The following is a 115343-nucleotide window of genomic DNA, read 5'->3' on the forward strand; positions in this document are numbered from 1 at the left end:
GCACTAACCCGTTCATGATGAGAGTGTTGCTTACGAATTGCATGAAGCTCTTCAATTTCTTCAATAGTATTGCCCAGTAAAGATAACAGAAGTTGTTTATTACTTTCGCTCCACTCACCGTTAACTATTTCATAAAGATCGCGTAATGACTTACTCTTAATGACGGTCTGCACTCCAGCCATTTGTTCTAACGCACGTGCTAACTCACTTCTGTCATGTTTGAGCATTGTGAGCATTTGGTACTGAGATAGCAAATCTAACTTTGGTTTTTCGAGAGGGTTGAAATTAGGAACATGGTGGGCCCTACATGCAAAGATTACCAATCTAACAGAATCAAAACTCAATGATGAATTGGATATCTTTTCAATGTTGATTCGAATTTCCTCGAGATTTATTCTCAAAAACTTGCTAACTTCCAATGCTCTTAAATAAACATTGCAGTATAATACCCTATGTTCAAGAACACATTGAAATAACATGAATGATGGTATTGGATCATCACCAGAGTTCATTATTGTCTCTTGATTTATTAAAGAATAAAGTGCCCTGTTACTCGAAGGTTTTTCTTTAAGTTCACTAATAATATTATCGATCCCACCCACTTTATATTGACCATGATTAAAGTACAAGTTTTTCGGACACTCATCCGCACTCCATTGCTCTGCCAGTTGATGAACATCCGATAGAACATTTTCAATAAGAGATGTCGTACTTATTTCGTAGGCAAGAATTAAATTAATTTTATATTCATCAGGTTTGATGCTTGAGCAAGCATCACTAGCAATACTTTCAAGAGAAGAAATTTTCTTATATTCTATGTTAAACATCACGCTACCTTGATAGTTTGATTATATTGATTTCATGATTGTTATTTTCAAAAGCAAAACTATCTATACTTAATGTCTCATTCGAAAAATTATAGTGATTAAATGCATTTAGATACCCTCTTTGATTAAAGTTACCACTTCTGGCTGATATGACCGGAACCTTGCATTTCCCCAGGTGGTAAAGTTGTTCACTATGTTGATGTCCATGCAAAATCATATTAAAGGAATTTTTCTCAATAAACTGTACAAGATCATATGCATTCCTAATGGCGGACGTATCATCTCTAAACTGATTAAGTATATGGTGATGCAATACGAGGATTTTTTTTGTGTTTTTCCCCTCGGTCATGTCTACCTTAAAAACATCAGTATCAATCAATCCATACTTATGGTCTAAATGATATGAACTATTTAAAAGTAAGAAAGTAATATCCTCAACATTAATTACTCTGAATGAATGTTCAGTGAAGTCCATTTCATGATCGCGCCTGAGTCCATAAATAAAGCCATCATAATCACTAAATTTATTATCAACTATATCGTGGTTACCAGGGCAAGCAATGATATTACTCCTATTTAACTTACCATCTGCAATCAATTTTTCAAAAAAAGTAGAGGCTATACCATATCCATTTCTTTGGCCTTTTATTGTAACATCGCCACTAATTAGTAAGATTGGGTTTTCTGTGTTTTCAAGAATGTATTTAGACAGTGAATCGGCAAGTTTGCTTTCCTGAAATGGAGCGTTGGGATCTCCAAAGTGTAAATCAGACAAATGAATAATATCCAAAATCCAAACCCTCTCTTTAGAAAATTAATTCAATAACTGTGTGTGAATTTGATTGTTACTAAATAGCTGCGCGGAATAGTAGATCACTTAAAGGCAACTCAGCCCGGATTGTGCGATCTGATCAATCGCCAAAAATCACAAATCACCAACCGGACTGAGCGATGCCGATCATAGCACCAATTCCCCGCGGCGAACGACGCCTGATGCAGAAAGCTATCCATAAAACTTGTGATAAAAATCATGCCCGCAGACTCACCGCCATGCTGATGTTGCACCGGGGCGAACGAGTCAGCGACGTCGCCAGAACGCTCTGTTGCGCCCGTTCATCCGTCGGGCGCTGGAATAACTGGTTTACGCTGTCGGGTGTTGAAGGCCTTAAATCCTTACCCGCGGGCGCTCCCGGCGATGGCCTTTTGAGCATATCTGCACCCTGCTACGTGAACTGATAAAACACTCTCCTGGTGATTTTGGTTATCAGCGTTCACGCTGGAGCACAGAGTTACTGGCAATAAAAATCAACGAGATAACCGGATGTCAGTTACATGCCGGGACCGTGCGTCGCTGGTTGCCCTCTGCCGGACTGGTATGGCGCAGGGCCGCACCAACACTGCGTATCCGTGACCCGCATAAGGATGAAAAGATGGCCACAATCCATAAAGCGCTGGACGAATGCAGCGCAGTACATCCGGTTTTTTATGAAGACGAAGTGGATATCCATCTCAACCCCAAAATCGGTGCAGACTGGTAGCTTCACGGACAGCAAAAGCGAGTTGTTACGCCGGGACAGAATGAAAAATACTATCTGGCCGGGGCGTCACATAGTGGCACGGGAAAAGTCAGCAACGTTGGCGGCAGCAGTAAAAGCTCCTCTTTATTTATCAGTCTGTTAAAGCATCTAAAAGCACATACCGGCGAGCCGAAACCATCACGCTAATCGTGGATAACTATATTATCCATAAAAGTCGTGAAACTCTGTGCTGGCTGAAAACGAATCCGAAGTTCAGGGTGATTTATCAACCTGTTTACTCACCGTGGGTGAACCACGTAGAGCGGTTATGGCAGGCGCTTCATGACACGATAACGCGTAACCATCAGTGCCATTCAATGTGGCAGTTACTGAATAAGGTACGATATTTTATGGAAACCGCCAGCCCATTCCCCGGTGGGAAACATGGTCTGGCAAAAATGTAGCGGTATTAGGCGCAGCTATTTAGATCTAATTGAATGTGTTAATCACTAAGCGACGGCTATCGAACGCACCCACATAAGGGACTTGGCAGCATACGTGTATGCTTAGCCCGCGTACACTTTTTCCACAAAAAACTGCCCGCTGTGGTCAGCGTATACTTACTTGGAGTGAACTAAGTTTTTTTTTTCAACTCTGATAACGCTACCGCCCTCAGGACAGTCAGTCCTGATAAATGTGAGTTTCGGTAAATGTTATCTAATTTTACATTTTATTCAATAGATCAATCAGATAAGACAAAAATAGCAAGCTCGCCTGCCCGGGGTCAAAACGCTGGAGCAGTTCGACTTCAGCTTCCAGTCTAGTATCGATCGTAAGGTTGTTCGGGAACTGGCCGGGCTGGCGTTCGTGGAGCGCTGCGAGAATGTGATCCTGCGGGGACCACCAGGTGTGGGTAAAACCCATCTGGCTGTTGCTCTCGGAGTGAAAGCAGCAGATGCAGGGCATAGGGTGTTGCTCATGCCACTGGACTGTCTGGTAGCAACGCTTATGAAAGCGAAGCTGGAAAACTGACTGGAGCGTCAGCTACAGCAACTGAGTTATGCCCGGGTGCTGCTCCTGGACGAAATAGGCTATCTGTCGATGACCAGAGAAGAGGCCAGCATGTTCTTCCGGTTACTGAATCGACGGTCTGAAAAAGCGAGTATCATCCTGACATCAAACAAAGGCTTCGCTGACTGGGGGGAGATGTTCAGTGATAACGTGCTGGCAACAGTGATCCTGAACCATCTGCTGCACCACTCACCCTCGTTGAATATCAAAGGAGAAAGCTATCGGTTGAAGGAAAAAACGCAGAGCTGGAGTGCTGGTCAAAAGCGCAACGCCAATCAGCGATGATGAAATGGCGGAAAGCGGACAGCAAAATGACCAAATAGGGGATGCGGTCAAAAAGTTTGTCGGACAAATTCATAAGCGTGAACATACGGCAGAGCAGTTCATAACTAATCTCAACCGGACTCTGACTTGGACATTCAAGGAAAACGTTTGTGATTTGATCACTAAGTTAACGCTGCTATTATCTAAGTCTTAATGTTGGAATCATAATTTTTTTCAATAAATTACCCTGCTAATCAACAGTCCTCACGGAATGAAGGAGCTCTCCGATGAATTTACCCGGTCAGCAGTCGCCTGACAGTACCCTTCCCTCTTATGATCTCTCGCGCAGGCTTGGCCTACAGGTCGGTACTGATATCGACTTTAAAAAGCTGGCCGCGCAACTCGACTGCACACGTAACTTTTACAATGTCGGCATCATTTTTGATGATGGCAAGCAACGCTGGCTAGTTCGCCCGTCACGACGCATTGCTGATGTGAATCAGAGCACCGTCAGCCATGTGGTCATCAGTAAAATTCCGGATGCTAAGGAAACCAGTGCGGAAAAAGCCGTGGTGGCGACGTTAACCACGCCGTCACTTGCGACAGAAATCACCTCAACCGGTTTCGCCTGTGGCGCGATGATTGTTACGCTTGTCATGGCGTTTGGTGCCGGTGCGGCCGTGCCTTTTACCGCTGGCGGGTCCGGTGTGATTGCCGCGATTAGCCTGTCCGGTACGCTGGCAACCGGAGCACAATGCATGATTGGCGCGGGCCGTCTGCTGGCTATCCATAACGACCATGGTTCCGATGTTGCCTGGCTCGACAGCCAGGACTGGTACGTTGCCACCACGACAGTTCTTGATGTCATTTCGCTGGCTGCGGCGGGAACCGCACTACGAGGTACTTTAGAAACGTACAAGCTGATGAAAGCGGCATCTTCAAGTAAAGTTACCGCCTGGTTTCAGAGCCTGAGCCGTGCCGAGCGTAGGCGTATCACGGAAGAGATCATTAAAGCGCAGAATCCAGGCATCTCCAGTGCCGGGGTAAAGGCCGCGATCCGCGCAGGTATTTATCCGAAACGTTTCCCAAGCGAATCGTTACAAAAATCACTGCAGCGCGAGCTGATGAGTGCGGTCAACAACGCATCGGCCTTTGTTGGAAGCTCACTCACTGGAACTATCCGCAATCCACAAAATACCGTCCAGTCAGGGCGCTATGTGGTTGGTGTACTGCAGTCATTTTTACCTAACTAAACGCTGAGTATTCAAATGTTTAAAGTTTTAACCCGTCGCCTGCAACACTGTAACGAGGCGGCCGCCAGCATAAACCATGCCGCCCCGACACAGCTGCAGCAGTTGAAGACGCAGCTGGCCGATGAAATGGGTAAGCCTGTGGGGCTACATACCATGGGTATTCCAGCGGCGGTCAGTACGCTCGGGGTAATTGTCAGTTTCGCCATTCCGCAACTGTGGCTGGGGTATGGCGTAGTCGCCGCACTAGGCCAGCCAGCCGAGCACGTATTCGTGTGGGTTGTGCTGATTGCTCTGCTCTTCGCTGGCATCAACGGCGTGACGATGTTTATGATTGGCAAAGGTAGCATGCGCGCCGTACGGTTACATCTTACTCTGGCGGTGCTAAGCCTGGTATTAACGGCAGCCTATCTGCTGGCCGCACTGAGCGGTAGTTCTTCTCCGGGCGTCAGCCTGACCGCAGCGCTGGTGAGCATTGTCATGCTTGGGCTTAGCGGCAGTTGTATCTTCTCTACCGCTTTCTATAAGATGCTGCTATTTACTTTGCATAACAGAGTCTGGCGCAAGCTTCTCAGCCAGACGCGCTAAACATTTATTCCATAAAAATCCCGCCGCTACCGGCGGGATTTCTTTATTGCTTTTTATACCTGCGCAACCAGATAAGCTTATACGCCGCCGGAATGATAAACAGCGACAGCAGCGGCGCTGTGATCATTCCGCCAATCATCGGCGCGGCGATCCGACTCATAACTTCTGACCCCGTGCCGGTTCCCCAGAGTATGGGCAGCAGACCCGCAATAATAACCGCCACCGTCATCGCCTTGGGTCGGACACGCAGAACCGCGCCATGGTACAGGGCTTCATCCAACGCTTGTGCGGTGAATGTCTCCCGTCGGGATAAGGCCGGGTTCGCTTCGATGGCATGACGCAGATACATCAGCATCACCACGCCAAACTCGGCGGCCACCCCGGCCAGGGCAATAAACCCGGTGCCGGTGGCGACAGACATATGGAAGCCCTGCCAGTACAGGAACCAGATCCCCCCGACCAGGGCGAATGGCAGACTCATCAGAATCAGCAAGGCTTCATCAACGCGGCGGAATGCCAGATACAGCAGAATGAAAATAATCATCACCGTCATCGGCACCATCAGCTTCAGTTTCTTATTGGCATGTTCCAGCAGCTCAAACTGACCGGAGTACGACACGCTGGTTCCCGGTCTCAGCTTCACGTTCTGGCTGATGGCCGTCTTAAGGTCATTGACCACCGACACCATATCCCTGCCGCGGGCATCAATATAGATCCAGCTGGTTGGTCGGGCATTTTCCGTTTTCAGCATCGTCGGGCCGGAAACGACACGTATGTCCGCCACATCCCCCAGCGTGATTTGCTGCTTCATCGGGGTCAGGATCGGCATCTCTTTCAGAGCCTGTGGGCTGTTCCGGTAGTCCTGAGGATAACGAATATTTATCGGGTACCGGGCCACGCCCTCGACCGTTTCCCCTACCGTCTCGCCACCAATGGCGGAGGAGACGAACAGCTGCACATCCCCTACCGTCATACCGAAGCGGGATGCTTTTTCACGATTAATATCCACATCAATGTAACGCCCGCCTTCCAGCCGCTCTGCAAGAGCAGACACCACGCCGGGTACGGTTTTGGCGACCGCTTCAATGCTCTGCGCCGTGGCGTCGATATCCGACAGAATGGTGCCTGACACCTTGATACCAATTGGGCTTTTAATCCCGGTAGAAAGCATGTCGATGCGGTTACGGATCGGCGACACCCAGAGGTTAGCCAGACCCGGCAGACGGACGGTTTTATCGAGTTCGTCAATAATCTTGTCAATCGTCATCCCGGGTCGCCACTGATCCTCGGGTTTCAGTTGAATGGTGGTTTCCACCATTTCAAGCGGTGCGGGGTCCGTTGCAGTCTCTGCCTTACCGGTCTTGCCAAACACAGACGCCACTTCAGGAACGGTTTTGATGAGCTTGTCCGTGGTCTGCAACAGCGCAGCCGCTTCAGCCGGAGAAACGCCCGGCAGTGTTGATGGCATATACAGCAGATCGCCTTCGTTGATCTTCGGCAGAAACTCGCCGCCCATCTGACTCAGCGGCCAGATAACCGTGAAGATCGACAAGGCCGCAACCAGCAGGGTTGTTTTTGGCCAGTGAAGCACCCGCAGCAGCAGCGGATGATAGGCTTTAATCAGCAGCCGGTTCAGCGGGTTACTGCTCTCGGCAGGAATTTTCCCCCGGATCCAGAAGCCCATCAGAATGGGAATGACGATAATGGCCAGCGCGGCTGCGCCTGCCATGGCGTACGTTTTGGTAAAGGCCAGCGGACCAAACAGACGCCCTTCCTGACCTTCGAGGGTAAAAATAGGGATGAACGATAAGGTGATGATCAGCAGGCTGATAAACAGCGCGGGGCCAACTTCAACGGAGGCGTTGGTGATCACCTTCCAGCGGGTCGCGTTATCAATCTGCTCGCCAGGGTGCTGATGTTCCCACTCCTCAAGCCGTTTATGCGCGTTTTCAATCATCACGATGGCGGCATCCACCATCGCTCCCACGGCAATGGCGATCCCGCCCAGGGACATAATATTGGCGTTCAGCCCCTGGAAATGCATGACGATAAAGGCAATACACAGGCCTAGCGGCAGAGAGATAATCGCCACCAGCGCAGACCGCACATGCCAGAGAAACAGCGCGCAGACGATGGCCACCACAATAAACTCTTCCAGCAGTTTATAACTCAGGTTATCAATGGCCCGGTCAATCAGCTGGCTGCGATCGTAGGTGGTAACAATCTCAACACCTTCCGGCAGGCTGGCCTTCAGCGTCTCCAGTTTATCTTTTACCGCGGTAATCACTTCACGTGCGTTTTTACCCGAACGCAGGATCACCACGCCGCCCGCGACCTCTCCCTGGCCGTTAAGCTCGGCGATCCCGCGCCGCATTTCAGGCCCGGTTTGTACGCGAGCAACATCACGCAGATAAACCGGTACTCCGTTCTCGCCGGTTTTCAGGACGATGTTATTGAAATCATCAATGGTCTGAAGATAGCCGCTGGCCCGGACCATATACTCTGCTTCCGCCATTTCGACCGATGAGCCCCCTGCTTCCTGATTAGAGGATCCCAGGGCCTGCTTCACGTCAGCCAGACTGATGCCGTATTGCGCCAGTTTCAGCGGATTGACCTGGATTTGATACTGCTTTACCACCCCGCCGACCGAGGCCACCTCCGCCACGTTCGGGATGGTTTTCAGCTCAAATTTCAGGAACCAGTCCTGCAAGGAACGCAGTTCGGACAGGTCGTGTTTTCCGCTGCGATCCACCAGCGCATATTCAAAGATCCAGCCCACGCCCGTAGCGTCTGGCCCAATTTCCGAACTGACACCAGCAGGCAGCTTCCCCTGAACCTGATTGAGATATTCCAGAACGCGCGAGCGGGCCCAGTAGAGATCGGTCCCGTCTTCAAAAATAACGTACACATAGGAATCACCAAACTGTGAAAACCCACGCACGGTCTTCGCACCCGGCACCGACAGCATGGTCGTGGTGAGCGGATACGTCACCTGGTTTTCGACAATTTGCGGTGCCTGGCCGGGGTAGCTCGTTTTAATAATCACCTGAACATCAGACAGATCGGGTAAGGCATCCACCGGCGTATTGATAATGGTCCATGTTCCCCAGACGCTAAGAAACAGCGCCCCCATCATCACCAGAAAACGGTTGGCGACAGCGCGCCGGATAATCCATGCAATCATCGTCGTCTCCTCAATGGCCTGAATGACTCTTTTCAGGCTGACGCATACGCTCCAGCGCACCGGTAATATTGGCTTCGGAATCAATCATGAACAGACCGCTAACTACCACCGACTCCCCTTCGTTGAGGCCGGTACCCACGCCGGACTGCTGCTGGGATTCGTGCAGAACGTGGATCTGCTTCGGCACAAACCGCCCTTCCGCATCAACGGTGATGACCCGCTGTTCTTTACCCGTATCGATAACGGCCTGGGAGGGGATCAACAGCATCTCCTGGCTTTGGGTGTTCAGCTTCAGATATGCATTCATGCCCGGCTTAAGCCGTTCGTCTTTGTTGGAAACCTGCAAGCGAACCTGCAACGTACGGGTGGCAGGATCGACGCTTGGCAAAATGTTCCATTTTTCAACATGAAAAGATGTATCCGGGTACGCCGGGACCGAAATGTCAAACTGCGAGGAGTCTTTCAGCAGATACGCGATGGATTCAGGTATGGCCGCGCTGATCCACACCGGATCCATCCCCTGAATCTGTGCCACAACCTTATCTTTCGAAATATTCATCCCGGTACGCAGGTCAAAGCCGGTGATCACCCCGTCAATGGGGGCTTTGATGGTAAACCGGGTCTGGACCGTGCGGGTCGAGCGTAACCTTTGAATATCCGCTTCCGGCATGCCTGCCAGACGAAGCCGTTCAAGCACCCCTTTCAGCTGCGTGGGCGTGCCGCCGGTGCCGGACAACAGGAGGAACTCACTCTGCGCTTCCACCCACTCCGGAATAGTAATGTCGATAAGCGGCGTGCCTTTCTTCACACGATCGCCTGTCGTCAGGGGATACACTTTCTCCACAAAGCCTTCGGATCGTGCCTGCACAATCACAAACTGATATTCGTTATAGCTGACGTTGGCCGGGATGGTCTGGGCATAATTCAGCATGCCGCGGGTCACTTTTTGCGTTTTTAATCCCAGGTTCTGAACCTGCGTCGGATCAATACGGATACCGGCACCGTTTTTATCGTCATTCTCATCCGCGTATTTAGGGACCAGATCCATATCCATAAACGGCGATTTACCGGGTTTATCGAATTTAACGTCGGGCTTCATCGGGTCATACCAGAAAAGCACCTTTCGTTCCGGCGGGGTAATTTCTGTTTTTTCTGCAGCATAAATATACTGCCACGCCGTCACTGCAATCAGCCCTCCCGCAAGAAGGCTGCCGATTATCATTGCAGCATATTTAACCTTTAACGATGCCATGCCGTGTCTCGCTATTTAATGCTCTTGAGTAAAGAGATATTGCCCTGCTGCACAAAAGAAAATTTCACGTGGTTGCCGACTTTTACGGCCTTAATACTTTCGTCTGCGTCAGTAAAGGTGAAACGCATGGTCATGGCGGGCCAGCCAATTTCCGGGATGGCTTCATGAGCGATCGTTACCTTTTTGTTTGTGAAATCAATGTCCTTTACGATGCCAGTCCCGGAGACAACCTGCTCTGTGGCCCCTTCGCTGGCAGCACTCATCTCTGCGTGCTGATGAACCTCGGCCTGCAGGCCGGCAGAAAACATCATGGAGATCGCACCGAATACAACGGCCTTCATTGAATTACGCATATTATTTTCCTGTTGAGTTAACTGAGGTTATTCGACCCAACCGCCGCCCAGCGCGGTGAAGAGATTAATTTCATTAACCTGTCGGGCGTAAATAAGGTCGAGAATGTTTTGCTGCGTGGAAAACAGCGCGCGTTCCGCGTTTAATACTTCGATATAACTGACCGCACCGCGGGTATATAACCCTCTGGCACGCTGCAGGGTGATGTTTAGCGAATCAAGATACCGCTGTTGCGCAGCAAGTTGCTGGCTGAGGCTGTCCCGCAGTGCGAGCGCGTCGGCGACCTGTTTAAAGGCGGACTGAATTTTTTGTTCGTAATTCACAACCGACTGCTGCTGGCGAATTTCGGCCAGCTTCAGGTTGGCTTTATTCCTGCCCGCATTAAAAATGGGAATGTCTATTTTGGGAATAACGTTCCACATGCCGCTGCCGGACGTGAAGAGGCCAGATAATTCCGTGCTGCCCGTCGAAAGCCCGCTGGTCAGGGAGATGGACGGGAAAAAGGCAGCGCGCGCCGCGCCAATATTCGCATCGGCCGCTTTAAGCTGATACTCCGCCTCCATAATATCCGGGCGCTGCAGCAATATTGCCGATGAAAGATGGGGTGGTAGTTGTACCGGCACAATATCGCTGGCGTTCATTCCGCCGTCGCCAGGTAGCGCGCGATACGTCCCGAGGACCAGTTGCAGGGCATTATTGGCCTGTGCCAGCTCCCCCTCTCTTTTGGCAATTTCTGCCCGGGTACTTTCGATCTGCCCCCGGGCCTGCTCCAGCGCCAGCACGTTCGTGCTTCCCGTCACCAGCTGTTGCTCAACGAAGGCGTAAGACTGCTGATAATTTGACAGCGTATCCCGCGCGATACGCAGCTGTTTGTAGGCCAGCTGCTGGTTGAAATAGCTCTGGGACACATTAGCGACAAGCAAAATATGCACGGCACGACGGGCTTCTTCGCTGGCGAAAAAGTTTTGTCGGTCGGCATCGCTCATGTTCTTTAGCTTGCCAAAAAAGTCGAGTTCGTAGCTAAGCGCAAGTCCCGCGTCGTACTGCTGTGAGGTGGGTTTGTCACTCTTTAGCCCCCCGCTGTAAGTGACGCCCGAGGAGGCGTTCAGCTGAGGATAACGCTCCGCATCCGTCACGTTGAACTGCGCCCGGGCCTCTTCAACCTTCAGCGCGGCCATTTTTATATCGCGGTTGTTCTTCAGGGCCTCTGTAATCAATCCCGCGATTTGCGGATCGACGAAGAAGTTGCGCCAGCCGGTGTCCTGATACATGCCCTCCACGGGCGTCAGGCTGTTACGCGACAGCGAAAACTGCTGGGGTACCGGTGACGTCGGGCGTTGGTATTCAGGGGCCAGCGAGACGCATCCTGTCAGGATAAATACCGTAGTGATGCTTAGTCGTTTTAGCAGGAACATAGCGGTTCAGATGAATTCCAGAGTATTTTTAGGGCTACTCTACTGAACGCGTCCTGTTTGACGGGTGACAGGATAATGACAATGTTGTCATTTATGGCGTAAGTCATTGTTAACGGTCACGGGTGCAATAGAATGTGCTGAGCAGCCAGTCGGGGTAAGCGTGATGAAAATATTGATTGTTGAAGACGAAATTAAAACCGGTGAGTACCTCAGCAAAGGGCTTACGGAAGCGGGCTTTGTGGTGGATCGCGCTGACAACGGCCTGACCGGCTACCATCTCGCCATGACCGCCGATTATGACCTGCTCATTCTGGATATCATGCTTCCTGATGTGAACGGCTGGGATATCATCCGCATGCTCCGCTCTGCCGGAAAGGGAATGCCGGTCCTGTTGCTGTCGGCTCTCGGCACCATTGAGCACCGGGTGAAAGGCCTGGAGCTGGGGGCGGATGATTACCTGGTTAAGCCCTTTGCCTTTGCTGAGCTGCTCGCCCGGGTCAGAACGCTGTTACGACGCGGCAATACGGTGATCGCCGAGAGCCAGTTTACGGTGGCAGATCTGAGCATCGACCTCGTATCAAGGAAGGTAAACCGCGCCGGAAACCGCATTCTGCTCACCAGCAAGGAGTTCAGCCTGCTGGAGTTTTTTGTTCGCCATCAGGGTGAAGTGCTGCCCCGCTCGCTGATTGCCGCGCAGGTCTGGGATATGAATTTCGACAGCGACACCAACGCGATTGACGTCGCGGTGAAGCGGTTACGCGCCAAAATCGACAACGATTACGAACCGAAGCTGATCCAGACGGTGCGCGGCGTGGGCTATATGCTGGAGGTTCCTGATGCAGAGTAAGCCCGCCAGACGCCCCTTCTCCCTGGCTCTGCGCCTGACGTTCTTTATCAGCCTCTCCACCATTCTGGCTTTTTTCGCGTTTACCTGGTTTATGCTCCACTCCGTTGAAAAGCACTTTGCCGAGCAGGATATCAGCGATCTGCAACAAATCAGCCGCGCCATGCACCGCATACTGCAGTCACCCGCGGATCCGGATGAAAAGAAAATCAGCAAAATAAAAGAGTCGCTGGCCAGCTATCGCAACGTTGCCGTCCTGCTGCTCGATCCCCGTGGCAATGTGCTCTTCAGCTCACAGGGTGAGGCCATCCGGCCAGCGGTGAATACCGCGGATTTCAGCGCCCATCGCCGCGCGCAGGATGTGTTTCTTTGGTCAGTGGAGGACGCTGGCAAGGCGATGCACGCCGGGTCCGACATGAAGATGGAAACATACCGGATTATCGCCTCGTCCGGCACCGCGACATTGCAGGGAAAAGAACAACACTATGTCATGCTGATCGGCCTCTCCATTAATTTTCATCTTCACTACCTTGAGGCGTTGAAAAAGAACCTGATTGCCATCGCGGTGGCGATCAGCCTGCTGATTATTCTGCTCATTCGCATCGCGGTACGTCAGGGACACCTGCCCCTGCGTAACGTCAGCAATGCGATAAAAAATATCACCTCAGAGAATCTGGATGCGAGGCTTGAGCCGTCGCGGGTGCCGGTTGAGCTGGAGCAGCTGGTGATCTCGTTTAACCACATGATTGAAAAAATTGAGGATGTCTTTACCCGTCAGGCAAATTTCTCTGCCGATATCGCCCATGAGATCAGAACCCCGATCACCAATCTGGTAACGCAAACGGAAATTGCGTTAAGCCAGAACCGCTCGCCGAAAGAGCTGGAGGATGTGCTGTACTCCAGCCTTGAAGAGTACAACCGGATGACCCGCATGGTCAGCGATATGCTGTTCCTGGCCCAGGCGGATAATAATCAGCTGATCCCTGACAGGGTAACCTTTGATTTGAGCGCGGAGGTGATGAAAGTCTTTGATTTCTTCGAAGCCTGGGCGGAAGAACGCCATATCACGCTGCGTTTTAACGGCACGCCCTGCCTGATAGAAGGCGATCCGCAGATGTTCCGGAGAGCCATCAATAACCTGCTCTCCAATGCCCTGCGCTATACGCCGGACGGAGAAACGGTGACCGTGTCGGTAAGCGAAAAGGAAAACGTGTGCGAGCTGATCGTTACCAACCCCGGCAAGCCGATCCCTGAAGCACATTTGCCCCGGCTGTTCGACCGCTTTTACCGGGTGGATCCGTCCAGACAGCGAAAAGGCGAAGGCAGCGGGATCGGCCTGGCGATTGTGAAATCCATCATCACCGCGCATCACGGCAACGTGCGTGTGGAATCCGATGCTGTGTCGACCCGTTTTATATTATCGGTGCCGCGACTGATGGCACACCGCTAGCACCTTCTCTCTGAGCCACCGGTGGCCCGGATCCTGTTCCATCCGCGGGTGCCACATCTGAGATACGGTAATGGTCCGGGTGTTGAACGGCAGTTCAAAGATGTGCACGTTCTCGCTCATCGGTTGATTGAGCAGATACAACGCCGGGACCATCGCAATCAGATCGGACGCCAGCGCCACGGATAAGGCCGTCGGAAAACCGGGCACCACGCTGGCGATTTTGCGTTTCATCCCCCGCGCGGCCAGGGCATCATCAACAAAACCGTGTGATGAGCCATTTGGCGCGGTCACCACATGACCCCAGGCGACATAATCCTCAAGGCTGACTGCTGGCAGCGCCGCCAGCGGATGCCCTTTGCGCACCGCGCCTACAAAGCGGTCCTCAAAGAGCCGCTGCAGACGAATTTCGGGCCCCATGTTGCTCTGCACACCAATTTCCAGGTCAACCAGCCCCTCCCGCAGATAACGCGACGTTTTCTCCGGTTTTGGGGCAAAGCGGATGCAGACATCCGGCGCTGCTTCCGCAACGGCCGCAATCAGCAACGGGCCAAACGCCACCACAAAGCCATCATTGGCTCTGACGGTAAACACACGTTCAAGATTTTCTGCCCGGAAGGTGTCCGTTGAAGGCTGTAGCACCGCCCTTGCCTCATGCAGCGCATGTCGGGCGCGATCCCGGGTGGCTTCGGCCCACGGAGTCAGCACCATCTGACGCCCGGCACGCACCAGAATCGGATCGCCGGTGACCTCACGAAGTCTGCTCAGCGTGCGGCTCATGGCTGAGGTGCTCAGGTTAAGACGCCGCGCCGCCCCCGCCACGCTGGCTTCAGCCAGCAGGATGTCGAGTGCGACAAGCAAGTTGAAATCAGGATCGGTCACAAAACCTCCTCATACAGGGCGTTTGATGCAACGTATAAGTGCAAATACTGCGTCTTCCGCCCTGTATAACCCATTACTATAGTGTCGTCATCAACATTCTTGCCTGGAGATAACACGATGACGCTCTTTTCAAACCAACCCGGCGACGAAGGGTTACCGGGACATGAACGCGCCCGGGTGATGGCTGCAGTGATGACCACCACGTTGATGGGCGTCTTCGATGGCACCATGATCAACATTGCCCTGCCATCAATGGCCAGCGCGATGCAGGTGCCCGCGAATGTCGCAGTCTGGTTCGCCAACGGTTACTTGCTGTCTGCGGCAATGACGTTAGCCATCTTCGCCGCACTCGCCGCGCGGGTGGGTTACCGCCCGGTGTTTCTGGCAGGACTGGCTACGTTTACCCTGACCTCGCTCGGCTGCGCGCTGGCAACAACGCCGGAAATGCTGATCGGGATGCGTATTTTGCAGGGTATCGGCGGCGCGGCCACGCTGAGTATTGCCCCGGCGATCCTGCGCTCGGTATTCCCTGGACGGCTGCTTGGCCGCATTCTGGGGCTGCACGCCCTGCTTATCGCCGCCAGCACCGCTATTGCACCGGTGCTGGGCGGAACAATACTCGACGTACTGAGCTGGCAATGGCTGTTCGCGATCAACATTATGCCCGGCACCGTTGCCCTGCTGCTGGCCTGGAAAGCGCTGCCGCGGGCGACGGCCTCTGATACGTCCCCGTTCGACGTGCCCGGTGCCCTGCTGTCCGTGATCCTGCTGGGGTCAATGATCATGGCGGCAAACAGCGTAGAGAATAGAGCGCACGCCATCAGCACCGTTTGCTGGGCATTTGTCGCTACGGTCAGCCTCATCGCTTTTGTCTGGCATATCCGCCGTGCCCGGAGCCCCATCCTGCCACCGGTGATATTCAGCAACGGACGGTTTACCCTCGCCGCCCTAACCTCGCTGGCCTCGTTTGTGAGTCAGGGCATTACCTTTATCGCGCTGCCGTTTCTGTTTCAGAGCGTGTACGGCTATAGCCCGGCGATCTCCGCTTTACTGTTCACCCCCTGGCCGATAGGTATCGTACTCATTGCGCCGCACGCGGGCCGTTGGGCAGACACGATCTCCGCCCCGTTGATCTCCACGCTTGGACTGATGATTTTTGTCGTTGGGTTGATTTTGCTGGCGACGCTGCCTGCCGGCCCTTCTGCCTGGGATATCTGTCTCAGGAGCCTGGTGTGCGGTATCGGCTTTGGCTGTTTCCAGAGTCCCAATAACCGTGAAATGCTCTCTAACGTTGCCCGGGAGTACGCCAGCTATGCATCCGGGGTATTGTCCATCGTCAGAACGTTCGGCCAGTGTCTCGGTGCCGCCGTGGTGGGAGTTTTGCTGGCTGCGACCGCAGGGTCAGATCATCAAATGCTGGATGACGGTGCCGTTCATATTGCGCTGTGGATCGCGGTGATCGCGTCAACTGCGTCAGTATTATTTAGCGTTAGCCGACTGCGTCGCGCGCGACAGGCTACGGCATAAATGCCAGGGCAGCGTCCTGCGACGCTGCCCCCATATTTACTCCAGCGCCAGCAGCGCAAAACTCGCCAGCCAGTGCCCACCGCTGTAGTGGCTGCCGACAACATGCCCGACGCTCGCCGTCAGGTGTTTCGCCACCGCATCACGCAGCGCCTGCTGCGCCGGATGATCCTCCGGCAGCGCACTGGCAATATGCTTCATGCACCAGGCGCGGCTGAGGTTTAATCCGTCCAGATGCGCAATTTTGGGGTCGGTACGGTCGCTCACTTCTGCCGGGTTCATCAGCGCAGAAACAGCCCCGATATTCGGCAGAAACGCGTCGAACCAGGCCGGGAAATTCTCCGCGACCTTGCTCATCAGCAGAGCCTCTGTCAGCGCGCCGGATACATACTCATCACCACCCGGTTCATAGTGAGCCGGATACTGGGTATCCGCGTGATAAAACCGCGTCGCCGCCTCCAGAATGGCACTCTCCAGCGCGTTATCTTCCACCGCCCGGGCGTAATCGATCCCCAGCGCGAGGGCAAACGCGGTGTTGTAATGCGTGCCAACCCGGATCGGGTACGTCAGCTTACTGAGGTAATCCACCAGACGGTTGCGAATGTCCTGCGTTAACGGCGCAAGCGTCTGATACCAGCCTGCCGCCTGCGGCAGCGATGACTGTTTCAGCTCCTGGGCCAGTGCCAGCAGCCAGCCATAGCCATACGGACGCTCGAACGAGGCACGGAACGGCGCGTTGAAATAAGCCAGCTCCTGCGCCACGTTTTCTGGCGTGAGATGGTCGGCAAACAGCGTGATAATGTCATCCCGGCACGACAGTTCCGGGTAGAGGCGCAGGCAGCGCAGCAGCAACCAGTAGCCGTGTACCGCCGAGTGCCAGTCAAAACAGCCATAAAAAATGGGATGCAGTTCGCGCGGCGGCAGGACGTCCCCATCATCATTGAGCAGATGCATAATGTGGTTCGGGTATTCCTGGCGCAGATAGGTCAAAGGCATTCTGGCAAAAGCATCAGCCTGGTGTTGCGTTAATTCCATCACAGCTCCTTAGGTTGCCACGCTTAGCGAAACACGAGGAAATACATTAAGAACACGTTGACCACCAGCAGGGTTAACGCGGTCGGGATCTGGATCTTAATGACCTGATATTTGTCTTTCAGCTCCAGTAACGCGGCGGGAACGATGTTGAAGTTCGCCGCCATCGGCGTCATCAGCGTGCCGCAATAGCCAGCGTACATACCAATCGCCAGCAGCGGTGCCGGATTACCGTGATGCACGTGGATCAGAAACGGTAAGGCGATACCGGCGCTCAGCACCGGGAAGGCCGCAAAGGCATTACCCATGATCATGGTGAACAGCGCCATGCCGACGCAGTAAATCACCACCAGCATAAAGCGGCTGTCCGGGTTCACAAACAGGCTGACTACCTTCTGCACGGAGTTGCCGGTATTGGCCACCACAAAAACCCCGCCCAGCATGGCCAGCATCTGCGGCAGGATCACCGCCCAGCCAATGGTATCCACCAGGCGGCGAGACTGACGGACGGCATGCAGCGGCGTACCTTTTGTCAGCCACCAGCCGGTAAGGATGGCCGCCACACAGGCCACGCACAGCGCCGCCAGCGTGAGCTGTTTTTGATCGAGCAGGTAAACCCCGCCAATCGACACCCCTTTCAGGAACAGCGTGCCGATAACCGTCACTACCGGGATCATCAGGGTCGGTAAAAACAGCCAGTTTTTCAGCCGGTTTGATGAGGCAACACGCTCTGGCTCGCTGGCCATTTTGTACTGCCCTTTACCGACCAGCCCAAAGCCTGCCAGCAGGGCAATTACAATCACGGCGCCGCCAATGATCCGGTACGCCAGCGAGCGGCCCAGCTCCTGCACCATCAGGTCACCGAACAGGAAGATCCCACCGAACAGAAACCAGAACAGTGCCGTGGTAAAACGTTTGGGGTTGGCGCGATCGCGCAGGGTCATGACCACCAGCAGCATCACGACAAAGCCAATCAGGTAGTACACGCGGTTAATGGTGAGCAACGTCATCATGGCGCGATCTCCTGCGTTCCCTGCCCGGCTTTCCAGGCCATCACGTCACGGCGGATGCTGGCATCCAGGCGCAACAGACGCGTCATATGAATAATCAATGCCGCAATCGCCGTCGGGATCGCCCAAAGGCCGATATGCAGCGGTTCAATCCCCTGAATACCGTTCTCCTTCAGGAAGGCGTCGATCAACAGCACCGCCCCGAAGGCGATAAAGATATCCTCGCCAAAGAACACCGCGATATTGTCACACGCGGCGGCATGGGCTTTGATTTTGTCGCGAATATGCTGGGGCAGTTCGCCGTACTCGTTCAGCGCCGCCCCTTCGGCCATCGGTGCCAGCAGCGGACGCACCGTCTGGGCATGACCGCCCAGCGACATCAGCCCCAGCGCGGCCGTCCCCTCGCGGGCGACAAAATAGATCATCAGAATACGCGCCGAAGTGGCGCTGGCGATCTTCGCCACCCACGCCTGTGCGCGCTCTTTTAGACCGTAATATTCCAGCAGACCAATAACCGGCAGGATCAGAATGAATGTGGCCAGAGAGCGGCTGTTGACGAACTTCTCGCCGAAGGTTTCCAGCAGCATGCCGAAATCCATCCCAACCAGCAGACCCGTCGTCAGCCCCGCTACCACGACCACCAGTAGCGGGTTGAAGCGCAGGGCAAAACCAATAACCACCACCGGGATCCCGATAAGCGGCAACAGTGTAGAACCGTCCATAAACGTTACCCTATCCAAAGTGAGCGTTGCGCGCCGACGGCTATTTTTTTAATTTGCGGCGAGCGATGTTGTGTTTTCCGTCAGGCTTCGAAAACCTGCGTTAAAAAGCTATATCTGAACCGCAAAAACATGTAAACAATTTATCAATAAAATGTTCTTATTTTATCGATGAGTTTACATTTCCGGGCAACAGCCACACTCCCGTAAGGAACGTTATGACCCTGAAGAAAAGTGCTGCATCAATGAATCACGACGACATTAACGACGGCCGGATCGTCTCCTCCCGCCATCTGGTTTCCGAGCGCTGCGCGGAGCTATCGGAGCTGGAGTACGCGCTGATCATGACCAGTAACGCGTTCAATAAATGGATGGTGCGCTGCATGACCGCGGCCGGTGAGCCGGATATGGGGGCCTTTGACGTCTCGCTTTTGCATCATGTGAATCACCGCAATCGCAAGAAGAAGCTGGCCGATATCTGTTTTGTGCTCAACGTGGAAGACACCCACGTGGTGACCTATGCGTTGAAAAAGCTGGTCAAGGCGGGCTACGTCACCAGTGAAAAAGCAGGAAAAGAGCTTTTCTTTTCCACCACGGAGGCGGGAAAAGCACTGTGCATGAAATACCGGGATGTGCGCGAAGCGTGTCTGATCAACATACATGCCGAAAGCGGGATTTCGGGTGCCGCTATCGGTGACACCGCCCAGCTGCTGCGCACCATTTCATCCCTGTATGACACCGCCGCACGGGCGGCGGCATCACTTTGACATCACGGGCGTCTGAAGAGAGTAATACTGCGTCCCGCCAGTTCGTAATCCACGGTCCGGGTGATGACCTCGCCCGTGGCAACCTCCCCAGCCGTGGAGAGCTCCAGCACCCAGCCTCCTTCACCAAACTGCGGGATCTGGAACGACACGGCGCCTTCGAACGGGTTGAACAGCATCAGCACGTCGTGCCAGATCCCCTCCTCCTGGATGAGATCGGGCCGGCTGATGGAGACGCCGATTGTCGAGCCTTCCTCCCATTGCTCAGACTGCTGCGGTCCTCCTCCGGCGTTAAACCAGCGGATCTCAAGACCGTCTCGCCAGCTCTCCCGGCGCAGCAGCGGCTGTTTGGCGCGAAGCGCAATCAGGTGCCGGGTAAACTCGCGCAGCGTGACGTCGTTTTCTGACAACCCTTTCCAGTTGATCCAGGAGATCTCGCTGTCCTGGCAATAGCCGTTGTTGTTCCCTTTTTGCGTCCGGCCAAACTCATCCCCGGCCAGCAGCATCGGTGTACCGTGGGAGAACAACAGCGTGGTGAGGAAGTTCCGTTTCTGCCGTTCACGGGTGGCAATAATGTCGGGGTTCTCGGTCGGGCCTTCCTCGCCATAGTTATACGCGCGGTTATCGTTATGCCCGTCGTTGTTCTCTTCACCATTATCGGCGTTGTGTTTCTCGTTGTACGACACCAGATCGTTCAGCGTGAAGCCGTCATGCGCGGTAATAAAGTTGACGCTGGCCCACGGGCGACGCCCGCGTAAATCATAGAGATCGCCCGAGCCCAGCAGGCGGGCGGCAAAATCAGTGGGAACGTTATCGCCCCGCCAGTATTCGCGAACGGTATCGCGATATTTGTCGTTCCACTCGCCCCAGCCGGGCGGGAAGCCGCCCACCTGATAGCCGCCGGGGCCGATATCCCAGGGCTCACCGATGAGCTTGAGTTTTGATAAAACCGGATCCTGGGTCATGGCATCAAAGAAGCCACCGCGCGGATCGAACCCTTCTGGCTCGCGCCCCAGTATCGTGCCCAGATCGAAGCGAAAACCGTCGATATGCATCGATTCCGCCCAGTAGCGCAGCGAATCCATGATCATCTGCAGCACACGCGGGTGTGAGGTGTTCACCGTATTCCCCGTGCCGGTGTCATTGATGTAATAGCGATGCTGATCCGGCAAGGTGCGGTAATAGCTGTAGTTATCGATACCCTTGAATGAGAGCGTCGGGCCAAGCTCATTGCCCTCTGCCGTGTGGTTATAGACCACATCCAGAATCACCTCGATACCCGCGTCATGGTAGGCGCGGACCATATCGCGAAAACCCTGGATCCCTGCAGGGCCGTAATAACGTGACGCGGGCGCAAAAAAGCCCAGCGTGTTATAGCCCCAGAAATTCTTCAGGCCGCGGTCCAGCAGGTGCTGATCGTCCGGGAACCAGTGAACCGGCAGCAGCTCGACGGCGGTGATACCCAGACTTTTGATGTAATCGACCGAGGCTTTATGCCCCATGCCTTCAAAGGTGCCGCGCAGCTCGGGCGGTATCGCCGGGTTGAGCTGGGTAAAACCTTTCACATGGCTCTCATAGACCACGGTATGCGGCCATGGGATCGCTGGCCGCTGATGGTCCTGCCAGTCAAACGCATTCGGATCGATGACCCTGCATTTTGGGGTGAACGGCGCGCTGTCACGCGTATCAAAGCTCAGATCCAGCGCATCATGACCCAGTTCGTAGCCAAAATGGGCATCATTCCAGTCGATATCGCCCACCAATTCACGAGCATAGGGATCGATGAGCAGCTTATGCGGGTTAAAGCGATGCCCGTTTTCCGGATCATAAGGCCCGTAGACGCGATAGCCATACAGCGCGCCGGGCTGGAGGTCGGGCACATAGCCATGCCAGATCTCGTGGGTATATTCCGGCAGCCCCAGACGGGCGATTTCCGTTTTACCGGAGGGGTCAAACAGACAGAGCTCCACCCGCTCGGCGTGAGCTGAAAAAAGCGCGAAGTTAACCCCTTTCCCGTCATAATTTGCACCCAGCTGCTGGCCATGACCGGCCCGTATGTCAAACGTATTTTCCTTTGCCATTTTCGTTCTCCACGATTATTCGCAGGTAAGCAGAACTAACAAACTTCCTGTTTCAGACGTTAAATCCAGCGTCTCCCGCAGCGCCCGACGTTCACCGGTAAACAGATCCCGGTAGCGTTTCCCGGAAAGCTCTTCGGGGATGACGACCGAAGTGTTGGCCCACAGCGTTTCGTTTGTGGGGGTAGCAAAAACCAGACGCGGTACGGCAACAATCAGCGCCTCCCCGTCCTTCACGCGCGCGTAGACAATCAGGTTTTCCTCGCGCTCGCCGCTGACCTTCAGCGGCAGCCAGTCGCCGTACTGGAAGAGCGATAAATAGTGCTGCCGGACGCGTAACAGCGTGGCGGTGACATACTGCTTCACCCTGCCGTTTCGCCACTGCTGTTCGTCGGCAAACAGCTTTGCGTCGGCGCTGCTCAGGTTTTGCCTCAGCGTGGCGAAATCCGGCTCCAGCCGGTTATCCGGGTCGACCAGGCTAAAATTAAGCGCCTCGCTTCCCTGATATATATCCGGTACGCCCGGCGCCGTCAGTTTGATCACCGTCTGGCTCAGGCTGTTCATCAGCCCGGCGCGGATAAAGGGTTGCAGGGAGGACGAGAAATCATGCAGGAACAGCGTGTTCTCAGGGGACAGCAAGTGCCGGACGTAATTCAGCACCACGCTCTCATAGCTCTCATTGCTGTCGATCCAGTCGGTACGCTGTTTGGCCTCGCGCAGCGCTTTCTCAATAAACCCGAGGAAACGCGCTTCGAGAGACTTCAGCCCTTCACTATCGTCAGGCGACAACGTTGCAGGCCAGACGCCCGCCAGCGCCTGGTAGATCATCCAGGTATCGGCCGCGTTTGGCGCGGTACCGTCATTGAGAAAACGCACCTGGGTCTGGTTCATCTGCCGCCAGCGCGCCAGATTTTCACCCCACTGTTCCGGGGCTTCCGTCAGGGTGTAGAGGCGTGCCCGCGCGTCTTCCCCGCGCTTGGTGTCGTGCGTGGAGGTCCCCAGCAGCGCATCGGGCTGACGGGCCAGACGGATGCGCATCTCCTGGTGAAAGCGGGATAACGAGAACGCGCGCGGGGTGGGATCGGCCCCCACTTCGTTCAGGGCGAGCTCGAGGTTATGGCGGAAAAAGAGCGTATCTTCCACCGATTTCGCCATCAGCGGCCCGGTAAGCTGCTGGAAGCGGGTTCTGAACAGCGAGGCCGCATCGCGGCTGCTGGCGTCCAGGTCGCCGGTGAGGATCCTCACCAACAGGCTTAACGCCGGTTCCGGTGCGTCGACGCTGGCAACAACGCGGTTCAACAGCGCGACATCCGGGGCGGTTAACCCGTCGGTGGTGCCGTAGGTGCGGTAGACCGGAAACGCAATCAGCAGTTCGCGCAGCGTGTAGCGTATGTCGTCCTGCGGCACGTCAATGTCGTTGCATCGGGCAAGGTCGGTGGCAATGTTAAGCAGCGTGGTGAATTCACCCTCAAAATTGCGATCGGTCATCAGCCCTTTAGCGTTGCGAAGTTCCGCATGGCGATCGACCGTCACGCCCAGCGTCTCGTCGTGGATTTTTTCCAGCCGCCCGAGGTTATTATCGTCGACCAGCACTTCGGCCAGCGAGGCGATAAACTCATATCCGGTGGTGCCGGATACCGGCCATTCCACAGGCAGTTGTTCCCCTTTGGCGAGAATTTTTTCCACCGTGATATAACAGTCGGGACCGGTTGCCTGCCGTAACCGCTGCAGGTAACCCAGCGGGTCGGCCAGCCCGTCGATATGGTCAATGCGCAACCCGTCGACAATGCCGGTATGCACGAGCTCGAGGATCAGGCGATGCGTATCCTGAAACACTCCCTCGTCTTCCACTCTGACGCCCACCAGGCCGGTAATTTCAAAAAAGCGCCGCCATGAGAGCTGTTTCGGCGCTTCCCGCCAGGACATCAGCCGCCAGCTCTGCGCCTCGTGGATCGCCTCGATGCTTTTCTCCGCAGCCCATGTTCCGGGGTTAAGCGGATAGGCTGTGTCATAGTAGACCAGCGCGGCCTCACCGGTGACACTGTCACGTTTCAGAGTAATTGCCCCTTTCTCCAGCTCGGCCTCAAAGGTGTCGCCAAGAAACGGCAGCGTCAGCGGGCGCGACCAGTCGATATCAAAATAGTGCGCGTAACGGCTTTGCTGACCAAACGCGATAACATCCCGCCACCAGCGGTTTTCCAGCGAGGTCGACATATGGTTAGGGACGATGTCCAGAATGAGCCCCATTCCCGCCTGCCTGAGTGCCACCGTCATGCGGTCGAAACCGGCGCGCCCGCCAATGGCGGGATCGATTTCGTTAGGATCGGTGACGTCATAACCGTGGGTTGAACCGGTGGTGGCGGTAAATATCGGTGAGGCATAGAGATGGCTGATCCCGAGGTCTTTAAGGTATGGCACCAGCTCCACCACGCGGTCAAAGGTCATGCCATTGCGGAACTGTATTCGGTATGTGGCACAAGGGATCATGATGCGTCTCCATCTGCAAAACGAACGACAATGCTGTTTGGCACTAACACCTCAGCGGCCTCCGGCCAGCTAAAGAGCGTTTCGCCTGCCAGCGCAGGAACGTCAACGGGCTTATTACCGATATTCAGCGCCAGCGACAATGTACCCGTCGGGAAAGACCAGCTCACCGCCACCATACCGGGAGCGGTCTTAACGATTTTGCCCTCAACGGTGCCGCCAGGGCGAAGTAACGGCACAAGATAGCGATGCCGCAGGACCAGCAGGCTTCGCGTGAAGCGCAGCCAGGATTTACCCTGCGCAGTCGTCACGTTGTGCCAGTCCAGTTTTGAGCGGGCAAAAGTCTGCTCGTCATTCGGATCCGGTACATCGCCATCGTGTCCGCTGTGGCCGGTAAACTCTTTTGCCCGCCCTTCCCGCACGGCTTTCGCCAGATCGCCATGAAAATCCGTAAAGAACAGGAACGGGTTGGTTTCGCCATACTCTTCGCCCATAAACAGCAGCGGGATATGGGGTGACAGCAGCAGCGCGGCGAGCAGAACGCGGGTTTTATCCGCGCCCGCAAGGGTAATAAGACGTTCGCCCTGGGCGCGGTTACCGGTTTGATCGTGGTTTTGAATAAAATCGACAAAGAAGGTCGGCGGCTGGGTGTGGCATTCCACCCCGCGTGAGTGTCCGGTCTGCAAAGAGACCTCACCCTGATAGACAAACCCTTCTGCGAGTGCTCTGGCGAATTTTTTTTCCGGTTCGAAGGCAAAATCCTGATAGTAGGCATGCGTTTCGCCGGTGGCAAAGACGTGGGCGGCGTTGTGGAAATCATCATTCCACTCGGCGGTAAACAGCGGCGTGGCTCCCTTTTCATCGCGTGGATGCAGGAAAATCACGTTACGGCTGTCCTCGGTGGTGAGATGGATATGACGATCCGGGAGCGCTTCGCGGATCGTTTCCGCGATCTGCTGAAGAATATGTTTCGACGCCGTATCTTTAATCTGGTCGATGGCATCAAACCGTAAGCCATCCAGACGGTATTCGGTCAGCCAGAACAGGGGCGCGTCAAGAATGTAGTGTCTGACCGGCTCCCGTTCATAGGCGATACCGTTACCCCACGGCGTCATTCTCTGCGCATCAAAAAACGCGGGTGACAGCAAGGGTAAGTAGTTTCCTTCTGGGCCGAAATGGTTGAGTACGATATCCAGCACGACAGAAAGGCCCAGGCCGTGCGCCGCATCGATGAACGCGTGAAAATCCTCCGGCGTGCCATAGGCGGAATGCGGGGCATACAGCAATACGCCGTCATAGCCCCAGCCGCGGCTGCCGCCGAACTGTGAAACCGGCATAACTTCAAGCTGGGTGATGCCGAGTTCAGCCAGATACGGCAGCTTGTCGATAGCCGCCCGGAAGGTGCCCTGCGGCGTAAAGGTGCCAATATGCAGTTCGTAAATCACCGTCTCTTCCCACGGTCGCCCTGCCCAGTCTGGGTTGATGGGCTGATAGCGGCCGGGGTCAATCACCACGGAGGGGCCATTAACGTCCCCTTTCTGCGCCCGCGATGCTGGGTCAGGTACCGCCATGCCGTCCTGTAAAACGAACTGATACTCGGTGCCATGCGTCACGCCAGGTACGTCAATCTGGAACCAGCCGTTCCCGACCGCCGTCATGGGCAGATCGCGTTCTGCCAGACGTAGCGTAAGTTGTTGTTGTCCCTCAGCCCAGACGCGAAAACGTACAACGTCACTGGAAATAAACTCAGCACCCCACTGCTTTTGAAATGTCCTGAATTCCATTCATTGTCCTCGAATGACCCACATTTTACGCGGAATGAAGTACAAGCTTAGTTCAGGATCGAAAGCACGTTTCAACAGAGCCCCAACGTGCAACCGTCATTTTTCTGTCACTTAAATTCATTACGCTTTCGTCATTTTGACAAGGGTGTTAAGGAAACAATAATGAATTCAATAGCTAAGGCATTACTGGTGGCAGTACCGATGTTGAGCGCAACCGCTACCGCGGCAAATAATGAACTGTGTGAACCAAAAGCCTACGAAATGGCGCTGCGCTACCAGCAGAAGTCAGCTGAAATCATGGCGCTTCAGCTGCAGACGTACCGTTTTGCCACCGGCCGTTTTGACGAGAAAGTGAAAGATCTGAAAACGCCAGAAAATTACGCGGTGGTCATGGATCTGGATGAAACCGTGCTCGACAACACCCCGCTGCTGGTGCGCGACATGGAACAGTGCCATGACTACACCCAATGGGATACCTGGAGCGACTGGGAAAAACAGGGAAAACCCGGCCTGATCCCCGGCGCGAAGGCGTTTCTTGAGCATGTGAATCAAAGCAAGGTGCGTATCTACTACGTCTCTGACCGCATGCAGGAAAATAAAGCAGATACCATCAACACGTTAAAATCCCTTGGCCTGCCGCAGGTCTCGGACGACAGCGTGCTTCTGGATACGGTGAGTAAAGAAGAGCGCCGCCAGAGCATCCTTAAAAAGCAACAGATCATTATGTTGTTTGGCGACAGCCTGCCGGATTTCGCCGTGCAGTTTAAAAACAAAAAACCGAGTGAGCAGCAGCGCGGGCTGGTTGAGGCAAGCGCAGAGCATTTTGGCAATGACTGGATTGTGCTGCCTAATGCCGCTTATGGCTCATGGTCAAAAGCCACGCCGGACAGCTGGAAGCCGTAACAATCTGCCCGCCGGGCACGGTATTGCCGTTGCCCGGCCACCCCACTGAGCTATCCATCCTATTTATAGGTCCTATCACTGTTGAGCGGGTTCTTAAATTTTGATGCATAAGTAAGATGAGGACTTTCTAAAGGAGATCATCATGCTTACTGTCAAGAAACTTGCCCTCTCTACGCTCATCACCAGTTCACTGCTCTTCTTCCCTGCGCTGCACTCCCTGGCAGAGACGCCTCAGCACGTGGTGAAACAACCGGCGGGCGGCTACAGCGTTCAGGTGGGCAACGTGCTGGTTACGTCGTTTACGGACGGCAGCGTCGCGCAGGATCTGCACGCGCTATTGCGCCGGACCACAGAGCAAAAAACCGATGCGTTACTGGCGAAAAATTTCCAGGCGAACCCGGTTGAGGTCTCCATTAACGCCTTTCTGATTGCGCTGCCGGGACACAAAATTCTGGTCGATACCGGTTCCGGCCAGCTTTTTGGTCCAGGCAACGGCGGGCGTTTAATCGAGAGCCTGGCCACGCAGGGGATCAAACCGCAGGACATCACGGAAATCTTACTGACGCACGCGCATTCCGATCATTCCGGTGGCCTGATAAAGGACGGTAAGGCGGTATTTACCAACGCCCGCGTGTTCGTGGGGAAACCGGATATCGACTTTTTCTTCAATGAAGAGAATCAGAAAAAAACCGGTTACGGTCAGAACTACTTTGACGTGGCACAGAAGACCTTAAAACCGTATCTTGATGCCGGCAAAGTGGTGCCGTTTACCGGTACATCAGCGCTGCTGCCGGGTATTACCGGAACGGTTCACCCCGGTCATACGCCGGGCTCGGCCTTCTATACGCTGGAAAGTAAAGGCGAGAAAATTACCTTCGTGGGCGACATTATCCACGTCGCTGCGGTACAGTTCCCGCAGCCTGATGTGACCATCGCCTACGATGAAGATCAGGACGGAGCAGCCCGTGTGCGCAAGCATGCCTTTGACGAATTCGTCAAAAACAGAGATCTGGTTGCCGCGCCACACCTGCCGTTCCCCGGTATCGGTTATGTCACCAAAGGCGAACGCGCGGGCTATGCCTGGGTTCCGGTTACCTATACCAACCGGGACGCCAGCACAGCTAAATAAACAACGGAAAACAACATGACGCCATTTTCAGACCTGGATATTGACCTGATATTGACGTTGGATGCACTGCTCACCGACCGGAACATCACGCACGCCGCCGCACGTCTGGGGGTCAGCCAGCCCGCGCTGTCAGCCCGTCTTTCGCGCCTGCGTGCCATTTTTGGCGAGCCGTTGTTTATCCCTTCCCCACATGGACGTGGGGTGTTGCCCACACCCCGAGCCGAGGCGCTGAGGCCTCAGGTCGCGGCCGTTCTGCGTGGCATCAGCGCGATGCTTGCCCCCACCGGGTTTTACCCCCGCGAGAGCAATCGCACGTTCGTCATTGCCCTGCATGAAAACCCGGCCCTGATGCTTGGGGCTGAACTGCTGAATCACATCAGACGTGAAGCGCCGGGGATCCGCCTGCGTTTCGCCCTGCCGGAGTGGGTGAACCTGCCCCAGCAGCTGGAAAGCGGAGACGTTGATATTTACATCGGCGTGAGTGCGGGCGCGCACGACGGCTGGGTCAGACGCAAACTGTTTGAAGACGCGTTTGCCACCGCCCAGCGCAAAGGGCATCCTCGCGGTACGGGGCCGCTGGATCTGGCGCAGTATTGCGCCCTCTCTCATCTGGTGGTCTCCTCCCAGGGCGATCCATTTACCGGCTTTGTCGACCAGACGCTGGCCGGGCTGGGATATCAGCGCAACGTGGTGATGTCCACGCAAAGCTATGCCATGGCACCACCTCTGGTGGCGGGGACTGACCTGATTTGCACCTTACCGGGACGCATGTTGCAGCAGTTCGCCACCACGCTCGATATTTTCCCGCCCCCGCTGCCACTCCAGCCGATCGCCATCAGCATGTTCTGGCATCCTAAAAACAGTCAGGACACGGCGAACGCCTGGCTGCGCGAACAATTGCTGCTGGCCGCCGGGCGTCAACCCTGAGCAACGGTGGTGAGGAATTTTTTTAAGACTTCAGAACGAATGATTCGGTGACAAACCAGCGTCAGCTCGCTCTCCCTGAGCCGATCAATAATGTCGACGTAAACCACATTACCGACGTTCACCGCCCTTGCTGAGGCGGGCAAGAGCGCAATACCAAATCCCGCCGCGACAAGGCTGATGACGGTGGGCACGTCGGTGGCATTCTGCACCACCTCCGGCTGGAAACCCGCACCGTTACAGGCGTCATAGAAATATTGTTCCAGCCCCATGCCTTGCGGATCGCGCAGCGAGATCCACTTTTCGTCCTTCACGGATGAAAGTGTCAGTGCGGATGACGTGGCCAGGGGGTGTTGGCGAGGCAGCGCCAGCACCGTTTTCTCTGAGGTAAAGGGGCGAGATTGCAGATCGTCAGGTAACGCAGGCAACGGAGCCCGGATAATCGCCACGTCCAGCTGGTTGGTCTGCACGGCTTCGTAAAGCGTCTGCACGTTCCCGGTCATCAGCGAAATGGCAATCGCGGGCCAGTTCTCGTGCAGCTGGCGCAGCGTTGCAGGCAGCTTACCGTCGAACATCGCACTCGATACACATCCCAGATTCAACACCCCCTGTTCGCCACGAGCGGTTTGTCTGGCGTCCAGCACGGCCTGCTCGGTCATCGCAATTGCCAGCCGGGCTTTGACCAGAAACGCGTCTCCGGCAGGCGTCAGGGTTAAGCGACGATGTGCCCGGCTAAACAGTGTGACGCCCAGACGCGCCTCCAGCGCTTTAATCTGCTGGCTCAGCGCAGGTTGCGCCATGTTCAGGCGCTCCGCGGCGCGGTGCATATGGAGCTCTTCGGCTACCACCAGAAAATTACGCATCAGACGAAATTGCATGATGAAGTCCCGCGAAAATTGATAATAAAATGCTTATCAAAATAGCATCAATGATGCAATTGATGCCATCTGTCGTTCGCCCAACAATGGAGGTCAGCCATTAAGGGAGAAAAACATGCAAAACCCCATCAACGATCTCAGAAGCGCCATCGCGTTGCTGCAACGCCATCCAGGTCACTATATCGAAACCGATCACCCGGTAGATCCCAATGCTGAACTGGCGGGCGTCTACCGCCATATCGGCGCGGGCGGTACCGTAAAACGCCCCACCCGCACGGGCCCGGCCATGATGTTCAATAGCGTGAAGGGCTACCCCGGCTCCCGCATCCTGGTAGGTATGCACGCCAGCCGGGAAAGAGCGGCGCTTCTGCTGGGTTGTGAACCCTCGAAGCTGGCGAAGCACGTTGGTCAGGCGGTGAAAAACCCCGTTGCACCGGTGGTGGTTCCGGCCTCGCAGGCACCGTGCCAGGAGCAGGTCTTTTACGCCGACGATCCGGACTTTGACCTGCGTAAGCTGCTCCCGGCCCCGACCAACACGCCGATTGATGCAGGCCCGTTCTTCTGTCTGGGGCTGGTACTGGCAAGCGATCCGGAAGATACCTCGCTGACCGATGTGACAATTCACCGTCTCTGTGTGCAGGAGCGAGATGAACTCTCTATGTTCCTTGCCGCCGGTCGCCATATCGAAGTCTTTCGCAAGAAGGCCGAAGCGGCGGGCAAACCGCTGCCGGTAACCATCAATATGGGACTTGACCCGGCTATCTACATTGGGGCCTGTTTCGAAGCGCCAACCACGCCATTCGGTTACAACGAGCTTGGCGTCGCCGGGGCATTACGCCAGCAACCGGTGGAACTGGTACAGGGCGTGGCTGTAAAAGAGAAAGCGATCGCGCGGGCGGAAATCATCATCGAGGGCGAACTGCTTCCCGGCGTGCGCGTAAGAGAAGATCAGCACACCAACACCGGCCACGCCATGCCGGAGTTCCCGGGCTACTGCGGCGAGGCGAATCCGTCTCTGCCGGTGATCAAAGTGAAAGCCGTGACGATGCGAAACCACGCGATCCTGCAGACGCTGGTGGGCCCGGGCGAAGAGCACACCACGCTTGCCGGTTTGCCGACCGAGGCCAGCATTCGCAACGCGGTCGAAGAGGCCATTCCCGGCTTTCTGCAAAACGTTTACGCCCACACCGCCGGAGGCGGTAAATTTCTCGGCATTTTACAGGTGAAAAAACGCCAGCCGTCAGACGAAGGACGTCAGGGCCAGGCGGCACTTATCGCCCTGTCCACCTATTCCGAGCTGAAAAACATTATCCTCGTGGATGAAGACGTGGATATCTTCGACAGCGACGATATCCTGTGGGCAATGACCACCCGCATGCAGGGCGATGTGAGCATTACCACGCTTCCGGGGATCCGCGGCCACCAGCTGGATCCGTCGCAGTCGCCGGACTACAGCACCTCGATCCGTGGAAATGGCATTTCCTGCAAGACTATCTTCGACTGCACGGTGCCGTGGGCGCTGAAGGCGCGGTTTGAACGGGCGCCGTTCATGGAGGTTGATCCCACACCGTGGGCGCCGGAGCTGTTCAGCGATAAAAAATAGACCGTCGTCGCCGTTTCTTCGCCCCACCGGGTGAAGAAACGCAAGCTTAAATTGCCGCTTCCCCTGCTTTCTTGTACCCTTTCAGCGTTTACCCCAATCCCCTGTAAATCGAGACACCGGACGCCTATGACTGCACATATTTCCAAAGATCCTTTGCATGGCGTTACGCTGGAGATGATGGTCAACGCCCTGGTGGCGCGATATGGCTGGCGCGAGTTGGGCGATCGAATCAAAATTAACTGTTTCAGAAATGACCCAAGCGTGAAGTCGAGCCTGAAATTCCTGCGCCGTACCCCCTGGGCACGCGCGGAGGTCGAGGCCCTGTATCTTGATTCCCTCAATGATAACGGGACCGCTGAACGCGAGGCGCCCGCCTTTAACCCCTGGGCCAATAGTCGGATAACCAAGAGCTAATACGCAAATGATGCGACATGTAAAACGGACTGGTGCGCTGCTTGGCTGCGCGCTTTTACTTGTTAGTTGCTCCTCAAAACCCCCAAAGTCGCTGGTCACACCGCTCCCGACCCCAGGCAAACCGACGCAGCAGGCAAACGAGCCGATGCGTGGGATCTGGCTGGCAACTGTCTCCCGTCTCGACTGGCCGCCGGTCGCGTCGGTGAATGGCCGCAGTGCTGACCAGCGTATTGCGATGCAAAAACAGGCGCTGATCGACAAACTCGACAATCTGAAACGCCTGGGAATTAACACGGTGTTTTTCCAGGTAAAACCGGACAGCACCGCGCTCTGGTCGTCCAAAATCCTGCCGTGGTCAGATATGCTTACCGGCAATATTGGCGAGTATCCGGGCTACGATCCGCTGCAGTTTATGCTCGATGAAGCCCACAAGCGTGGGATGAAAGTTCATGCCTGGTTCAACCCCTATCGCGTTTCAACCAATACCAAACCGTCAACCATCGCCGCGCTGAACCGCACCTCATACCAACAACCGTCCAGCGTCTATGTGCAGCACCCTGAGTGGGTTCGCATCGCAGGCGATCGGTTTGTGCTCGACCCGGGCATCCCGGAGGTGCGTGACTGGATAACCCGGGTGGTGACCGAGGTGGTGGCGAACTACCCGATAGACGGCGTGCAGTTTGATGACTACTTTTATGCCGAATCGCCCCGCTCAACGCTGAATGATGCGCAGACCTACAGACAATACGGCCAGGGGTTTAGCTCCAAAGCCGACTGGCGTCGCCACAATACGCAGCAGCTGATTGTGCAGGTCTCTCGGGCGATCAAACAGACAAAACCGCAGGTTGAATTTGGTGTCAGCCCGGCGGGTGTCTGGCGTAACCGCTCCTTTGACCCGGCAGGATCCGACACCCGTGGCGCGGCGGCGTATGATGAATCCTACGCTGACACCCGTCAGTGGGTGCAACAGGGGCTGCTGGACTACATTGCCCCGCAAATCTACTGGCCTTTCTCCCGCGATGCGGCACGCTATGACGTGCTGACCAAATGGTGGGCCGACGTGGTGAAACCGACCCATACCCGTCTGTACATCGGCATTGCGTTCTATAAAGTGGGCGAGCCGTCGAGAAATGAGCCGGACTGGACGATTCAGGGCGGCGTGCCGGAGCTGAAAAAACAGCTCGATCTCAACGACTCCCTGCCGAACGTGAATGGCACGATCCTGTTCCGCGAAGATTACCTCAACCAGCCGCAGACGCAGCAGGCGGTAAATTACCTGAAAGGACGCTGGGGAAGCTAAGTACAGTCAGGCAGAAACGCCCCGTTTCTGCCTGATTTTTTACGGCTTCGGCCCGAACATCGCCTCAAGCTGCTTCGCGTCCGGCATACCGACAACCTGCTGGAGCTCATTCTGGTCATTGAGATAATAAATGGCCGGTGTGGCATTCGCCCCCAGACTGTCCATTAACGCCTGGTGTTTTTGCAGTATCGCCACGGTTTCACGCGAGGCGGTGCCTTCCGGTTTAGGCAGTTTTTTACCGCCGGACAGTTCATACTCCTTCCACGCCGTAACCGGATCTTTTGCATTCAGGATCGCAGATGCGTTACGGCCGCTGTTTGGGTTGAGGAACGCCACCAGCAGCGTATTGAGCTGCACCTTACCCGCCGTCACCCACGGCTGTGCTTCCGACCAGAATGCCTTGCAGTACGGGCAGAACGGGTCGGCGAAGACAAACACTTTGCGTGGCGCGTTATCCGCCCCCTCTTTCAGGGGGTGCGCAGCGTTCAGTTGCTTCCACATTTCGCGTCCCATCGGGGCGTAGATCTCCTTCTGGAAAATACCCTCGCTGAGGTTTTTACCCTTCTCATCATAGAGATAACCCGAAATAACGTGCTTTCCGTCAGGCGTGAGAAAGAGCGTCACCCCCATGTCCTGATATTGTCCCAGCCAGGCGGGTGCGCCACCGGGCACGTCGATCTTCTTGAGGATCTTAATCTCCTGCTGCTCGCTAAAGGTCTTCACGACATCAGGTATAGCATCCGCAGCCTGCGCCAGCCCTGACGCGGTCAGCAGCGAAAGTAACAGTAATTTTTTCATGTCCCTCTCCGGTTTGTTCGGGGGCCTGAGGCCCCCTTCAGGTTAGCGGTTTTTCAGTGCATCGGTGACCATTTCATCAAACTGTTCGAAAGGCACCCAGCCGGGTAACAGCCCTTCGCCAATCAGCGTGGCCGGTGTACCCTGAATGCCCAGTTTTTCGGCGATGATCAGGCTGCGTTTTACCGTGACCAGGCTCGTATCATCCGGCGTTGAAACATTCACGCCCGCGCGCTTTTGCGCCTCCTGAATGCTGGCGTCATCGTGATACCCTTTTTTCGCCATCAGGGTTTCGTTGAACTTCATAAATTGCTCAGGGTGTGAACGCCAGACGGTTAACGCGTCGCGCGCGGCGGTTAGCGAGCTTTCCGAACGGAACGGCAGAAACTTAAACACCACGGCCACCTGCGGATGTTTCTCAACGATCTTCTCCAGATACGGATCGAATTTTTTGCAGTATGGACAGTTGTAATCCGTAAACACCACCAGCGTCAGCGTTGGATTTTTGGCACCGATACGCGGTGAATCCGGGTCGTTAAACAGAAAATCGTAGACCAGCTTCTGAGCGCGTTGCTCCTGATCCGGGGTGATCGGGTCCGCCGCCATCACCTGGGCCGAAGCGAAAAACAGCAGAAACGTAATAAAGATTTTTTTCATAACAGCGTTAGCCTTTTGCTTTGTTCAGGGTGGTCATCAGAGTGCGTTTGTCCAGCAATGGCGAGAGGATGTCGCCCTCCGGCGTTCCAGGGCCATACACCTGGTTAAACGGGATGGCGTAGCGATTACGTGATTTCAGAAAAGCCGCAATCGTCTCTGATGGCTGGCTCCAGTCTCCGCGTAGCGCAACCACATCCGGCTGGCGCAGCGCGGCGATAACCTCCGGCTGATTCAGCACCCGGTGCTCATTCACCTTGCAGGTGACACACCAGTCCGCCGAGATATCCACAAACACCCGTTTCCCTTGCGCAAGCGCATCGCTGATTGCCTCTTCACTGAGCGGCTGCCACGGGATCGTTTGTTCGCTATTCTCAGCCGTGGTTACCGGCGTTGCGTTCACTATCCCGCGCAGCTGATAGCCCCCGAATACGGCCAGCGCAATCACCACCACCCAGAACAGCGGCGATGATGTCTGACCGCGAAGGGCATAGACCACAATGGCGACCACAATCAGAAGCAGCATGAGGATGTGGCTGAACATCTCGCCCAGATGCAGACTCAGCAACGTCACCAGCCACAGGCTGGAGGCCAGCATCATCCCCCCCAGAATCACCTTCAGGGTATTCATCCAGCGGCCAGGTTTTGGCAGCAACAAGGCGGTTGTGGGGATCAGCGCCACGAACAGCCACGGCAAGCTCATGCCCACCCCGAGCATCAGGAAGATAAGCCACAGAGAATGCAGCGGTGCGCCCAGCGCAAAGGCCACGGCCGTACCGAGGAACGGCGCGGAACACGGCGTGGCAAGCAGCGTGGCAAACACGCCTTCGCAGAAGCTGCCCGTCAGTCCGGTTCCGCCCGTTGTGGCGAGCCGTCCGGTGGCGGCGGAAGGCAAAAACAACTCAAACGCACCAAACAGGTTCAGTGCGAAGAGAAAGGTCACGGCAACCATCAGCCCAATAAACCACGGGTTCTGGAACTGGATGCCCCAGCCCAGCGACGCACCGGTGAGTTTCAGAACGGTTACCATCGTGGCCAGCAGCATAAAGGAGGTCAGAATACCCGCACTGGTCGCCAGAAAACGCAGCCGGATTTTCCGCGTGTCCGTACCCGCCTGCAGGACGCTGCTGAGCTTCATGCCCATTACCGGCAATACGCAGGGCATCAGGTTCAGGATCAGACCGCCCAGCAGTGCAAAGGCCAACATTTTGACTGTTCCCGCTGGCGCACTCTGCACCGCGTCTGCAGGGGCTGCGCCTACGGTCAGTTGCGTTTGCTGGGCTTTATCGCCGTTGGTGACGACAAATGACAGCGTTTTCCCCGCAAGCGTCGCGGGTTTATCGCCCCACTCATCGGTGACCGGAACCGCGACCTGAAGCCGGTTTCCGGTGTGCTTAATCACCGGTTCGCCGGGCAGAATGTCACCCTCCAGCGGGTCAAAATAGATCCCAGGATTGATCCATTCGCCTTCCGTCGTGGCCGTCATCATCAGCTTGCCGTCTGATAACCAGGCGCTGAAGTCTGACGACACGCCTGACGAACCGGGTACTGAACGCATCGCGTCTTCAAATGCCGTACGAAAGCCCGCATCCGCTGGCGTGCGGAAATCCAGATGCAGCTTGTAGTCCGTCAACAGACAGACGTTGCTGCAGGTTGAGAGCGTGAGCGTGGCGTCGAGCACATCCGCGTCCGTCCCGGCGATCGTGATGGGGATCGTGACGCTATCGTGGTAGCCCTGGGTCGTCAGGCCCGAGATATCAAAGCGGGAAGGAACCGGCCAGTACCAGGTATCCTTAACGCCCTGTGGCCAGCTGATTTTCGGGGCCACGCCGCCCTCGCCCGGCGAACGCCAGTAGGTTTTCCAGCCGGGCTGCAGCTCGACGCTGAGCAGGCCGATGATGCGGTCGTGATCCCGCTCAGCCTGAAAGCGGATGCGGGCGTGATCGTTTTGCGGTGACACCAGCCAGCCCGTATCTGCCGCATGAGCAATACCCATGCAGGACAGCCACAGGAGGAAGAGTCCCCTGAAAAGGTTAACCATGTTTTACTCCGTGAATAGTGAAAATTATCGTGTGGTGACGATGCTTTTCATTCACGGAAAACGCAGTTTTTGAGGTGTATTCGGGGAGGCGGTGCCTGGACAGGCTGCTCCCTGGAGAGAAATGTGCGCCGTTGGGTAAATAACTGCAGCAGAGCGAAGAAGATAATAATCGCCGGTAGCGCACCGTCAAAAAACAGCGGCTGGGCGCAAAGCAAAGACTGTGCGCCAAGTTGACACGGCGACGGGCCGGGCTGTTCAGCCTCCTGACCCGGGGCGTCAGCCATCATGAGCGTTTGCACCTGAGGATCCAGCCCCTGTAAAAAATGGTTGAGATAAACCGCACGCTGAACCAGGCAAATTGCCATTGCCAGACACGTGATTATCAGAAGCCATTTACCGAGAAGCTGACGGTTGCGCATAACGTTCCAAAATAACAAGACGCCCCGATCATAAACGATAGTGATGAATCTACAAGTCCCGACAGTGTAAGGTTTTGTCTGCCGGGAACATTATCCCCCTGTCAGCGCGTCATACACATCCCGCAATCGCGTGCGCAGGAACAACACGGCCTTATGCTTACGCGATAATAATGCCTGCTCGCTAACCCCGGTTTCCCCGGCCAGCAATTTGATGCTGTAGCCCTGTAGCTCCGTCTTCTCAAAGACCTCGCGCTGCGCTGCGGGCAGTTCAGCCAGCGCCTGCCCCAGCTCTTCCCACAGCAGCGTTTTGAGGTACTCCTCTTCCGGGGTATGCGGAACGCCGAACAGGGTTTCAGCGATCTCATCTTCCGGAAAATCGTCATCCTCCTCGCCTGTGAAGCTGAAATAACCGGAGAGCGACACTTCACGCTTTTTCCGCGCCCGGTCGGTCATCTCATTTCGCGCCGCGCGAAACAGCCACGCGGCAACGTTTTCGACCGGCTGTTCCACCTTCATCAGCTGATACGTGATCTCCTGCAAAATATCGTCGGCGTCGTCACGTACCGGCGTTCTTCCGCGAATAAAGGCTCTCAGCCGGGCGCGGCAGGCATTAACCGCCGACATCAGCAAGGATCCGCCCGCCTCCCCGGTTTTCATCTCGCTCACTCTGCGTCCGGCGCTTTCGGCGCGTTGTCTTCACGCTTGTCGTCACGGTGGCCGTGCCAGCCACAGTGCCCGCGACCATGGCGACCAAATCCTTCCCGGCGCTGCTGCATGAACGCTTCACGCTGTTCGGGCGTCATGTTCATCCAGCGTTCGTGCATCCGGCGGTGCGCACCAAACATACCCGGACGGAAACCCAGACCACCAAACAGGATCCGGCTCAATATCAAAATGCCCAGCGCCTGCCAGAAGCCAATGGCTTTCACGCCGAGGATCGCCGGGAGTAAGGCGTTCCACAGGGACATCACCAGCAGACCGAGCACGATAAAAATGACCGCGCCGATGACTAAGCCCTTGCCCATACGGTGGCGACCGAATCCGCGCCCGTGACCTCTGCCGTGCATATCAAACTCTCTCATGGTGTTGACCTCGTTTACAGTAACTGATTATGGCTTGTGATGAGGTAGACGGATGAGGAACAAAAATATTGCTAAAAATTTTTAAAAACATCGTAGTCAATGTGGTTTACGCTTTTCGCGACTGACGAACGGAAACAGCATAAAAATTAAAACCCGTAATAATGCCGTTCTGTTCGCGCTTTTAAATCAGGTTATTTATTCAGCAGGTTTGATATTGATGCTTTTTAAATGCCCTACTCCTGTTGTTGAGACTATTCCTATAATCATCCAAAAAACCTTCTATTTAACAATACTCTAAAGCGAGGCTTAATTAACTATTTTTAGTTAAAAGTTTGTAATCATTACATCTCTGTCTATTATTCATAGCGTCATGCCCTGCAGCAGGAAATAGAAACAGACACATTAAAAAGGAGCAATCCGGTAATGATAGGCAGACTGACGAATTATATCCTCTGGTACCACACTGTCTGGGTGTTTATATTTTTATTAGTGGTCGGCGTGGCTGCTGGCGTATTTTTTAATGCCATACTGCATTTCCATGGGGATGACGCATTCCTGACAGGATTAATTTTCTTTTTATTCCCGGCGCTACTGGTATGCCTTCGGCTACATCGGCTATCAGCGAAACATCGCCAAAGATAATGCCCGTCACACCGGTTGTTGAATCAAAACACTTTGCAATATTAAGCTGAAACCAACAACTTAGCCGCGTTTATTGCCGGGTGGCGCTACGCTTACCCGGCTTACAATCCACAATAATATCAAGCCTGCACTGGCAAACTAAAACTCGAAATACTCCGCGTGAGCTGCTGGGCCTGCTCTTCCAGCGACGCGGCCGCCGCGGCGGACTGTTGCACCAGCGCGGCGTTCTGTTGGGTCACGCCGTCCATCTCCGTCACTGCCTGCCCGACCTGACTAATCCCGCGGCTTTGCTCTTCAGAGGCCACAGAAATTTGCTCCATCAGCGTGTTCACTTTATTGACGGAACTGATAATCGAGTCAATCACCTCCCCTGAGCGCCCCACCAGTTCGGCACCGTTTTTGACGCTGGAAACCGACTGGGCAATCAGGCTTTCGATGTCCTTGGCCGCCACCGCGCTTTTCTGCGCCAGCGTGCGAACTTCGCTGGCTACCACGGCGAAACCACGCCCCTGGGTACCGGCGCGCGCCGCTTCTACCGCCGCGTTAAGCGCCAGAATGTTGGTCTGGAAAGCGATGCTGTTGATCACGCTGGTGATGTCCTCGATGCGCTTCGAGTTTGCGGCGATGGTATTCATCGTTTCAATCATTTCACGCGTGACGGCCTCCCCGGTGTGGGCATTTTTCACCGCGTCCTGCACCAGTTTTCCGGCCTGATAGACGTTATCGGTGTTATTGGCGACGGTCGCGCTCAGTTCTTCCATGCTGGCTGCCGTCTGGGTTAGCGCAGAAGCCTGCTGTTCGGTGCGCGAAGCCAGGTCGATATTCCCGGAGGCAATCTCCTGTGCGGCATGGGTCACGGTATGACTCGCGTCACGCACCTGGGCGATGGTTGCCAGCAGCGCCTGGCGCATCTGCTCCATAGAGCCCATCAGGTGATCAATTTCATTGCCGGAATTCCCCTTCACCGGCACCGGAATATCCAGTTTGCCTGCGGCAATCTGGCTGCAATGTTCACGTGCCAGATTAACCGGTGCCAGAACAAGGCGTTTCATAAGCAGGCTGACGGCGACGATCACCAGCACAAACAGCAGCGCGATAGCAGCGATAATCGCCAGCCCAGAAACAAAGTTGCTGCTCGCATCTTCGTTCAGGCTTTTGGCATAGGCCTGGTGTACGGCCAGAACCTGGTCGAGGACAATCTCATACTGACGATCGAGGCGCGAGACTTCCGGTATCAGGGCGTTGAATTTGGCAATATCGTGCGCGGCGGCAGCATCAATGAGCGGTGCCAGCCCCTGGTTACGGTAATTCTGCCAGGCATCCTGATAAGCGCTTACCAGCGGCGCTTCATCCGTCAGACGGGGAGACGCCATAAAGGCAGCAAAGGCGCGATCGGCTTTGGTCAGTGCCTCTTTTACTGCGGCGAGCTTCGCAGATTCATCCGCTGATGCGCCCGCCTCTACCATCTTCACATACTCCATCACCCGGACGCGCAGCGTGCGGCTATGGTTGATGGGATCAATAATTGACAGCACCACCTGGATCTCTTTGTTCACGTTATCCAGGGAGTTATTACTTTTGATGATGAGGCCAACGCTGGTGAGGGTGCTGGCGATAAAGAAGAAAAGCAGCGAGAAAAAGACAATCAGGGATGATTTTTTTAACGACATGAACCGATACCTCAAAGAAAATTATTCCTTATGGTTATCGGCTAAACCAAAACTTAAATTAATTAAAGTTATTGATGTATCCCGTCGTCCGGCAGGGCTATTCTGCCGCTTTATAGCGCCGCTGCAGGGTGGCATCCAGTTTCCGCTGCACGGGCTCTGGTGTTTCACCGTCGATCAATTTCCCAATCAGATCAAAGCAGTGCCATGCAAGCTGACGATTATCCTGGCGCACGGTATCCACCGGGATCGTGAGCGAATCGTAAAGATAGTGATCGTCAAAGCTCGCTAACCTGATGTCACTTTGCAACAGATTGTGCTGTCCCATGTAGCGCAGCACCCCTTCCAGCAGGCCGCAGGCGGCGGTGAACAGGGCTTTTGGCGGACGCCCCAGGCGAGCACAGAGTTCGGCGAACATCTCGTAACCGGAACTCGGGTGATAATTTCCGTGAATGATCCACTCCGGGCGCAGCGTAACGTTCGCGTCGCGCAGACCCTGTTTAAACCCTTCAAGGCGGTCGCGCGTGGGGGAAAGCCGTGGCTGCCCACCGAGGAAATAAAACTCATCGGGGTGCTGGCGGGCAATGTCGGCCACCAGTTTGGCTGTCGGGGTAATGGAATCGGTGATCACCAACGGCAGCGAGCTGTCATTCATGTGGCGGTCAAAGAGCACCACAGGCAGCTGTTCACTCAGTTTCTGGTAATCCGCATCGTTGAGCATGCTGGAGGCAACAATCAGCCCGTCGACCTGACGCGCCACCATGTTGTTGACCACCACGGTCTCCTGCCCCGGATTTTCATCGCTACAGGAGATGAGCAGCTGAACGCCCGCCTCGCGGCACAACGTCTCCAGTTCGTGAGAAAACACGGCAAACCCGTAGTTGGTGATCTCCGGGACCACCAGACCAATGGTGTGGCTGCGGTTATCGCGCAGCGAGCGGGCGTGAATACTGGGCTGGTAGTGATGCTCTTTTGCAATGGCCAGCACGCGCTCACGGGTCTCTTCCGCCACGCACAGCTCTTTGCTGCGTCCGTTCAGTACCAGGCTGGCGGTGGCTTTTGACACCCCCGCCAACTCCGCGATGTCTTTAATGGTGACGCGTTTTGTTTTTCTCACAACGACTTAGATCCGGCTGCCAAAACCGCTATTCTACCATGCAGCCGCGCAGCGACCAGTAGCGTAATGTGATGTCGGACGCACCTTCGAATCGCACCCGGGCCGGTTGGTCAGGAAAATAGCGACTGCTCATCACCCCTTCGCCGTGGTTGATGAAAATTTCGACGCTGGAGCGGTCGCACAGAACGCGCAGATGGTGAACCTCACCCAGCCAGTAGCGGGTTAACGTCTCACCCGTTTGCAGGCTGGCACGTTCCAGACGCAGGCCATTGCCATCGACCGTGAGGTGCAGCGCACCGGCAAAATCCAGTTTCGCGCAGGCAGCGCTCAGCTCGAACTCAAGGCGCGAGGCATCAAGCTCCGGCGCATCGCAGGCGTTGCCCTGCCAGTGCACTTCCTCTCCACGCAGCATTTCCAGCTCACGCACCGGGGTCTGCCAGAGCTTACCGTCGCGGTAGCGCAGCTCTCGCGGACAGGTCATCTGATGGATCCAGCCCTGTGCCCGGGTGGGCTGCAGCATCTCTTCCCCGTCAGGCACGCCCATCCAGCCAATCAGGATCCGCCGGCCATCTTCCGCCAGCGTCGTTTGCGGGGCGTAGAATTCAAAACCGGCATCCAGTTCGTGTAACGCACCGTGCTCAAATGCGCCGCGCTGATAGTCAAACGCCCCGCTCATCCAGGCTGCCGGATAGGTGTTGAGATAACGATGCGGCTCACGCGCCAGCCCCTGCGGGCAGCAGATCAGAACGTGCGTCCCGTCGAGGGCAAACAGGTCCGGGCACTCCCACATGTATCCCGCATCCGAGAGTCCGTTGACGCCGTTACCGGCGATTTCTCCGCACGATTCCCACGTGTGCAAATCGGCAGACCTGAACAGCAGCACCTTACCCCGCTTGTGCACATCCTGCGCGCCGAGCACCATGTACCACTGCCCGTCGTGCTGCCACACTTTCGGGTCGCGCACGTGGCCGGTGTAGCCATCCGGCAGCGCCAGCACCGGCCCCAGTTTTTTAAAGGTCCCGTCCGGTTGTTCCACCGCCAGGCACTGCCAGGCGGTGCGGCTGCCGTCATCGAACTTAACGTTGCCGGTATAGCACAGCGTCAGCATCCCGTTGTTGTCCACGGCGCTGCCGGAATAGCAACCGCTGCGGTCGTACTCTTCATCTGGCATCAGCGCCATCGGCTCGTGCTGCCAGTGCAACAGATCGTGCGAACTCCAGTGCCCCCAGCATTTATAACGGTGATCGCAGTCCAGCGGGTTCCACTGATAAAACAGATGGTAGCGCCCGGCAAACCAGATAAAACCGTTCGGATCGTTCATTAGCCCCGTCACCGGTGCCGGGTGCCACTGCGGGTAGTGGCGGTCGGCACGCGCGCGCGGTTGGCCTTTCATCACGGCCTGCAGCACGGCAGGCCAGCGGGAAGGTAATGTCATTATTCAGAGTCCGTTTTATATTTCAGCAGCAGCGAGACGGTAAACGCCACGCCAAAGGCAATCACCATGCCGATAATATAGTTGAGCAGCGAACTGGCCTGCACGATGGCCATCCCCGGCAGCGCCGTCAGCCCTACCGCCGTCATGTAGACATGCACCGACACCACCCATGCGCCGCCCACCGCACCGCCAATCAGCGCGGCCACAAACGGTTTCACGAAACGCAGGTTGATACCAAAGATAGCGGCTTCGGTAATGCCGAGCATGGCCGAGAACGCCGACGGTAAGGTAATGGCTTTGATTTTTGCGTCTTTGGTTTTAAACCACACCGCCAGGCACGCACCACCCTGCGCCACGTTCGCCATGGCCCAGATGGGCAGCAGGAAATTAACGCCAATCGACGGATTCCCCAACAGCCCGGCTTCAATCGCGTGGAAGCTGTGGTGAATGCCGGTAATAACAATCACCGAATAGAGCCCGCCGAACAGCAAACCGGCCAGCCAGCCCGCGTGGGTAATCAGCGTGCTCAGAATAAAGGAAATGCCATCGCCTAACGCGCGTCCCGCCGGGCCGATAATCAGCAGCGCGATAAAACCGGAGAGAATGACGGTCAGGAACGGCGTCATGATCAGGTCTAACGCATCCGGGATGACCTTGCGCAGGTTTTTCTCCACAATGCTCATAAACCAGACGGCCAGCAGCACCGGGAACACCGTTCCCTGATAGCCAATCATGGCAATCTCAAGGCCGAAAAAGTTCATGGTGTGGAAGCCGGACGCCACGCCCCAGGCGTTGGTCAGCGCCGGGTGGGTCAGAATGCCACCTAGCGTGGCGCCTAAATAGGGGTTACCGCCAAACTCACGCGCGGCGGTAAAACCAATCAGGATCGGTAAAATAATAAACGCCGCCGAGCTGCACATATCCAGCATGATGTAGATGGCGTTATCGGCATTCACCCAGCCGTAGGTTTTCACCATTCCGAGCAGGCCCATCAGCAAACCGGACGCAACAATGGCGGGAATGATCGGTACGAAAATATTGGAAAGCAGGCGGGCAATGCGCTGGAACGGGTTGAGCTTACGCGCCGCGAGATCTGCCGCTTCTGACTTGCTGGATTCACCAATCCCTGCCGCCTGAATAAAAGCCGCGTAAACCTTATTCACCACGCCAGTGCCAAAAATCACCTGCATCTGGCCCGCGTTACGAAAACAGCCTTTCACCCCCTCGACCTTGCCGATGGCCTGCTGGTCAGCAAGCGCATCGTCGACCAGCACCAGACGAAGGCGCGTTGCGCAGTGCGCGGCACTGGCGATGTTCTCTTTGCCACCGAGCAGCGGAATGAGCGCACGGGAAATATTATCAAAATCCATAGTTACCTCTGCCTGACTTCATTTTTATGATGTTTGATACGCTCCCGCCTGGCGGGAGCGTGAAGGGTTAAAACCAGGTTTCCATCTGGACCCCAAAGTTCCATTCCCCGCCAGCGTTAAAGCCGCTGCTGCCAAAGGCGTCATCGCTGGCGTAGTTATCCAGTTTGCTGCTCCAGTCCATCCAGGTGGCAAACAGGCGCAGTTCAGGACGGCTGAAGAAATCGCCAATTTTGCCCGCCTTTAAGGTCGGTGCGAAGGTCAGCTTGTAGAAGCTGCCGTTAACGGCGTTGCGATCTTTGTAGCCTTCCGGGTTCAAATCCATGTACTGATAGCTGCCCTCAAACGCCAGGGCGAAATTCTGCGTAACCTCTTTGATCAGGCGGGTATTGAGCGTAACCCACTCGTAACTGTCGCCTTTGACGTAGCGGTCTTTACTGCTCTGGGCCAGTACCGCAGGCGCGATATGCCAGCCACCGCCGAGCGGCGTGACACCGTAACTTGCGAAGCGCCAGGTATCGGCTTCTGACAGCAGCGCGCCATCAGAGCCGATGCTTTTAACTTCTGCCCCCAGGCCGTGACCATACAGCAGCGCCGTTTTCGCTGAGCCTTCCCGCAGTCCGTAGAAGCTGTCATTGTGCAGACCCACCAGGGCATGCACGCCGGTGTTCGCCGCATCGGTTTTAATCAGATCGCCATTGCTGTCCTTGCGTTCGTCGTTATCCTTCGCCCGCAGGCCGCTCACCATGAGCTGGAATGGCCCGGCAAAGTGATTCATGCTGAGGATATAGTTCTGAACGTTGTTGTCGATCTGCTCTTCGCTGCCGAAGTTGCGCCCGTAAATCGAGAAGTTGCTGCGCAGCGTATCATTCCATTTCACGTCATAGACACCGCCGCCGGTACCGGCGAGGAACACGACGTCAGAATCCAGCCAGTGAATATCAAAGTTATCGCGGTCAAAGCGTTTACCGGCCCAGAAGGTACTCCCTTTCAGCGCGCCAGTGAAATCAGGTAGATTGCCCAGCTCGGCAAAGGCCTGACGAATGTTAAGATCGCTGGTATCGGCTGACCAGTCGTTATAGGTCTTCTGCCCGTCGGCTAACATGGCCTTAAAGCGCGTGGTCGCCCCACTCTCCAGCGTCTGTTTGTGTTCCACATTTAGCTCAACGTAGGTATCCGCTTCGTTACCCAGACGACCGACCGCGCCCCCGGTTTCCCCGGCAGGCGTCAGATACGGACCGCTTTTGCTGCTGGACGCCGCATCATTCATCAGCAGACCTGAGCGGGCATAACCGTGAAATTCAAAGCCACTGCTCTGATCGGCTTTCTTTTCCAGCACCGTGGTACGCTGGGCCACCTCCTGGGTGGTGGTCTGCGTCTGCTGCTGGGCGGCAACCAGCTGCTGCGTTTTTTGTTCTGCTGCCGTCGCGCGTTTCTCCGCATTCTGGGCGCGTATTTCCGCATCCTGAAGACGCTGTTCCAGCGCCGCCAGGCGCGATTCAATGCTTGTCATATCGGTCTGGGCAAAAACAGAGGTACTACCGGCCAGCATGCCAATCATCACGGCAAGTCTGCGTTTTTTATACATTTTGTCGCATCCCTAAAAAAAGTGTTTTGATAATGCTAAATTGCTAAACCGGTTTAGGTTGCTGATACTAAACCCGTGAATTTTGGATCGGCAATACTTTTTGCTAAACCGTTTTAGTAAGTGTGATCGAGGCGACAATTCAGGCCGCCGGTCGGCGGCCAGGAAGGAATTACAGGTTGTGACGGTACGGCAGCGCGGTCATTGCCCCTTTGGCCGTCGTGGCCAGTGCACCACAGCGCTGGGCCAGTGCAAGGGTTGTTGCCAGATCCTGGCCTGACGAGGCCAGGCCGAACAGCAACCCTGCGACGAACGCATCGCCTGCGCCGGTGGTATCAACACACGCTACCGGTGTGGCCGGATAGTGTGTCGTGATGCCCTCATGCCAGGCCATTACCCCCTCTTTACCCAGCGTCACCAGCACCAGTCGGGCCGGACAATGGCGCATCAGCGCCGCCAGACCGGTTTCGATATGGGATTCGCCGGTCAAAAACGTCAGCTCTTCAACGGAGAGCTTCACCACGTCCGCGCGCTGTAGCGCCAGTTCGAGGCAACGGCGAAGATCGCCCTCATCCTGCCAGAGGTCGGGGCGAATGTTGGGGTCGAAGCTGACAAAACCACCGGCTTTTTTAATTGCATCCATCGCCTGAAAAGTGGCAGAGCGACTCGGCTCCGCGCTGAGCGCAATGGAGCAGACGTGCAGCCACTCTTTGGCCCTGAAAGGCGGCAGATCGGTGGAATCGAGAAACAGATCGGCGCTCGGCCGAACCATAAACGTAAACGAGCGTTCGCCCTGTTCGTCCAGATCAACCACCACCGTTGAGGTGCGGTGAGCCGGATCGAGGCGCATCCACTGCACATCAACCTGCTCATCCGCCAGCGTTTTCTGCATAAAGCGGCCAAACGGATCGTCGCCAACCCTGCCAATAAAGGCACTTTTTCCGCCCAGTCGGGCGATGCCGACCGCCACATTTGCCGGTGCACCGCCGGGACATTGCAGTAATTTGCCGTCCCCCTCTGGCAGTAAATCCACCACTGCATCACCGAGTACCCAGATTTTATCCATGTCATCCTCGCAGCTAAACTATGTTAAACCGTTTTAGCTATTTAAACACAGGCTGACCAAAGGGGAAATAATCAGGAAGGAAAAAGCGTTATCGTACCAGGTGTGGCCAGTGAATATCGCCCACCCCGTTAAGCTGCGGCCGGGCAAACAGAAACCCCTGGAAACGGCGAATACCTGCGGATTCCAGCCAGCACCACTCCTCCAGCTTCTCAATGCCTTCCGCCACCAGCGTGATCTCAAGGTCGGTGCAGCAGCTCACTATCGATCGGACAATCGCCTGTTTTGGGCCGCTGAGATGAATATTGCTGACAATTTCCCGATCGATCTTGATTTTATCCGGCTGGAAGCGGGTAAGCAGCGAAAGCCCCGCATACCCGGAGCCGAAATCATCGATCGCCAGGCCAATACCTTCACCCCGAAGCTGTTTGATCGCGCTGTTGAACTTGTTAAAGCCGGAAATCATCTCGTTTTCAGTTACTTCTATGACCACCTGCTCCGGCTGAAGCCCGTGTTGTCTGATTTGCTCCACCAGAAACTCGACCGCCCCGGGCACCTTGACCAGCGACATGGGGAGTAAATTCACCGCAATTTTATGGCTGCCGATACCCAGTTTCTCCGCAAGCGCAAAGGCATACGCTTTGGTTTGCAGATCCACTTCGTAGAGCTTGTCCTGATCGAGCGTTTTGAAGAAATGTTCCGGGCTCCCGCCATCGTTGCCACGAATAAGCGCTTCAAGTGAACTGATTTTCCCTTCCGAGGGCTCGACTATCGGCTGCAGCGCAAACTGACAGATTTGACCGGCAATCAACCCCATGGCCTCACCGAAGGGCGCTTTTTCACATGCGAGCGTCCATTTTCCCGCATCCACCGGGTTCCTCGTCTGGCCGGTATGTTTCCCGGTGATAAAGGTCTGAATGAATTTGAACACCCGATCATCGGATATGAGATAGCTTTCCAGCTGGCTGTAATGCAAAACCGACTCAAGCACCTCTTTTGGGGACTGGACCTGCAGGTCAAACAGCAGCATGCCGACATTGTCAAACCGTCTGCGGGGGCCGTAGTCCCGCATCAGTTCGACGACGCCACTGTGGCGCTCATCATCGCGAATTCTGTGGAACAACTTCACGACGCTCTCTTCCGCGCCCTCAAGGATTTGCAGGACGTCACAGCCGTTCGAGAGCAGGACACCCGTGATGTTCAGTTTGGCATTGCGGCTTCGTGCTCGTTCTACCAGCGCGCTTAATTCCGCGGACCGGCAGGATAAATGTAACTGGCTTCGATAAATCAGCGTGGTGAGCACAGGAATGGGTTCCAGAATAAGGGAGGCGCCGGGGAAGTTACTGTTTAACATACTTCACCAGCGCTACCTAATAAATTAACGGCTTAAGGGATCACCCTTTTTCCTCCGTCCCGATGCGGTTGTCGATCCGCATCTTCATGTAGTCGTAAAACGGATTTGAGGTCACCCGCATCAGGGCATCTTTACCCACGCTCAGTACGGAGGTCTCTCCCCACAACGCAATGGTGCCCAGGCTGATACCATAGCGGTTTTTCACGGCAGGATGCCGGCCATACAGATCGTCATCAGGCGGGAAAGGTACGGCGACATGCGAAAGCGAATAGACCTCCGGCGGATACTGCTGCGCCAGCGGCTCCACGGTCTCCTCTGTGCTGCCTGCGGGGATGTGCTTCGCGACCGTGGCGAAACGCTCCGCACTGGCGTTGGTAACAATCGTGACACTGTAACGTCTTTGCGCAGACGGCAACAACTCAGAGAGGGCCGTCCACGACGACGGCCGGAATAACGGGCGGAAACTCGCCGCCTGGTTGATATCAAACACCACCAGTTCACTGCCATTGGCCGGAAGCTGGTCGAATAACCCCGTGACAACCGCACGGGTACTGACGGTGGAATCCATCACCGACTGAAAGGCCAGTACCGGCGGCAACCGATCCAGCGTGTGGTTTTGTGCAGCGCGGCCAATCTGCTCCTGCAGCGCCTTCGTCAACAGCCACGACTGACGCGCCGCGTTTACCGGGAAAGAGTTGTATTTGTAAGGGTTATACTCCGGCGCGATATTCAGCCACGCCGCTTTCGCAAACGCCGGTAACAGTGCCGGTAAGCCTGCGAATCCGGCAAAGCGGGCAAACGCCGTGACGCCGATCATCGGTGACAACAACACCAGTTGCTGAGGTTTTCGCAGCGAAGGCGACTCCAGCGCGTCCAGGGTGTATTTCATCGCCAGCGCCCCGCCGTTGGAATAGCCCACCAGATGCAAAGGAACGTTATCCCCCGCCAGACGGGAGGCTTCGCGCACGGCAAGACGCGTCGCCGCCAGCCACATCTCCCAGTCAACATTTGTCAGCGCCCCTGGTGCCGTCCCGTGTCCGGGCAGACGCGGCACCACGGCCACAAATCCGCGCTGCTGATAATCAACGGCAAGGTGCTTAACGCTATAGGGCGAATCGGTGAGTCCGTGCAGTAAAACCACCGCACCACGCGGTTTACCGGCAGGCATCAGCACAAACGAGCGATTTGCATCCGGAGTAAATTTTCCGGGCCACACCAGGCTCTGACGGTAGTAGCGGTTTAAGGCGGTACGCTCCTCCCCCTTCGTTTTTGCCGTGACCGCGTTATCCAGGTCGGTGAAGATGGCCTTTTCCCGGTCGAGATAGTCAGCAAAGTTCGCCTTATCCAGCTCGCTTACGCTCATTTCATCCGCACGCCAGGTATGCCAGAGATGTAACGCCGGCCCCTGCTGCGAGAGATATACCCGCACTGCCAGCAGCACAACCACGATAATCCCTATGACCATCGCCACTTTCTTTGCGAGAGCCATCAGGCGCACGCTGACACGCCAGGGCAAATTCGCCATGCCGGGTTCCTTCTCTTAGTCACTGTGTTTGTATCTTATCAAAAATGTGAAGGGGCTGAGGTATTCACTGTATTTATTGCTAATGATTTTTTTCGCGCTTATCAGCGCTTGTGTAAGGTATGCCCATACGACATCCATTATTTCTTCATTCACCTGCTTCATAAATTAAATAAATGCCAATATTAAATACATCAACCTTGATTATCTTGGTTAACAATAAATAACACTAAACCGCATGCTAAAAGATGATATTTACGTATATTTATAATCTCTTTTTTGAAAATGGAGTTTTAACAATGGCTATACCGGCTTATTTATGGATACGAGATGATGGCAATACTGAAATAAAAGGAAGCGTAGATGTTCAGGATCGAGAAGGCAGCATTGAAATCACCGGTTTCACACACAGTCTGAGATTACCTACCGATGCACTTACCGGAAAAGTAATGGGCACTCGCCAACATGCCCCTTTGTTATTTCAGAAAGAAATTGACTCGTCCTCCCCTTACCTCATGAAGGCAGTAGCGACCGGACAAACACTTAAGACTGCGGAAATTAAGTGGTACAAGATAAACGATGCGGGGCAGGAAGTTGAATATTACAATATGACACTTGAAAACGTGAAAGTAGTCTCGGTTTCACCGCTAATGCACGACATAAAAGATCCCACCAAAGAAAAGCATAATCATCTGGAACTGGTTGAGTTACGGTACGATAAAATTACGTGGAAGTTTTGTGATGGAAATTTACAGTTTGCTGATAGTTGGGCGGAGCGTTAATTATGCGCTATCCAACGATACCCGTTCATCCAACACCGCCTGCGTATCCAACCTCCTTGCTGGTTCCCCCTGGCGCATCCATTGTTAACAACATGATGATAGCAAGATTCCATAAAGGCCCATCAGCACTGACTTACATCTGGTTCTATGGGATGGTAAGGCTACATGGACCGTGGGACTATAAATCACTATCAGGACGCCAGTATGCCGATTATGGTAATTTCAATTACGGTGCCGTCGGTACTGCGGCAGGCATTTCTGAACAAATATTGTTAAGAGGGGCTGGATGGGCGCAAAGTCGATCGGGTAACGGGGATCCACAGAAATTTGGCACCTGGTATGAATCAGCACCCTATGGAGATGATCCTGCGGATCAGGTCTGGATAAGAGCAGGTATTGATTATGCTAAAAGAACGGGGTTTTAAAAAACGGTACGCATTAGGCGTTATTCTTATCGTGATGATTTGGATTATATATATGATCCCCCGGTGGATATTTCCTGTGGAATATAGCATATATAAGAAAACAGCTTTAAATGAATCCGCAAATATTTATATTGTGCAAAGTGATGCTGGAGCGACTACAGCATTCGGTTACCATTATTACCTGATTGATAATAAAACGTCAGACAATGACTTTATATCTCATCTGGATGATTATACTCCCTTTCTGAAAACACGAGACGCAAACGCCTTACGTAAAGTCGATAATGGGCAGATTTATCTCAACATTACAGGCGATATATATTATTTTTCAAGTCCCGCGCAGTATCGTATTCAATCTAACCTATACCGCATAGGTATAAATCTCGTTGCCAGGCCATAGGGCAACCTGGCAAATCATTATCTCTGTTTCTCCACATCACAAACTTTCCTCACGGGCGACGGGCGATTCAGGATCGCAAATGCGCGCCCCTTCAAAGTTCTTGCTTACCGTCATACACACTGCACCAAAAGTGAACTACGCTGCACAAATGTTGATCATTGGTTAATCAAATATTGCATGAAATTTACAGCACAGCGGCTTTTCGCCGTCATGTGAACATGGCACGCGTCATGCATTGTTAACCAGGTAACATAATTCCGGCCATTGACAGCCGGTTAACAGCGAGGCGGTAATGACCACCAAACCTGAAATGCTGAACCGTATCGAAGCTACCTTCAGCCAGCTGACGCCCAGCGAAAAGCGTGTGGCAAGCTGGATGCTGGCGCACGCCGCGCTGATACCGTTTGAGACGGCAGAGAGCGTGGCGCTGACTACCGGCACCAGCGGAATCACCGTCGGGCGCTTCCTGCGCAAGCTGGGGTATCGCAACCTGGACGATGCCAAAAAAAGCCTGCGCGATCCTTATCAGCCCTGGGGAATGAACGAACGCCTGGACTCCTGGCAACAGCAGCGTCCGCTCTCGGATCGCCTCCAGCACTCCCTTTCGCTGGAGGTGGACGCAATCACCCATGTTTATCAGCTGGCACAAACCGATGTCTTTAAGCAAATCGTCCATCAGCTCACCCATGCTGAGGCGGTGTTTGTGCTGGGTATTCAGTCAACGCGCGGGATTGCCAACGCCTTCTTCAGCCACCTGGAATACCTGCGCCCGCGCGTGAGCTACTCCGAGGGGTTATCCGGCAGTTGGGTTGAATCGCTCAACTCCGGTTTTGACCACCCTTATGTGGTGCTGACCGATACCCGCGCCTATTCCGCCATTGCCCGGCAGTACTGTCGTGTCGCAAGTGAGAAAAGTATTCCGATGGCCCTGATCACCGATATCTGGTGTCCGTGGGCGCGGGATTACCCTATTGATTTATTGCAGGTTAAAACCGATACCGGCCACTTCTGGGATTCGCTGGCCCCTGTTAGCTGTCTTTTCAACCTGCTGCTGTCAGGCGTGGTCCAGGCGCTGGGTGATGCGCTTGCAGACCGTCTGACGATAAACCGTGAATTACAACAAGAGTTTGGACAATTCGAACGCTAAAGGAGCGGAGCTATGCCCGAAGAGAGTGAACTGATTGATGTCGCCAGAATGTTTCCTGAGTTGCATATCGATCTGAAATACGCCACCGCCGACAACCTGACTGGCCGTCCCATTTATCAGGAGGCGCTGTGTTTGCTGCATACCGATGCCGCCACCGCGCTGGCGAAATCGATTGGCATCGCCACGCTCGCCGGACTGAAACTGGTGGTCTACGACGCCTATCGCCCACAGCAGGCCCAGGCGCAGCTGTGGGATGCGTGCCCGAACCCGGAATATGTGGTGGATGTAGCCATTGGCTCCAATCACAGCCGCGGCACGGCCATCGACGTCACCCTGATGGATGAACATAACAACGTGCTGGATATGGGGGCCGGGTTTGATGAGATGGATGACCGTTCTCATCCGTATCATCCCTCTGTGCCGCCGCACGCCCAGCGCAACCGCCTGCTGCTTAACGCCATCATGTTTGGCGGCGGCTTTGTGGGGATCGGCAGCGAATGGTGGCACTTCGAGTTGCCAAACGCCGCCAGTTATCCCCTTCTTGACGATCGTTTCGCCTGTTTTCCGTTGACGCACACCCCTCTTTAAACCTGGAGCACTGCCATGAAAACAACGCTTCTCACGACGCTTATCGCCGCCACGCTGGCCCTGAGCATGCCTGCTGCGCAGGCCGCCGTTCCGAAAGACATGCTGGTGATAGGTAAAGCCGCCGACCCGCAAACCCTCGATCCGGCAATCACCATTGATAACAACGACTGGACCGTCACCTATCCGTCCTATCAGCGTCTGGTGAAGTACAAGCCTGGCACCACGGAGGTCGAAGGCGATCTGTCCACGGGCTGGAAGGCATCTGAGGATCAGAAAGAGTGGACCTTCACCCTGACGGACAACGCGAAATTCTCTGACGGCACGCCGGTCACCGCTGAAGCGGTAAAACTGTCGTTTGAGCGCCTGCTGAAGCTCAGCCAGGGGCCGTCTGAAGCGTTCCCGAAAGATCTCAAAATTGATGCCGTTGATGACCACACGGTGAAGTTCACCCTCAGCCAGCCGTTTGCTCCCTTCCTCTATACCCTGGCGAATGACGGTGCATCGATTATTAACCCGGCCGTACTGAAGGCCAATGCCGCCGATGACGCGCGAGCTTATCTGGCGCAGAATACCGCCGGTTCCGGGCCATTTATGCTGAAGAGCTGGCAAAAAGGTCAGCAGCTGGTGCTGGTGCCTAACCCGCACTGGGCGGGTGATAAGCCCCACTTTAAGCGCGTCTCGGTGAAAATTATCGGTGAAAGCGCGTCGCGTCGCCTGCAGCTTTCCCGTGGCGATCTGGATATTGCCGACTCCCTGCCTGTCGATCAGCTTTCTGCGCTCAAGCAGGAGGGCAAAGTCGCCGTGGCGGAGTATCCGTCCCTGCGCGTGACCTATCTCTATCTCAACAACAGCAAAGCGCCGCTGAATCAGGTGGATTTGCGCCGGGCCGTCTCCTGGGCAACCGATTATCAGGGAATGGTGAAAGGCATTCTCAGCGGTAACGGCAAGCAGATGCGCGGCCCGATCCCGGATGGCATGTGGGGCTTTGACGCCACCGCCATGCAGTACAGCTTTGACGAGGCCAAAGCGAAAGCGGCACTGGAGAAAGTCAAAGATAAACCGGCCAGCCTGACGTTCCTCTACTCGGACAACGACCCGAACTGGGAGCCTATCGCCCTCTCCACTCAGGCCAGCCTGGGCAAGCTCGGTATCAACGTCAAGCTGGAAAAACTGGCTAACGCCACCATGCGCGACCGCGTGGGTAAAGGCGATTATGACATTGCCATTGGCAACTGGAGCCCGGACTTTGCCGACCCGTACATGTTCATGAACTACTGGTTTGAGTCGGACAAAAAAGGTCTGCCGGGCAACCGCTCGTTCTATGAGAACAAAGAGGTCGATTCCCTGCTGCAGGCGGCGCTGAAAACCACGGACCAGGCGGAGCGCACCCGCGATTACCAGCAGGCGCAGAAGATTGTGATTGACGAAGCGGCCTACGTTTATCTGTTCCAGAAGAATTACCAGCTGGCAATGAACAAAGAGGTCAAAGGCTTCACCTTTAATCCAATGCTCGAGCAGGTGTTCAACATCGCCACCATGAGCAAGTAACGGTTTCGCCGGGGGAAAGTGTATGACGTTCTGGAGCATTGTGCGCCAGCGCTGCTGGGGGTTAATCCTGGTAGTAGCCGGTGTCTGTATCATCACCTTTATCATTTCACACCTGATCCCCGGCGATCCGGCCCGCCTGCTGGCCGGTGACCGTGCCAGCGACGAGATTGTGCAGAACATTCGTCAGCAACTGGGACTGGATCAGCCGCTCTATATCCAGTTTGGCCGCTATGTGGACGCCCTGGCGCACGGTGACTTAGGGACCTCTATCCGTACCGGGCGGCCGGTGGCGGAAGATTTAAAAGCCTTTTTCCCTGCCACGCTGGAGCTGGCGTTCTGTTCCCTGCTGCTGGCGCTGGTGATCGGCGTTCCGCTGGGGATTTTATCGGCGGTCTACCGTAACCGCTGGCTGGATCATCTGGTACGGCTGATGGCGATGACCGGGATCTCCACACCGGCCTTCTGGCTGGGTCTGGGCGTCATCGTCTTGTTCTACGGCCATCTGCAGCTTCTGCCCGGCGGCGGCAGGCTGGACGACTGGCTCGACCCGCCTGACCACGTGACGGGCTTTTATCTGCTGGATGCCCTGCTGGAGGGTAACGGCGAGGTCTTTTTCAACGCCCTGCAACACCTGATTTTACCGTCACTGACGCTGGCGTTTGTTCATCTTGGCATCGTGGCGCGTCAGGTACGTTCCGCCATGCTGGAGCAGCTCAGCGAAGATTACATTCGCACCGCCCGCGCCAGCGGCTTGCCGGGCTGGTATATCGTCCTGCGGTATGCCCTGCCGAATGCGATGATCCCGTCCATTACCGTACTCGGGCTGGCGCTGGGCGATCTGCTTTATGGTGCAGTACTGACCGAAACCGTCTTTGCCTTGCCAGGCATGGGCGCCTGGGTGGTGACCTCCATTCAGGCGCTGGATTTCCCTGCCGTCATGGGCTTCGCCGTGGTGGTTTCACTGGCCTATGTGGTCGTCAATCTGGTGGTTGATCTGCTCTATCTGTGGATTGACCCTCGTATCGGGCGCGGAGGTGCCGAATGATGTTGACTGAGGAAACGCCCGTCCCCGTAAACACAACGAAACCGGGCATCGACTGGGCAAGGCTGTTCTGGATGCTGCGTCAAAGCCCGCTCACGCTGATCGGCGGGGTGATTATGCTGGTGATGCTGTTGCTGATGGTAACTTCACCGTGGATCGTCCCCCATGATCCGAACGCGCTGGATCTCACTGCCCGGTTGCAGGCCCCGTCTGCGCAACACTGGTTTGGTACCGATGAAGTCGGACGCGATCTGTTCAGCCGCGTGCTGGTCGGTAGCCAGCAATCCATTACCGCCGGGCTGGCGGTGGTGGTGATTGCCGGGAGTATCGGCTCGCTGCTGGGCTGTTTGTCCGGCGTGCTGGGCGGGCGCGGCGATGCCATCATTATGCGGGTGATGGACATTATGCTCTCCATTCCCTCCCTGGTACTGACCATGGCGCTGGCGGCGGCGCTTGGGCCGAGTCTGTTTAACGCCATGCTGGCGATTGCGATTGTGCGTATCCCGTTTTACGTTCGCCTGGCGCGCGGGCAAACCCTGGTGGTGCGCCAGTTTACCTATGTGCAGGCCGCCCGTACATTTGGCGCGTCGCGCTGGCATTTGATCAGCTGGCACATTCTGCGTAACGCCCTGCCACCGCTGATCGTGCAGGCCTCACTGGATATTGGCAGCGCCATTCTGATGGCCGCCACGCTGGGCTTTATCGGCCTTGGGGCACAGCAGCCCACCGCCGAATGGGGAGCGATGGTGGCCGTGGGCCGCAACTATGTGCTCGACCAGTGGTGGTACTGCGCCTTTCCTGGTGCGGCAATTCTGATCACTGCCGTCGGGTTTAATCTGTTTGGTGACGGCATTCGCGACCTGCTGGATCCGAAATCGGGAGGAAAACAGGCATGAGCGAAGCAGTATTAACCATTGAAGATTTACACCTGAGCTTCCCGATATTTCGCGGTGAAGTTCACGCCCTGAACCACGTATCGCTGGAGATCAAACGCGGCGAGATTGTTGGCGTAGTGGGCGAATCCGGCTCCGGGAAATCGGTAACGGCGATGCTGACCATGCGTCTGCTGCCGGAGGGCAGTTACCGGATCCATCGCGGGCAGGTAAAACTGTTGGGTGAAGATGTCCTGAATGCATCCGAGAAACAGCTCCGCCAGTGGCGCGGTGCCAAAGTGGCGATGATTTTTCAGGAGCCGATGACAGCGCTGAACCCAACGCGACGAATTGGCAAACAGATGGTGGAGGTGATCCGCCAGCATCAGCCCCTTTCACGGCGTGATGCCGGGAAAAAAGCGATCACCCTGCTGGAAGAGATGCAGATCCCGGATGCGGCGGAGGTCATGGAACGTTATCCGTTCGAGCTGTCCGGCGGCATGCGCCAGCGGGTGATGATTGCGCTGGCCTTCTCCTGCGAGCCTGAACTGATTATTGCCGATGAGCCGACCACCGCACTGGACGTCACCGTCCAGCTACAGGTACTGCGATTGCTGAAGCATAAAGCGCGGGCCAGCGGAACCTCGGTACTGTTTATCAGTCACGATATGGCGGTGGTTTCACAGCTCTGCGATCGGATGTATGTCATGTACGCCGGGAGCGTGATTGAAAGCGGCACCACGCAAACGCTGATCCACCATCCCGTTCATCCCTATTCCATCGGCCTGCTGCAGTGTGCGCCTGAAAACGGCGAGCCGCGCGAGATGCTGCCTGCCATCCCCGGTACGGTGCCCAATCTTAGCCAGCTTCCGCGCGGGTGTGCTTTTCGGGAGCGCTGTTTTGCTGCGGGCGTAAAATGCACTGAAACGCCGCGCTTACTGCCTCAGGGGGCCGAAGGCCAACGGGCGGCCTGCTGGTATCCGCAACAGGAGAAAACCCATGTCTGACGTACTGCTGGAACTGGATCGCGTGCACGTTAACTTTCCCGCACGCAAAAACTGGCTGGGGCGGGTCACGGAACAGGTGCATGCTCTTAACGGGCTGGATCTTCAGATCCATCGCGGCGAAACGCTGGGGATTGTTGGCGAATCCGGCTGTGGTAAAAGCACGCTGGCGCAGCTTTTAATGGGGATGCTCAAACCCAGTGCCGGCCTGTGTGCACGGACAAACCACGCGGGCGGTATGCAGATGGTGTTCCAGGATCCGCTCTCGTCGCTTGACCCGCGCCTGCCGGTCTGGCGCATTATCACCGAGCCGGTGTGGGTGCAAAAACGCAGCAGCGAACGGGAAAGACGTCAGCTTGCTGAAAACCTGGCGCAGCAGGTCGGTATCCGCCCGGAATATCTCGACCGCCTGCCGCACGCCTTTTCCGGCGGGCAGCGCCAGCGTATTGCTATCGCCCGCGCTCTTTCCTCTGACCCGGACATCATCGTGCTGGATGAGCCCACCAGCGCGCTGGATATTTCCGTACAGGCGCAGATCCTCAATTTACTGGTGAAGCTACAGCAGGAACGCAACCTGACCTATGTGCTGATATCCCATAACGTCTCGGTTGTCAGGCACATGAGCGATCGCGTGGCGGTGATGTATCTGGGACAGATTGTCGAACTGGGCACGGCGGCACAGGTGCTGGTTACGCCGCGTCATCCCTACACCAGGCTGCTGCTCGATTCCGTTCCCAGAACCGGTGAGCCGCTGGATGAAAACCTGGCGCTGCGTAAAACGGATCTCCCGGGGAACCGCCATCTGCCCGAGGGGTGCTATTTCCGCGACCGTTGTCCGCAGGCCACGCAGGGGTGTGAACGCCCGCAGCCGCTACAGCCTTCACACGAGGGCCGTAGCGTGCGCTGCTGGCGTAATGTGGATTAAATTTGCGCCATCCCACCATCAACAAACAGCTCGGTGGCGTTAATAAAGCTGGCCGCGTCAGAGGCCAGAAACGCCACCACTTTCCCCACCTCGCCCGGCGCACCTAAACGTCCTAACGGAACCTGTGCAGCCAGCGCATCGTACAGCCCCTGACGATGTTCTTCTGGCACCAGTTCGCCAAGTCCCGGGGTTTTGACGGGGCCAGGACTGACCACGTTGATACGGATCCCACGGCCCTGCAGATCCAGCGCCCAGGAGCGGGCAAAGTTGCGCACGGCGGCTTTGCTGGCGCTGTAGACGCTAAAGTTTGCCGTTCCCTTTATCGACACCGTTGAACCGGTCAGAATAATGGACGACCCGGCAGATAACAGCGGCAGCGCTTTTTGTACTGTAAACAGCACTCCGCGCACGTTTGTGCCGAAAATACGGTCAAACTGCTCCTCGGTGATTGCTCCCAGCGGCAGCATATCTCCGCCACCCGCATTGGCGAACAAAATATCGAGACGCCCTTCTTCTTTTGCTATCTGCGCATAGACTCGATCCAGATCGGCGAGTTGTGAGACGTCGGCACGAATACCCACCGCACGGGAATCAATTTGTGCGACGGCGGCATCCAGCTCGGCCTGTCGACGACCGGTGATATAGACTTTGGCGCCCTGAGCCGCCAGCTCCTGCGCCGTGGCAAGACCAATACCGGTGCTGCCGCCAGTGACCAGTGCGATTTTTTTGAAGAGCGTTGTGTTCATGTCATTTACCTTTTGTTGGGTTTGCGTTGCGCGTTTTTGCTTGCGCTGGAGACACATTAGCCCTTGCCGGATTAGTGAAAAACCAGCAAAAATGAAAATGACTATTCACAAACAGAAATAATCGAGAGAAAAAGATGGACCAGCTCATGGCGATGCGCGCCTTCACGCGGGTTGTGGAAACCGGTAGCTTTACCCGAGCGGCTGATTCGCTAAACATGCCCATCGCCACACTGAGCAAGCTTGTGAAAGCGCTTGAGGCGCATCTTGAAATACGGCTGCTGCACCGTACCACCCGCCGGGTGGTCACGACGCCGGAAGGCGCGGAGTATTATGAAAAAGCGCTCAGGGTGCTCATTGATATCGAAGATATCGATACCTCGTTTCGCGTCTCTCACGCCACACCGAAAGGACATCTGCGGGTGGATATTGGCGGTTCGACTGCCCGCGACGTGCTCATCCCCCTGCTCCCGGATTTCATGCAGCGCTACCCGGATATTCGCATCGATCTTGGCGTGGCGGATCGTCCTGTTGATTTGATCAGCGGCAACGTGGATTGTGTGATCAGAGGCGGTCCGCTGAACGATTCCACCCTTATCGCCCGTCATCTGGGCGACGCCGACATGGTGACCTGCGCAACGCCGGGCTATCTGAAAAAGCACGGCGTTCCGGCTTATCCGCAAGAGTTGCGCAACGGACATAAACTTATAAGCTATCTCTCCCCGGTCACCGGGCGACCCTTTCCGTTTCGCTTCAGGAAAGGCGGCGAGGTGCAGGAGATCGGCATTTCGCACTATCTCGGCGTTAATGAAAGCAATGCGCACCTGGCAGCGGCGGTGGCAGGATTGGGCATCATTCAGACGTTTACATATTCAGCAAAGACATATCTTCAGGCGGGTACGTTACAAGAAATTTTAAGCGACTGGCACCCGGCGGCGTATCCGTTTCACGTGGTTTACCCGCAAAACCGGCATCTGACGCATCGCCTTAAGGCGTTTATTGCATGGCTGGCAGCGGTTTTTCCTGCTGCGCTGAAGGGATAGCCGGGCCTTCGCCCGGCTCAGGCTTAGTTAAGTTTATAGTCCAGCGTGATTTCCGCTTTCAGTACCTGCGACACCGGGCATCCTGCTTTCGCTTTCTGGATGATGCCGTCGAATTTCTGCGGATCGATACCCGGTACGGTGACCTTGCTGTTTAGCGCAATTTTGCTGATTGCGAAACCGCCATCGGTTTTATCCAGCGAGACATCCGCTGTGGTATCGATGGAATCTGCGGTATAGCCCGCTTCACCAATCATCAGCGACAGCGCCATTGAGAAACAGGCGGCGTGGGCTGCGCCAATCAACTCTTCCGGGTTAGTACCTTTAGCGCCTTCGAAGCGGGTGTTAAAGCCGTAAGGTTGTTGATTCAGGACGCCACTTTCCGTTGAGACCGTCCCTTTGCCATTTTTGATATCACCAGACCAGTGTGCCGAACCGTGCTTATGAATCGTCATTCTTGCTCTCCTTTTGGCTTACAAAGGGATAAGTATAGACGATGGTTTCGGCACACCCTGGAACACAGATAATTCTGTAACCTATTCCCGCTGCGCGTCGCCTGACAGATGGTGCGCTATCTCATCAAGAAACACGCGCAACGCCGCGGGCTGATACTCCCGGGACTGATAAATACCGTGAATGGCTAACGCTTTGGGCGTCAGGCTGCTCAGCACCGGGACCAGCGTGCCCTGTTCAATCGCGGCATGTGCTTCCTGCTCCGGTAGCATGGCAATGCCGCAATGCTTCACCGCCGCCTCCATCAACAATGACGAGATGCTGGCGCTGAGGTTGCCGCTCACGGCGACGCTGACGTTTTCCCCTTCCGGCGTCAGGAAGTGCCACGCCTGACCGGCGAAAAAGCTGTAATGAAGACAGTTGTGCTGCGCTAACTCCTCCACCTGCCCTGGCGTGCCGTGGGTTGCAAGATACTGCGGCGACGCGCACAGCACGGAACGGCACTCCCCGAGCCTGCGGGCGATCATCCCGGGCTCTGGGTTATCCGTAATGCGGATCGCCACATCAATGCGTTCCCCTACCAGGCTCACCGGATGGTTGTTCACATCCAGCTCAATGCGCAGCTGCGGGTAGCGCGAAAGCAAGCCGGGCAGCACCGGGGCAATCAGATGCATGGCGGTAAAATGGGCGCAGGCCACCCGTAGCGTGCCTGAAGGGAGATCTTTCTCCGACTGGCCCTCAATTTCCTGCGACAGCTGGGACAGCGTTCGCGTTTTTAGCAGCACCTTCTATCCGGCCGCCGTCAGCGTCAGCTTGCGCGTCGAGCGGTTTACCAGCCGCGTACCGGCCCACTTCTCCATTTGCTCAAGATAGCGGCTCACCATCGGACGGGAGATCCCCAACGCCCGGGCTGCTGCACTCAGGCTTCCCAGCTCGCATATCCGGTTATAGACCTGAGCGGCAATAACGCGATCCATATCACACCCCATTTGCTCGATTTATGAAACAAAGCATGTCTTGTTTCAGGAATTCTGGCAAATACGAATATCCGTACAATAAAGACTTTCCTGAACAACAGAGACATCAGAATGAAATTCACTCACCTTGCACTGCTTTCCACGCTTATCACGCCCGCGGTGTTTGCTGCGCCATTAACCATTGATACCTATAACCCGCAGGACAAAGGGATGTTTGCGGTCTCCTCCACGCTGGTCTCTGGTCCAAAAGAGGCCGTGCTGTTTGACGCCCAGTTCAGCGTCAAAGATGGCGAAGCGCTGGTCGACAAAATTCGCAAAAGCGGGAAAACCCTGAACAAAATCGTCATTACCTCTGGCGATCCTGATTTCTATTTTGGACTGCAACCGCTGGTGAAAGCCTTCCCGAATGCCAAAGTGGTGGCCACACAGCAGGTGGTTGACCATATCAAGGCCACCAAAGACGCCAAGCTTGCCTTCTGGGGGCCGCAGATGAAAGACGGTGCACCAACCGAACTTATCGTTCCGCAGGTACTGGCATCCACTACCTTCATGGTGGACGGCGAGAAGATTGATATCGAGCAGCCAGAAAGCTACGCCGCCTATGTCTGGATCCCTTCGGCTAAAACTATCCTCGGTGGTACCGGTGTCGCCTGGGGTATCCACGTCTGGACGGCAGACACCCAGACGCCAGCCAGCCGCAAGGAGTGGCAACAGACGCTGGAAAGCATGGCGGCACATAAGCCTGAACGCGTGATCCCAGGTCACTATCTGGGAACACCACCGGCAGGGAGCGGTGCTCTCGACTTTACCCGTGATTATCTCCAGCGCTTCGAACAGGCGTTGTCAGAACATAAAACATCGACAGGCGTGATCAGCGCCATGAAAAAACAGTATCCGGGTCTGGCTGAAGAGAGCTCGCTGGAATTAAGCGCCAAAGTGAATACCGGCGAAATGAAGTGGTAATGTAAAATCTGCTCCTGCTATATTTCTGTGATAGCAGGAGCACCTGCAAAATATCCTCGCGGTAAAACCTCAATATATCCTCCCATTCTAAAAGCGCATAAAAGCATGCACTTATGTCATTTTTATTTCTAAGATGAATCTTAGACACAGCGGCCAAAATATTTGCCATTCTGTTTGTGAATTAAATTTTTTGCGAGCCGTACCATTAAACAGACAACGACACGGAGGCAGCATGTTTACTTATTACCCGGCCAATACTGCAGCAGCACAACCTGAACTCGTTAACGCGATTGCACAGGGTCTTCACGCCGAGCATGGTGCTGTGACTGAAGATGACATTTTGATGGAACTGACCAAGTGGGTGGAATCCACAGACAATGACATCCTCAGTGACATCTACCAGCAGACCATTAACTACGTCGTCAGCGGGCAAAACGCACCTTTGTAAAAACCTGCTATGCTGGATCTGCAACCTAAGGGGTTACATTTCGTTTGCGTAAGCGAACTGGTCCTTAAAACTATCAACAGGATTGAGGAGTTAACATGAAATCGAACCGTCAGGCACGCCATATACTGGGACTGAACTACAAGCTTTCTAACCAACGTAAAGTGGTGATTGAAGGCGACAGTGAAACACAGGTCACTCACGCCACCGGCAGAAAACGCCACGCGGGCAAGTAAGTCCCCAGGAGAGATCCTCAACACCATCGGCAAAACCGATGGTGTTTTTGTTTATGTGTTGCGGTAATTAATATTTAGCTCCTTTATAATACCGCCTGACCGCACCCCATCGCACAGGCCAGAAAGATGACAAACAGCAGTGTCAGGGACGGATCTTCAAAAAAAGAGTGAGTGACATGGACAACAAACTGAAAAAACATCGTTCCCTATATATCCCTTATGCCGGCCCGGTATTACTCGAATTCCCCCTGCTCAACAAAGGTAGCGCCTTCAGCATGGAAGAGCGCAGCAGCTTCAACCTGCTCGGTTTGCTGCCAGAAGTGGTGGAAACCATTGAAGAACAGGCAGAACGCGCGTGGATCCAGTATCAGGGTTTCAAAACCGAAATCGACAAACATATTTACCTGCGCAACATTCAGGACACCAACGAAACCCTCTTCTATCGTCTGGTACAAAATCATCTCGAAGAGATGATGCCGGTGATCTACACCCCAACGGTGGGTGCCGCCTGTGAACGCTTCTCAGAGATCTACCGTCGCTCCCGTGGCGTCTTTATCTCTTATCAGAACCGCCACAACATGGACGATATTCTGCAGAACGTGCCGAACCACAATATCAAAGTGATCGTGGTGACCGATGGCGAACGTATTCTGGGTCTCGGTGACCAGGGTATTGGCGGCATGGGGATCCCAATCGGTAAGCTCTCTCTGTATACCGCCTGCGGCGGCATCAGCCCGGCGTATACCCTGCCGGTGGTGCTGGATGTGGGCACCAACAACCAGCAGTTGCTTAACGACCCGCTGTATATGGGCTGGCGTCATCCGCGTATTACCGACGACGAGTATTATCAGTTTGTTGATGATTTCATCCAGGCGGTCAAGCACCGCTGGCCGGACGTGCTGCTGCAGTTTGAAGACTTCGCGCAGAAAAACGCGATGCCGTTGCTGAACCGCTATCGCGATGAGATCTGCTCTTTTAACGATGATATTCAGGGCACCGCCGCGGTCACCGTTGGCACGCTGATTGCCGCCAGTCGCGCGGCAGGCAGCCAACTGAGCTATCAGAAAATTGTCTTCCTGGGCGCAGGCTCTGCGGGTTGTGGTATCGCCGAGCAGATTATCGCCCAGACGCAGCGTGAAGGGCTAAGCGAAGAACTGGCGCGCTCCCGCGTGTTCATGGTCGACCGTTTCGGCCTGCTGACCGACGGCATGTCAAACCTGCTGCCGTTCCAGACCAAGCTGGTGCAGAAACGTGAGAACCTGAAGAACTGGGACACCGACAACGAAGTGCTCTCTCTGCTGGACGTAGTGCGCAACGTGAAGCCGGATATCCTGATTGGCGTCTCCGGTCAGACGGGGCTGTTCACCGAAGAGATCATTCGTGAGATGCACAAGCACTGCGAACGCCCTATCGTGATGCCGCTCTCCAACCCGACCTCGCGTGTGGAAGCAACGCCGCAGGACATCATTGCCTGGACCGAAGGGAACGCGCTGGTCGCAACCGGCAGCCCGTTCGATCCGGTGGTGTGGAAGGACAAAACCTATCCTATTGCCCAGTGCAACAACTCCTATATTTTCCCGGGCATTGGTCTGGGTGTGATCGCCTCCGGCGCGTCGCGCATTACCGATGAGATGCTGATGTCGGCAAGCGAAACCCTGGCGGGCCACTCGCCGCTGGTGAACGATGGCGAAGGACTGGTGCTGCCAGAGCTGAAAGACATTCACAAGGTGTCGCGTGCTATCGCGTTCGCGGTCGGGAAAATGGCCCAGCAGCAGGGTGTGGCAGTGAAAACCTCTGCTGACGCGCTGCAGCAGGCCATCGACGACAACTTCTGGATGCCGGAATACCGTAGCTACCGTCGTACTTCGATCTAACACTGTGTTCCTACCGTTCTCTCTCCCACAGGGAGAGGGAATTACATTCCTCCCCCCTAGCCAAACCGCCTTTCCCCCGCTACACTCCTTTCATCCATTAACCCACTGAATATATATAAGGAGGCCAATTATGCTGTACTGTGAAATTTTCAATTTTTCACATGCATTTGGTGATCGCACCAGCTCAAGCGTTATCGGTATCGTGCTGCGATAACTTCTGCTTGAGCGAAGACACCAACCCCTGAAATCCCTTCTCTCGGGCTTACTGAGTTATCGTCAGCGATGTTTGACGAGGCATAAACATGCCTGTAACTCTTGGGTAAGCAACAATGAGCACTTTACTCACTGCACAATCTTTACGCGTTGATACGGCGTTTGGCACGCTCTTCGACTCCCTCTCCTTTACGCTGAAAAAAGGCGACCGCATTGGCCTGCTGGGCGATAACGGCTGCGGCAAAAGTACGCTGCTGAAGGTGCTGGACGGCACAGACTCTCCTGCTGCCGGAAGCGTCGCGCTGGCCGGACACTGTCTGATGGCACGCGTTGAGCAACATCTGCCAGAAGCCATTTATCCCCTGACCATGCTGGACGCCGTACTGGCGCAACTGCCCACGACTGAGCGCGAGAGCCTGCGCTGGAAAGCAGAAACGCTGCTGGCGGGTATGGGCTTTACGCCGCAGGACATGGCCTTAACGTCGGCGACGCTGAGCGGCGGGCAACACACGCGTCTCCTGCTCGCGCGGGCGTTGATCGGCGATCCGGATCTGTTACTGCTGGACGAGCCGAGCAACCACCTCGATTTGCCTACCATGCTCTGGCTGGAGCAGTTTTTACAGAACTGGTCCGGCAGCTTTGTACTGGTCTCGCACGACAGGCAGTTGCTGGATGCCGTCACCAACGGCAGCTGGATCCTGCGCGATAAGATGTTGCACTACTTCGCCCTTCCCTGCACCGCCGCGCGCCAGGCGCTGGTGGCGAAAGACGAAAGCGATGCGCTTCGGCATAAGGCGGAGCAAAAGGAGATCGACCGCGTAACCGCCAGTGCCAGACGGCTGGCCACCTGGGGCAAGGTCTACGATAACGAAGATCTGGCCCGCAAAGCCAAACAGATGGAAAAACAGGTCGAGCGGCTAAAGGAGAGCCAGACAGAGCTCACGGCAGGCAGTCCGTGGACGTTAACCCTGCGTGGTGATGCCCTGCGGGCGGACCGACTGCTGGAGATGGAAAACCTCGGCGTACCGCCTGCACCTGGGTTGCCCGATCTATTTCACGTCGACATTGCGCGGCTTAAAAGTGGCGATCGCGTGGCTATCGTCGGGCGTAACGGCTGCGGCAAATCATCGCTGATGAAGCTCATCTGGCGGCATTTCTCAGGTGAACCGTCAGAGGCTGGGCTGAAACTCCATCCTCGCGTGTCGCCAGGCTATTACGACCAGACGCTGAATCAGCTTCCGGATGAGGCAACGATCTTCGACGCGCTGGAGCCTTTTGCGCCAGCGCCACAGGATCGCAAGATGGCGCTTATCAGTGCCGGGTTCCCGTGGGCGCGTCACGGGCAAAAGGTCAGCACCCTCAGCGGCGGGGAACGTTCGCGCCTGCTGTTTGTCGGCCTGACGCTTGCCCGTTATAGCCTGCTGATGCTGGATGAGCCTACCAACCATCTGGACATGGAAGGCAAAGAGGCGCTGGCCGCTACCCTGCAACAGTTTGACGGCGGAGTGCTGCTGGTAAGCCATGACCGGCAGCTGATCGCCCAAAGCTGCAATCGCTTCTGGCTGATTGAGGACGGTTTGCTGAGCGAATGGCATGACGCCGAAGCGGTGTTCGAACGGCTGCGTGAACGCACAAGCCTGATGGCGTCGTCGGCGTCACCCGCAGTCGCGGATGTTAAAGCGCAAGCCTCGGACGATCTGCTTGAAAGGCTGATCGCGCTGGAAACGCTACTGGCAGAAGACCTGGCGCGTAAGCCTAAGCATCAGAAACCACATCTGCAGGCGCAATGGCGCAAAGAGATTGAGGTGATAGAAGCAAAACTGTAGATCTGTGCCCGGCGAGCTTCTCGCCGGGCCAGTGAATTCCCCCCTAATTATTAGAGGATCGCTGTATTCTTAATCTGAAATCGCATCAATTGGTGACATTATGTTGCCGCCGCCTTGCATAACGCCTCTAAACTATTAATCCTTAAGTAGTATTCCCCTGCGATACACATACCCATCAAAAACAAGGAGAAACCTATGAAGGCTGCTGTTGTTACACAGGATCATCAGGTCAATGTTACCGAAAAAACCTTACGCCCACTGAAGCACGGCGAAGCCCTGCTCAAAATGGAGTGCTGTGGCGTTTGCCATACTGACCTCCACGTCAAAAATGGCGATTTCGGTGATAAAACCGGTGTGATCCTGGGCCACGAAGGGATTGGGATCGTGAAAGAAGTTGGGCCTGGCGTGACGTCACTGAAAGTCGGCGACCGTGCAAGCGTCGCGTGGTTCTTTGAGGGCTGCGGCCACTGTGAATACTGTAATACCGGCAACGAAACCCTGTGCCGCGATGTGAAAAACGCCGGTTATTCCGTTGATGGCGGCATGGCTGAAGAGTGCATTGTCACCGCGGATTACGCGGTAAAAGTGCCTGACGGGCTGGATTCCGCTGCGGCCAGCAGCATAACCTGTGCCGGCGTCACCACTTACAAAGCGGTAAAAGTCTCCCATATCAAGCCGGGCCAGTGGATTGCGATCTACGGCCTGGGCGGACTGGGTAACCTCGCGCTGCAGTATGCGAAAAACGTCTTCAACGCCAAAGTCATCGCCCTTGACGTTAACGACGAACAGCTGAAGCTGGCTGCAAGCATGGGGGCGGATTTAACCATCAACTCCCGCAGCGAAGATGCCGCTAAAATCGTGCAGGAAAAAACCGGCGGCGCGCATGCGGCTGTGGTAACCGCGGTCGCGAAAGCAGCGTTTAACTCGGCGGTGGACGCGGTGCGTGCCGGTGGTCGCGTGGTGGCCGTTGGCCTGCCGCCGGAAGCCATGAGCCTTGATATCCCCCGTCTGGTGCTGGACGGTATCCAGGTGGTCGGCTCGCTGGTTGGTACCCGTCAGGATCTGCAGGAAGCATTCCAGTTCGCTGCCGAAGGCAAAGTGGTGCCAAAAGTGACGATGCGCCCGCTGGAAGATATCAACGCCATCTTCAAAGAGATGGAACAGGGCCAGATCCGCGGCCGTATGGTGATTGATTTACGCTCGTAACGGTCCGTTCCCGCTAACCGCTCCGTTTATGGGGCGGTTTTTTATGACCACATTCCGGCACTCAGGCCAGCGCACGAGCATCAGACTGAGCCCGCCGGGCGCGCAGATAGCCATACACCAGCAGCGCGCTCATCGCCAGGAAGGATAATATCGCCGCCGGTAGCGTGACATAGCTCCAGCTAAAACCGAGCGTAATCATCATTCCGCCAAAATAAGCGCCAATCGCACTGCCCAGGTTAAAGGCCATCTGCCCGCCTGCGGCACCAAGCATTTCCCCTCCTTTCGCATTTTGCAGCAGCAGAATTTGCAGTGGTGCAGAGAGTGCGAACAGCCCGGCACAGCAGATGAACCCCATCACCAGCGACGCGGTTTTCTGTTCACCAAAGGCGAAAAGCAATAACAGTGAGGCGACAATCACCATATCGGTGGTGGCAGCAATACGCAGCGGGCTGAAACGACCCGATAGTTTCCCGCTCAGCAGGTTACCCAGCACCATGCCGAAGCCCATCAACATCATGATGATCGTCATCAACCCCTCGGAGAAGCCAGAGACATTGACCATAAACGGCTTCACAAAACTGAACCACGCAAAAACGCCAGCGTTGCCAAACATGGTGGCAGCGAAAATCAGCCACGGTTCCGGTTTTTTCAGGAAGTGAAACTGCTCGGTGAGTTTTATTTCTGATGCGTCATGAAGGTTTGGTACCCACACCAGCACCGAGAGGATCACCAGCGCGTCAAACAGGGCTATCAGGAAAAAGGTATAACGCCAGTTGAATGTATGCCCCAGCCAGGTTCCAAACGGAACCCCCACCAGATTCGCCACGGTCATCCCGGCGATCATCCCCGCCACGGCCACCGTCACCTTACCCGGTGGCGCTATTTTCGAGAGGATAATCGCCCCCACGCCGAAAATTGCGCCGTGCGGGAACCCCGAGATTAAGCGCCCTGCCGCCAGCCAAAAATAGGATGTGGAAAAGGTAAACATCGCGTTACCCACCGCACATAGGGCAACCAGAAACAGCAGCGTGGTTTTTAACGAGAACTTACTGGAAAACAGCGCCACAATCGGCGCGCCAATCACCACGCCAAAGGCGTAAAACGAAATCATATTTCCGGCGGAGGGAATGGAAATACCGGTATCATGCGCCAGTTCCGTCAGGACACCCATAATACCAAATTCAGCCATGCCCAGGCCAAACGTGCTAAGGGCTAACGAGAAAATTGTCTTTTTCATACCACAACCACGAGTGAAAATTCGCAGCGGGCATTATTGAATACCCTACATCTGCGCCACCGTGTTTTTCCTCGGCAGCTGGTTGCGCTACGACTACGGGCAATACACCTGGCGCGCCTCATCGAGCCAGATGCTCAGCAAACGCGGTATGAACTGGGCCTCTAACCTGTTTCATATTGGGATCCTGGGGATTTTCTTCGGCCACCTGTTCGGCATGCTAACCCCGCACTGGATGTATGCCTGGTTTTTACCCGTCGCAGTTAAGCAGCAGTTAGCCATGATTGCAGGGGGGATTTGCGGCGTGCTGACGCTGATTGGCGGTTCCATGCTGCTGATTCGCCGCCTGTTCAACCAGCGGGTGCGCGCCACTTCCACCACGCCGGATATCATCATCATGAGTATCCTGCTGATACAGTGCATTCTGGGGCTATCGACAATTCCTTTCTCCGCCCAGTATCCTGACGGAAGTGAGATGATGAAGCTGGTCGGCTGGGCGCAGGGAATTGTGACGTTTAAGGGCGGCTCATCGGAAATGTTGAGTGGCGTTGCCCCCATCTTCCGCGTTCATCTGGTGCTGGGGATGACTATTTTCCTTATCTTCCCGTTCACCCGCTTGGTGCACGTGTGGAGCGCACCGTTTGAGTATTTTACCCGTCGGTATCAGGTGGTGAGATCGCGCCGTTGATTTTGTCGGGTGGCGGCTTCGCCTTACCCGACCTACGTTCAAGCACCTGTCGGCCCGGTAAGGCGTAGCCGCCACCGGGCTTTAATGTCAACTTACTGACCCTCCGGTTATCAGAGAGAGAATAAATAACAGCAACAGCACCGCGACGATCAATCCGAATGCAAGTAGCACAGCATGGAACGTTAGCGTTAGTCCTGAGAAAAGAAGTGCCCCGGAGATCCCCCAACGGCTCTCCTTGCACATCCCTCCGATGAACGAAAGCCCCAGAGCCACAACAGCGAGAATAATTCCGGCATTAAGAAGAATGCGGTCGATATCGACCGTTGTTTTTTCTGTTCGGGCAGCAGGACGCTCCCCCTTTAGCCCCGCAATTATCCCTTGTTTTACAGCCGAAACTTTCTCAGCAACCATAACTTCAAGCACTGGCGGCTTTGGCGAAAACGGGCCGAATGAAAACTGGACGATTGAGAGAATGAGTGCAATTCCTCCCAGCAACATACCCAATGAACTGAATTTATTTCGCAATACGATTTCCATATCAACGTACCTTCGAATGATGCTGCCGCGTGGGCTGTAGGCCCGGTAAGGCGTAGCCGCCACCGGGCGATGAAGGCTGAAGCATGCCGCTTTGCAGAAGAAAATTCCACCACGAAATGTCGTCTCATAATGGCCCAAAAGTATCGTTATTGTTTCTCCAGGTGACTCATACTGTGAGCAACTGTGCGGAATAATGGCTCCCGAACACAACACAGAAGGAGTTCGCGTGATGAAACCATTTTTTCGTACAGCATTGCTGATCGGCATGATGAGCACTTGTTCCACTTATGCTAGCGCGCAGGAAACGACCGGCACGAATAGCAAAACCATTCGTGCACTGACAGGCGCAACGGCGACTTCGTCTTTATCCGCCTCACAAACGGCGTTAATCGTGGTGGATATCCAAAACGAATATTACGCAGGTAAAATTTTCGTGGTCAGATGGTGATCCCTGATGGCGATAAGGTACTGAAGAACTTTCAAAAGCTGGTTAGCTATGCCCATCAAAAGGGGATGCAGGTGTACTTCGTGCGCCATATAGCGCCAAAGGATAGCCCGCTGTTTGCCGAAGGGTCTGTTTATGCCAGGTTCCATCAAGACCTACAGCCTTCTGCACGCGATGCCATTATCACCAAAGCGACCCCGAGCTCTTTTGTTGGCACCGATCTGGATGCGCAATTAAAGAAAAAAGGGATCAAAAAGGTGATAGTCATTGGCCTGATGACGCACATGTGCATTTCCTCTACCGCACGTGACGCTGTTCCGCTGGGCTATAACGTGATTATCCCTGAAGATGCGACAGCAACACGCGATCTGGATGATGGTCAGGGTGGCGTGGTGGACCACAAAGCGCTGCAACGTGCGGCATTAGCCGGTGTTGCCGATGTGTTTGCCGAGATTATGACGACCAAAGACGTTATGGCGCTGCCAGTCACAGAATAAGACCGGACTTGATCCCCGTCGCCAGCCAGGTCTCTATACTGGCTGGCGCACGGAGGCTTAATAACACCTCGCCTTCTCGCTATCGGCGCGAGTTTCGCGGCCGATAGCGAGAAGGCTATTTTCCGTGAGTTTCAAACCCTGCCATCACCGCCGTCAGCTCCGCCAGTGAAAAACCGTGCTTCGGATCGTCAACACCCAGCCCGAAGCGCTCCTGCATCAACTGATACAGCGCCGCAGCATCGGGAAGATGGATCTGCTCCTCTACATGGCCCTTTTGCCAGTGAGTAAAGTTGAAGTTGGTCAGCGTCAGTTTGCCGCCGTCAGGCAGATGGCGGCACATCAGCAGATGATGGCGGAAATGGGACTGCGGCCAGTGCGCCGACCAGAAATTCCCCATGACGTAATCACTGAAATATTGTGTCGTCAGGTCAAAGTGGTACATCGACTGCCAGTGCTCATGGTGACGGAATTGCAGTACCCAGTCGTTCCCCTCGCTCAGCAGACGATACAGCCCGTGCGGCGTCTCCTGCTCTTCGTTGGCAAGCAGACGAATCGGTGCCGTCAGCGTCTGGCCGCCAAACCCAACGTCGGCAATCCAGCCTCGCCGTTAAGTTCGACGAGCAACAGGCGATGCGTGCGCGGCGGCATTTGCGGTGGATTCGCAAATACCACACGTCCCAGCACGCTGCGCACCGTAAACCCAACTTCGCGCAACACGCGCTCAAACAAGCCATTTTGTTCAAAGCAATACCCCCCGCGACGCGCCTTAACCAGTTTGTCGACAAGGCTTTGATCGTCGAGCTGTATTTCGCGCGGCAGAACGACATCGATATTCTCAAACGGGATCGCACAGTTGTGATGTAAATGCAGCGCGCGCAAGGTGTCGATATCAACAGTAGCCGGTTGTTTCCAGCCGATGCGGGCGAAATAGGCAGTCAGAAATGGGGACATGCATCAGTTTCCTTTAACAGTGATGTTCTGTTTATAAACTAATTTTACGTGTCCACTTTGATTTCCGTGCTTTTTCGCCATACTCATCGTTATTAATGAGGAGACCCTATGAACCACTTTCGTCCTGTTGAATTACGTCATGCCAGCCGTCTTTTAAACCATGGTCCCACCGTGCTTATCACCAGTCGGGATGAAACCCTGGACAGGCGTAACGTTATGGCTGCCGCGTGGTCGATGCCGGTTGAATTTGAACCACCGCGTATCGCCATTGTGGTGGATAAAAGCACCTGGTCGCGTGAACTGATTGAACGCAGCGGGCAATTTGGCATCGTCATTCCCGGCGTGTCCGCCGCCAACTGGACCTACGCGGTGGGTAGCGTTAGCGGGCGCGACGAAGACAAATTCAACTGCTACGGCATCCCGGTGGTGAACGGTCCGGCACTCGGCCTGCCCGTCATTGAAGAGAAATGTCTTGCGTGGATGGAGTGCCGGTTATTACCCGTTACATCCGCTGCAGAAAAGTACGATACGCTGTTCGGGGAAGTGGTTTCAGCCGCCGCCGATGAACGCGCGTTTGTCGCCGGACGCTGGCAGTTTGACGGGGATAAGCTGAATACCCTGCACCATCTGGGAGCCGGGACGTTTGTGACGAGTGGGAAAATGGTGAAGGCGCTGGATTGATAAACCCTCCCCCCATCGGGGAGAGGGTGAACGTATTACTTCGCACGCCGGGCAATAATCTCATCCGCCACATTGCGCGGTGCTTCCGCAAAATGGTGGAACTCCATCGTGTAGGTCGCGCGCCCTTGCGACATCGAGCGCAGCGTGGTGGCGTATCCAAACATCTCTGCCAGCGGCACGTCAGCGCGGATAATCTGGCTGCCGTACTGCTCTTCCATGCCCTGCACCATGCCACGACGGGATGAGAGATCTCCCATAATATTACCGGCATACTCTTCCGGCGTTTCCACCTCGACATGCATCACCGGCTCAAGGATCACCGGATCCGCTCTGCGAGCGCCCTCTTTAAACCCGAGGATCGCCGCCATGCGGAACGCCATTTCCGAGGAGTCGACGTCGTGATACGACCCAAAGGTCAGGGTCGCTTTTACATCGACAACCGGATACCCCGCCAGCACGCCGCTGTTCATGGCTTCGCGCAGCCCTTTTTCCACAGAGGGAATATACTCACGCGGCACCACGCCACCCTTCGTGGCATCTTCAAACTTGAAGCCACTGCCAGGCTCTAACGGCTCAAGGCTCAGGACCACATGCCCGTACTGCCCTTTACCGCCGGACTGCCGGACAAATTTGCCTTCGATATCTTTCACCGCTTTGCGTAGCGTCTCGCGGTAGGTCACCTGCGGACGGCCGATGTTTGCCTCGACACCAAACTCACGCTTCATGCGATCCACGATAATCTCAAGATGTAGCTCACCCATACCGGAGATAATCGTCTGGCCGGACTCTTCATCGGTATGCAGACGGAAAGACGGATCTTCCGCCGCCAGGCGTTGCAGGGCAATGCCCATCTTCTCCTGATCGCCCTTGGTTTTTGGCTCGATGGCAAGGGAGATCACCGGGTCCGGGAACTCCATTCTCTCAAGCGTGATAACTGCATTCGGATCGGTGAGCGTGTCCCCGGTGGTAACATCCTTCAGACCCACACAGGCCGCAATATCACCGGCGCGCAGCTCGTCCACCTCGTGACGATCGTTGGCATGCATCAGCACGATGCGTCCGATACGCTCTTTCTTGCCCTTCACCGGGTTATATACCGCGTCGCCTTTTCTCAACACGCCAGAGTAAACGCGAATAAAGGTCAACTGCCCGACGTACGGATCGCTCATCAGTTTGAACGCCAGCGCAGAAAACGGTTCTTCATCACTTGGATGACGCTCCGCATGCTGCCCTTTTTCGTCCACACCGTCGATGGCCGGTACATCCAGCGGCGATGGCATCAGCTCAATCACCGCATCGAGCATGCGCTGTACCCCTTTGTTTTTAAAGGCGCTGCCGCACAGCATCGGCTGGATTTCACCGGAGATGGTCCGAATACGCAGCCCTTTGATGATCTCGGCCTCATCAAGGTCGCCCGTCTCCAGGTATTTATCCATCAGCGCGTCGCTGGCTTCTGCTGCCGCAGAGACCATTTTTTCCCGCCACTCCTGCGCGGTGCTCAGCAATTCGTCCGGTACCGGCGCATAGTTAAACACCATGCCTTGTGTGGCATCATCCCACACAATGGTACGCATCTTGATGAGATCCACCACGCCGGTGAAATGCTCTTCCGCTCCCACAGGGATCACAATAGGCACCGGATTCGCCTTCAGGCGTTCCTGCATCATCCGTACGACGCGGAAGAAATCGGCACCCGGACGGTCCATTTTGTTGACGAACGCCAGGCGCGGCACATGATATTTATTCGCCTGACGCCAGACGGTCTCTGACTGTGGCTGCACGCCGCCCACGGAGTCGTACACCATGACGGCACCGTCCAGCACGCGCATGGAACGTTCCACCTCAATGGTGAAATCCACGTGCCCCGGGGTGTCGATGATATTGATCCGGTGCGGTTCAAACCCTCTGTCCATACCCGGCCAGAAGCAGCTGACGGCCGCGGAGGTAATGGTGATCCCGCGCTCTTGCTCCTGCGCCATCCAGTCGGTTGTTGCCGCGCCATCGTGTACTTCACCCAGCTTGTGGCTCATCCCGGTGTAAAACAGGATGCGTTCGGTGGTTGTCGTTTTACCGGCATCGATATGCGCGGAAATACCGATGTTGCGATAACGTTCGAGAGGGATGGGTCGGGGCATAACATTTCCTTAAGTCTGTAAGACTGAGTTGTGACGACCGGGATGGTCGCCTGTGTGTTCGTTTGCTATAATAGTCCTATTGTACGAGTATTATCGAACTATTTTTTTCACGGTTGACCTATTGTTGATATAGCTCAATCTGAACGTTGACGCAGGAAAACGATGATCCCAAACCACCCCGAACCTGAACAAATACTGCTGGAAAATGTGCTATTTGCTCTCGGCAATCCGCTCCGGCTATCGATTATCCGCAGGCTGGCCGATGGCAGTGAACTGAGCTGCAACGCGCTGCGCCCGGACGATGTGGTGAAATCCACCATGACCCACCACTGGCGCGTACTGCGCGACAGCGGTGTAATCTGGCAGCGCCCGCAGGGGCGAGAGAATATGATTTCACTGCGAAGAGACGATCTGGATGCCCGTTTTCCTGGGCTGATGGCGATATTGCTGCGGGCTGAGTAGCGCTGCGGTTACGTTAATATCCGTGGCAACGCTACGCTTTCTCCTGACGATAGACCGGGATCTGCCGTCGGGTCCTGGTCAGGGTATCAAAGACCTCGGTCCCGGAGGTGGTTATTCTCATCCCCGTTTTGCGCAACCGTTGCACATCGGCCGCGATGCGCTGAATGCCGAACCAGAAAAGCCCGTCGAGTGCGGTGACCGCGAGCCCGTTTTCCAGCGCTAACTTTAATCGCTCACGGGGCGCTTTCACCTGCTGGGCGATTTGCCGGTACGGCACTTCGCTCCCCCCTTCGCTATCACTGCGCTGGATACGCGTTTTCAGGTGGTAGTTAAATTCATCGGGGATCCCGTCCAGATTCATTTTCAGGCTATAAACACAGCCGAAGCGCTTGCCGTTAAAAAGCACATTTTTTTGGCTGAGTTGAAGCTCTTTTCTGAGGCCGTCAATTAACTGCGGGGCGCGGGTGAGGAGTAACCGGAAAGGAAGCTCAAAGCTGGTGACGTAATCCACATTCAGCAGCGCCAGACGCAGGCGTTCTTCTGCACCGGCCTGTTGCTCCCGACACTCTTCCAGTACCTCCGCCCACTGACGCGTCAGACGCTCTGGTTCGGCGGCTTCGGTAAAGAGAAATTTTTCAATCTGGTAATCAACTCTTCCGGTCATCGTGCGGTTTCCCGTCGCTGTGAATGCGGTAATTCTATCCAGCGCAGTGATATTTATAAAGAACTGAACCGCAACGGCGTGCTGAAAATGTCGTTGCGATTCAGTCTTCTGACATCCGCGATCAGTGCGCCATTAACCAGCCCATCAAAAGCGTGGCGAAAATCACCGTCGACGCACCGCCAATGCGGGTCGCAATCTGGGCAAACGGCATCAACGACATGCGGTTAGACGCGGAAAGAATTGCCACATCTCCTGTCCCGCCCAGCCCGCTATGACAGCAGGTGACAATCGCCGCTTCCACCGGGTACATATTCAGGCGCGACGCAATAAAATAGCCGCTCAGCGCCATTGCGATGACGATCGAACCGCACACCACCACGTATCCCACCGAAAAGACCGACACCACGCTCTCGAGCGGCACGTACAGCATGCCGAGACCAATCATCAACGGCCAGACCAGCGCAGCGGAGACAAATTTATAGCAACTGTGCGCGCCCTGCTCCATGGAGGCCGGGATCACCTTGAAGTATTTGCACAGCACTGCGATGAGGATCATCAATACCGGGCCGGGAATATGCACCAGCTTCTCAAACAGTCCGCCAACGATGAAAAACGCACACACCATCAGCAACCCGCCCCCCATCAGATGGAAATCCGTCTGCTGTACGCCCTGCGCGCTGGCAAACAGGCTTGTGTCATCTTTGCTGCGGGTTAACATGCCATTGCCTGAAAGCGATGGACGTTTTGCCCCGAGGCGCGCCAGCGTACCCGCACAAATAATGGCAAAAATATTCCCCACTACGGCGGCGGGTGCCAGTTGCGCCACGTAGACGTCAGGTGTCTGACCCAGTATCGCCGAATAGGCCAGCGACAACGGTAAAATCCCCTCGCCAATCCCTCCGCCGATAATCGGTACGATGATGAAGAAGAAGGTGTGATACGGCGTATAGCCAAACAGCGAACCAACGAGTAAGCCGGTCAGCACGGCCATCAGGGTACCCACCACCAGTGGAACGAACATGCGGATCATCCCCTGGATCAACAGCACGCGGTTCATCCCCAAAATGCTCCCCACCACCAGACAGGCGATGACGAAATAGAGCAAATTGGCCTCTTTCATCAACAGGTGAACCGTATCCAGGGTGTGTTTCTCGAATACGCCAAAATAGACCAGCACCGAGGGCAGCATCAGGCACAATATTGCCGGGCCACCAATATCTTTCAGCAGCGGGATTTGTCGGCCAATTTTGGCAAAGGCGAAACCGAGCGTCATGATCACCGCGAGTCCACCGATCATGTTTTTCGGCAGCAGCCCCGCCCACGCGGAGGTGGCCACAATGGCCGCGATCCCGACAAACAGCATCAACGGGACCGCGCCAACTTCAGCATTGCTCAACCCAAAAGCAAAACGTGAAGCGACTGGAGACGTGGTTACAGAATTATCTTTCATATAATCACCGGATTAGTAGGTTCGGATATCAATAAACAGGAATAAATCGTAATTGGCCTGTACTTAATAAAGCTTTAATATTTAATCGTATTCAAATTGCCATTTATAAAAATGGTTCATCGAGAAATTAGCATGGCGATTTCGCCGGAAATGTGAACAGCACGAGAATTTGTTTTTAAATAACTTAATTCATCTTTTCGTAACTAAAGTTTTTAATCGCTGCGTCGGTGTTTTGAAATTAATTAAACCAGAAAGACTGTGACCGTTATCACTACGCCTATGATCCTTAACCGCTAGATTAGCGCGAAACCAAAGACATAAATAAACCTGCGCCTGCAACTGAACCTTATCCGATTATTGAAATTCAGGAGTCATTCATGTCTCGCAAAGAAGTACTGTATACCCCTTATAGCGGCGCCGTATTACTGGAAAATCCGTTATTAAATAAAGGGCTCGCATTTATTAAAGAAGAACGTGATAACTTTAATCTGCACGGTTTGTTGCCACATAACGTTGAAACCATCGAGGAACAAACCGAACGCGCCTGGGTACAATTCTGTCATTTTAAAAGCGATATTTCCCGCCACGTTTATCTGCGTAATATCCAGGATACTAATGAGACGCTGTTTTACAACCTGCTGCGTTCGCACCTGAAAGAGACGTTACCCATTATCTATACCCCCACGGTAGGAGAAGCGTGCGAACACTTCTCGACTATTTATCGCCGCGCGCGTGGGCTGTTTATTTCCTGGCCCAATCGTCACCGTATTGATGAAATGCTGCAAAGCTTCTCACGCAATGATATTCGCGTCATCGTCGTGACCGACGGAGAGCGTATTCTGGGGCTTGGCGATCAGGGAATTGGTGGGATGGGAATACCCATTGGAAAACTCTCGTTATATACCGCCTGCGGCGGGATCCACCCGGCGTCTACCCTGCCGATTATGCTCGATGTCGGTACCAATAATCAGCAGCATCTGGACGATCCCATGTATATGGGCTGGCGTCACCCACGCATCAGCGACGATCAGTACGCCGAGTTTATGGACATGTTTATCAGTACCGTGAAGCAGCGCTGGCCCAATGTATTGCTGCAGTTTGAGGATTTCGCGCAGAAAAACGCCACCAGACTGCTGCAGCGCTACCGCGACCAGCTGTGCTGTTTCAACGACGATATCCAGGGTACCGCCGCCGTGACCGCGGGCACGCTGATTGCTGCCGCCCATGCTGCCGGGACCCGTGTTCGCGATCAGCGCGTGGTCTTCCTGGGGAGCGGATCCGCCGGTTGCGGCATCGCCGAAAAAATCGTGGCGCTGATGATGGATGACGGGCTAACCGAAGCCGAAGCCCGCAGTCGGATCTTTATGGTCGATCGCTTTGGCCTGCTGACTGACGATATGACCAACCTCCTCGACTTCCAGAAAAACCTGCTCACGGCGCGCGAGGCGATCCGCGACTGGCAGGTTGAGTCGAACAATATTTCGCTGATGGACGTGGTTAAAAACGCGCATCCGACGGTAATGATTGGGGTCTCAGGCCAGCCGGGCCTCTTCAGCGAAGAGATTGTGAAAGAGATGCATCGCCACTGCCCGCGTCCGGTGATTATGCCGCTTTCTAACCCCACATCCCGCGCGGAGGCGCAACCGCAGGACCTCATTGCCTGGACACAGGGCGCCGCGCTCGTCGCCACCGGCAGCCCGTTTGCGCCGGTGTTCTGGCAGGGCGAGCAGTACGATATTGCCCAGTGTAATAACGCCTATGTATTCCCCGGGCTGGGGCTGGGTATTCTGGCCTGCCATGCACGCCGGGTCACCGAGGAGATGCTGATGGCGGCAAGCCACAGCCTGGCCGCGCAGTCGCCGCTGGTGACAACCGAAAAAGGCGGGTTATTGCCGCCGGTGGATCATATAGAAACGGTGTCACGCCATATCGCGTTTGCCGTCGCCCGAGCGGCCATTGAGCAAGGTGTTGCGCCAGCCATGGAGGATGAGATGTTGCTGGCGCGGATTGAAGAGACCTGGTGGCAAGCAGATTATGCGCCGTACCGCAGGGCTGCGCTGTAGCCGTCAGCCTGCCCTCACGTTACGTGAGGGCATACTTTAGTGCTGAATGCCTGACTGTTCAGGCATGTCGCCTGTAGATACAGTTCTGTTGGAAGTGACCACGCTTTTTTTGCGCGCATATCTGTCCGGCTGGCCTTCAGGACGGGTTTTGAAGCGTCGGTGCAACCACATATATTGCTCCGGCGCCATCAGCACCGCGCGCTCAATCGCCCTGTTCATTTGCGTGGCTACCGACGCTTTATCACCGCCCTGCAGCGTTTCGCCGATATCTTCAAGAATAATCAGTTCGTAACCGCTGCCGTCTGCCTTTCTGCGTGGAACGAACGGGATCACCGCCGGTCTGGCACTCTTCACCAGCATATAACTTCCGGCGGTTGTCGCGGCATCAGGAACCGCAAAGAACGGTACAAACACGCTGTTGGTTTTACCGTAGTCGTGATCCGGAGCATACCAGAGAATTTCATTCTGCTTCAGGGCGCGGATCATGCCCTTCAGGTCATAGCGATCCAGCATGGTTTTATTTGAGCGCAGACGACCACGCGTCTGCAGCCAGTCCAGCAGCGCATTATTGTTAGGGCGATAAACACCGACACCCGGGTTGAGCATGCCAAAGATCCTCGCCCCCAGCTCAAGCGTGAGAAAATGCATACCGATGAGCACCACACCGTTTCCACGGGCCCGCGCCTCTTCCATATGTTCATATCCGCTGACGCTGAAACATTTACGCACCCGCCAGTCAGGCCAGAACCAGGCAATCCCGGTTTCGATGACGCCCATGCCAACCGATTCAAAATTACGCTGCAGTAGCTTTTCGCGCTCATCCTTTTTCATGTCGGGAAAACAGAGCTCAAGGTTGCGGCGAGCGATGTCCACACGACGGGGAAGCAAACGCATGGCCAGACGACCAAGCCCGTGTCCGATTCTTAATAAAAGGGGATACGGGAGCTGCACAATGCACCAGAGCGCTGCAATGCCTGTCCAGCTGAGCCAGTAACGAGGATGAAAAAAGGCGAGTGAGAACTGAGGTAATTTTGTCATGAGAAAATTATCCTGTACTGAATTTAACGCAACTGCTGTGCTTACCAGATGATTTCGTGAAAGTTTTAGAGAGGGAAAGTGTAACGGAAACGTCACAGGATCGTATTATCGATTTTTGCGAAATGTCGCGAGAAACTTAAATGCCGGGTCAACGAGGCCGCTGCCCGGCAAATAAAATTACATCGAATAGCCGGGCTTTTTAATCAACGAATCCAGCTTCGAGCCAATTTCGCTGTCCCAGACCTGCGCTTTCCAGTCTTCAGGATTAACCTGGTTTAACGCCACCGACACTGAACTGTCTTTACTGTTGAAATGACGAATTATCACCTCGGCAATATCAGCCGCCAGCGCGTTTTTTTGTTCGTCGTTTAAATCCCGGGGAAAACATTTGATATCTACATGTGGCATATGCAGGCTTCCTGTTATGAATCAGGTTTACACGTTATCAGATAATGCCGTTTGCCTTTAACACCTTGTGCAGTTCAGGAAGCTGACACACGGCGTCTGCAATGGCCGTTATCTTTGGCGTATTCTCGGCAAACCACGCATGCCGTGGCCCCCAGGTACGTGCGACCGCAATATAGACGTCGAGTAACGTAAGCTGTTCCCCCAGCGCAAACGGGGCCGCTTTAAGCTGGCTATCGAACCACAAATAGAGGGATTTGCGGTATTCGATACAATTTTTCTTCAACTGTTCCGGTGCGTCAGGCACCCAGCGTTCGGGATAATCGGCATAGGTAAAGGTCGGATAGACGTTCGCGACAAACCAGATAAGCAAGCGCTGAAATTGCTGACGTTCTGCCTGTCCGACGGGCGGCGCCAGATCGGGACACCTGTCGAGCACCATCAGGGCGATGGCGGCTGTTTCGGTCATGATCGCGCCATTTTCCAGCGCCAGTGTCGGCACCTGACACAATGGATTGAGTCTTTGCAGCAATTCGCGCTGCGGACCGGGCGCATCAAACCCGTCCACATTAATAAACTCGTAAGGGATGTCTGCCAGAGTCAGCATCACTTCGCTGATTGCCGAGCCCCAGCCGGGTGCACCATAAAGTTTGATCATGTTGCCCTCTCAGGAGTGAAAATCCTAAGTGTAGAGCACAATTAATATGTGATCCCAGGCGGGTTAACCTCCGACTGTGTCACCGCTTCGCCCTGCTCTCCCCAGCGCGCCAGCACCTTCTGATACTCCCCGCGCGTGATCGCGCCGTCCAGCGCGGCCTGCAGGGCGTAGACCAGTTGATTGCCTTTTTTGGTGGTCGTGGCGACATACGCTTTTTTCGGGCCCAGCCCGACAACGCGCGTTTTACCGGTCAGCGCGGCTTTATACGCCGCGACCGACTGTGGTCCAAAGAACACATCCGCCCGCCCGGACTGAATATAAAGATTGCCCGAGGCATCATCCGTCAGGTACACCGGCAGCGCGGGCTCACGCCCGGCCTTTTTATTCTCCTCGTTCCAGCCTAACAGGATGCGCTCCTGATTGGTGCCGGATCCGACAATAACCTTTTTACCCGCAAGATCTTCAGGACCGTTAATCGACCGCACCAGACTGGTGGATTTCACCGTAAACGCCAGCGAATCGACGCGATAGGTCGCAAAATCAAACTTCTCTTTGCGCTGTTCGGTCACCGCAATGTTCACCAGCGCCACGTCATAGCGCCCGGAAGTGATCCCCAGCGGCCAGTCTTCCCAGGCGGTGGGAACGAGCTTCAGTTTTAGCCCCAGGCTGCCTGCCAGCAGCCGGGCGATATCCGGATCGCTGCCGATTCGCGTACGGTTGTCGCTGGCAAGCAGGGCCAGCGGCGGTGAGTTAAGCGCAGAAATGGCCACCGTGAGGGTTCCCGGCTCGACAAATTTGTAATGAGCGGGGATCTTCGCCACCGCCTGCTGATCCACCGTCACCGGCAGCGGCTGCTCGTTGGCTTTTAAATCAATACTGGCATGGCTGGCGGCGGTAAAGGCCAGCCCTGCCAGAAGTCCATATTTCATGGGTACTCCTTACAGGACTCGGGAAAGGAACTGACGCGTTCGCGCGTGCGATGGCCGGTTCAGCACCTCGTCGCTGCTGCCCTGCTCCACAATTTTGCCGTCGACCATAAACACCACCTGATCCGCTACTTCTCTGGCGAAACCGATCTCATGGGTGACCACCACCAGCGTGGTGCCGGAACGGGCGAGTTTCTTGATGACATCCAGCACTTCGCCCACCAGTTCCGGGTCTAGCGCCGAGGTAGGTTCATCAAACAGTATGACGCGCGGACGCAGCGCCAGCGCGCGGGCAATGGCGATGCGCTGCTGCTGCCCGCCAGAGAGATGGCGCGACCAGGCATCCGCTTTATCACGCAGCCCCACCACATCCAGCAGGCTATACGCCTGCTCAACGGCCTCTTTTTTGCTCAGTTTTTTATGGGCGACAGGTGCTTCAATCAGGTTTTCCAGCACCGTGAGATGCGGGAAGAGATTAAAGTTCTGGAACACATAACCCACATTGACGCGCTGTTTGAGGATCTCTTTCTCTTTTAACTCGTAGAGTTTGTCACCCCGACGGCGATAGCCGATGTAATCCCCGTCAATCTGAATAAACCCTTCGTCGACGCGCTCAAGGTGGTTGATGGTACGCAGCAGGGTCGATTTACCGGAGCCGGACGGTCCGAGGATCACCGTGACGGATCCCGGTGGGATCTCAAGCGACACGTTATCGAGCGCTTTATGGCGACCAAAGAATTTACTGACGCCGGTAATGGAAATATGTCCTTCATGAGAGGCTTGCATGGACGGGCTCCTGTGCGGGCGTGGTGGTGACGGAACGGGAACGGGTACGGCTGAGGATACGGTTCTGATTCACCGCCGAGCGACGTTCGCTGCGGGCCAGTCCCCGCTCAACACCATACTGGATAGCGGACAACACGGTGGTAATCACCAGGTACCAGGCGGCCCCCACCATCAGCAGCGGGATCACCTCCTGCGTGCGGTTGTAAATCATCTGGATGGTGTAGAACAGCTCCGGCATGGCCAGCACGTAAACCATCGCCGTCCCCTTCGCGAGACTGATGATTTCGTTAAACCCGGACGGCAGTATGGTGCGCAGTGCCTGCGGCAAAATGATCCGCACCGTACGACGCCAGGCCGGTAGCCCCAGCGCAGCGGCCGCTTCATACTGACCATGATCCACGCCGAGGAAGCCCCCGCGAATGATCTCCGCGGTATAGGCGCTCTGCACCAGCGTTAGCCCGACAACGGCGGTAGAGAATTGCCCCAGCACATTGATGGTTTCAAAGCTGCCCCAGGTCATGCCGGTGAACGGCACCCCGAGCGAGAGCGTGTCGTAGAGATAGGAAAAGTTATAAAGGATGATCAGCACTACAATCAGGGGCAGCGAGCGAAACAGCCAGATATAGCCCCAGGCCAGGCTGCTCAGCAGCCAGGATGACGAGAGTCTCGCCAGCGCCAGCATACCGCCCAAAATCACGCTCAGCGCGGTGCCGATCAGCGTCAGCAGTAATGTCTGGCCGACGCCTTCAAGGATCACCGGGTCGAAGAACCAGCGGGCAAACACAGACCACTCCCAGCGCGGGTTAAAGGCGACGGACTGGACAACGACCGCCAGGACAAACAGCGCCACCACGGCACCGACGGCCCGTAGCGGATAACGCGCCGGGACCACTTTTATGGTTTCAACGTTGCTCATCATCGTACCTCATGCGGTTTTACTTAACGCTTCACGAACCAGCGTTTTGGTGAAACGCAACCGACCATCAAACGGGGGCTGGCTGTACTCTTCCGGATCGCGGTTGAGATCGAACTGCGGCTGGTAACCCTGGCTAAGATAGAGCCGTACCGCTTCCGGCTGGCGAAAACCGGTGGTCAGGTAGATCTGGCTGTAGCCTGCCAGCACCGCCCGGCGCTCCAGCTCCTGCACCACGCGCCCCGCAAGCCCCTGCTGACGCAGGCTTTTGTCTGTCCAGATGCGTTTGATTTCTGCGGTGCGTTCGTCGAAGGGTTTGTACGCCCCGGTGGCAATAATCTTCCCGTCACGCTCCAGGACGATAAACAGCCCCTGCGGCGCCAGATACCACTCGGTGAGCTCGACCTCAGCATCTTTCGAAAAATAGTCACCGTAGCGGGCAGCGTATTCACCGAACAGCCCATTGATGATGGGCTGAAGATCGGCATCTTCCGGCGAAACGTCACGAAATTGTTCGCTCATAACGCCTCCTTAATCACCCAGACCGGCCGGGTTGACTTCCGACTGCGGGATGCGTTCCACCCCTTCTCCCCAGCGGTTCAGCACTTTGTCGTAATCGCCGTTTTTGATCACGCCATTAAGCGCGGTCTGCACCGGTTCCACCAGGCCGCTGCCTTTTTTCAGCGTCACCGCGATATGCGCCGCCTTCGGCCAGCCGCCGTCAACGCTTCCCACCAGTTTGGTTTTACCGGTCAGCGCCGCTTTCCACGCGCCAATCACGTTTGGGCCAAAATACGCATCCGCACGCCCGGACTGGAGCGCCAGCGTTTGTGCCGCATCATCTTTGGTGTAGACCGGGGTAAACGGTTTCAGTCCCTTCTTAAGGTTTTCGGCGTTCCATGCCAGCAGGATGGCCTCCTGGTTAGTGCCTGAGCCCACAATAATGCGCAGCCCGGCAATGTCCTCCGCCTTCTGTAGGGATGTGATTGGACTGGTTGATTTCACATAGAAACCGAGCGAATCCTTACGGTAGGTGGCGAAATCAAACTTCTCCTTACGCGCTTTAGTCACGGTGATGTTGCTGATCGCCGCATCGTATTTCCCGGAGGCCACCCCCAGCGGCCAGTCCTCCCAGGAGGTTGGCACCACGTTCAGCTCCAGCCCCAGGCTGTCCGCCACCAGACGGGCCACGTCAACTTCGCTTCCCAGAAGCGTTTTGTTGTCATCCGAGAAAACCGTCAGCGGCGGTTGATTGAGGCCCGCCACCGCGACGGTAAATTTCCCCGGCACGGCAAAGCGATAATCTTTCGGCAACTGCGCGATGGCATCGCCGTTTTTGGCGATATTGATCGGCGTTTTGTTGGCCTCAATGCTCACGCCGGTGCCGTTAATGTTCACATTCTCTGCCCAGACGGCAGGGGTAAAGGCCAGCGCGAGCGCCAGAATAAGCGATGGTTTCTGCATAGCGGGTTCTCTTTTATTGTTGTGTGAACTGATTTTTGGGTTCGTCCAGGCCCAGGCTGTCGCGCAGCGTGGTCCCGGGGTAGTCAGCGCGAAACAGGCCGCGGGCCTGTAGCACCGGCACCACCTGGTCAACAAAGCGCGGGAAGGTATCTGGCGTCCCGCCCTGGATGATGAAGCCGTCGGCTGCATAGCCGTCGAACCACGCCTGCAGGCCATCCGCCACCTGCTCCGGCGTGCCGGAAAAACGGGGGCGTGGTGAGGCCGCTTCCAGTGCGACCTGACGCAGCGTCAGCTGACGTTCGCGGGCATTACGCTTTATCTCATCCGTGGTGCTGCGGAAGCTGTTTTTTCCCAGGTCGCCGAGGTCCGGGAACGGCTCGTCGAGCGGATACTGGCTGAAATCGTGATGTTCGAAATAGCGTCCGAGATAATTGAGCGCATCCTTAACCGACACCAGCGCCGCGGTGGTCTGGTACTGGTTTTCCACATCTTCGGCATTTTTTCCGACAATGACGCTCACGCCCTGGAAGATGTGCAAATCAGAAGCACGACGACCGTTATTTTCCAGCTGCTGCTTCACATCACGGTAGAACGCTTGTGCTTCTTCGAGAGTTTCATGGTGGGTGAAGATCGCATCGGCATGCTTTGCAGCCAGCTTTTTACCGTTGTCCGATGCGCCCGCCTGGAACACAATCGGACGTCCCTGCGGCGTGCGACCAATATTGAGTGGCCCGGCAACCTGGAAGAAATCACCCCGGTGATCCAGGGTATGCAGTTTGGCGGGGTCAAAAAACTGACCACTCTCTTTGTTGCGCACAAAGGCATCGCCTTCCCACGAGTCCCACAGCCCTTTCACCACATCGAGATACTCATCCGCAATGCGGTAGCGCAGCGCGTGCTCGGGGTGTTTTTCACGCGAGAAGTTCCTGGCCGACCCTTCCAGCGGCGAGGTGACGACGTTCCAGCCCGCACGGCCGTTGCTGAGATGATCCAGGCTGGCAAACTGGCGCGCCACGGTAAAAGGTTCGCTGTAGGAGGTGGATAACGTGCCCACCAGCCCCAGATGCGAGGTAATGCTCGCCAGCGCGGAGAGCACCGTTAACGGCTCAAAGCGATTTAAAAAATGCGGGATCGACTTCTCATTAATGTAGAGGCCATCCGCTACGAATAAAAAGTCGAGCTTGCCCTCCTCTGCTTTTAACGCCGTCGCTTTGACGAAATCAAAATTAATACTGGCATCGGCCACCGCCGCAGGATGGCGCCAGGCGGACATATTCCCGGAAGCACCGTGCAAAATGGTCCCCAGCCGCAATTGTCGGGTTGCAGACATATTCACCTCTTCTGAATTAAACGTGTTGCAGGGCTTTTTCCGCAAGCTGTGCAAAATAACGGGCAGCCGGCTCAATTAATGCTTCGTCCGGATTAAAGGCCGGGTGATGTAAACCATACGGGCTATTGCTGCCAATGCTGACAAACGCGCCGGGGATCTGCTGCAGATAGACTGCAAAATCCTCTCCGCCCATATGCAACTCGGCATGCTGCGTTTCATACCCCGCTTCCCGGGCAACCGAGGTGGCAAACGCCGCCCAATGCTCGTCATTGACCAGCGCAGTCGGCCCGGCATACCAGGTGATATCAATCCGGGCACTGAAGGCGCTGGCGAATCCGGCAGCGATTTCACCGACACGTGCTTTGACGTTCTGTTGAACTTCCGTGCGATGCGTGCGCAGCGTCCCTTCCAGCTCAACGCTTTCCGGCAGGACGTTCCAGGTATTGCCGCCCGCAATGCGCGTTACGCTCAGCACAACGGAGTCCAGCGTATTCACGTTGCGACTGGCGACGCTCTGCAACGCGGTAACAAGCTGGCTTGCCAGCACAATCGCGTCGTTGCCTTCATGAGGCCGTGCGGCATGAGCACCTTTGCCGGTAATGCGGAACACAAACCGATCGACGTTGGCATAGAACGGCCCGCCGCGGGTGGCAAATTCACCCACCGGCAACCCCGGCTCGTTGTGCATACCGAAGATGGCGCTGACATCACGTAACGCCCCGGCCCGCACCATGCTCTTCGCTCCGCCAAAGTTCTCTTCGGCAGGCTGGAACAGGATCCGCACGCGACCGTTGAGCAACGCTTCACGTTCTTTTAGTTTTAATGCCGCCCCGAGGATCACGCTGGTGTGGATGTCATGACCGCAGGCGTGCATCACTCCCGCACTCTGCGAGCTAAACGCCACCCCGCTGCGCTCTTCGATCGGTAAGGCATCAATATCCGCCCGCAGGGCAATCAGTTTGTTGCCGTTGCCGATCTCCGCCACCAGCCCGGTAGGCAAGTCATAAGGTAGCGGTGTAATACCGGCATGGGTCAGCCACTGGTGCAAACGGGCGGTTGTTTCCACCTCCTGGCCCGACAGCTCCGGATGCTGGTGCAGCTCACGACGCCAGGCAATCAGTTGTTCGCCAAAACGCATACGTTGACCTCCCTGTTAAGTCGCGCCTGCGCCAGCTGACGCAGGGACTGCACGCGCGCGGCGCCGTCCACAACCGGTGTGTCGATAATGAATTCGTCAATCCCCCACTGGTGATGCAGAGCGTCCAGTTGTGCCAGTACCGACTCAGCGGTCCCGGCCACCAGTGACTGCGCGCGACGCGCTATACGCAGCGGCTCGCTGCCTGCCTGACGCGCAAACGCATAGGCTTGCTCTTCGCTGGCCACCGTAACGCGCTGGCCGTTTGCCAGCTCCACGCCCCAGACTTCAACCTTTTGTGCCAGCGAGTGCGCCTGGGCCTGAGAGTCCGCCACAATGACCTGCACCGCCACAATCACCTCCCGGGCGCTGTGTTCACGCCAGGTGGTGATGACCTCGCGCAGCAGGTCGGGATCGCCATTCAGGTGAGCGGCAAAGACAAAATGCCAGTTGAGCTTTGCGGCCAGCAGAGCACTTTCGACACTCGCCCCCAGCAGAAATCCCTGCGCCGGAACCGGCGGCAAAGGCGTGGCGCGCACCGCCTCCTCCGCGGACTGATTTTCAGGACGGATCCAGCTATCGAGCTGCGCCAGCTGTTCGGCAAAGCTGCCCTTTTCCTGCTGATTCAGACCGAGTTGCAACGCGCGGGTGGAGAGCGGCAGACCGCCAGGCGCTTTTCCAACGCCCAGATCCACGCGTCCGGGAGCCAGGGCAGCCAGGAGATTGAAATTTTCTGCAACTTTATACGGGCTGTAGTGTTGCAGCATGACACCGCCCGATCCCACCCGGATACGCGTAGTCTGCCCGAGGATCCAGGCAATCAATAACTCCGGCGAGGGGCTGGCCAGCTGCGGGGTGTTGTGGTGTTCGGCAATCCAGAAACGGTGATAACCGAGAGTTTCCGCCTGTTGCGCCAGCGCCAGGGTTCGCGCCAGCGCATCGGCGGCTGTTTCATTTTCAGCGATGGGGCTTTTATCCAGAATGCTGATTCGCCAGGACATGTTGCGTTCTCGTTTGACTTAACATGTCGTTATTAATAAAGGCGTATTTCACCGCTGAGAAACAATTAATTTACATTTGGTTTGCCGGAAATCAGATATATAAAACCCTGTTAAGAATAAGACTTTAGGGAGGAAATCAGCGTTTCCGCCTGAGCGCGGCGGGTAATACGGATAAAGCGTATGTGTGCGTAGTCCGGGTTTTGCATATCGACCTGATAACGCCTGCGGTTGTTGCGCCAGGTTTTAATCGTCCAGATGATAATGGACTCTCTGCTGAGGAAGGCGCGCCGGAAACTCTCTTTATTGCCCGTTCCCGGCCAGAGTTCGTGTTGATGCCAGGCCCGCTTGATCGCCCGGATAACGGCCTGATACAGCGTACGGACAAATCCATAGTCCACCCAGACGACCAGATCCACATTGCGCCATTTAACAGGGCGCGTGCGGTTATAGTTGCCATCGAGCACCCAGTTTTGAGAAGCGCTTAATGCATGCTCCAGTTTTTCCAGAAACGCATCATCTGCTGTGCCCTGCCAGTTCGGGCGCCAGTAAAGCCTGTCCATCTCAATATAAGGAATAGCCAGCTCATCAGCGATCCGTCTTGCCAGCGTGGTTTTTCCACTTCCGCTGGTGCCGATTACATTAATTTTCACCGTTAGCCTCGTTCTGGCAGAATAAAAACCAAACCGATCATAGCGTTTACCTTCCGCTAGTTCCACTGAGCAACTGATAAGCGCCACTGATGTTTAAATCATCAATCCGCGAATCTTTTGTCTAAAAACTCACCACGATTCAGCGCGTTGTGATCCCCGTCTGCTCTGACCACACGATTTCCTTCGACGTGCATCACTTTCGGCACGGTTATATTTTGCGTCGCTTATCAATTGCAGGTAGGATGCCTCGCCATGTTTCGCCTTATCCATACGCAGAATGACTGGGAAGGCGACATGTGTTTGCGCAGAAGCAATCGTTTGTATGCTCTCTGCCAGGCAGGACTATCACGATAATGGTTCAGACAGGCAAACAGGTAACTCAATGAAAACAAGCAATAAAAGCGCAGCCGATCATCATGCTGCTAAACGTCGCTGGTTAAACTCCCATGAAGAGGGCTACCACAAAGCGATGGGCAACCGTCAGGTTCAAATGATCGCCATCGGCGGCGCTATCGGTACAGGTCTGTTTTTAGGTGCTGGTGCACGTCTGCAGATGGCTGGCCCGGCTCTCGCCCTCGTCTATCTGGTGTGCGGGATCTTCTCCTTCTTCATTCTTCGCGCGCTGGGCGAACTGGTACTGCATCGCCCTTCCAGCGGCAGCTTTGTCTCTTACGCCCGCGAATTTCTCGGTGAAAAAGCCGCCTATGTCGCTGGCTGGATGTACTTCGTTAACTGGGCGATGACCGGTATCGTCGATATCACTGCCGTTGCGCTGTATATGCACTACTGGGGCGCGTTTGGCGATATCCCGCAGTGGGTCTTTGCGCTTGGCGCCCTGGCGATTGTCGGCACCATGAACATGATCGGCGTGAAGTGGTTCGCCGAGATGGAGTTCTGGTTTGCACTGGTAAAAGTGCTGGCGATTGTGATTTTCCTGGTCGTCGGTACCGTCTTCCTCGGCAGCGGTAAGCCGCTGGACGGCAATGCAACCGGCTTCCATCTGATAACCGATAACGGCGGCTTCTTCCCGCACGGTCTGCTGCCGGCGCTGGTTCTGGTGCAGGGCGTGGTGTTCGCCTTTGCCTCTATCGAACTGGTGGGTACGGCGGCAGGCGAATGTAAAGACCCGCAGACCATGGTGCCAAAAGCCATTAACAGCGTGATCTGGCGTATCGGTCTGTTCTATGTGGGTTCTGTGGTGCTGCTGGTTCTGCTCCTGCCATGGAACGCCTACCAGGCGGGTCAGAGCCCGTTTGTGACCTTCTTCTCTAAACTCGGCGTGCCATACGTGGGCAGTATCATGAACATCGTAGTGCTGACCGCGGCGCTCTCCAGCCTGAACTCTGGCCTCTATTCTACCGGCCGTATTCTGCGCTCCATGTCGATGGGCGGCTCTGCGCCGAAGTTTATGTCGAAGATGAGCAAGCAGCAGGTGCCATATGCCGGTATCCTGGCGACGCTGGTGGTCTACGTGTTTGGCGTGTTCCTGAACTACCTGGTGCCGTCCCGCGTGTTCGAGATCGTGCTGAACGTGGCCGCACTGGGGATTATCGCCTCCTGGGCCTTTATCGTGGTCTGCCAGATGCGTCTGCGCAAAGCCATTAAAGAGGGCAAAGCGGCTGACGTGAGCTTCAAGATGCCAGGTGCTCCGGTGACCTCATGGCTCACCCTGCTGTTCCTGTTCAGCGTGCTGGTACTGATGGCGTTCGACTACCCGAACGGCACCTATACCATCGCCACCATTCCGCTGCTGGCCGTTCTGCTGATTGCCGGCTGGTTTGGCGTGCGTAAGCGCGTGCATGAAATCCACAGCACCGCGCCGGTTCATCATGACGATGAAAAACACGACGGCCCGCTGGTGGAAGAGACCTCGCGTTAATAAAAAAAGCCGGGTGGCGGCTTCGCCTTACCCGGCCTACATTTCAGGGTTTTGTAGGCCCGGTAAGCGCAGCGCCACCGGGCAAAGCCCGCATTAGAGCGCGATACGTACCACATCGTCAGGCTGGGTCGCTTCCTGCTGACGGGTGGATTTCTGTTTCACCGTCACGTACAGCGTTTTGCCATCGGCAGAGAGCGCCAGGCTGTTTGGATAGACCGGCGTGTCGAAGGTTTTCGTCACTTTGTAGGTTTTGGTGTCAATCACGCTCACCTTTCCGGCTTCACGATGCGTCACGTACACTTCATTGCGCGTCGGGTTAAAGAGCACCGCCAGCGACTCTGGCGTCGCAATCTTCTCAATCACGCTGCCATCTTTCAGGCTCACCACCAGCACTTCCGGCTGTTTTGAATCGGTCAGGAAGGCACGCTGCCCGGCCGTATCCAGACTCAGGTTCAGATAGAAGTGCTCTTTACCATCATCCTGCACCTTTTTGCGGCTGATGATTTTGTTGCTGGCGGTATCAATTGTCACCAGTTCGCCGTCGGCGTTGGTGGTATAGAGTCGTTTCGCCTGCGCATCCAGCGCCAGGCCGGTGCCGTAAGTACCGGTATTGGCGATGGTATCCTTCAGCTTCAGCGTTGTGCCATCCACCACCCAGATCACGCTCTCTTTACCGACCCCGGTGATGTACACGGTGTGGGTGGCATCATCCGCCACCAGTTGGCGTGGCTGCAGCGGTTTGACCGTGTCACTGCGTTTGCGGTCGTCCAGAACCAGGCGCCCTTTCACCTCGCCCGTTTTGGCATCAATGGCGGTCACGGCACCGTTGATGGTGTTGCCCAACCACAGCGTCTGGGAGGCCGAATCCAGGGTGGCGCCAAACGGTTTAAGATCGTTATGAATAACCTGCGTCACGTCCAGTGTGACCGGATCGAGGCGATACACAATCCCGCCTTTATCCATTTTACGGCTTTGTGATGTCGCAACCCACAGCGCATTCTCCTGCTGGCTCACGGCCATTTCATACGCGCCTTTGCCTACCGCTTTGCGCAACATCTCTTCGCCAGCATGCACCTGGAAGGTACCGGCAAGCAGTAAAGCGCTACACAACAGAGAACGACGCAGACGCGGCGAGCACAGATGACGTAAAGACATAACAATTCCTTTTTCACAAGAGGGGGTGTACTGCTGACATCACTTCCGGTCGGCAACGTCATGGCATTGCCGTTTTGTTAATGAGAATAGTAATCATTAATCAGCAAAATGTGGAGTTTTTCTTTTCCGTTTCGCCTTTCCTTAACGCAATGTGCGGTTATAGTTTTCAAAGCATTTACAAAAGTTTTAACATATATGCACATGTTCCATTTGGTACGTTTCTTATCCTTAACCGGTTTATTTTATGAAAATCATTTCTGCCCATAGGGCTACGCTTCCACTGCTGCTGGCTCCTGTTATCTTTTCGCCCCTCACCGCGATGGGCGCGGATGAACAGACCTTGATCGTCAGCGCCACCCCACAAACGGTATCGGAGCTTGATACCCCGGCGGCGGTCAGCGTGGTGAACGGTGATGATATGCGTCACGCCGCGCCACGCATTAACCTCTCGGAATCGCTTGGTAGCGTCCCCGGCCTGCAAATTCAGAACCGCCAGAACTACGCCCAGGATTTGCAGCTGTCGATGCGTGGGTTTGGTGCCCGCTCCACCTTCGGGGTGCGCGGTATTCGAATGTATGTGGACGGGATCCCGGCGACCATGCCAGACGGCCAGGGCCAGACCTCTAACATTGATCTCTCCAGCGTGGAGAGCGTGGAAGTGCTGCGCGGCCCCTTCTCTGCCCTGTATGGCAACGCCTCCGGCGGCGTGATCAACATCAACACCCAGACCGGTCAACAGCCGCCGACCATTGAGGCCAGCAGCTATTACGGCAGTTACGGTACCTGGCGCTACGGGATGAAAGCCACCGGCGCGATGGGCGACGGCACACACGCGGGCGATGTGGATTACACCGTATCCACCACCCGCTTCACCACCAAAGGCTACCGCGATCACAGCGGTGCGCGGAAGAATCTCGCCAACGCCAAACTGGGCGTGCGGATTGACGATGCCAGCAAGCTGACGCTGATCTTTAACAGCGTGGACATGAAAGCCAACGATCCGGGTGGACTGAATTACCAGGAGTGGCAGGATAACCCGCGCCAGTCTCCGCGTGGCGATCAGTACAACACGCGCAAAACCATCAAGCAGACCCAGGCCGGGCTGCGCTATGACCGCCAGCTCAGCGCGCAGGACGATCTCAGCTTCATGATGTACGCCGGCGAGCGTGAAATGACCCAGTACCAGTCGATCCCTTATCAGCCACAGCTGCGCCCCTCCCACTCTGGCGGTGTGATTGATATGCAACGTCACTATCAGGGCATCGATACACGCTGGACGCACCGCGGCGAACTGCTGGTGCCGGTGACCTTTACCACCGGCCTGAACTACGAAAACATGAGCGAAGATCGTCGCGGGTATGAGAATTTCGTGATGAACAACGGCGTACCGGAGTACGGCGTAAAAGGCGACAAGCGGCGCAACGAACGTAACCTGATGTGGAACGTCGATCCTTACCTGCAAACCCGCTGGCAGTTAACCCAGAAACTCTCTGTGGATGCCGGGGTGCGTTACAGCTCCGTCTGGTTTGATTCCAACGATCATTACGTTACGCCAGGCAACGGTGACGACAGCGGCGACGCGAGCTATCACAAGTGGCTCCCGGCCGGGGCGGTGAAGTATGCCGTGACCGACGCGTGGAACCTTTACGCTGCGGCAGGTCGTGGATTTGAAACCCCCACCATCAATGAACTCTCCTACCGCGCGGATAACCAGGGCGGCCTGAACATTGGCCTGAAACCGTCCACCAACAATACTTATGAAGTGGGTAGCAAAACCCGCATCGGCAATGGCCTGCTGACCGCGGCCCTTTTCCGCACCGACACCGACGATGAAATTGTGGTGGATGCCAGCTCTGGCGGACGTACCAGCTACAAAAACGCCGGTAAAACCCGTCGTCAGGGGGTGGAAGTTTCCCTCGATCAGCAGTTTGCTGAAAACTGGAAGCTGAAAATGGCATGGACATATCTGGACGCCACCTACCGCACCAACGTCTGCGGTGATGACAACTGTAACGGCAACCGGATGCCGGGTATTGCCCGCAATATGGGCTTTGCCTCGTTTAGCTGGCAGCCTGAAGAAGGCTGGTACGCGGGTACCGACGTGCGTTACATGAGCGATATCATGGCCGACGACGAAAACACGGCAAAGGCTCCGTCTTACACGGTGGTCGGTCTGAATACCGGGTATAAGTTCAACTATGGCAACTGGGGCCTGGATCTCTTTGGTCGCGTTGATAACCTGTTCGACAAAACGTATGCCGGCTCGGTGATTGTCAACGAATCCAACGGACGTTATTACGAACCTGCTCCGGGTCGTAACTACGGCGTTGGCCTGTCGGTTGCTTATCGTTTCGAGTAGGACTAAAACAGGCATTTTATTGCCTGTTTTTCTCTTTCGTAATCTTAAATATCGTTCCTGATGGCGTAGAGCCATCAGGACTTATTCATGGAGCGAATGTTTTACGATGGAAATATAGATTGGCTACTAAATAATTCCTCAGCTAAAATATTGACGCTGTAAAAGTGAATTAGCTTCATCAATCAGTTTATCCACCGCTTTCTGGCTGGCTTCAACATCCCCTCTTTCCAGTGCCGCAAGTAACTCCTCGTTGTGATACGCCGACGCTTTGATGTCGTTGAGCTCCTGATGCAGATAGTTAATACAGGGCCCGATGCGTATCCACAGCTGCTCAATTAATGCGCTGAGCGTTGGCATCTCCGCATACTGATAAAGGGTGAACCGAAACACGCGATTCGCGTGCAGCGCCTGCTGAACATTGCCGTTGCGCATCGCCTCATGAAAGGCATCCGACATTTTGCGCAACGTCTCAAGCTTAGCTGGCGTCATATGCTGACAGGCGGCCGCTACCGCCATTGGTTCCAGTTGTTTCCTGATAGCGGTGATCTCGTTATAGCGTTCCAGCGTGACCTCCGGCACCAGAAACGCCTGCGCCGGTGTGGCCTGCAGCGCCCCTGAGGAGACCAGACGCAAAAGTGCCTCACGAACCGGTGTGATACTGGTTCCTAATTTATCCGCAATCTCTTTGGTAATCAGTCGAGCGCCAGGTTTCAACGAGCCTGTAATTAATGCCCCTTTCAAACTGATTTCAACTTGCATGGTAAGACTGATTCTTTGCGCTTTCTCTAAATGATCCAAATCAAGCATGTTCAATTCCTGTAGCTAAAACTTAATGCTATTTATTAACGTCAGTTTAAATAAACGACGTTGGTCCGATATATCCTGTATCGTCATGCCTGGTGGTGGGAAATGCGTATAAACATCAAAAAGTACAAACAAGGTTTTTTATCGCTCTTTGGCTCATCCGCAAGGAAGGCACGAAAGCTGTGTAGGTTTAATTAAAGACAATATATCGTATCTTCACAAATAAATATGGCGGGTTACCCCGCCATAATCTTGTTTATTTATTGTCTGCCGCGACGCGAATCACGACTTTGCCAAAGTTTTTGCCTTCCAGAAGGCCAATCAGCGCATCCGGTGCGTTTTCCAGCCCGTCGGTCACCTGTTCACGATAGTGGATTTTACCCTCCTGCACCCAGCGCCCCATCTCTTCCTGGAACTCTTTGATGCGGTGTCCGTAATCCTGGCCGATGATAAAGCCCTGCATACGAATGCGTTTTTTCAGGATGGTGCCCATTAACAGCGGCAAACGATCCGGCCCCTCAGGCAGACCGGTGGCATTGTAGCCGCTCACCAGACCACATACCGGCACCCGCGCGGAGGTATTGAGCAGCGGGAGCACGGCGTCAAAGACCTTACCGCCAACGTTTTCATAATAGATATCAATACCGTTCGGGCAGGCGTTCTGAAGCTGCGTGGCAAAATCATCGGCATGATGATCCAGACACTGGTCAAAGCCCAGCACCTCAACGGCATGGCGGCATTTCTCTGCGCCTCCGGCCACACCGATGACCCGGCAGCCTTTGATTTTACCAATTTGCCCAACCGTCGCACCTACGGGCCCCGTTGCCGCGGCAACCACCAGGGTCTCACCCGCTTTGGGTTGCCCGATATCCAGCAGCCCCATGTAGGCAGTAAAGCCCGGCATTCCCAGAACGCCCAGCGCCCAGGAAGGATGGGAGGGATTTTCGCCCAGTTTGACCAGACCACTGCCGTCAGAGAGGTCGTACTCCTGCCAGCCGCTGTATCCCAGCACCCATTCCCCTGCTTTAAAATCCGGATGACTGGACTGCTCAACGCGGCTGACCGTTCCGCCGACCATCACCGCACCAATTTCAACCGGCGGCGAATAGGAAGGCGCATCGCTCATGCGGCCGCGCATGTACGGGTCAAGCGAAAGCCAGATCGTACGCAGCAGAACTTGTCCTGCCGCCGGTACCGGAACCGGCTGCTCTTCGAGACGAAAGTTATCCGCGACCGGCGCGCCGTGTGGACGCGAAGCCAGTACCCAGCGACGATTTTGCGAAACAGATTGATTCATCAGAGACTCCTTATGGTACAGATGTCCATTGATCCTGGCTCATGATCCGCCTGAGCGCCTTAACATTACGAGCCAGACTGGTTAAGACGAACCACCAGATAGACGCAGGGTTCATTGGTTTCGTTAATGAACCGACAGTCATTGGGCGGCCCGAGCTCCAGACAATCCCCGGCCTGCATTTCGTGGCGGGTGTCGCCTTCCTGAAAGACCAGCTCTCCAGACTGCAGCCAGATCAGCTGGCGGGCCAGCGCATAGGACGATGCGGGCATCGGCACATCGCTTCCGGCGGGCAGTTCAACCTGGACAAGATCGATGGGCAGATCGGTACGCGGTGAAACGTGGCGGCGCAGGTAATGGGTTTGCGGATCGCGCCAGACGGGCTGGTTAGCAAGGCGCAGCAGTTTACCCTCCTGCATCTCCGCTCTTGCTATCAGCGTTGACATGCTGATGCCGAACGCGCCGGATAAGCGCGCAAGCAGTGTTGCCGTCGGGCTGCTGTCGCCGCGCTCAATTTTGTGGATCATGGCGCGCGAGACGCCTGCCCGATCGGCGAGTTCGCTCAGCGACCATCCGCGTGATTCGCGTTCAAGGCGAATTCTTGCGCTAATCCGTTGATTCATCGTGTCTGTTATGGTGTTCATGACGTCATACTATAGTGTATGAACGGTATTTCAATGAGGTTTTAATAACAAAAAAATCGGGCTTATACCGTAGCCATTTGTCCGGGTTGTTGTGTAATATCGTAGCAATAACGTAATAACATAGTAAACAACACATTCAGGGGTTCCATCATGATCGTTCGTCATGCCTGCAAAGAAGACTGCGCCGCTATTGGTGAAATTTACAACCACGCGGTGCTGCACACCGCCGCGATCTGGAACGATACCACGGTCGATACTGATAACCGTATCGCATGGTTTGAGGCCCGCACCCTCGCAGGTTATCCGGTGCTGGTAAGCGAAGAGAATGGCATCATCACCGGCTACGCCTCCTTCGGTGACTGGCGCGCCTTTGACGGTTTTCGTCATACGGTAGAGCACTCGGTTTACGTCCACCCGGATCACCAGGGCAAAGGCATTGGCCGTATGCTGATGAAGGCGTTGATTATTGAAGCCCGTGACATCGGCAAGCATGTGATGGTGGCGGGGATTGAAGCGCAGAACCACGCCTCTATCCATCTTCATCAGACGCTTGGCTTTGTTACAACGGGTCAGATGCCGCAGGTGGGCACCAAATTTGGCCGCTGGCTGGACTTAACCTTTATGCAGCTGCAGCTTGATGAGCGCAGCGATCCGGATGCGATTAAATGAACCAATCACTGACGCTGGCTTTTCTGGTGGCGGCGGGCATTGGCCTGGTGGTGCAAAATACCCTGATGGTGCGCATCACCCAGTCCTCCTCCACCATACTCATTGCGATGCTGCTGAACTCGCTGGTCGGCATTGTGTTGTTTGTCAGCATTCTGCTGTTTAAACAAGGGGTCGCGGGGTTTAGCGAGCTGGCATCCACGGTGCGCTGGTGGACGTTGATCCCCGGGTTGCTGGGTTCATTTTTTGTTTTTGCCAGCATCAGCGGTTACCAGAATGTTGGCGCGGCGACAACCATCGCCGTGCTGGTGGCAAGCCAGCTCATCGGCGGGCTGATAATGGACGTGCTAAAAAGCCATGGCATCCCGCTGCGGGCGCTGATCGGCCCGGTGTGCGGTGCAGTAATGCTGGTGGTGGGCGCGTGGCTGGTGGCCCGACGCCAGTTTTGAACATTACAGAATAACGCCGCCTTTGGTGAGCTGCTCCTGGCGCGCCTCCATCTCTTCTTTATGTTGCTTACCGTGGTGCGAAATCGCGGTACGCAGGCGCTGCTGCTGGGTATAGCGTTCTTCGCGGCTCAGCTCAGCATCATCGCTCAGTTCAATCAGCAGTTCGTTCATATGTGCAATGACGCTTTCGTCAATCGCGGCATCCACACGGGCGATAACTTCGTTTAAATGTGACATTGTCACTCCTTTTCATTTGCCCGGTGGCGCTGCGCTTACCGGGCTTACGAGGCATGAGTAGGCCGGGTAAGGCGTAGCCGCCACCCGGCGATAAAATGCTTAGTTCAGCTTCGCTTTTGAGAAATCACTGCCCATCAGGCTTACGCTGTAACCCGCGACGTTGCTGCGGGTTGCATAGAACGTTTTGCCGTTTGCCAGCGCAATCCACGGCGCCTGCTGATAGAAAATCTCCTGCGCCTGGCTATACAGCTTCGCACGATCGTCCGGGTTGCTGGTCAGTTTGGCTTTCTGCACCAGGGCATCATAATCCTTATTACACCAGCGCGCAGCGTTGGAGCCGGTTTTGATGCTATTGCAGCCCAGCAGCACATCGGCAAAGTTATCCGGATCGCCGTTGTCCGACATCCAGCCGAACAGCGCGGAGTCGTGCTCGCCTTTACGCATTCCGGAAAGATACTCTCCCCACTCGTAAGAGACGATTTTGGCCTTCACGCCCACTTTCGCCCAGTCGCTCTGGATCATCTCGGCAATACGGCGGGAGTTCGGGTTGTACGGACGCTGTACCGGCATTGACCACAGCGTGACCTCCGCGCCCTTCTCCAGTCCGGCCTGTTTCAGCAGGGCTTTCGCTTTTTCCGGGTCGTAGCTGTAATCCTTCAGATCTTTATTGAAGCCCATCATATTTGGCGGAATTGGGGATTTCGCGACCGTACCGGAGCCCATAAAGACGGCGTTAACGATGGCCTTTTTGTCGGTGGCGTAGTTCAGCGCCTGGCGCACCAGCACGTTATCAAACGGTTTTTTCTCGGTATTGAACGCCAGATACCCCACGTTCAGCGCATCGACGGAGTGCAGCGTCAGGTTTTTGTTGTTCTTAATGACGTCAAACTGCACCGGAGATGGCGCAGGAATGATCTGGCACTCATTGGTTTGCAGTTTCGCCAGACGAGTCTCCACGTTTGGCGTGATAGAGAAGATCAGGTGTTTGGTCGGGACCGGGCCTTCCCAGTAGTTCGGGTTAGCCACATAGCGGATCAGAGAATCCACTTTGTACTGCTGGAGTACATAGGGGCCGGTTCCGATTGGCCAGGTATCGACATTCTCAGGCGTGCCTTTTTTCAGCATCGCATCCGCATATTCGGCAGACAAAATGGAGGCAAAATCCATGCCCCAGTCGGCCAGGAAAGCGGCGTTCGGTTCACTGAGGGTGAACTGAACATGATAATCATCGACCTTTTTAACGTCCTGGATCAGCTTATCGAGGCCGACGTCGTTAAAGTATTCGTAATTGCCCTGCGACACATTGTGATACGGGTGTTTAGGGTCTTTCTGACGCATGACCGAGAAAATAACGTCATCGGCATTAAAGTCGCGCGTCGGTTTGAAGTATTTGTTGCTGTTGAACTTCACCCCTTTACGCAGCGTAAAGGTATAGGTCTTGCCGTCGGGTGAAATCGTCCAGGATTCCGCCAGAGACGGAACCGGGGTGTTTTTCACCGGGTCGAAATTGATCAGGCGGTTATAGAGTACCTGAGAGCTGGCGACGAATGACGGGCCTGAGCTGGCAATTTGCGGGTTGAACGACTCGGGGGACGCTTCAGAACAGTAAATAAGGGTGTCGTTGTTTGCCGCCCATGCGGCACCGGCTGGTAAAATAACGCTCAGCGCAAGGGCGAGCAGTGTTTTCCCTGTAGACATGGTTATAACCCTGACAGTTTTATTATATAGGACAGTAATAACAGCACAGCCGCTATAAGCTGGCAAATAACGAAACACTATCAGGTTATTCTAAAGCCGCGTTTTTCGCTGGTTTTACAGCCAGTGCCGAAAAAGGCGATTTGTCTTAAGTTCCATTATCCGTCAAGCACAACCGTCACGATCTATGCCGCAAGAAATCGGCGCTTTTAGCGTCTCTTCCTCCGTTTGTTTGCTTTCCGGTTTCGTTAAAGTAACGGTGTGAAGAAGTATATGGGATCAAATCGTGGCAAAAACTCTTTTACGCAGCGGTAATCTGGATGATTTTCAGGCCGTTGGCGGCGGCGGACAAGCCGTTTTTGAATCAGCGTTGCAAATACGTGAAGCACTCCGGTTGCGCAAACAGCAGGCCATTGTCGACTGTCTGGCCATTCCACAGATCAACGACGGCGGTGACCGCGTGGACTGGTACTCCCCGGTGGAAGGTAGCGTCACCAGCTGGAAAACGGCCAATGAAGATGACCGTTTTCGCGCCCTGCGCTATCTGGAAAATACCCTTGCCAGCGTCGAATCGCTGAGTAAGAAATGCCTCCAGTCGCCTAAAACCGCACAACAGCTTTTTGGCTCCTTGCTGTCGAAAGCCTTCCAGTTCCCGAGCGAAAATTTCCTTTATCTGGTCGACGGTAAACCGGTCATTGCGTTCTGGGGATTTGTAAACCTGAACGAAAATGCACGCGATGACGTACTCGACTGCCTGCGCGAATCGCTGATCCCTGAGCCCACGCCGGTGGTGATTGAAGATCCTGAACCGGAACCTGAACCGACCCCGGCCGTCACCTTTGAACACGCTGACGAACCTTTGATCGCCCCGGCCGCGGTTGTGCGCATTACGCCTGAAGCGCTGTATGAGCCTGAGCCCGCGCCAGCCGTTGCGCCGCCTGTTGAAGAGCCTGCTCCTGCGCCCGTCGTGAAAAAGCGTCGCGTTCCCTTATGGTCGCTGCCGGTTGCCGCTGTGATCGTTGCCGCCATTGCCGCCCCGCTGCTGTGGACAAAACAGGCCCCTTCGGCAGAGCCCGCGCCAGCCGCCGCCCCGGCACCGCAACCCGTGGCGATTGCCCCAAAACCGATTAAAGCGGTTGAGCCACTGGCGATGAACCTGCCGCTACATCAGGCTGAGGTGGTAGAGAATAAAGCGAAGGAACCCGATCCCGCTCCGGTGTCTGCCCCGGTGGTGATTGCCGCGATCCCGAAAGATGCCATGGTCATGGAGGCCGGTCAGGTCAAAGCGGGCTCGACGCGTTTCCTGAACGGCACCTGGCGCGCCATCCTTGACGTAAAAGATCCGGTGACCGGCAAACCGCCGTCACTACGCTATCAGATCCAGAACAACAAAGGCTTCGCCCGTGTTGTGCATGGCGATAACGTTGTGTGCCGCGTAGAGGTTTTCTCCGGCCTGCACAGCAATGGCGAGCTGATGATTAAGAGTCGCGGCAATGCACGCTGCACAGACGGTTCCCGCTACCCGATGCCGGAAGTCTCCTGTAAAGCAGGCACCAGCGATGTCGCCGAATGCAATGCCCGTTATGATGCAAAAACCGTCGTTCCACTGACGTTTAAGAAAGCAGGTGCCTGATCCTATGCTGGTAAATCTTTGCGACTATAAACAGAGCGTTACGCTTATTGCCAACAGCGGTGTACAGTTCCTCGATTTCGGTCTGACCCCGCAGGACACCGCCAGCAACGGGCGTTTCGTGCGTAAAACCGCGAACGGCCCGCTTTTGCGCCTTGATTTCGACCTGGTTAACGGGCGTTACACCCTGCCCGGCACGGACGGCGGCCAGCCTGAGGTGGTCAAGCCTGAGACAACCATCGCGCTGCATCAGTCCCTGGCCGTGCTGGATGGCGTCTGGCTCCCCGTTCCGTTCCTGCGTTTCAATCCCCCGCGTACCTTTGTTGACGGCCCGGACAACTGGGCGCGCGTTCAGGTCCGCAAGCTGGAGACGCCGGACACCGCAGGCAACACCCATCGCGTCACCCTCGCCCTCGACAGCCAGATTGCGGAGCATGCCACCTCCGCGCTGTCGCCGGTGGAAAACGACATCCTCAACGGGACCCGCTTCGCGCTGGCCTGGCGCGATGCCGAAGTAGAAAATTTCCTCGACCAGACGTGGATAGACGGCTGGCTGCGCGAAGCGTTCACGCAGTACGCCTCGGACGTCGAACACCGTTCAGAACGCGATCTGCAACAGGCCATGCGCAGCTTTGAGTATCAGGCACACTGGCTGAATGTGCTGACCATGCTTGGTGAACAGCTCACCGTGCCGGAAGTCAAATTTGTCACCCATACGCTCAGCACGCCTGCCATTCCGGTCGATTTGATCCTCGACGTGGGCAACACCCATACCTGCGGCGTGATTATTGAAGATCACGGCGACGCCAACGACGGTCTGCGCCAGACGGCCGAGTTGCAGGTGCGCTCTTTAAGCGAGCCGCAGTTCCTCAATGAGCCCCTGTTTACCAGCCGCCTGGAGTTCTCGGAAGCACGCTTTGGCAAACAGCACTTCTCGGTTGAAAGCGGTCGCGAGGATGCCTTCGTCTGGCCTTCTATTGTCCGGGTTGGCGATGAGGCGCGTAAGCTGGCCATGCAGCGTCTGGGGACTGAAGGTAACAGCGGTATCTCCAGCCCGCGTCGCTACCTGTGGGATGAGACGCCGGTGGTGCAGGACTGGCGTTTCAGCCAGATGAACAGCAAAACCCAACGCGAGCCGCTGGCGACCGCGTTCCCGCTGATGAACCTGATGAATGATGACGGCGAACCGCTGTTTACGCTGCCCCAGGATGAGCGTCTGCCGGTTTTCTCCCCGCAGTACAGCCGCAGCACCCTGATGACCCATATGCTTTGCGAGCTGCTGGCACAGGCGCTGGGCCAGATCAACAGCGTCGCCACGCGCTTGCGTCTGGGCTTCCCGGCGTCTCCGCGCCAGCTGCGCACGCTGATCCTCACGCTGCCCTCGGCGATGCCGAAGCAGGAGCGCGAGATCTTCCGTCGCCGCATGTTTGAAGCGATTGCCATCGTCTGGAAAGCGATGGGATGGCATCCGCAGGATGAAGACTTTGCCACCCGCAAGCAGCAGGATAAAAGCGTGGTGCCGGTGCCTGAGATCCAGATGGAGTGGGATGAAGCGAGCTGCGGGCAACTGGTCTGGCTTTACAACGAAGCGATCTCCCGTTTTGGTGGTCAGACGGAAGCCTTCTTCGCCTCCCTCGCCCGCCCGGATCGTGAACCCGAGCCTGGTGTCCAGCCGGGTCGCGCGCTGCGCGTTGCTTCTATCGATATTGGCGGCGGCACCACAGATATGGCGATCACCCACTATCAGCTGGATGACGGCTCCGGGAATAACGTCAAAATCACGCCACAGCTTCTCTTCCGCGAAGGGTTTAAAGTGGCCGGCGACGACACGCTGCTGGACGTTATCCAGCGCTATGTGTTGCCAGCCCTGCAAACGCAGTTGCAGAAGTCCGGCATTGCGGACGCGTCTCTGCTGATGGCGTCGTTGTTCGGTGACTCCGGGCGTATTGATACCCAGGCGGTATTGCGCCAGCAGACCGCACTTCAGCTCTTTATGCCGATCGGTCATGCGATCCTTGCCGCGTGGGAATCCAGCGACATTGACGATCCGCTGGCCGGTTTGCATGCCACCTTTGGCGATCTGCTGCCGCTGAAGCCGACCCGCAATGTGATGAACTACCTGCAGCAGGCTGTCGACCACGCTCTGCCTGCTGGCTCTGAAGCCTTCGACCTGTTTGCCGTGCCGCTGCATGTGAATTTCCGCGAAATGCAGGATGCGATGCTGGCAGGTCAATTCACGCTGGCCTCTCCGCTTCATGCAGTGTGCGAAGCGATCTCTCATTATAGCTGTGATATTTTGCTGATCACTGGTCGTCCGGGGTGCCTGCCGGGCGTGCAGGCGCTGATCCGCCATCTCCAGCCCGTGCCGGTCAATCGCATCGTATGGCTGGATAAATACCAGGTTCATGAGTGGTATCCGTTCAGCCAGCAGGGTCGCATCGGCAACCCGAAATCGACCGCCGCCGTGGGGGCCATGCTCTGCAGCCTGGCGCTCGATTTGCGTCTGCCGCGCTTTAACTTTAAGGCGGCCGATATTGGCGCTTACTCCACCGTGCGCTATCTGGGCGTGCTTGATAACACCGTTAACACGCTGCGTGAGGAAAACGTCTGGTATCAGGATATCGACCTGGATAAACCTGGCGCAAAACTCGACGCCCGCTTGCATTTCCCGCTGCGTGGGAACGTCACGCTTGGCTTCCGCCAGCTGGCGAACGCACGCTGGCCAGCGACGCCGCTGTACACCCTGAGTATCAACTCGGCGGAACTGGCCAAAGCGATTGCTGGCGACGGCGTGCTGAACGTACGGCTTAAGCTCTGCGGAGGCAGCAAGCACGAAGGCCCGGAATCTTTCGAGCTGAGCGACGCCTGGCTGCAGGATGGAACCCCTGTCCCACCAGACGCCTTAACCTTCAAACTGAATACCCTGGCCGATCGCCGTCATAGCGGTAGCCACTACTGGATCGACAGCGGGAGTGTATACCTGAAATGAGTGCAACGATGACCACCACGCAGGCCTTAATCGGGTGGATTAACGAGACGCGCCTGCACGCCCCGGTGCTGGATAACGATGCCGACGCCCTGCTGGCCCGTATCAATGCGGCGCAGGCGCGGGAGCAGGCCATTGAACAGGCCCTGACCCGGCGGAGCAGCATTGGTCTGTATGGCCACTCCCAAAGCGCCAAAGCGCATCTGTTGCTGTCCCTGTGCGGCAACGGTAACGGGCGGCTGAACGTTATTCCCGGGCAACGCACGTTTGACTACTTCTCACATATCAACCCGGGACATGCCCTGACCAACATGGCACTGCGTTTCACCACTGAAAGCGCGGCAGTGGACGATGAGGCTTTCCCGCTACGTCTGAGCCTGGTCACCGAGGCCGAGCTGGTGCAGCTGTTTATTGCCCGCACCACCTTACACCCGCAGATCCGCGCCGTGGATAAAGCCGTTATCGAGACGCGCCTTGAGAAGTGGCGCGGCCTGCGTCAGCCGCAGGGTGTACCGGGCATAACGGCGCAGGAAGTTGGCGCGATTGCCCGCTTCTGGCAGAGCACGGTACCTGCCGCCAGACAGCAAATTGATGATGTGCTGTGGCATCAGTTTGCGCAACTGGTGCCATCGCTTGATCTCACCACCCGGGCCAGCGTCTGGTCGCTTTTGTGGGGTGAGCAACAGGAACTGACCCAGCAGTGGTTAAAGCTCGCCCATGTTCTGCACCAGACCAGCCACGCCAGCGAACTTGCCGCCCCGCTCAGCCTGCTGGTGGATAACTTTGGTCTGCCGGGGGAAGGCTTCCTGACCCATGGCACCTTTACCCTTCCGGACGCTCAGGAGACACTGCTGCATCCCCTGAGCAACGGCGAGATGCTTAATGCCATTAGCCTGCCCGTCGATGTACTGGCATTCCTGACGCGTGAACTGGTACTGCCTGTCGAGAGCAGCGCGCTGGATAACGTCGATATTATTGATATCCCGGTCTTTGCAGACAACAGCGCCGATCCGCTAAGCCAGGCCAAATGTCAGTGGCTGCTGGAACACTATCGCCAGCAGCTGCAGCCAGATGTGCTGGTGATCTGCAATGCGACCGCGCAGCACGACCAGACGGCAAAAAAAGCAAAGGTACTGATGAACTGGGTCAAAGAGACGCAGCCTGCGGAGGAATCAGCCCTGCCGGGTCTGGTGTGGGCAATTACGCCTCACGACGCGCGTTTTACCACCCGGCAGAATCTCGATGAAGCAGTCCAGCATCTGCTGGGTAAACCGGGCCTGCGCTGGGGCACGCTGCAGGCGCTGGACAGCCACAGCATGCAGCGCGTCATCGAGTGGCTGTCTCAGGCCACGTTACCTGCCCAGCGACAGAAACGTCTTAACACGCTGAAAACGGCGCTGCGCCAGGAGCTGTCGGCTTTAATGCACAGCTATCTGGCACCGCTGGTTGAGGAACCTACAGCAAGACGAACTCAGGCCGAGAACATGGTTCGTACCCTGCAAAGCAGCGCTGCCCGCCACGGTGAGTTGCTCGAAGGGCTTCTGCCTCCCCTCAAAGCCTTCGAAACGCTTCTGGCCGTCCAGCAACCGCGCGAGGAGCAGGTCAACGGTCTGTTTACGGATACCATCGATCTGTTTGCCGATAATGCGCAGGAAAGTGCCAGCACGTTCCAGACAAAAGATAAAGCGCGCCTGGCGCATAAAGTGTGGATGAACCATTTGCGCCAGTGGAGTCGCAATGACGCAGCGGCCACACGCCTGGGTCTTGAGCCTGCGGTGTTACAGCAAATTGCCGAGGTTCTGGTGGTCGCCAGCTACCGTCTTAACCTGCCTCAGCAGCTTCAGCGTATTGTTGAAACCGACAAGAGCAGCGCCGCACAGCTACATGCGGTGATAGGTAATTTCGTTGGCTGGCTGGGTTACGACCAGACGCCTGTTGCTGAACGTCCGGCAAGCCGCATCCGTAAGGGGCTGGCAATCTTTGTTACGCCCGTGGTTAGCAGCGCCGCGCCGCGCCTGACGCGCCTGGGGGAACAGCCTGTCCATGCGGCCACCGCATACGTTTACGACTGGCTGGTTGCCCTCTATAGCCGGGCAATAGAGAACATTGATTATCAGCACCCGCATGATGTTCAGCCTGACGCACGTCGGGCACTTCGGGCTTTAATCATGTAGCAGTCTTTGTTGCCGGGTGGCGCTGCGCTTACCCGGCCAACATTCAGCAACGATAATCACGCCGACATACACTCCGCTAACGTCTGCGCCAGTGCCGACGGGTTTTCCCACGACATGGAGTGCCCCGCAGCAGGGATGATTTTGACCTCAACGCCCTTCTGCTTCAGGCGCTCCACATCGTCATCTGGCAAAGAGAGCTCGCCGAAAATCAACGTCACCGGGCAAGGCAGCGACAGAAATTGCGTTTCCCAGTCTGGCTCAACGCCCGCCACCAGGCTCGATGCGCCGCGCCAGACAGCATAAGGTGCATTACTTTGGAGGCACCCGGCCCACGCCGTTTTTTCTGCACAGAGCATGGCCTGATATCCCTGTTCCAGAAACTGCTGTTCCGTTTGTGCGGCAATCGAGCGGCTGAACATCCCACCCCCGGCATGAAAATTGGGTTCCGAGACCATCAGCCCTTTAACACGCGATGCCAACAGCCCCGCCGCTTCAATGGCGATGCTGCCGCCCATGCTGTGACCGTACAGCCAGAAGGCATCGAGCTTCAGATGATCCACCAGTTCAGCCACAACACGGGCCTGGTCGGTAGTTTTGTAGCTGTAGTGCTCAGGCTTATCGCTGTAACCGCTGCCGGGTAAATCGATGAGAATCGTTCTGCCCCCGCCAAACTGAGGGTCACGAACGACGCGGGGATATTCATAGGACGAGGCGCAGCCCAATCCGTGGATGAAGACGACGGGATCGCCGGTGCCGGGCAAATCATGCCAGCGGACGGTGCAACCAGCATGTTGCGAGTAAAAACTGTTCATAAGCACTCCTTTTACGATGCACTGTTTATTTATACAGTTATCGTAACGGGAATGCCATGTTCATCGTTTAAAAATGGAAGCGTGCTTCAGAAAAGCGAGACCAGCAGCGCAACGGGGAAGCTCATCGGCCAGGTCGACCCTACCAGAAACGCGCTGAGCAGGCGGATGCGTTTACGATCTTTAGACAGGAACCAGGTAATTAATGCGCAGATAGAAGCCATGATTGCGTAAAAAACCAACATCTTTTGATACAACGTCATTCTGTATTCCAGAGCCGAAAAAATAACCGCACGCAATATGCGTCATATGTTGATACAGATCAAGTTTTTTCGTTACACAATAACCACTTAAATAGTAAGGCTAATAACAAATGAGTATATTGCGTTACAACTATGCCCTGACAAGGATCCGTCTTCGAAAACCATGCATGACAAGATCAAGGTTGCAGTTGACTCTTTAATCCCTCTGGCTTCGATGCCCATGGTTATCTCCAGGTAACAAAAAACCCCGCTTGAGCGAGGTTTGGCATCTTTTCAATGGTGAATTAAAAAGGAAGCATTGCGCGGATTTCAGTGTGCCAATTATGAAAGGCAGGTAGGTCATCTAATAACCAGAAGCCTAAACCAAGTACTGCAGCACTCATCATCATTTGAGCAATAACGTTAAACCAGTACTCAATAGGTTTAGTGTCTTTGTGGATATATTCCTTTCGCATCGTTCCCTTGAAGGTTTTAGTGTAGACACCTCGTCGCAAAAAGATAATCGACTGAACAAGCATAAAGGGGCAGGTCAGAAAAATTGCACATACCGTGAACCAATATTGAAATCCCATTACCTGTCATTCCAGTTGCCGTTTGGAGCCATTATTACACATGTTTATCCAGTTCCAGTCAGGATGGCATAATCATCAACCAGGCAGCTCTGCTGAGCACTAATTTTAACTTCAGTGGCCCACAAGCAAGCGGCTGCAATATATTTTCAATATATTATAGCCACTTAGCTGCATATTAGTGTTTTATCATCACATGCCGGACAACGGTATAATCCTCAAGCCCATATACCGACATATCTTTCCCATAACCGGATAACTTCATGCCGCCGTGTGGCATTTCGCTTACCAGCATAAAATGGGTATTCACCCAGGTGCAGCCATATTGCAGACGCGCACTCAGCCGGTGAGCGCGCCCCACATCCCGGGTCCAAACGGACGAGGCCAGGCCATATTGTGAATCGTTAGCCCAGGCCAGCACCTGGTCTTCGTCGTCAAATTCAGTGACGCTCACCACCGGGCCAAAGACTTCACGTTGCACAATGGCATCTTCCTGTTTTGCCCCAGCCAGCAGGGTTGGCTGGAAGTAATAACCCGCCCCCTCTTTTTTACTGCCGCCCGTCACCACGCGGATATGGCTGAGCGCTTTGGCCTCCTCCACAGCCTGACAGACGCGCGACAGATGCGCTTGCGAGCTCAGTGGCCCCAGTTTGGTAGAGGCCTCTTCCGGCGCCCCCATTTTCAGGCTGGCCACCGCTGCGCCCAGTTTTTCCACCAGTGCAGCATAAATGCCCTTTTGGGCATAAATCCGGCAGGCCGCAGTGCAGTCCTGCCCGGCATTGTAGAAACCAAACGTCCGCACGCCCTCGACGACCGCATCCAGATCGGCGTCATCAAAGACGATAACCGGTGCCTTGCCGCCCAGCTCCATGTGGGTACGTTTTATGGATGAGGCGGTATGGCCAATGATGTGCTCCCCGGTAGCAATTGAGCCGGTGAGTGACACCATGCGCACTTTCTCATGCCCGGTCAGCGGATCGCCTACCGTTTTTCCGCGCCCGAACAGCACGTTCAGCACGCCAGCCGGGAAAATATCCTTCGCCAGTTCGGCCAGTTTTAAGGCGGTCAGCGGCGTAATCTCAGAAGGCTTGATGACCACGCAGTTCCCGGCGGCCAGCGCCGGTGCCAGCTTCCACGCCGCCATCATCAGCGGGTAGTTCCAGGGGGCGATGGAGGCGACAACCCCGACCGGATCGCGGCGGATCATCGAAGTATGCCCGTCCAGATACTCACCCGCCGCCAGCCCGTTCAGGCAGCGGGCCGCGCCAGCAAAGAACCGAAACACATCGACCACAGCGGGGATCTCATCGCCCAGCGCGCAGTGCAGCGGCTTACCGCAGTTCAGGGATTCGAGTCTGGCAAACTCGTCGGCATGCGCTTCAATAACGTCAGCCAGTTTCAGCAGGCATTCGGCACGCGTTTTGGGCGTGGTTTGCCCCCACTGTGCGAACGCCCGATCGGCTGCCTGCACGGCCGCGTCGACCTGCGCGGCTGATGCTTCAGCAATCTCCAGCAGAACCTCTCCGGTGGCAGGGTTATAGACCGGCTGTTTTTCCCCCTCGCCGCTCACCAGTTCACCATTAATCAGCAGTCGTTTTTGCATAGCATTGTCCCGTTGAAATCAATGTTATTTCCCGCTCCCGGCGGCGGGTTAGCCACCAGGCTGCGACAGGCTATTTTTTGCTTATCATTAAACGTAGACCGCGCAAATGCCCCGCACCGTGCGGCTTAAGGAAATTTCATCAAGGTGTGACCGAGGGCGCATTCCCCGTTAACTGGATTATAGACAAGGGGTTAGGCGTGAGAGGTGGTATGCAGATTTCGTATGATGCGACGCGGCAAAATGGTCGCCGCGGCGGCAAAAAGATAAGCAATGATTATTTAGCGAGAGACCGGAATCGTTATTTCAACATGCTGCTGATTAATTTCCCTAACTGAATAACGGCCTGCTCTTCCCGCTCTCCCCATGCCCAGGAGGTATTAAAACGGAAAAAAGGTGTCCAGACATCTGAGGTGGAAAACATCTTGCCTGGGGCAATACTGATGTGATGGCGTAACGCCTGTTCGCTTAACAGTCCTGCATCCAGCTGTGCCGGAAGCTCCAGCCACAAAAAGTAGCCGCTGTCGTTATGATGGATTTTGACGCCCGGCGGCATATGGCGCAAAAGTGACTGCCACGCCTGCTGTTTACGCTCGGCCAGCGTGCGTCGCAGGCGGCGAAGATGGGCGTCGTAGCGTTTGGTCGCCAGGTAATCCACCAGCGCCAGCTGCATCGGGGAGCTGGTAGAGAGCGTGCTCATCAACTGAAGCTGCTGAATGCGCCGCGCATGCTTACCCGCCGCTACCCAGCCGATACGAAAACCGGCCACCAGACATTTCGAAAACGAGGAGCAGTGCAGCGTCATGTCCTGACGATCCCATGCTTTCGCCGGGAGCGGCTTTTCACGGCCAAAATAGAGCTCGCTGTAGACATCATCTTCAATCAGCGTGACGTTGTGCCTCGTCAGCAGCGCCACAAGCTGCGCTTTTTTCTCCGGGCTGAGCGTAAAGCCAAGCGGATTTTGACTGTTGGTCATTATCCAGCAGGCCTTGACCGGGTAGTCATTCAGCGCCTGTTCAAGCGCATTGAGATCGATCCCCTCGCGCACGTCCGTCGCAATCGACAGGGCCTTCAACTTCAGGCGTTCCAGCGCCTGCAGCGCGCCGTAGAAACAGGGGTTTTCAACAATCACCCAGTCCCCCGGCTCGGTCACCGCCTGGAGACTCAAGTTCAGCGCTTCGAGCGCGCCTGCGGTGATCACGATCTCCTCCGGTGAGATATTCATCCCCTGCTGTGCATAGCGGCGGGCAATGGCGTGGCGCAAATCGACATTACCCGGCGGCAGGTTTTCAATCACGCTCATCGCCGTCGCGGTTTTGCTGACGTTCGCCAGCGAGCGGTTGAGTTGCTGAAGCGGGAAAAGACGCGGGTCGGGAAAAGCGGAAGCGAAAGGAACAACCGACGGGTCGCGGCTGGCCTGCAGAACGTCGAAGATATAGGTGTTGATGTCCACCGCTTCGTCGCGCATGACCTGTGCAGGTGGCGCTGGCTGTTGTGCGGTCGGGCGCGAGGCAACGTAATAGCCCGACTGCGGTCTGGCGACAATGCGCCCCTGACTTTCCAGCATCTGATACGCGTGGCCCACGGTCATAAAACTCATGCCGCTGCTCGCCACCTGCTCTCGCAGAGAAGGCAGCTTATCGCCCGGCAACCATACGCCAAGCTCAATCTGCGAGATAATTTGTTGCGCCAGACGCTGGTATTTTTTCATCAGATTCTCCTTATTGCCGACAGTGTATATCAGCAGGAGAAAAAGAGAAGATTTTGCTAACTGTTATGGTTTATGAAATGAATTACTTACGGTACTCGGTCACATGATTGTGTGCGAGACGCGCCGCGGCCAGATGGTCGAGTGTAATCATTGGCGATTTGCAAAAGATGCATTTTGCGCCGAAGGGATTTTTCTCAGACACATCAAAGGCTGAAGTACGGTACTGCGAGCCATGACAGCATGGGCAGCGAAAATGGATATAAGAAGTCATAGGATTCTCCTGTAAACGTAAAAACGTAAATTACTCATGAGCCGATCAGGCGATAATGGTTTGAAACAAAACTAATCGGAATGTAGATAAAGACCCAAGAGAGGCTGCGGAGAGGCACAACGTGATGAGAACTGCTTTATAAAACTACGTCAGATATTTATTTGGACTCAAAACCAGAAGACCATTAACGCACGGTGCCGACGACAAAGCAAGCGGTTTAATGCATAAAATTCATTAAAAAAATATTTTTATGCCCTATAAGTAAGTATATCAGATGGCAAAAGCGGGAGCTTTTTGCCAACTGTTATGGTTAAATTTCGCGTTTCTGCGTCTGATAGTCCGATCTGCGCCTCTGTACCATAACAGCACACCGTTTGACATTGAGGCTGTGCATGTTTGGTTTAGATGCTTTTCACCTTGCACGGATACAGTTTGCCTTTACCGTATCCTTTCACATTATTTTCCCGGCAATCACTATCGGCCTGGCAAGCTATCTTGCTGTGCTTGAAGGGCTGTGGCTGAAAACAAAAAATCCGGTCTGGCGATCGCTGTACCACTTCTGGTCCAGGATTTTTGCCGTTAACTTTGGCATGGGCGTGGTCTCCGGGCTGGTGATGGCGTATCAGTTTGGCACTAACTGGAGTGGATTTTCGCAGTTTGCGGGCAGCATTACCGGCCCACTTCTGACCTATGAAGTGCTAACCGCCTTTTTCCTTGAGGCCGGATTCCTCGGCGTGATGCTGTTCGGCTGGAATAAAGTCGGACCTGGGCTGCACTTCTTCGCCAGCTGTATGGTGGCGCTGGGGACAATTATCTCCACCTTCTGGATCCTCTCTTCCAATAGCTGGATGCAGACCCCACAGGGCTATGAGATCGTCAACGGGCAGGTCGTCCCGGTAGACTGGTTTGCCGTGGTCTTTAACCCCTCCTTCCCTTATCGTCTGCTGCATATGTCGATAGCCGCCTTCCTCAGTAGCGCCCTGTTTGTTGGCGCATCGGCGGCATGGCATCTGCTGCGCGGAAACAATACGCCTGCCATCCGCGCTATGTTTTCTATGGCGCTGTGGATGACCCTGATTGTGGCCCCCATCCAGGCAATGGTCGGTGATATGCATGGGCTGAATACCTTAAAGCATCAGCCTGCC

The 115343-nt window shown here is 55.4% G+C and carries 98 protein-coding genes and 6 pseudogenes (1 of these 104 running past the window's edge); 44 read left to right on the forward strand and 60 right to left on the reverse strand.

The window, feature by feature from the left end:
* Together APU11_RS07920 and APU11_RS07925 are read right to left on the reverse strand one after the other, a co-directional pair.
* Positions 1–827: hypothetical protein (locus APU11_RS07920; protein WP_060578405.1), on the reverse strand; the 827-nt coding region annotated here is incomplete at its 3' end.
* Between the two features lie 4 nt (positions 828–831).
* Complete coding sequence (locus APU11_RS07925; protein WP_058650724.1) at positions 832–1617, reverse strand: metallophosphoesterase; 786 nt, start codon at positions 1615–1617, stop codon at positions 832–834.
* A gap of 161 nt (positions 1618–1778) precedes the next feature.
* Between APU11_RS07925 and APU11_RS27665 the strand changes: the two are divergent.
* The 4 genes and pseudogenes from APU11_RS27665 to APU11_RS07955 all read left to right on the forward strand — a co-directional run bounded on the left by APU11_RS27665 (position 1779) and on the right by APU11_RS07955 (position 5517).
* Positions 1779–2808, forward strand: a pseudogene (locus APU11_RS27665) (IS630 family transposase).
* Between the two features lie 301 nt (positions 2809–3109).
* Positions 3110–3722: pseudogene (istB, locus tag APU11_RS28570) on the forward strand (IS21-like element helper ATPase IstB); the annotation flags it as partial.
* Positions 3723–3966: 244 nt separating this feature from the next.
* Entirely contained in the window at positions 3967–4932 is a 966-nt protein-coding gene (locus APU11_RS07950; RefSeq protein WP_020688653.1) for a hypothetical protein, read from the forward strand.
* Between the two features lie 15 nt (positions 4933–4947).
* Positions 4948–5517, forward strand: coding sequence for a hypothetical protein (locus tag APU11_RS07955; RefSeq protein WP_020688654.1), 570 nt, complete (start codon positions 4948–4950; stop codon positions 5515–5517).
* 43 nt (positions 5518–5560) lie between these two features.
* Here APU11_RS07955 and silA read toward each other — a convergent pair whose 3' ends face one another.
* The 4 genes from silA to APU11_RS07975 are packed head-to-tail and all read right to left on the reverse strand — an operon-like array spanning position 5561 to position 11719.
* Positions 5561–8701 (reverse strand): Cu(+)/Ag(+) efflux RND transporter permease subunit SilA, encoded by a 3141-nt coding sequence (gene silA, locus APU11_RS07960; protein WP_058650727.1) that lies wholly within the window; start codon positions 8699–8701, stop codon positions 5561–5563.
* 10 nt (positions 8702–8711) lie between these two features.
* On the reverse strand, positions 8712–9953 hold the full coding sequence (locus tag APU11_RS07965) for an efflux RND transporter periplasmic adaptor subunit (protein ID WP_058650728.1): 1242 nt from the start codon (positions 9951–9953) through the stop codon (positions 8712–8714).
* 11 nt (positions 9954–9964) lie between these two features.
* The gene (gene cusF, locus APU11_RS07970) at positions 9965–10306 is read right to left on the reverse strand and encodes a cation efflux system protein CusF (protein ID WP_045902986.1); all 342 of its coding nucleotides are present in this window, start codon (positions 10304–10306) and stop codon (positions 9965–9967) included.
* A 27-nt stretch (positions 10307–10333) separates the two neighbouring features.
* Positions 10334–11719, reverse strand: coding sequence for an efflux transporter outer membrane subunit (locus APU11_RS07975; protein ID WP_058650729.1), 1386 nt, complete (start codon positions 11717–11719; stop codon positions 10334–10336).
* Positions 11720–11882: 163 nt separating this feature from the next.
* Between APU11_RS07975 and APU11_RS07980 the strand changes: the two genes are divergently transcribed.
* Entirely contained in the window at positions 11883–12566 is a 684-nt protein-coding gene (locus APU11_RS07980) for a copper/silver response regulator transcription factor (RefSeq protein WP_029883300.1), read from the forward strand.
* Positions 12556–14013: a Cu(+)/Ag(+) sensor histidine kinase gene (locus tag APU11_RS07985; RefSeq protein WP_058650730.1), complete on the forward strand. Its 1458-nt coding sequence runs from the start codon at positions 12556–12558 to the stop codon at positions 14011–14013. The genes APU11_RS07980 and APU11_RS07985 overlap by 11 nt, the downstream gene beginning before the upstream one ends.
* On the opposite strand, the gene APU11_RS07990 is transcribed toward APU11_RS07985, so the two are convergent.
* Positions 13981–14892 (reverse strand): LysR family transcriptional regulator, encoded by a 912-nt coding sequence (locus tag APU11_RS07990; protein WP_038419461.1) that lies wholly within the window; start codon positions 14890–14892, stop codon positions 13981–13983. The genes APU11_RS07985 and APU11_RS07990 overlap by 33 nt on opposite strands.
* A gap of 117 nt (positions 14893–15009) precedes the next feature.
* Here APU11_RS07990 and APU11_RS07995 point away from each other — a divergent pair, with 117 nt between their 5' ends.
* Entirely contained in the window at positions 15010–16419 is a 1410-nt protein-coding gene (locus tag APU11_RS07995) for an MFS transporter (RefSeq protein ID WP_058650731.1), read from the forward strand.
* 36 nt (positions 16420–16455) lie between these two features.
* Here APU11_RS07995 and APU11_RS08000 read toward each other — a convergent pair whose 3' ends face one another.
* From APU11_RS08000 to APU11_RS08010, 3 genes are read right to left on the reverse strand one after another with little or no spacing between them, the layout of a single operon-like run.
* Positions 16456–17451: a DUF2891 domain-containing protein gene (locus APU11_RS08000; protein WP_058650732.1), complete on the reverse strand. Its 996-nt coding sequence runs from the start codon at positions 17449–17451 to the stop codon at positions 16456–16458.
* Positions 17452–17474: 23 nt separating this feature from the next.
* On the reverse strand, positions 17475–18461 hold the full coding sequence (locus APU11_RS08005; RefSeq protein ID WP_058650733.1) for a DUF979 domain-containing protein: 987 nt from the start codon (positions 18459–18461) through the stop codon (positions 17475–17477).
* Positions 18458–19180, reverse strand: coding sequence for a DUF969 domain-containing protein (locus APU11_RS08010; protein ID WP_013096573.1), 723 nt, complete (start codon positions 19178–19180; stop codon positions 18458–18460). The genes APU11_RS08005 and APU11_RS08010 overlap by 4 nt, the downstream gene beginning before the upstream one ends.
* A 215-nt stretch (positions 19181–19395) precedes the next feature.
* On the opposite strand from APU11_RS08010, the gene APU11_RS08015 reads away from it, so the two are divergent.
* Positions 19396–19944, forward strand: coding sequence for a winged helix DNA-binding protein (locus tag APU11_RS08015; RefSeq protein WP_013096572.1), 549 nt, complete (start codon positions 19396–19398; stop codon positions 19942–19944).
* A gap of 2 nt (positions 19945–19946) precedes the next feature.
* Here the strand turns inward: APU11_RS08015 and glgX are convergent, their stop codons facing one another.
* The 3 genes from glgX to treZ are packed head-to-tail and all read right to left on the reverse strand — an operon-like array spanning position 19947 to position 26287.
* Positions 19947–22022, reverse strand: a complete 2076-nt coding sequence (gene glgX, locus APU11_RS08020; RefSeq protein ID WP_058650734.1) for a glycogen debranching protein GlgX — start codon at positions 22020–22022, stop codon at positions 19947–19949.
* Positions 22023–22037: 15 nt separating this feature from the next.
* Entirely contained in the window at positions 22038–24506 is a 2469-nt protein-coding gene (gene treY, locus APU11_RS08025) for a malto-oligosyltrehalose synthase (RefSeq protein WP_058650735.1), read from the reverse strand.
* The gene (gene treZ, locus APU11_RS08030) at positions 24503–26287 is read right to left on the reverse strand and encodes a malto-oligosyltrehalose trehalohydrolase (protein ID WP_058650736.1); all 1785 of its coding nucleotides are present in this window, start codon (positions 26285–26287) and stop codon (positions 24503–24505) included. The genes treY and treZ overlap by 4 nt, the downstream gene beginning before the upstream one ends.
* A 162-nt stretch (positions 26288–26449) precedes the next feature.
* Between treZ and APU11_RS08035 the strand changes: the two genes are divergently transcribed.
* The 3 genes from APU11_RS08035 to APU11_RS08045 all read left to right on the forward strand — a co-directional run bounded on the left by APU11_RS08035 (position 26450) and on the right by APU11_RS08045 (position 29246).
* Positions 26450–27190 carry a 5'-nucleotidase, lipoprotein e(P4) family gene (locus APU11_RS08035; RefSeq protein WP_058650737.1) on the forward strand — a complete coding sequence of 247 codons (741 nt, stop codon included), beginning with the start codon at positions 26450–26452 and terminating at the stop codon, positions 27188–27190.
* 142 nt (positions 27191–27332) lie between these two features.
* The gene (locus APU11_RS08040; RefSeq protein WP_058650738.1) at positions 27333–28319 is read left to right on the forward strand and encodes an MBL fold metallo-hydrolase; all 987 of its coding nucleotides are present in this window, start codon (positions 27333–27335) and stop codon (positions 28317–28319) included.
* A gap of 15 nt (positions 28320–28334) precedes the next feature.
* Positions 28335–29246 (forward strand): LysR family transcriptional regulator, encoded by a 912-nt coding sequence (locus APU11_RS08045; protein WP_058650739.1) that lies wholly within the window; start codon positions 28335–28337, stop codon positions 29244–29246.
* Here the strand turns inward: APU11_RS08045 and APU11_RS08050 are convergent.
* A complete protein-coding gene (locus tag APU11_RS08050) occupies positions 29237–30121 on the reverse strand; it encodes a LysR substrate-binding domain-containing protein (protein WP_058650740.1) in 885 nt (294 codons plus the stop codon). The two genes, APU11_RS08045 and APU11_RS08050, sit on opposite strands and share 10 nt — an antisense overlap.
* 115 nt (positions 30122–30236) lie before the next feature.
* Here APU11_RS08050 and APU11_RS08055 point away from each other — a divergent pair, with 115 nt between their 5' ends.
* From APU11_RS08055 to APU11_RS08065, 3 genes are all read left to right on the forward strand, one after another.
* Positions 30237–31724, forward strand: coding sequence for a UbiD family decarboxylase (locus APU11_RS08055; RefSeq protein ID WP_058650741.1), 1488 nt, complete (start codon positions 30237–30239; stop codon positions 31722–31724).
* Positions 31725–31850: 126 nt separating this feature from the next.
* Positions 31851–32138: a VF530 family protein gene (locus APU11_RS08060; protein WP_023619621.1), complete on the forward strand. Its 288-nt coding sequence runs from the start codon at positions 31851–31853 to the stop codon at positions 32136–32138.
* A 7-nt stretch (positions 32139–32145) separates the two neighbouring features.
* Positions 32146–33438 (forward strand): glycoside hydrolase family 10 protein, encoded by a 1293-nt coding sequence (locus APU11_RS08065; protein WP_045294143.1) that lies wholly within the window; start codon positions 32146–32148, stop codon positions 33436–33438.
* A gap of 39 nt (positions 33439–33477) precedes the next feature.
* Here the strand turns inward: APU11_RS08065 and dsbG are convergent, their stop codons facing one another.
* The 14 genes from dsbG to APU11_RS08140 form a co-directional block, all read right to left on the reverse strand.
* The gene (gene dsbG / locus APU11_RS08070; protein ID WP_020688674.1) at positions 33478–34236 is read right to left on the reverse strand and encodes a thiol:disulfide interchange protein DsbG; all 759 of its coding nucleotides are present in this window, start codon (positions 34234–34236) and stop codon (positions 33478–33480) included.
* 42 nt (positions 34237–34278) lie between these two features.
* Positions 34279–34890 (reverse strand): DsbA family protein, encoded by a 612-nt coding sequence (locus tag APU11_RS08075; RefSeq protein WP_058650742.1) that lies wholly within the window; start codon positions 34888–34890, stop codon positions 34279–34281.
* 7 nt (positions 34891–34897) lie between these two features.
* Entirely contained in the window at positions 34898–36928 is a 2031-nt protein-coding gene (locus APU11_RS08080) for a protein-disulfide reductase DsbD domain-containing protein (RefSeq protein ID WP_058650743.1), read from the reverse strand.
* A 47-nt stretch (positions 36929–36975) separates the two neighbouring features.
* Positions 36976–37347, reverse strand: coding sequence for a hypothetical protein (locus APU11_RS08085; RefSeq protein ID WP_013096558.1), 372 nt, complete (start codon positions 37345–37347; stop codon positions 36976–36978).
* Positions 37348–37437: 90 nt separating this feature from the next.
* On the reverse strand, positions 37438–38004 hold the full coding sequence (locus APU11_RS08090) for an RNA polymerase sigma factor (RefSeq protein WP_048972091.1): 567 nt from the start codon (positions 38002–38004) through the stop codon (positions 37438–37440).
* A gap of 5 nt (positions 38005–38009) precedes the next feature.
* On the reverse strand, positions 38010–38429 hold the full coding sequence (locus tag APU11_RS08095; protein ID WP_013096556.1) for a hypothetical protein: 420 nt from the start codon (positions 38427–38429) through the stop codon (positions 38010–38012).
* Between the two features lie 761 nt (positions 38430–39190).
* Positions 39191–40741, reverse strand: coding sequence for a methyl-accepting chemotaxis protein (locus APU11_RS08105; protein WP_058650744.1), 1551 nt, complete (start codon positions 40739–40741; stop codon positions 39191–39193).
* 97 nt (positions 40742–40838) lie between these two features.
* Positions 40839–41855 (reverse strand): LacI family DNA-binding transcriptional regulator, encoded by a 1017-nt coding sequence (locus tag APU11_RS08110; protein ID WP_060578384.1) that lies wholly within the window; start codon positions 41853–41855, stop codon positions 40839–40841.
* A gap of 28 nt (positions 41856–41883) precedes the next feature.
* Positions 41884–43290: a sucrose-6-phosphate hydrolase gene (locus APU11_RS08115; protein ID WP_058650746.1), complete on the reverse strand. Its 1407-nt coding sequence runs from the start codon at positions 43288–43290 to the stop codon at positions 41884–41886.
* On the reverse strand, positions 43290–44660 hold the full coding sequence (locus APU11_RS08120; protein WP_058650747.1) for a sucrose-specific PTS transporter subunit IIBC: 1371 nt from the start codon (positions 44658–44660) through the stop codon (positions 43290–43292). The genes APU11_RS08115 and APU11_RS08120 overlap by 1 nt, the downstream gene beginning before the upstream one ends.
* A 67-nt stretch (positions 44661–44727) precedes the next feature.
* Positions 44728–46245, reverse strand: coding sequence for a carbohydrate porin (locus APU11_RS08125; RefSeq protein WP_058650748.1), 1518 nt, complete (start codon positions 46243–46245; stop codon positions 44728–44730).
* A gap of 169 nt (positions 46246–46414) precedes the next feature.
* Entirely contained in the window at positions 46415–47308 is an 894-nt protein-coding gene (locus tag APU11_RS08130) for an aminoimidazole riboside kinase (protein WP_058650749.1), read from the reverse strand.
* 88 nt (positions 47309–47396) lie between these two features.
* A complete protein-coding gene (locus APU11_RS08135; RefSeq protein WP_058650751.1) occupies positions 47397–48608 on the reverse strand; it encodes a diguanylate phosphodiesterase in 1212 nt (403 codons plus the stop codon).
* A 91-nt stretch (positions 48609–48699) separates the two neighbouring features.
* Entirely contained in the window at positions 48700–50184 is a 1485-nt protein-coding gene (locus APU11_RS08140; RefSeq protein WP_038419493.1) for an alpha/beta hydrolase, read from the reverse strand.
* Between the two features lie 296 nt (positions 50185–50480).
* Here APU11_RS08140 and APU11_RS08145 point away from each other — a divergent pair, with 296 nt between their 5' ends.
* The 10 genes from APU11_RS08145 to APU11_RS08185 all read left to right on the forward strand — a co-directional run bounded on the left by APU11_RS08145 (position 50481) and on the right by APU11_RS08185 (position 58914).
* On the forward strand, positions 50481–50963 hold the full coding sequence (locus APU11_RS08145) for an Hcp family type VI secretion system effector (protein WP_058650750.1): 483 nt from the start codon (positions 50481–50483) through the stop codon (positions 50961–50963).
* A gap of 2 nt (positions 50964–50965) precedes the next feature.
* Entirely contained in the window at positions 50966–51388 is a 423-nt protein-coding gene (locus APU11_RS26675; protein WP_072200382.1) for a polymorphic toxin type 44 domain-containing protein, read from the forward strand.
* Positions 51366–51788: a hypothetical protein gene (locus APU11_RS08150; protein ID WP_029883324.1), complete on the forward strand. Its 423-nt coding sequence runs from the start codon at positions 51366–51368 to the stop codon at positions 51786–51788. The genes APU11_RS26675 and APU11_RS08150 overlap by 23 nt, the downstream gene beginning before the upstream one ends.
* Before the next feature lie 292 nt (positions 51789–52080).
* Positions 52081–52935, forward strand: coding sequence for a MurR/RpiR family transcriptional regulator (locus APU11_RS08155; RefSeq protein WP_013096546.1), 855 nt, complete (start codon positions 52081–52083; stop codon positions 52933–52935).
* A 12-nt stretch (positions 52936–52947) separates the two neighbouring features.
* Positions 52948–53523 carry a D-alanyl-D-alanine dipeptidase gene (ddpX, locus tag APU11_RS08160; protein WP_013096545.1) on the forward strand — a complete coding sequence of 192 codons (576 nt, stop codon included), beginning with the start codon at positions 52948–52950 and terminating at the stop codon, positions 53521–53523.
* Between the two features lie 15 nt (positions 53524–53538).
* A complete protein-coding gene (locus APU11_RS08165; RefSeq protein WP_023619646.1) occupies positions 53539–55071 on the forward strand; it encodes an ABC transporter substrate-binding protein in 1533 nt (510 codons plus the stop codon).
* 22 nt (positions 55072–55093) lie between these two features.
* Complete coding sequence (locus APU11_RS08170) at positions 55094–56116, forward strand: ABC transporter permease (protein WP_060578385.1); 1023 nt, start codon at positions 55094–55096, stop codon at positions 56114–56116.
* Positions 56113–57009, forward strand: a complete 897-nt coding sequence (gene ddpC / locus APU11_RS08175; protein WP_029883326.1) for a D,D-dipeptide ABC transporter permease — start codon at positions 56113–56115, stop codon at positions 57007–57009. Before APU11_RS08170 ends, ddpC begins: the two co-directional genes overlap by 4 nt.
* The gene (locus tag APU11_RS08180; RefSeq protein ID WP_020688688.1) at positions 57006–57992 is read left to right on the forward strand and encodes an ABC transporter ATP-binding protein; all 987 of its coding nucleotides are present in this window, start codon (positions 57006–57008) and stop codon (positions 57990–57992) included. Before ddpC ends, APU11_RS08180 begins: the two co-directional genes overlap by 4 nt.
* Positions 57985–58914, forward strand: a complete 930-nt coding sequence (locus APU11_RS08185) for an ABC transporter ATP-binding protein (RefSeq protein ID WP_029883328.1) — start codon at positions 57985–57987, stop codon at positions 58912–58914. Before APU11_RS08180 ends, APU11_RS08185 begins: the two co-directional genes overlap by 8 nt.
* Here the strand turns inward: APU11_RS08185 and APU11_RS08190 are convergent.
* Complete coding sequence (locus APU11_RS08190; RefSeq protein WP_047351705.1) at positions 58911–59660, reverse strand: SDR family oxidoreductase; 750 nt, start codon at positions 59658–59660, stop codon at positions 58911–58913. The genes APU11_RS08185 and APU11_RS08190 overlap by 4 nt on opposite strands.
* A 134-nt stretch (positions 59661–59794) precedes the next feature.
* Between APU11_RS08190 and APU11_RS08195 the strand changes: the two genes are divergently transcribed.
* Complete coding sequence (locus APU11_RS08195) at positions 59795–60700, forward strand: LysR family transcriptional regulator (RefSeq protein ID WP_045903017.1); 906 nt, start codon at positions 59795–59797, stop codon at positions 60698–60700.
* Positions 60701–60723: 23 nt separating this feature from the next.
* Here APU11_RS08195 and APU11_RS08200 read toward each other — a convergent pair whose 3' ends face one another.
* Complete coding sequence (locus APU11_RS08200) at positions 60724–61152, reverse strand: OsmC family protein (protein ID WP_020690322.1); 429 nt, start codon at positions 61150–61152, stop codon at positions 60724–60726.
* A gap of 81 nt (positions 61153–61233) precedes the next feature.
* Positions 61234–62127, reverse strand: a pseudogene (locus APU11_RS08205) (LysR family transcriptional regulator).
* Positions 62128–62238: 111 nt separating this feature from the next.
* Between APU11_RS08205 and APU11_RS08210 the strand changes: the two are divergent.
* The 6 genes from APU11_RS08210 (at position 62239) to adhP (ending at position 68890) form a co-directional block, all read left to right on the forward strand.
* Positions 62239–63090, forward strand: coding sequence for a Vmh family MBL fold metallo-hydrolase (locus APU11_RS08210; protein ID WP_047351703.1), 852 nt, complete (start codon positions 62239–62241; stop codon positions 63088–63090).
* A gap of 232 nt (positions 63091–63322) precedes the next feature.
* The gene (gene bdm / locus APU11_RS08215; RefSeq protein WP_013096534.1) at positions 63323–63538 is read left to right on the forward strand and encodes a biofilm-dependent modulation protein; all 216 of its coding nucleotides are present in this window, start codon (positions 63323–63325) and stop codon (positions 63536–63538) included.
* 95 nt (positions 63539–63633) lie between these two features.
* A complete protein-coding gene (gene sra, locus APU11_RS08220; protein ID WP_013096533.1) occupies positions 63634–63771 on the forward strand; it encodes a stationary-phase-induced ribosome-associated protein in 138 nt (45 codons plus the stop codon).
* Positions 63772–63947: 176 nt separating this feature from the next.
* Positions 63948–65645 (forward strand): NAD-dependent malic enzyme, encoded by a 1698-nt coding sequence (locus tag APU11_RS08225; RefSeq protein ID WP_060578386.1) that lies wholly within the window; start codon positions 63948–63950, stop codon positions 65643–65645.
* A 329-nt stretch (positions 65646–65974) separates the two neighbouring features.
* Positions 65975–67684, forward strand: coding sequence for an ABC-F family ATP-binding cassette domain-containing protein (locus APU11_RS08230; protein ID WP_047351702.1), 1710 nt, complete (start codon positions 65975–65977; stop codon positions 67682–67684).
* Positions 67685–67879: 195 nt separating this feature from the next.
* On the forward strand, positions 67880–68890 hold the full coding sequence (gene adhP, locus APU11_RS08235; protein ID WP_013096530.1) for an alcohol dehydrogenase AdhP: 1011 nt from the start codon (positions 67880–67882) through the stop codon (positions 68888–68890).
* Between the two features lie 61 nt (positions 68891–68951).
* Here the strand turns inward: adhP and araJ are convergent, their stop codons facing one another.
* On the reverse strand, positions 68952–70127 hold the full coding sequence (araJ, locus tag APU11_RS08240) for an MFS transporter AraJ (RefSeq protein ID WP_013096529.1): 1176 nt from the start codon (positions 70125–70127) through the stop codon (positions 68952–68954).
* Positions 70128–70167: 40 nt separating this feature from the next.
* On the opposite strand from araJ, the gene narI reads away from it, so the two are divergent.
* The gene (gene narI, locus APU11_RS08245) at positions 70168–70812 is read left to right on the forward strand and encodes a respiratory nitrate reductase subunit gamma (RefSeq protein WP_060578388.1); all 645 of its coding nucleotides are present in this window, start codon (positions 70168–70170) and stop codon (positions 70810–70812) included.
* An 87-nt stretch (positions 70813–70899) separates the two neighbouring features.
* Here narI and APU11_RS08250 read toward each other — a convergent pair whose 3' ends face one another.
* Complete coding sequence (locus APU11_RS08250) at positions 70900–71349, reverse strand: hypothetical protein (RefSeq protein WP_038981821.1); 450 nt, start codon at positions 71347–71349, stop codon at positions 70900–70902.
* 229 nt (positions 71350–71578) lie between these two features.
* Here APU11_RS08250 and APU11_RS08255 point away from each other — a divergent pair.
* Positions 71579–72291 (forward strand): annotated as a pseudogene (locus tag APU11_RS08255) (isochorismatase family protein).
* A 115-nt stretch (positions 72292–72406) separates the two neighbouring features.
* Here the strand turns inward: APU11_RS08255 and nhoA are convergent.
* A pseudogene (gene nhoA / locus APU11_RS08260) lies at positions 72407–73242 on the reverse strand (N-hydroxyarylamine O-acetyltransferase).
* Positions 73243–73350: 108 nt separating this feature from the next.
* Here nhoA and APU11_RS08265 point away from each other — a divergent pair.
* Positions 73351–73923, forward strand: coding sequence for a flavin reductase family protein (locus tag APU11_RS08265; protein WP_029883348.1), 573 nt, complete (start codon positions 73351–73353; stop codon positions 73921–73923).
* A 35-nt stretch (positions 73924–73958) separates the two neighbouring features.
* On the opposite strand, the gene fusA is transcribed toward APU11_RS08265, so the two are convergent.
* Positions 73959–76058 (reverse strand): elongation factor G, encoded by a 2100-nt coding sequence (gene fusA / locus APU11_RS08270; RefSeq protein WP_040022647.1) that lies wholly within the window; start codon positions 76056–76058, stop codon positions 73959–73961.
* A gap of 162 nt (positions 76059–76220) precedes the next feature.
* On the opposite strand from fusA, the gene APU11_RS08275 reads away from it, so the two are divergent.
* On the forward strand, positions 76221–76520 hold the full coding sequence (locus APU11_RS08275; RefSeq protein ID WP_013096507.1) for a helix-turn-helix domain-containing protein: 300 nt from the start codon (positions 76221–76223) through the stop codon (positions 76518–76520).
* A 31-nt stretch (positions 76521–76551) separates the two neighbouring features.
* Here APU11_RS08275 and APU11_RS08280 read toward each other — a convergent pair whose 3' ends face one another.
* Both APU11_RS08280 and APU11_RS08285 read right to left on the reverse strand, forming a co-directional pair.
* Positions 76552–77184: a DNA-binding protein gene (locus APU11_RS08280; protein ID WP_013096506.1), complete on the reverse strand. Its 633-nt coding sequence runs from the start codon at positions 77182–77184 to the stop codon at positions 76552–76554.
* Positions 77185–77305: 121 nt separating this feature from the next.
* Positions 77306–78634, reverse strand: a complete 1329-nt coding sequence (locus APU11_RS08285; RefSeq protein ID WP_058651307.1) for a 2-hydroxycarboxylate transporter family protein — start codon at positions 78632–78634, stop codon at positions 77306–77308.
* A gap of 377 nt (positions 78635–79011) precedes the next feature.
* Between APU11_RS08285 and APU11_RS08290 the strand changes: the two genes are divergently transcribed.
* A complete protein-coding gene (locus APU11_RS08290) occupies positions 79012–80697 on the forward strand; it encodes an NAD-dependent malic enzyme (RefSeq protein ID WP_058651306.1) in 1686 nt (561 codons plus the stop codon).
* Positions 80698–80733: 36 nt separating this feature from the next.
* Here APU11_RS08290 and APU11_RS08295 read toward each other — a convergent pair whose 3' ends face one another.
* The 11 genes and pseudogenes from APU11_RS08295 to APU11_RS08350 all read right to left on the reverse strand — a co-directional run bounded on the left by APU11_RS08295 (position 80734) and on the right by APU11_RS08350 (position 91003).
* On the reverse strand, positions 80734–81735 hold the full coding sequence (locus APU11_RS08295) for a Kdo(2)-lipid IV(A) acyltransferase (RefSeq protein ID WP_058651305.1): 1002 nt from the start codon (positions 81733–81735) through the stop codon (positions 80734–80736).
* Between the two features lie 177 nt (positions 81736–81912).
* The gene (pptA, locus tag APU11_RS08300; protein WP_058651304.1) at positions 81913–82143 is read right to left on the reverse strand and encodes a tautomerase PptA; all 231 of its coding nucleotides are present in this window, start codon (positions 82141–82143) and stop codon (positions 81913–81915) included.
* Positions 82144–82180: 37 nt separating this feature from the next.
* Complete coding sequence (locus APU11_RS08305) at positions 82181–82798, reverse strand: glutathione S-transferase family protein (RefSeq protein WP_013096501.1); 618 nt, start codon at positions 82796–82798, stop codon at positions 82181–82183.
* A 41-nt stretch (positions 82799–82839) separates the two neighbouring features.
* Positions 82840–83727, reverse strand: a complete 888-nt coding sequence (locus APU11_RS08310; protein ID WP_040022653.1) for an ABC transporter substrate-binding protein — start codon at positions 83725–83727, stop codon at positions 82840–82842.
* Between the two features lie 9 nt (positions 83728–83736).
* Entirely contained in the window at positions 83737–84510 is a 774-nt protein-coding gene (locus tag APU11_RS08315; RefSeq protein WP_040022655.1) for an amino acid ABC transporter ATP-binding protein, read from the reverse strand.
* Entirely contained in the window at positions 84494–85426 is a 933-nt protein-coding gene (locus APU11_RS08320) for an amino acid ABC transporter permease (protein ID WP_058651317.1), read from the reverse strand. The genes APU11_RS08315 and APU11_RS08320 overlap by 17 nt, the downstream gene beginning before the upstream one ends.
* A gap of 9 nt (positions 85427–85435) precedes the next feature.
* Positions 85436–85945: a GNAT family N-acetyltransferase gene (locus tag APU11_RS08325; protein ID WP_013096497.1), complete on the reverse strand. Its 510-nt coding sequence runs from the start codon at positions 85943–85945 to the stop codon at positions 85436–85438.
* Between the two features lie 9 nt (positions 85946–85954).
* Positions 85955–88217, reverse strand: a pseudogene (locus tag APU11_RS28795) (NtaA/DmoA family FMN-dependent monooxygenase).
* A gap of 16 nt (positions 88218–88233) precedes the next feature.
* Complete coding sequence (locus APU11_RS08340) at positions 88234–89355, reverse strand: amidohydrolase (RefSeq protein WP_060578389.1); 1122 nt, start codon at positions 89353–89355, stop codon at positions 88234–88236.
* On the reverse strand, positions 89334–90353 hold the full coding sequence (locus APU11_RS08345; protein ID WP_020684772.1) for an MsnO8 family LLM class oxidoreductase: 1020 nt from the start codon (positions 90351–90353) through the stop codon (positions 89334–89336). Before APU11_RS08345 ends, APU11_RS08340 begins: the two co-directional genes overlap by 22 nt.
* Before the next feature lie 110 nt (positions 90354–90463).
* Positions 90464–91003 (reverse strand): AAA family ATPase, encoded by a 540-nt coding sequence (locus APU11_RS08350; RefSeq protein ID WP_020684771.1) that lies wholly within the window; start codon positions 91001–91003, stop codon positions 90464–90466.
* 382 nt (positions 91004–91385) lie between these two features.
* Between APU11_RS08350 and ansP the strand changes: the two genes are divergently transcribed.
* Entirely contained in the window at positions 91386–92882 is a 1497-nt protein-coding gene (gene ansP, locus APU11_RS08355) for an L-asparagine permease (RefSeq protein ID WP_020684770.1), read from the forward strand.
* A gap of 93 nt (positions 92883–92975) precedes the next feature.
* Here the strand turns inward: ansP and APU11_RS08360 are convergent, their stop codons facing one another.
* Positions 92976–94037, reverse strand: coding sequence for a YncE family protein (locus APU11_RS08360; RefSeq protein ID WP_013096490.1), 1062 nt, complete (start codon positions 94035–94037; stop codon positions 92976–92978).
* A gap of 244 nt (positions 94038–94281) precedes the next feature.
* Between APU11_RS08360 and pqqU the strand changes: the two genes are divergently transcribed.
* Positions 94282–96396 (forward strand): TonB-dependent receptor PqqU, encoded by a 2115-nt coding sequence (pqqU, locus tag APU11_RS08365; protein ID WP_058651300.1) that lies wholly within the window; start codon positions 94282–94284, stop codon positions 96394–96396.
* Positions 96397–96534: 138 nt separating this feature from the next.
* Here pqqU and APU11_RS08370 read toward each other — a convergent pair whose 3' ends face one another.
* From APU11_RS08370 to APU11_RS08380, 3 genes are all read right to left on the reverse strand, one after another.
* A complete protein-coding gene (locus APU11_RS08370) occupies positions 96535–97203 on the reverse strand; it encodes a GntR family transcriptional regulator (RefSeq protein WP_013096488.1) in 669 nt (222 codons plus the stop codon).
* 253 nt (positions 97204–97456) lie between these two features.
* Positions 97457–98497, reverse strand: coding sequence for an NADP-dependent oxidoreductase (locus APU11_RS08375; protein WP_058651299.1), 1041 nt, complete (start codon positions 98495–98497; stop codon positions 97457–97459).
* Between the two features lie 65 nt (positions 98498–98562).
* Positions 98563–99138, reverse strand: coding sequence for a helix-turn-helix domain-containing protein (locus tag APU11_RS08380; protein WP_013096486.1), 576 nt, complete (start codon positions 99136–99138; stop codon positions 98563–98565).
* 150 nt (positions 99139–99288) lie between these two features.
* Here APU11_RS08380 and APU11_RS08385 point away from each other — a divergent pair, with 150 nt between their 5' ends.
* Complete coding sequence (locus APU11_RS08385; protein ID WP_013096485.1) at positions 99289–99807, forward strand: GNAT family N-acetyltransferase; 519 nt, start codon at positions 99289–99291, stop codon at positions 99805–99807.
* Positions 99804–100253: a DMT family transporter gene (locus APU11_RS08390; RefSeq protein ID WP_023621252.1), complete on the forward strand. Its 450-nt coding sequence runs from the start codon at positions 99804–99806 to the stop codon at positions 100251–100253. Before APU11_RS08385 ends, APU11_RS08390 begins: the two co-directional genes overlap by 4 nt.
* 3 nt (positions 100254–100256) lie before the next feature.
* On the opposite strand, the gene APU11_RS08395 is transcribed toward APU11_RS08390, so the two are convergent.
* Positions 100257–100490, reverse strand: a complete 234-nt coding sequence (locus tag APU11_RS08395) for a YdcY family protein (protein WP_013096483.1) — start codon at positions 100488–100490, stop codon at positions 100257–100259.
* A 99-nt stretch (positions 100491–100589) separates the two neighbouring features.
* Positions 100590–102188, reverse strand: a complete 1599-nt coding sequence (locus APU11_RS08400) for an ABC transporter substrate-binding protein (protein ID WP_060578391.1) — start codon at positions 102186–102188, stop codon at positions 100590–100592.
* 283 nt (positions 102189–102471) lie between these two features.
* Between APU11_RS08400 and APU11_RS08405 the strand changes: the two genes are divergently transcribed.
* Genes APU11_RS08405 through APU11_RS08415 form a run of 3 tightly spaced genes read left to right on the forward strand, consistent with a single transcriptional unit; the run spans position 102472 to position 108975 of the window.
* Entirely contained in the window at positions 102472–103818 is a 1347-nt protein-coding gene (locus APU11_RS08405) for an SrfA family protein (RefSeq protein ID WP_058651297.1), read from the forward strand.
* Between the two features lie 4 nt (positions 103819–103822).
* Positions 103823–106804, forward strand: coding sequence for a virulence factor SrfB (locus APU11_RS08410; RefSeq protein WP_058651296.1), 2982 nt, complete (start codon positions 103823–103825; stop codon positions 106802–106804).
* A complete protein-coding gene (locus APU11_RS08415) occupies positions 106801–108975 on the forward strand; it encodes a virulence factor SrfC family protein (protein WP_058651295.1) in 2175 nt (724 codons plus the stop codon). The genes APU11_RS08410 and APU11_RS08415 overlap by 4 nt, the downstream gene beginning before the upstream one ends.
* A 56-nt stretch (positions 108976–109031) precedes the next feature.
* On the opposite strand, the gene APU11_RS08420 is transcribed toward APU11_RS08415, so the two are convergent.
* The 6 genes from APU11_RS08420 to APU11_RS08445 form a co-directional block, all read right to left on the reverse strand.
* On the reverse strand, positions 109032–109787 hold the full coding sequence (locus APU11_RS08420) for an alpha/beta hydrolase (protein WP_058651294.1): 756 nt from the start codon (positions 109785–109787) through the stop codon (positions 109032–109034).
* A gap of 86 nt (positions 109788–109873) precedes the next feature.
* On the reverse strand, positions 109874–110047 hold the full coding sequence (locus APU11_RS08425) for a GhoT/OrtT family toxin (protein WP_013096478.1): 174 nt from the start codon (positions 110045–110047) through the stop codon (positions 109874–109876).
* Between the two features lie 284 nt (positions 110048–110331).
* A complete protein-coding gene (locus APU11_RS08430; protein WP_020689178.1) occupies positions 110332–110619 on the reverse strand; it encodes a hypothetical protein in 288 nt (95 codons plus the stop codon).
* A 175-nt stretch (positions 110620–110794) separates the two neighbouring features.
* Positions 110795–112219: an aminobutyraldehyde dehydrogenase gene (patD, locus tag APU11_RS08435; RefSeq protein ID WP_060578393.1), complete on the reverse strand. Its 1425-nt coding sequence runs from the start codon at positions 112217–112219 to the stop codon at positions 110795–110797.
* A gap of 298 nt (positions 112220–112517) precedes the next feature.
* Positions 112518–113927, reverse strand: a complete 1410-nt coding sequence (locus APU11_RS08440; protein ID WP_020689183.1) for a PLP-dependent aminotransferase family protein — start codon at positions 113925–113927, stop codon at positions 112518–112520.
* Positions 113928–114009: 82 nt separating this feature from the next.
* Complete coding sequence (locus APU11_RS08445; protein WP_020689184.1) at positions 114010–114198, reverse strand: hypothetical protein; 189 nt, start codon at positions 114196–114198, stop codon at positions 114010–114012.
* Between the two features lie 392 nt (positions 114199–114590).
* On the opposite strand from APU11_RS08445, the gene APU11_RS08450 reads away from it, so the two are divergent.
* Positions 114591–115343 carry the 5' portion of a cytochrome ubiquinol oxidase subunit I gene (locus tag APU11_RS08450; protein ID WP_058651293.1) on the forward strand. It continues 648 nt past the right edge of the window, so 753 of the gene's 1401 nt are visible here — the first part of the coding sequence; the start codon lies at positions 114591–114593; its stop codon lies off the right edge, out of view.

The sequence above is a fragment of the Enterobacter sp. 50793107 genome (assembly GCF_001463365.1).
GTDB classification, from domain to species: Bacteria; Pseudomonadota; Gammaproteobacteria; order Enterobacterales; family Enterobacteriaceae; genus Enterobacter; species Enterobacter cloacae.

Coding starts and splice junctions, on each gene's coding strand:
- APU11_RS07950 (WP_020688653.1), top strand. CDS start 3,967: ATGAATTTACCCGGTCAGCAGTCGCCTGACAGTACCCTTCCCTCTTAT.
- APU11_RS07955 (WP_020688654.1), top strand. CDS start 4,948: ATGTTTAAAGTTTTAACCCGTCGCCTGCAACACTGTAACGAGGCGGCC.
- silA (WP_058650727.1), bottom strand. CDS start 8,701: ATGATTGCATGGATTATCCGGCGCGCTGTCGCCAACCGTTTTCTGGTG.
- APU11_RS07965 (WP_058650728.1), bottom strand. CDS start 9,953: ATGGCATCGTTAAAGGTTAAATATGCTGCAATGATAATCGGCAGCCTT.
- cusF (WP_045902986.1), bottom strand. CDS start 10,306: ATGCGTAATTCAATGAAGGCCGTTGTATTCGGTGCGATCTCCATGATG.
- APU11_RS07975 (WP_058650729.1), bottom strand. CDS start 11,719: ATGTTCCTGCTAAAACGACTAAGCATCACTACGGTATTTATCCTGACA.
- APU11_RS07980 (WP_029883300.1), top strand. CDS start 11,883: ATGAAAATATTGATTGTTGAAGACGAAATTAAAACCGGTGAGTACCTC.
- APU11_RS07985 (WP_058650730.1), top strand. CDS start 12,556: ATGCAGAGTAAGCCCGCCAGACGCCCCTTCTCCCTGGCTCTGCGCCTG.
- APU11_RS07995 (WP_058650731.1), top strand. CDS start 15,010: ATGACGCTCTTTTCAAACCAACCCGGCGACGAAGGGTTACCGGGACAT.
- APU11_RS08000 (WP_058650732.1), bottom strand. CDS start 17,451: ATGGAATTAACGCAACACCAGGCTGATGCTTTTGCCAGAATGCCTTTG.
- APU11_RS08005 (WP_058650733.1), bottom strand. CDS start 18,461: ATGATGACGTTGCTCACCATTAACCGCGTGTACTACCTGATTGGCTTT.
- APU11_RS08010 (WP_013096573.1), bottom strand. CDS start 19,180: ATGGACGGTTCTACACTGTTGCCGCTTATCGGGATCCCGGTGGTGGTT.
- APU11_RS08015 (WP_013096572.1), top strand. CDS start 19,396: ATGACCCTGAAGAAAAGTGCTGCATCAATGAATCACGACGACATTAAC.
- glgX (WP_058650734.1), bottom strand. CDS start 22,022: ATGGCAAAGGAAAATACGTTTGACATACGGGCCGGTCATGGCCAGCAG.
- treY (WP_058650735.1), bottom strand. CDS start 24,506: ATGATCCCTTGTGCCACATACCGAATACAGTTCCGCAATGGCATGACC.
- treZ (WP_058650736.1), bottom strand. CDS start 26,287: ATGGAATTCAGGACATTTCAAAAGCAGTGGGGTGCTGAGTTTATTTCC.
- APU11_RS08035 (WP_058650737.1), top strand. CDS start 26,450: ATGAATTCAATAGCTAAGGCATTACTGGTGGCAGTACCGATGTTGAGC.
- APU11_RS08040 (WP_058650738.1), top strand. CDS start 27,333: ATGCTTACTGTCAAGAAACTTGCCCTCTCTACGCTCATCACCAGTTCA.
- APU11_RS08045 (WP_058650739.1), top strand. CDS start 28,335: ATGACGCCATTTTCAGACCTGGATATTGACCTGATATTGACGTTGGAT.
- APU11_RS08050 (WP_058650740.1), bottom strand. CDS start 30,121: ATGCAATTTCGTCTGATGCGTAATTTTCTGGTGGTAGCCGAAGAGCTC.
- APU11_RS08055 (WP_058650741.1), top strand. CDS start 30,237: ATGCAAAACCCCATCAACGATCTCAGAAGCGCCATCGCGTTGCTGCAA.
- APU11_RS08060 (WP_023619621.1), top strand. CDS start 31,851: ATGACTGCACATATTTCCAAAGATCCTTTGCATGGCGTTACGCTGGAG.
- APU11_RS08065 (WP_045294143.1), top strand. CDS start 32,146: ATGATGCGACATGTAAAACGGACTGGTGCGCTGCTTGGCTGCGCGCTT.
- dsbG (WP_020688674.1), bottom strand. CDS start 34,236: ATGAAAAAATTACTGTTACTTTCGCTGCTGACCGCGTCAGGGCTGGCG.
- APU11_RS08075 (WP_058650742.1), bottom strand. CDS start 34,890: ATGAAAAAAATCTTTATTACGTTTCTGCTGTTTTTCGCTTCGGCCCAG.
- APU11_RS08080 (WP_058650743.1), bottom strand. CDS start 36,928: ATGGTTAACCTTTTCAGGGGACTCTTCCTCCTGTGGCTGTCCTGCATG.
- APU11_RS08085 (WP_013096558.1), bottom strand. CDS start 37,347: ATGCGCAACCGTCAGCTTCTCGGTAAATGGCTTCTGATAATCACGTGT.
- APU11_RS08090 (WP_048972091.1), bottom strand. CDS start 38,004: ATGAAAACCGGGGAGGCGGGCGGATCCTTGCTGATGTCGGCGGTTAAT.
- APU11_RS08095 (WP_013096556.1), bottom strand. CDS start 38,429: ATGAGAGAGTTTGATATGCACGGCAGAGGTCACGGGCGCGGATTCGGT.
- APU11_RS08105 (WP_058650744.1), bottom strand. CDS start 40,741: ATGTCGTTAAAAAAATCATCCCTGATTGTCTTTTTCTCGCTGCTTTTC.
- APU11_RS08115 (WP_058650746.1), bottom strand. CDS start 43,290: ATGACATTACCTTCCCGCTGGCCTGCCGTGCTGCAGGCCGTGATGAAA.
- APU11_RS08120 (WP_058650747.1), bottom strand. CDS start 44,660: ATGGATTTTGATAATATTTCCCGTGCGCTCATTCCGCTGCTCGGTGGC.
- APU11_RS08125 (WP_058650748.1), bottom strand. CDS start 46,245: ATGTATAAAAAACGCAGACTTGCCGTGATGATTGGCATGCTGGCCGGT.
- APU11_RS08130 (WP_058650749.1), bottom strand. CDS start 47,308: ATGGATAAAATCTGGGTACTCGGTGATGCAGTGGTGGATTTACTGCCA.
- APU11_RS08140 (WP_038419493.1), bottom strand. CDS start 50,184: ATGGCGAATTTGCCCTGGCGTGTCAGCGTGCGCCTGATGGCTCTCGCA.
- APU11_RS08145 (WP_058650750.1), top strand. CDS start 50,481: ATGGCTATACCGGCTTATTTATGGATACGAGATGATGGCAATACTGAA.
- APU11_RS26675 (WP_072200382.1), top strand. CDS start 50,966: ATGCGCTATCCAACGATACCCGTTCATCCAACACCGCCTGCGTATCCA.
- APU11_RS08150 (WP_029883324.1), top strand. CDS start 51,366: ATGCTAAAAGAACGGGGTTTTAAAAAACGGTACGCATTAGGCGTTATT.
- APU11_RS08155 (WP_013096546.1), top strand. CDS start 52,081: ATGACCACCAAACCTGAAATGCTGAACCGTATCGAAGCTACCTTCAGC.
- ddpX (WP_013096545.1), top strand. CDS start 52,948: ATGCCCGAAGAGAGTGAACTGATTGATGTCGCCAGAATGTTTCCTGAG.
- APU11_RS08165 (WP_023619646.1), top strand. CDS start 53,539: ATGAAAACAACGCTTCTCACGACGCTTATCGCCGCCACGCTGGCCCTG.
- APU11_RS08170 (WP_060578385.1), top strand. CDS start 55,094: ATGACGTTCTGGAGCATTGTGCGCCAGCGCTGCTGGGGGTTAATCCTG.
- ddpC (WP_029883326.1), top strand. CDS start 56,113: ATGATGTTGACTGAGGAAACGCCCGTCCCCGTAAACACAACGAAACCG.
- APU11_RS08180 (WP_020688688.1), top strand. CDS start 57,006: ATGAGCGAAGCAGTATTAACCATTGAAGATTTACACCTGAGCTTCCCG.
- APU11_RS08185 (WP_029883328.1), top strand. CDS start 57,985: ATGTCTGACGTACTGCTGGAACTGGATCGCGTGCACGTTAACTTTCCC.
- APU11_RS08190 (WP_047351705.1), bottom strand. CDS start 59,660: ATGAACACAACGCTCTTCAAAAAAATCGCACTGGTCACTGGCGGCAGC.
- APU11_RS08195 (WP_045903017.1), top strand. CDS start 59,795: ATGGACCAGCTCATGGCGATGCGCGCCTTCACGCGGGTTGTGGAAACC.
- APU11_RS08200 (WP_020690322.1), bottom strand. CDS start 61,152: ATGACGATTCATAAGCACGGTTCGGCACACTGGTCTGGTGATATCAAA.
- APU11_RS08210 (WP_047351703.1), top strand. CDS start 62,239: ATGAAATTCACTCACCTTGCACTGCTTTCCACGCTTATCACGCCCGCG.
- bdm (WP_013096534.1), top strand. CDS start 63,323: ATGTTTACTTATTACCCGGCCAATACTGCAGCAGCACAACCTGAACTC.
- sra (WP_013096533.1), top strand. CDS start 63,634: ATGAAATCGAACCGTCAGGCACGCCATATACTGGGACTGAACTACAAG.
- APU11_RS08225 (WP_060578386.1), top strand. CDS start 63,948: ATGGACAACAAACTGAAAAAACATCGTTCCCTATATATCCCTTATGCC.
- APU11_RS08230 (WP_047351702.1), top strand. CDS start 65,975: ATGAGCACTTTACTCACTGCACAATCTTTACGCGTTGATACGGCGTTT.
- adhP (WP_013096530.1), top strand. CDS start 67,880: ATGAAGGCTGCTGTTGTTACACAGGATCATCAGGTCAATGTTACCGAA.
- araJ (WP_013096529.1), bottom strand. CDS start 70,127: ATGAAAAAGACAATTTTCTCGTTAGCCCTTAGCACGTTTGGCCTGGGC.
- APU11_RS08250 (WP_038981821.1), bottom strand. CDS start 71,349: ATGGAAATCGTATTGCGAAATAAATTCAGTTCATTGGGTATGTTGCTG.
- APU11_RS08265 (WP_029883348.1), top strand. CDS start 73,351: ATGAACCACTTTCGTCCTGTTGAATTACGTCATGCCAGCCGTCTTTTA.
- fusA (WP_040022647.1), bottom strand. CDS start 76,058: ATGCCCCGACCCATCCCTCTCGAACGTTATCGCAACATCGGTATTTCC.
- APU11_RS08275 (WP_013096507.1), top strand. CDS start 76,221: ATGATCCCAAACCACCCCGAACCTGAACAAATACTGCTGGAAAATGTG.
- APU11_RS08280 (WP_013096506.1), bottom strand. CDS start 77,184: ATGACCGGAAGAGTTGATTACCAGATTGAAAAATTTCTCTTTACCGAA.
- APU11_RS08285 (WP_058651307.1), bottom strand. CDS start 78,634: ATGAAAGATAATTCTGTAACCACGTCTCCAGTCGCTTCACGTTTTGCT.
- APU11_RS08290 (WP_058651306.1), top strand. CDS start 79,012: ATGTCTCGCAAAGAAGTACTGTATACCCCTTATAGCGGCGCCGTATTA.
- APU11_RS08295 (WP_058651305.1), bottom strand. CDS start 81,735: ATGACAAAATTACCTCAGTTCTCACTCGCCTTTTTTCATCCTCGTTAC.
- pptA (WP_058651304.1), bottom strand. CDS start 82,143: ATGCCACATGTAGATATCAAATGTTTTCCCCGGGATTTAAACGACGAA.
- APU11_RS08305 (WP_013096501.1), bottom strand. CDS start 82,798: ATGATCAAACTTTATGGTGCACCCGGCTGGGGCTCGGCAATCAGCGAA.
- APU11_RS08310 (WP_040022653.1), bottom strand. CDS start 83,727: ATGAAATATGGACTTCTGGCAGGGCTGGCCTTTACCGCCGCCAGCCAT.
- APU11_RS08315 (WP_040022655.1), bottom strand. CDS start 84,510: ATGCAAGCCTCTCATGAAGGACATATTTCCATTACCGGCGTCAGTAAA.
- APU11_RS08320 (WP_058651317.1), bottom strand. CDS start 85,426: ATGAGCAACGTTGAAACCATAAAAGTGGTCCCGGCGCGTTATCCGCTA.
- APU11_RS08325 (WP_013096497.1), bottom strand. CDS start 85,945: ATGAGCGAACAATTTCGTGACGTTTCGCCGGAAGATGCCGATCTTCAG.
- APU11_RS08340 (WP_060578389.1), bottom strand. CDS start 89,355: ATGCGTTTTGGCGAACAACTGATTGCCTGGCGTCGTGAGCTGCACCAG.
- APU11_RS08345 (WP_020684772.1), bottom strand. CDS start 90,353: ATGTCCTGGCGAATCAGCATTCTGGATAAAAGCCCCATCGCTGAAAAT.
- ansP (WP_020684770.1), top strand. CDS start 91,386: ATGAAAACAAGCAATAAAAGCGCAGCCGATCATCATGCTGCTAAACGT.
- APU11_RS08360 (WP_013096490.1), bottom strand. CDS start 94,037: ATGTCTTTACGTCATCTGTGCTCGCCGCGTCTGCGTCGTTCTCTGTTG.
- pqqU (WP_058651300.1), top strand. CDS start 94,282: ATGAAAATCATTTCTGCCCATAGGGCTACGCTTCCACTGCTGCTGGCT.
- APU11_RS08370 (WP_013096488.1), bottom strand. CDS start 97,203: ATGCTTGATTTGGATCATTTAGAGAAAGCGCAAAGAATCAGTCTTACC.
- APU11_RS08375 (WP_058651299.1), bottom strand. CDS start 98,497: ATGAATCAATCTGTTTCGCAAAATCGTCGCTGGGTACTGGCTTCGCGT.
- APU11_RS08380 (WP_013096486.1), bottom strand. CDS start 99,138: ATGAACACCATAACAGACACGATGAATCAACGGATTAGCGCAAGAATT.
- APU11_RS08385 (WP_013096485.1), top strand. CDS start 99,289: ATGATCGTTCGTCATGCCTGCAAAGAAGACTGCGCCGCTATTGGTGAA.
- APU11_RS08390 (WP_023621252.1), top strand. CDS start 99,804: ATGAACCAATCACTGACGCTGGCTTTTCTGGTGGCGGCGGGCATTGGC.
- APU11_RS08395 (WP_013096483.1), bottom strand. CDS start 100,490: ATGTCACATTTAAACGAAGTTATCGCCCGTGTGGATGCCGCGATTGAC.
- APU11_RS08400 (WP_060578391.1), bottom strand. CDS start 102,188: ATGTCTACAGGGAAAACACTGCTCGCCCTTGCGCTGAGCGTTATTTTA.
- APU11_RS08410 (WP_058651296.1), top strand. CDS start 103,823: ATGCTGGTAAATCTTTGCGACTATAAACAGAGCGTTACGCTTATTGCC.
- APU11_RS08415 (WP_058651295.1), top strand. CDS start 106,801: ATGAGTGCAACGATGACCACCACGCAGGCCTTAATCGGGTGGATTAAC.
- APU11_RS08420 (WP_058651294.1), bottom strand. CDS start 109,787: ATGAACAGTTTTTACTCGCAACATGCTGGTTGCACCGTCCGCTGGCAT.
- APU11_RS08425 (WP_013096478.1), bottom strand. CDS start 110,047: ATGACGTTGTATCAAAAGATGTTGGTTTTTTACGCAATCATGGCTTCT.
- APU11_RS08430 (WP_020689178.1), bottom strand. CDS start 110,619: ATGGGATTTCAATATTGGTTCACGGTATGTGCAATTTTTCTGACCTGC.
- patD (WP_060578393.1), bottom strand. CDS start 112,219: ATGCAAAAACGACTGCTGATTAATGGTGAACTGGTGAGCGGCGAGGGG.
- APU11_RS08440 (WP_020689183.1), bottom strand. CDS start 113,927: ATGAAAAAATACCAGCGTCTGGCGCAACAAATTATCTCGCAGATTGAG.
- APU11_RS08445 (WP_020689184.1), bottom strand. CDS start 114,198: ATGACTTCTTATATCCATTTTCGCTGCCCATGCTGTCATGGCTCGCAG.